The following is a 111,684-nucleotide window of genomic DNA, read 5'->3' on the forward strand; positions in this document are numbered from 1 at the left end:
ACTGTCGGGCCTGGGCCTGACCCTGGAAGACCTGCGCAGCGCGCTGACCCAGGCCAACGTCAACGCGCCCAAGGGCACGCTCAACGGCAAGACCCAGTCCTACAGCATCGGCAGCAACGACCAGCTGCGCGACGCGGTGGAGTACCGCAACACCGTGGTCAGCTACCGCAACGGCGCGCCGGTGCTGTTGCAGGACGTGGCGCGGGTCGTCGACGGGGTCGAGAACGACCAGCTCGCCGCCTGGGCCGACGGCCGCCCGGCGGTGCTGCTGGACGTGCGCCGCCAGCCGGGCGCGAACATCGTCGACACGGTCGAACGCATCCGCCAACTGATGCCGGAACTGCGCGGCGTGCTGCCGGCCGGCGTGCACCTGGAGGTGTTCGCCGACCGCACCGCCACCATCCGCGCCTCGGTCGCGGACGTGCAGTTCACCCTGGCGCTGACCATCGGCCTGGTGGTCGCGGTGATCTTCGTGTTCCTGCGCCGGCTGTGGGCGACGCTGATCCCGTCGGTGGCGGTGCCGCTGTCGCTGCTGGGCACGTTCGCGGTCATGGCCTGCGCCGGCATGTCGCTCGACAACCTGTCGCTGATGGCGCTGACCGTGGCGACCGGGTTCGTCGTCGACGATGCCATCGTCATGGTCGAGAACATCGTGCGCTACATGGAGCAAGGCCGCGACAGCAAGCGTGCGGCCGAGATCGGCGCGCGCGAGATCGGCTTCACCGTGGTGTCGCTGACGGTGTCGCTGATCGCGGTGTTCCTGCCGCTGCTGCTGATGCCCGGGGTCACCGGCCGTCTGTTCCACGAGTTCGCCTGGGTGCTGACCATCGCCACCGCGATCTCGATGCTGGTGTCGCTGACCTTGACGCCGATGATGTGCGCCTATCTGCTCAAGCGCGATGCGCTGCCGCGCGAGGACGCGCACGCCGGCGGCGCGTGGGCGCGGATCCTCGCCGTGTACGCGCGCACGCTCGACTGGGTGTTGGGCCGGCAGCGGTTGATGCTGCTGGTCGCCAGCGCCAGCGTCGCGCTGACCGTCGTCTTGTACGTCGCCATTCCCAAGGGTCTGCTGCCCGAACAAGACACCGGCTTGATCGTCGGCGTGATCCAGGCCGACCAGAACGTCGCCTTCGAACAGATGCAGCAGCGCACCCAGGCGGTGGCGGCGATCCTGCAAAAGCAAGCCGGCGTGGCCGGCGTCGCCGCGTTCATCGGCACCGGCCCGGTCAATCCGTCGTTGAACCAGGCCCAGCTCAGCATCGTCCTGGCCGAGCGCGGCCAGCGCGACGGCCTGGAGCGCTTGCTGCCGCGCCTGCGCCAGGCTGTGGCCGACATCCCCGGCGTCGCGCTTTACCTCAAGCCGGTGCAGGACGTGGCGTTGGACAATCGCGTCGCCGCGACCGAGTACCAATACGCCTTGTCCTCGGTCGACAACGAGGCCCTGGCCGACTACGCACAGCGCATGACCGAGCGCCTGCGCCGGCAGCCGGAGCTGCGCGACGTCGGCAACAACCTGTCCGACCGCGGCGACGCGCTGCTGCTCAACGTCGACCGGGCCAAGGCCAGCCGCCTCGGCGTGCCGATGCAGACGATCAACGACACCTTGTACGACGCGTTCGGCCAGCGCCAGATTTCGACCATCTTCACCCAGCTCAACCAGTACCGGGTGGTGATGGAAGTCGCGCCGCAGTTCCGCAACGCCGGCGCCTTGCTCAACCAGCTTGGGGTGCGCGCCAACGGCGACGGCGCGCTGACCGGCAGCAACGCGAGCGGTTTCGGCCAGCCGGCTTCGAGCAATTCGGCCACGCCGTCTGGCATAGGCAGCGCCGGCAACGTCGGCTTCGCGCTCGGCGCCGGCGGCGTGGTGCCGCTGGCCGCGCTGGCCAGCGCCCAGGTCGGCAGCGAGCCGCTGGTGGTCAGCCATCAGCAGCAACTGCCGGCGGTGACGGTCGGGTTCAACCTCGCGCCGGGCTACTCGCTGTCGCAGGCGGTCGCGGCGATCGAGCGGGTCGAGCGCGAGCTGCAACTGCCGTCGCGGGTGCGCGGGCAACTGGTCGGCAAGGCCGCCGAATTCTCCGCCTCGCTCGCCGACGAAGTCTGGCTGCTGCTGGCGGCCGTGGTGGTGATCTACATCGTGCTCGGCGTGTTGTACGAGAGCTACCTCCACCCGCTGACCATCGTCTCGACCCTGCCGCCGGCCGGCGTCGGCGCGCTGCTGGCGCTGATGCTGTGCGGCATGAGCCTGTCGGTCGAAGGCATCGTCGGCATCGTGTTGCTGATCGGCATCGTCAAGAAGAACGCGATCATCATGATCGACTTCGCGATCGGCGCGCAGCGCGGCGGGCTGGATCCGAGCGAGGCGATCCGCCGCGCCTGCCTGCTGCGCCTGCGCCCGATCATGATGACCACCGCGACCGCCTTGCTCGGCGCGTTGCCGCTGGCGCTCGGCAGCGGCATCGGCGCGGAACTGCGCCGGCCGCTCGGCGTGGCCATCGTCGGCGGGCTGCTGCTGTCGCAGTTGGTCACGCTGTATACGACGCCGGTGATCTATCTGTGGCTGGAGCGCTCGGCGCAGCGGCTGCGCGCGCGGCGCCAGGCGCGCGCGGCCGGCGCGATGCGGCCGCTGGGCGCCTGAGGCCGCGGCCGCGCGGGCAGGGCGCCGGGTTTCGTTCCGGCCCAGCGCGGTTTCGTCGCGGTTCCGGCGGCTTCGTCGCGCACCGCTGGCGAGGCCCGCCAGCGAAGTGGCAACGTGCCCGCACACACCAGCGGCGGGCAACGAACGTGATGGATACCGATTATCTGGCGGCGGCGCGCAAGCTGCTGCTTGCGGCATCGATGGTCGCAGGCGCGGCGCAATCCGCCTACGCCGGCGCACGCTGCGGCGACGAGGCCGCGATCGGCGCTTACCGTCTCGACGACGGCAGCGCATTGGACATCGGCCCGGGCGCCGCGGGGCAACTGCGCTGGCGCCGCGACGACGGCCGCAGCGGTTTGCTGACGCGAGGCAGCGACGGCATCTGGACCAGCACGCTGGGCTGGACCACGCGTCCCGACGGACACCGCGTGCGCTTCGCCGATTGCGGCGACGGCGGCCTGCACTTCGACCGCCTGCGCGGACAACGCATCGCGCTGATCCAGACCGACACCCGCTTCCAGGGCAGCGGCGCCGAACTCGCCGGCCGGCTGACGATGCCGCCGGGCAACGGCCCGGTGCCGGTGGTGATCCTGGTGCACGGCGCCGAACGCGATTCGGCTTTGCGCAACTACTCGCTGCAACGCCAGTTCGCCGCCGCCGGCATCGGCGTGTTCGCCTACGACAAGCGAGGCACCGGCGCATCCGGCGGGCGCTACACCCAGGACTACCTGACCTTGGCGGCCGATGCCGTGCACGCTTTGCGCGAAGCCAAGCGCCTGGCCGGCGCGCGCGCAGGGCGCATCGGCTACCAGGGCGGCAGCCAGGGCGGCTGGGTCGCGCCGCTGGCCGCGCGCATCGCGCCGGTCGATTTCGTCGTGGTCAGCTTCGGCCTGGCGGTGTCGCCGCTGGACGAAGACCGCGAGGCGATCGCCTTCGATCTGGAACGCGCCGGTTTCGCCACCGACCCCGCGTCCGCGCCGATGCGCGGCGCGATGGCCATCGCCGACGCCACCGCGCGCCTGATCGACAGCGGCTTCAGCGAAGGCTACGAGCGATTGGCGAAGGTCAAGACGCACTACGGCAAGGAAGCCTGGTATCCGGCGGTGCGCGGCAACTTCAGCTGGTACCTGCTCGGCAACGACGAGGCGACCATCCGCCGCGACGCGCCGCAACTGGTGCCGGGCATTCCCGCCCAGTACGATCCGATGCCGTTGCTGCAACACCTGGACACGCCGCAGCTGTGGCTGCTCGGCGGCCAGGATCGCGACGCGCCGCCGCGCGAAACCCTGCGCCGCCTCGCCGGCCTGCAGCGCGCCGGCCGGCCGATCGATACCGTCGTGTTCGCCGATGCCGACCACGGCATGTACGAGTTCGAAACCGACGCCGCCGGCGAGCGCGTCTCGACCCGGCAACCGGACGGCTACTTCCGCGCGATGGCCGATTTCATCCGCGGCGAGCGCTTGCAGGCGCGCTACGGGCAAGCGGCGTTGTGCGCGCGCTCGCCGTGTTGAACGGCCGGCCGCGGCTACGCGGGAGACCGCGTGCGACGGCGGCCCGACCGAGCGCGTGGGCGCACGCAGCGCCCACGGCTCCGATGCAGGCTCAGCAGCTGACGGTGAACGAGCCGATGTAGTCGGACGTGACCCGGCCCTGGATGCTGATCTGGCCGGTGCAAGGGTTGTGCACCGCGCGTCCGACCTCGACGCCGTTTTCGAAATAGGTGCGGACCTCGCCGGGCGCGGGCAGGTTGCCGCCCTTGGCCACGGCCGGAGGGCCGGCGCTCACCGCCAGCAGCACCGTCGCCGCCATGCACAACGTTTGCATCGTGCGCTTCATGCGCGTCTCCTCGTGCGTCGTCGACCGTTTGCCGACGCAGCGATGTTCGCCCATCCACGCGCGCCGATATGTAGCCGGGCGCACAAAGCGGCGCCTGCGGACGCAAGCCGCCGGCGCTGGGCCGCGGCGTCGATGCGCTGCGCGCGCGCAAATCCGATCGCGCAAACCCGATTCATGCGCTTCATCTGCGTTCATGCGCTTCAGCCGCAGCGTTGCCCGACTGGAACTGTCCGTCCGCCGGTTCGCGCATTGACCTCGATCAAGCTTGAGGTCCTAGTTTGTACGCACGCGCCGCCCGTCCGTCGCCTGCGACACGAACGCTGCGCATCCTTCTTTCCGGAGCAAGCCGATGACCGTCCAGTACCCGAACGTCGATCATGTACCCGCGTTCGCGCAAGCGTGGGACGACCCCGCGAACACCCGCTTCGAACTGCCGCCCGTCGACGTCAACCGGATCCTCGCCGAACGCTACGACCTGGCCCGTCCGCTGCGCCTGAGCCGCAGTCAGTTGTGGGAGATGGAAACGCGCAAGGCGCGGCGGCCCGACTTGTACATTCCCTACGTGGTGGAGCAGGGCAGCGCGGCGGTGTGGGCCGATCAGGGCGAGCGCGGGCGAGTCGAGCGTTTCGTGCGCAAATCGCGGCAGCGGTTGTGGCTGCAACCGGATCGCTACGAGCTGATCCTGGAGCAGACCCGCGTCGACCACGCGCAGCAGCAGGTGACCTTCATCGGCGCCTCGCACTATCCCGGGCCCGACGGCGCGACGCTCGAGGCCGGCACCGGCCAGCCGATCTTCCACGTGATCCATGGCGTCGGCGGCGAAGAATCGGAGCCGCTGAATCTATGGTCGGTGGTGTTCCTGACCCCGCGCCAGGACAGCCGCCTGCTCGCGCCGTTCGTGCGCATGGCGCACGACGGCTGGCTGCCGGGGTATGTCGAGATCTACATCCGCGACGATCTGGGCGTCGGCATTTCGCGGCGCGGCTGACGCAGCCGCGGCGGCGCGCAGACGAGCGCGGTCATGCAGTGGCCGCGCCGCGAACCGGTCTTACTCCGACGCGAAGTGCGCCAAGAACATATCCGTGGCCGTCTGCGCCAGGCGATCGCGCTGCTCCGGCGTCAACACCGCATGGCCGAGCGCGATCTGCGGCCAGAACGCCTGGCCCTTGACCAAGCCTTGCAGCAATCCCGAAGCGAACACCGGGTCGTCGGTGTTCAAACGGCCGTCGGCTGCGGCCGCGCGGATCCACACGGTCAGGCCTTCTTCCTTGTCGCCGACGCGCTTGAACATCTCCTGCGCGCGCTCCGGCGTCGGGATCACCGCGACCACCGCCGCGCGGACCAGGTCGATGAAGGCCTCGTCGTGCAGCAGTTGCAGCTTCTGCCGCACCAGTTCCAGCAACTGCGGGCGCAGCGGCCGGTCGGCGCGGTAGGCCAGTTCCGGCGACTCGCGGCTGCGTTCCCACAGCTGCTGCAGGATCTGCGCGAACAGCGCTTCCTTGCTCGGGAAGTGGTTGTAGACGGTGCGCTTGGAGACGCCGGCGCTGGCCGCGATGCGGTCCATGCTGGTGGCGTCGTAGCCGGCCTGGCGGAACTCGGCGACGGCCGCTTCCAGGATCGCGGCGCGCTTGCGGTCGGTCAGGCGGGGCGGGGCGGGGCTGGTCATGGCGGCAAGGTTACACCGATGGGTTTACTTTCTCAAAAAGTACACTACACTGGGCAGTGTAATCATTCAGGTGGGCCGGTCCGGCCCGCCTGCGTTCCTCCCGTCTCAGCCTGCCACCGGAGTCCCCCCACCGTGAGCGCCTGCCTGCTTTCCTTCGCCAAGACCCGTTCGCCCGCCGACGGCTACGCCGCCTCGCCGCAGCGCGAGGACGGCCGCTTCCGCAACCCGGTCCCGCGGCCGGCGATGGGCTTCTGGAAGACCCTGCGGATCCTCCGCGACGCCCTGTTCAACAAGCCGGCCGACGCCGTGCCGGCGGCGCCGCCGACGGTGCTGGCGCTGACTCCGCAGCAGTTGGCGCAGGCGCCGGACCGCAGCCTGTTCCGGCTCGGCCATTCGACGATGCTGATCAAGCTGCGCGGCGGCTGGTGGATCACCGACCCGGTGTTCGCCGAGCGCGCCTCGCCGGTGCAATGGGCCGGCCCCAAGCGTTTCCACGCGCCGCCGATCGCGCTGGACGAGCTGCCGCCGCTGCGCGGCGTGCTGCTGTCGCACGATCACTTCGATCACCTCGACTACGCCACCGTGCGCCGGCTCGCCGACACCGCGCAGGTGTTCCTGACCCCGCTCGGCGTCGGCGACCGCCTGATCGCCTGGGGCATCGACCCGGCCAAGGTGCGCCAGTTCGATTGGTGGGACGGCGCGACCGTCGACGGCGTGCGCTTCGTCGCCACGCCCGCGCAGCACTTCTCCGGGCGCGGGCTGTTCGACAGCGACAAGACCTTGTGGGCGTCGTGGACCGTCATCGACGAACCCGCGTCCGGCCCGCCGCTGCGCCTGTTCTTCAGCGGCGACACCGGCTACTTCGCCGGTTTCGCCGAAATCGGCCGCCGCTTCGGCCCGTTCGACGTGACCCTGATGGAAACCGGCGCCTACGACGCCAACTGGCCGCACGTGCACATGCAGCCCGAACAGACCGTGCAGGCGCACATCGACCTGCGCGGCCGCTGGCTGCTGCCGATCCACAACGGCACCTTCGACCTGGCCATGCACGCCTGGACCGAACCGTTCGAACGCGTCTCGGCGCTGGCCGCCGAACGCGGCGTGGCGCTGACCACGCCGCGCATGGGCGAACGCGTCGACCTGCAGGCGCCGCAGCCGACGGCGCCGTGGTGGCGCGAGGCCGAACATTCCGAACCCCTCGATTCCCTCACTCGTGCGAGCCGCCTATGAGACTGCGATTACTCGATGAGATAGACGCCGACGCCAGGCGCGGCATCGTCGCCGCGGTGCTGCGCGCCGACCTCGGCAGCCGGATCAATTTCGAACGCGACTACGAACTCGACGCGCAGATCGTGCGGGTCGAGAACTGGCTCAGCGTCGACGAGACGGTGGCGGCGATCGCGCGCAGCGGCTATGCGGTCGCAGCGGTGGTCGATGCCAGCAACGACATGCCGCGGATCGTGCGATAGCCGTCGGCCGGTTCCGGCCGCGCCGTCACTACGGGCGCTCGCCCTCGGCGGTGCCCGTGGCGCGGTCGGGCCCTGCCGCGGCTGACGCCTGCGGCACGCGCCGGATCGCTTCGGCGCGATAACCCAACTCGACCAACCGCTGGCTCAGTCGCCGATAGTCGGCTTCCGGCAGCGTCGGCGTTCGCGCCATGATCCAGGCGTAATCTCGCTTGCTGCGCGCGACGATGGTCTGGGTGTAATCGGCGTCGAGATAGGCGATCACGTACTCGGCCTTGATCGGCCAGACGAACTGCATGCCCCAGACCGCGTTGCCGGTGCCGGGACGGACGAAGCCGGTCGGCTTCATCGTCTTCAGCGGCGCGTCGTGGCTGCCTTTGCGATAGGTGAAGGTGGTCAGCACCCGGCCGTCGCGGTCGAGCCGGTAAGACTCCACCGCGTCGAACGCCTCGCGCTCGGGCGGCGAGGGCACGTGCGCGATCACGTACCAGGCGCCCATGAAGCGCGGCAGGTCGACCGCGGCGACCGGCGGCATCGGCCGGGCGTTGCCGGCGCAGCCGTGCAGGGCGGGGATCAGGGCCAGCGCGGCCCAGATGCGGATCGGTGTGCGCATGGCGGGCCCTCAGCGCTTGGAGAACAGATAGTGGACGACGCCCCACTGCTGGCCGCCGTCGTAGCCGAACAGTTCGGCGCAGGCCATCCAGAACATCCGCCAGCGCTGCCGCCACAGCCGATGGGCGTCGCCGTAGGCCGCCGCCAGCGCGCGGTCGGCGCGCTCGCGCTGCGCATCCTGATTGGCCAGCCAATGGTTGGCGGTGCGCTGGTAATGGGTGCCGTCGAGCAGCCAGCGCTTGTCGATGCGCAGGTCGTCCTGGAACCACAGCAGGGTGTCGGCGGCCGGCATCAGGCCGCCGGTGAAGAAGTGCCGGCCCATCCAGTCGTCGTCGGCCGCGGTGTCGAACGGATACATCAGGTCGCGGTGGCAGAACAGGTGCGCGAACAGCTTGCCGTCCGGCCGCAGCCAGCCGGCGATGCGGCGCAGCAACTGCTCGTAGTTGCGCATGTGCTCGAACATCTCGATCGACACGCAACGGTCGAAACCGCTCGCCGGCAGCGACAGCGTATTGACGTCGCAGGTCAGTACCGCGACGTTGTCCAGCCCGAGCTCGCGGCAACGGCGTTCGATGTGCTCGCGCTGCGGCGCCGAATTGGACACCGCGACGATCTGCGCGGCGCGGTAGCGTTGCGCCATCCACAAGGTCAGCGAGCCCCAGCCGCAGCCCAGTTCGAGGATGTGCTGGCCGTCTTCAAGCCGCGCGCGCTGGCCGTAGAGTTCGAGCATCGCCAGTTCGGCCTCGGCCAGGGTCTCCTCGCCGGTGGGGTAGTAGCAACAGGAGTACTTCATCCGCGGCCCCAGGCATTGGGCGAAGAACTCCGGCGGCAGCTCGTAATGCTGGCCGTTGGCCGCGTCGGTGTGGATCGCGATCGGGCTCTTGCGCAGCAGTTCGATGCGCGAGCGGTAAAGATCGTATTGGCCGCTCAGGCCGTCGGCGCGCTCCTCGCGCAGGCGTTGCGCGCACAGGCGGCGGATGCCGTGGCGGATCGCCGCGTCCGGCAGCCAGCCGCGTTCGGCCAGGCCGAGCAGGCCCGCGGCGGGCGCACTGTCCGGCGAAAACGCCGAAGGCCGCAAGGCATGGGTGGAAGCGGAAGCGTTCATCGGGATTCCTCTTGGCCGGAGCGTTCGGGCGCAGCGCGCGGAAACCAGGGAAAGATCATCGGCGTGCGCTGCTGATAGCGGCGGTAGTCGTCGCCGCGGGTGCGCAGCGCCTGCGCCTCGGTGTACGGCACGCCGCTGAGGTAGCGCAGGAACAGGTACATCGTCGCCGGCCCGGTCCAGGCCAGCCATGCCCACGGCGAGCCGATCGCGAACAGCGCGTAGGCGAACCAGTGCAGCCATTCGAAGAAATAGTTGGGGTGGCGCGAATAGCGCCACAGCCCGGTGTCGCAAGTGCGCCCGCGCTGCCCGGGACGAGCGCGGAAGCGCGCCAGCTGACGATCCGCCAGCGCTTCGCCGGCCCAGGCCAGCAGCCACACCGCTGCGCCGGCGGCCAGCCACAACGCGCGCGGCGCCGGATGGGCGGCCGCGGCCGCGAACGGCAGGCAGAACAACGGCACCAGCAAGGCCTGCAACTGGAAGAACAGGAAGAACTTGCCCTGATGCCCGCGCCAATGCTGGCGCAGGTGGCGGTAGCGGCCGTCCTCGCCCTCGCTGCGCACGCGCTGCCACAGGTGCCGCGCCAGCCGCAACGCCCACAGCGCGCCGCACACCGCCACCGCGATCCGCACCGTCGCGCTGCCGGCGCCGAAGACCGCGCACGCGACCGCGCCGGCGCCGACCGCGGCCGCCCACAGCACGTCGACGATGCCGGCGTTGGCGTGCCGGCGCTGCCACCACCAGCCGGCGGTCATCGCGACCGCCGTCGCCGCCCAGATCGCGATCAGTACAGGCAGCAGGTTCATGCGCCGGCTCCCGACGCGGCGACGGACGCGCCGCGCGCACCGTCGCGGCCGACGCGCGCCAGCCACGGCAGCGCCGCGGCCCATCCCAGCGCCAGCGCGAGCAGGCCGTGCCAGGCCGGCTCGGCGAAAGCGACCGCGTCGAACCCGCGCGCGGCGCCCGAATACGCCAATGGCGCGCCGATCAGGCCGAGCAACGCGGCCAGCGCCGGACGCCGCTGGAGCGAGCGCAGGCTGCGCATCAGCGTGGTCGCGAATGCGCACCAAAGGCCGAGGATCCAGAGCGGCGCGAACTGCGGCGACGGCCACGCCGCGGCGTAACGGGCCAGGCCGGACAGCGCCAGTGCGCCGTCGACGATCGCGCCGGCCAGCAGCGCCGCGGCGAGCAGTTTGAACAACGCCGAACGCCGCGGCGAAACCGCCAGTTGGACCGCCACGAACAGCGCCGCGGCGAGCGCGCCGGGCCACCACCGTCCGTTCCCTGCGGCGATCACCGCGGCGAACCACACGGCTTGATAGCCGAGAAACTCGATCCAGACGCTCATGCGCGCAGCTCCAAAGCCTGCGGTTCCGAGGCGCGCAACTCGGCCTCGGGCAGCCGCGCCGCGCGCCGATGTCCGGGCTTGGCCAGCAGCATCTGGGCGACGCCGATCGAGCGCTCGCGGAAGCCGCCCTCGCAGTAGCACAGGTAGAACTCCCACAAGCGCAGGAAGCGGCGGTCGTAGCCCATCGCCTCGATGCGCGCGCGTTCGCGCAGGAAGTTGCGTCGCCAGTCGCGCAAGGTCAGCGCGTAGGAGGGGCCGAAATCGTCCAGTTGCACCAGCGCCAGGTCGCTGGCGCGGGTCTTGGCGTCGAGCAGGGCGCCGATCGAGGGAATGAAGCTGCCCGGAAACACGAAGCGCTTGATGAAGTCGACCTGCCGCAGCGCCTGCCGGTAGCGGTGGTCCTCGATGGTGATGGCCTGCAGCATCGCCAGCCCGTGCGGCGCCAGCAACGCGCCGACGCGGCCGAAGTAGTCCGCCAGGAAGTCGGCGCCGACCGCCTCGACCATCTCGATCGACACCAGCTTGTCGTACTGCCCGCGCAGGTCGCGGTAGTCCTGCAGCAGCAAGGTCACCCGGTCGTCGAGGCCGGCCTCGCGCACCCGTTGCGCGGCCAGGTCGTATTGTTCGCGCGAAACCGTGGTGCTGGTGACGTGGCAACCGTAGCGGCCGGCCGCGTACACGGCGAAGCCGCCCCAGCCGGTGCCGATTTCGATCACCCGGTCGTCGGGCCGCAGGTCCAGCTTGCGGCAGATGCGTTCGAGCTTGCGTTGCGACGCGGCTTCCAGGCTGTCGTCTTCGCCGGCGTACACGGCGCTGGAGTACATCAGGTCCGGCGACAGGAACAAGGCGAAGAACTCGTTGCCCAGATCGTAATGCGCGGCGATGTTGCGGCGGCTGCCGGCGCGGGTGTTGCGCCGCAGCCGGTGCCAGCCGCGCAGCGCCCAGCCGCCGAGACGGGCCCAGCCGGTTTCCATCGAATCCAACAGGTCGCGGTTGCGCACCAACAGGCGCACCAGTGCGACCAGATCGTCGCAGTCCCACAGCCCGTCGATGTAGGCTTCGCCGGCGCCGACGCTGCCGTTCGCGGCCAACGCGCGATAGAAGCCCGGGTCGTGCACGACGATGGCCGGCGCCAGCGCATCTGCCTGCGCCTCGTCGGCGCGTCCCAGTTCGACCTCGCCGAGCGCATCGCGCACGCGCACGCGGCCGTGGCGCAGTTGCGCCAGACGCTCGAGCAAGCGCCGCCGCAGCAACGCGTCGAGCGCGGTGAAGGCGTCGCTGCGCGCGGCGGACGGGACGACGGTCGGGTTCATGCGTGGCCTCGCTCGCGGCGCGGATGGTCGTGGACGGGGTTGCGCTTGAGCCACAGCCGCAGCGCCTGCCAGTGGATCGCGCCGACGATCTGCGCGGTCATCAGCGGATAGCGCCACAGCAGCCGCGCCAGCGCCGCGCCGTCGCACGGCCGCCGCTGCAGGCGCAAGGTGGCGTCGAACTCGCGCCGGTCGCGGTCGTACACGTCCATGTGCACGAACAAGTCCGGGCCCGGATCGGTGAAGCGCCAGGCGTAGCGCATCGCCATCGGCATGAACGGCGAAACGTGGAACTGCTTGTCGAACGTCCACAGCCGCGCGCGGCCGCGCCGCTGCGCGGATTCGGCGTCGAGTACGTAGGCGTGGCGCTCGCCCCAGGGCGTGTTGGTGATTTCGGCGACGATGCAATCGAGCGCGCGCCCGTCCTCGCCGAAGCAGTAGTAGAAGCTGACCGGATTGAACACGTAGCCGCAGTAGCGCGGATGGGTCAGCAGGCGGATCGGCCCGCGCGGTTCGCGGCCGCAGTGCTGGCGGACCCGCTCGCGCACCGCTTGCGCCAGCGGCAGGCTGTGCGGGCCGAGATAGTCCTCGCGGCGGAAGCGGCCGAGGTTGCCGCGCCGCGTCGACCACAGCCAGCGGCGTTCGAACACCCGCTCGACTTCGTCCAGGTCCAGATACAGCTGGGCCATGCGGTAGCCGAACGCATGCGCGCGCGGATGATGGCGGCGATGGCGCACGCTGCCTTCGTAGATGGCGCTGTGCAGCGTGCTGTCGGCGGCGGCGTTCATGCCGCCTCTTGCGAATCGGTGCGCGGCCCCGCATCCAGGTGCGGCGCCAGCGCGAAGCGCGCGCCCGACGCCGCGCCCAGGCCCTGCGCCACTTCCACCGCCGAGCGCATCCCGTCTTCGTGGAAGCCCCAGCCCCAGTAGGCGCCGGCGAACCAGGTGCGGCGACGCCCTTGGATCTGCGCCTTGCGCTGTTGCGCGGCGACCGCGGCCGGGTCGTGGACCGGATGCGCGTAGCGCATGCGCGCGAGGACTTTCGCCGGATCGATGTCGGCGCTGCGGTTGAGCGTGACCACCACCGGTTCGGGCGCGTCCAGGCCTTGCAACAGGTTCATGCAATAGCTGACCGTGCAGCCCGCGCCGGGATCGGCCGGCACGTAGGCGTTCCAGGCCGCCCAGGCCTTGCGCCGGCGCGGCAGCAGGCGCGCGTCGGTGTGCAGCACCGCTTCGTTGGTTTGATAGCCGATCGCGCCGAGGATGTCGCGCTCGCGCGGGTCGGCGTCTTCGAGCAGGGCCAGGGCCTGGTCGCTGTGGCAGGCCATTACCGCGTGATCGAACCGCTCCAGGCCCCAGTCGTGGCGGACCCACACGCCCTGCGCGTCGCGGCGCAGGCCGGTCACGCCGCAGCCGGGCCGCTCGCGCACGCTCCAGCGCGAACGCATCGCGGTGATGTAGCGGTCGGAACCGCCGTCGACGACGCGCCACTGCGGCCGCGCCGAGACTTGCAGCATCTGGTGGTTGGCCATGAACCGGACCAGATAGCGCGCGGGAAACTCCAGCGCGCGCGCGGCCGGCAACGACCACAGCGCGCAGGTCATCGGCAGCAGGTGCAGGTCGCGGAACGCGGCGCCGTAGCGTTCGCGCCGCAGGTAGTCGCCCAGGCTCGGTCCGGGGCCGCTTTGTTCCAGCAGTTCCGGCGCATGCCGGTAGAAGCGGGTCAGATCGCGCACCATGCCCCAGAAGCGCGGCGAGAGCAGGTTGCGGCGCTGGCAGAACAACGAGTCCAGATCGGTCGCGTTGTATTCCAGGCCGCTGCGCTGGCACTGCACCGAGAAGCTCATCGTGGTCGGCCGCGACGCCACGCCGAGTTCCTCGAACAGACGGCTCAGCAGCGGGTAGTGGATCGGGTTGAACACGATGAAGCCGGTATCGACGCGATAGTCGCGCCCGTGCAGGCGCACGTCGTGGGTATCGGTGTGTCCGCCCAGGCGCGGGTCGCGCTCGAACAGCACCACTTCGTGCTCGCGGTGCAGCAGCCAGGCGCTGGCCAGGCCGGCGATGCCGGAACCTACGACGGCGATGCGCATGCTCAGTCCCTCGCTCGTTCGAGCACCCACGCGGGCACGGGTTTGAGATCGCGCACCAATCCCACTGCGGCGAGCAGGCGCAAGCCGTAGTAGGTCAGGTCGATCTCCCACCAGCGGAATCCCTGACGGGCGCTGCCGGGGAAGAAGTGATGGTTGTTGTGCCAGCCCTCGCCGAAGGTCAGCAGCGCCAGCCACAGGTTGTTGCGGCTGTTGTCGCCGGTAGCGAAACGGCGGCGGCCGTAGCGGTGGGCGAGCGAATTGATCGTGACCGTCGCGTGGAACAACACCGTGGTCGATACGAAGAATCCCCACACCAGCATTTGCCAGGCGCCGGTGCCGAGCTGCGGCGCGACGGCCTGCAATGCGGCGCCCAGTGCGAACAGGCCGAGCGCGAGCAGCGCCGGCACCAGCGTGTCGTAGCGGTCGAGCCAGCGCAGTTCCGGGAACGCGGCCAGGTCGGGCACGCGGGACAGGTCCGTCCGGAACGCTTGCGGCGTCAGAAACCACAGCATATGGCTGCGCCAGAACCCTCGTTGGACCGGCGAATGCGGGTCTTGCGCGGTGTCGGTATGGCGATGGTGGTGGCGGTGATGCGCCGCCCACCACAGCGGGCCGCGCTGCACGCTCGACGCGCCGATCACCGCGAAGGCGAACTGCACCGGCCGCGAGGCGCGGAACGTTCGATGGGAGAAATAGCGATGGTAGAAACCGGTCAGCGCGAACATGCGCACGACGTACAGCGCGGCGGCGACCGCCAGCGCGATCGGCGAAACGCCGGTCCACCATGCGCCCAGGCAGCCCAGATGCATCGCCACGAACGGCGCGGCGCGCAGCCAGTCGACCCGCTCGTCGCGCTCGCCGCCGGCCGCGGCGCCGGGGGCTTCGCTTTCGGTATCGACCCAGCGCCGCGCCGTGCGCAGCGCGCCGTCGAGCGCGCCGCGTCGGGACGCGATCGGTGCCGGGGAGCCGGGTGGAAGCGGAGAACGCGTTCGCATGGCGCGGTCCAGACGGGATCTGACCGGACCTACGAGCCCGCATCGCGGGCGGATGCACTCGGTTGCGGCGGATGTCGCGATGCGCGACCGCGACGCCCGTCACCCTCGCGCGCGCAGTCGCGGGCCCGTGCAACGGGCCGCGACTGCGTTTGCCGGGCGATCAGATCGCGCCGATAGCGCCCTTGGCCACGATCGGGCCGGTAGGCGCGGCATGCGGGATGCCTTGCGCAGGTTCCAGCGTCACCGCCAGCGTGCTGCCCGGCGTCAGCTTGTCGAGCAGGGCGGCCGGCACCGCGACCGAATGCGCTTTCTCGTTCGAGACGAAGCCCAGCGAGCGCGGCGCCTCGCCCTTGGCGATGACCCACAACTCGCCGACCCGGCCCTGCGCATCGGCGGGCGAGGGGATCGGCACCATCAGCACTTTGCCGGCGCGCTTGTCGACCGAGGCCAACCAACCGGGCTGGCCGTCGTCGCGGGTCAGCGGCGTCACCGGACGCGCGACGTCTTCTTCCTGCGCGACCGGCGGTGCCGGCGGCGGCGGCACCGGCGCCGGCGGCGCGCGCCCGACCACGAACAAGGCCACCGCTGCGACCGCGGCCACGCCGGTCAGGCCGCGCCACAACGCCAGGCTGTTCCAGCCGCTCGAGCGCGGTTCGTCCGCGTCCCACCCCAGGCGCGCGCGCACGCCGCGCCACAGCCGCGGCGGCGCGTCGGCAGCGGGCAACTCCTGCGCCAGCAGATTCAGGCGCTGCTCCCATTGCGCCACCAGCCGCGCGAACGCGGGCTCGCTGCGGATGCGTTGCCGGGTCTGCGCGCGGGTGTCCGCGTCGAGCACGCCCAACACGTATTCGCCGGCGCGCACTTCCGCGCTCGGCGGTTCTTGATCGGTTTGATGGTCGCGGATGTTCATTGTTCCAGGCACGCCCGAAGCTGCAACAGGCCACGACGGATCCAACTCTTGACGCTGCCGACCGGCGAACCGGTGCGCTGAGCCAGTTCTTCGTAAGTGGTGCCTTCATAGAAGGCGGTGCGGATCAGCTGGCGCCGCCGCGGTTCCAGCGCCTGCATGCAGGTTTGCAGCAGTTCGGCCTCGCTGACCGCCTCGGCGCGCGCCGCCGGCGTCGGCTCGCCGTCGTCGAGCTCCTCCGGCAGTTCGATGCTGGCGCGCTTGAACGCGTAGCCGCCGCTGCGCATGCGGTCGATCGCCTTGTTGCGCACGATCGCGATCAGCCAGGTCATCGCCGAGGCCTTCTGCGGATCGTACTGATCGGCCTTGTGCCAGATCGCAACGAACGCGTCCTGCAGCACGTCTTCGGCTTCGGCGCGGTCGGGCATCAGCCGCAGGCACACGGCCAGCAGCGCGCTCGAGGTGCTGCGGTACAGGGCTTCGAACGCGGCGCGATCGCCGAGCGCCGCGCGCAGCAATCGCGCCTGCGCTTCGGAAGCCGTTCGTGCCGCGGAGTCTTCGGGAGGCGAAGTCATCGATGGACGCACCGGAGGGGCCGCGTTGGCGGCGAGCGACAAGTACACTACGGGAACGCCACCGATCCGGCAAAGCGGCCACGTCCGCACGACCGTGCCGGGCGACGGCCGAGACCGCGGCAGCAACGACGCCGACCGCAGCGCCGGGCTCATGCGCCGCACCGTTGCGTCAGCGGCGCCGTGGCGGCGGCCTGCGCGTCCATGTCGGGCGCGGCCGCGTCGGGCGGGAACCGCACCAGGACCTTGCGATAACGTCCGGCGTCGTCGCGGATCGTGCTCAAGCCCGAAAACGACTTCAGCCGGCGGCTGGCGGCGTCGTAGACCAGCTCGATCTCCGGCGCCGCGAACGCATACCAGGCGTCCATGCGCAGACGCACGCGCAGTTCTGCGCGCGCGCCCGGGCGCGGCGCCTCGGGCTCTGCGCGGAAGCGGTAGAACGCCAGCCTGGACGGAATCAGAAACGGCACCGAGACGGTTTTTCCCGCCGCCAGCTGCGGCCAGATTTCGCCGATCCGAGCGTCGAATCCGGCGTCGGCGACCGCGCCTTGCGGCACCTGGATCGTCGCGCTGCGTTCGCTTTCGCGCGGCGGGCGCGAGTACACGATGCGCTGCCCCGCGCGGCTGCGCAGGCCTTCTCGATAACCGTCGCGCGCGTCCTCGAAAGCGAAATCCGGCGCCGCCGCGCCGCGGCCCTCGTCGAGGATGCGGCGCGCGAACGCGCGGCCGTCGGGGCAACGGAACAGGGCGATCTTCTCGACCGACCCGCCTGCGCGGCGCGTCCAGTGGCTTTCGCGATACAGCAGGCGGCCGTCCTGCGGCGAGAACGCCAGGCCTTCGTAGTACGAGGGCGCGCCGCGCGCCTGCGCCAAGGGCAGGGCGGCGAGCGCGCACAGCGCGGCGACCTTGAACATGCGCACTCTCGGAACGTGATGGTGCTCGTACATACGCGGCGGCATCGCCTCGAGATGCAGCGCGCCTGTCTTAACTCACTGAACGGCATCGGCGGCCGCGCGCGCATCCATGCGCATCCGCGCATCGCCGCGCTGCGTAGCGAACCAGGCTAGCCCGATTCAGCCCCCTGTCCAGGAGCATGTCCATGAACTCTCGCAGCGCATCCGTACTCGCCACCGCCGTTCTCCTTCTGTCGACGACCGCGGCCGCCCACGCGCAGGACGAGGGGGCCTGGTCGGGCTTCTATCTGGGCGGAAACCTCGGCGGGGCGGACCCCGACAGCAGCGGCAGCAGCCGCCTGCGTTTCGATACCAATCTCGACGGCGGCTTCGGCGACACGGTCCGCACCGCCGCCGGCGCGGACGCGTTCTCGCCGGGATTCTGCGGCGGCGCCGCGGGCGGGCGCACGCCGGCCTCGGGTTGCCGCGGCGACAAGGGCGGCGCCGAATATGGGGTGCGCGGAGGCTACGACTGGCAGCGCGGCCGCTGGGTGTTCGGCGTCGTCGCCGAATACACCAAGAACGATGCGCGCGACAGCGTCAGCGCCTTCAGCACCACGCCGGCGTTCTACACCATGACCCGCGACCTGGATACGACCCTGGCGCTGCGCGGCCGGGTCGGCTGGAGCCTCGGCGCGCGCGGCGACTATCTGCTGTACGCGACCGCCGGCGCGGTGCGCGCCAATGTCGACCACAGCTTCGTCACCAGCAACACCGCCAACGCGTTCGGCCCGACCGGCGACGACCGCGCCTACGGCTGGCAGGCCGGCATCGGCCTGGAACGCAAGGTCCTGGACCACTTCACGGTCGGGCTGGAATACCTGTACACCCGCCTCAGCGACGACGACTACCGGGTGCGGGTCGGCCGCGGCACCGCGCCGGCGACCAATCCGTTCCTGCTGGTCAACCCGTCGGGCACCGATCTGCGCCGCGCCGACGAAGACTTCCAGATCGGCGCGTTGCGGCTGACCGCGACCTATCGCTTCTGAGCCGCACGTTGCGCGAACGCAGGATGCAGGACGGCGCGCGCAACCGCGTGCGCGCCGTCCGCGCGTGCGCGCCGCCCGCATCGCACGGATGCGGGCCAGCCGCTGCGTTCGCCGCACGCGACTCAGTAAGCGCCCGGGTTAGCGTTGAACGTCACCGGCACGGCGACGACGATGCAGCCGCCGGCGGGCAGCGCGCTGGCGGTGAGGCTGACCGTGTTGCCGCCGACGGCGCCGCCGGCACCGGCCGAACAGGTGCCGCCGCCGCTGCCGGTGCAGGTCCACTGCGCGTTGAGGGTGGCGCCCGGCGGCAGGGTGTCGCTGATCGCCGCGCCGTTGGCGGCATCGGCGCCGGCGGCGTTGCACGCGGTCAGGGTGTAGGTCGCCGAACCGCCCGGGGTGTAGGTGCCCGCGCCGTCGCTTTTGACGATCGACAGCCGCGCCGCGTTGGGCCGGTTGGTGAAGGTGCACACGACGGTCTGGGCGCGGCCGTTGGCGGCCGCGCCGGTCACCGAGACCGGCAGGGTGATGTTGACGCTGGTGCCGGTGCCGGTCGCGACCGCCGCGCCGGCGCCGTTGACGCAGTTGTAGGTCGCGGTGTACTGGCCCGTGGTCGCCGCGTTGGGCACTTCGGCGACGGTGGTGGTGATCGCAGTGGTGGCGATGTTCTGGGCGACGGTGAGGTCGGGCGCGCCGGAGGCGTTGTTGTGGTACAGCGTGCGGAAGCCGGTGGTGCCGTTGTGGCCGGCGTTGACCGCGAACGCGGTGCCGCCGATGCCGAGGTCGAAACGGCCGCTGTCGCTGGTCGGATTGAGTTGCTTGATGACCTGGATCGCCGGCTTGATCTCGATCATGTAGTCCTCGACCTCGCCGCTGTCGACGCGGCCGGTCGGCGTGGAGGCGCTGAGCTGGCTGCCCTGGGTCGCGCGCAGGCGCACGTAGCTGCGGCCGGCGGTGGTGGCGATCGGCACGGTCCAGTTCAAAGCGGTCGAGGTGGCGCCGCTGGCGACGGCGTTGCACACGCCTTCGGCGGTGTCGAACACGCCGTTGCGGTTGAAGTCGATCCAGCCGCAGACGGTGCCGGCGGCGGTGCTGCCGCTGAGCGACGGGGTCAGCGTATAGGTCTGGCCGATCAGACCGGTGTGCAGGGTCGCCAGCGGCGTGCTGAGGCCGTCTTCGTCGCCGCCGTCGCCGTTGCCGCCGTTGTTGTCGCCGCCCGCGGCGACCGCGTTCGGGCTCGGCGTCACCGCCGGGGTGGTGTTGAAGACGTTGACGTTGTCGGCGTCGACCGTCGCGCCGAGGCGGATGCCGTCGACGATGTGGCTGGCGGCTTCGGTCGCGTCGTAGCTGGCCGGGGCGTCGCCGAAGTCCTCGTCGACGGTCGCGGTGACCATGTAGCCGTCGTCGCCGAGCGCGTTGCCGATGGTCGTGTTGAAGACGTTGCGCGCGCCGGACATGCCGACGGTGAAGGTCACCGAGGTCACGGTGCCGTTGACGCGCACGCTGCCGCAGCCGGCGAACTGGGTCGCCGGCGCGGTGATGGTCGTGCAGTTGGTGCCGTTGTAGGTGGCGTTGTTGACGTCGACCGCGGTGCCGACGCCGCCGCCGGCGAGCGGCCGCAGATTGACCGCGCCGGCCAGCGTGGTCAGGGTCGCGCCGGCGGGCAGCGACGAGGCCAGGGTGTGGGTGACCCGGCCGGCGGTGATGGTGACGGTGTCGCCGGTGATGCTGCGCACGCTGCCGAGGCCGAGGAAATGCAGGGTCGGGTTGGTCACCGGCCGGCTGAAGCTGACGGTCAGGGTGGTGCCGATGTCGGGGCAGGCGACGGTGGTGGCCGCGTTGCTGGCGAAGTTGCAGGACGCGCCGATGGTTTGCAGCTGGATGCCGGTGGTCGTGGTCGGCACGTTCGGCGTGAACATCGTCGCCGCCGCGCCGCCGAGCGTGGTGATCGGGACGTTGTTGGCGACGATCTGCACGTTGGTGCCGCCGGACAGGGTGTAGGTCGCGGTCAGCGTCGAGGGATACGGCTTGGTCGAAGCGCCGGCGGTGCCGGTGGTGCCGGTCGCGGTCGCGTTGTTGAGCTGCGCGGCGCCGGCCGGCAGGCCCGATGCGATCGCCAGCAAGCTCGCCAGCGCCGTCGCCAGCACGATCCGCGTGCGGCGCTGCGGCGCCGGCCCATGAACATTCCCCATTCTCGATCTCCTGAGCATTCCAATGCGGTGCGGTCGCCCGCCGCCTGCCGGGTCCCCGTCGCTGCAGCCGCGGTGTGGCGTCGTCCGCTGCGAAGACCCACGTCGCGAGTACCGGCGCGCGCGCCGGTCCCCGACCGTTCGCGCGGGCGGCGCGCTCGTCGCGGCCGCTCAGACGCGCGAGCGTCGTCTGGCCGAAACCTCGGCGCCGGCAAGGTCGGCGACATGTCCCCTGAAGCAGGCCTTCAGATTAGAGCCTTCCGGCGTGAAGAAGAAAGCGAAGTTGCCATGCGAATCGGCGCACACTTTTATCGGCTTCGCGTCGCGGAAATACCGCGCCGCGTCGGCATCGCCCGCGCCGGGAACGAGCGCGGCCATCGCCGCGGCGCGTTCGCGGACCAGGCGCTGCACCGCCTGCGGTTGCGACCAGGCCTGCTTCAAGGTCTTCAGCGCCGGAGTCGGATTGAGGGTGGCGTCGGTCAAGGCGATCACCTCGGTGGAGTGCCCCTGCCACTGCGCCGCGCCGCGGCAGCGACCGTGCGCGCGGTCGCAATCGAGCAGGCCGAAGGTTTCGTCGATGATCGAAATCGACGAGGGCGCGAGCGGCAGCAAGCGCAGAAGCTCCGCATCGTTGGCCGCCTGCAGCGGCGACAGCGGTTCGCCCATGCCCTGACTCGGGTCGTAGCGGACTTGCGCGCTGACCACCTTGAGGTCGCGCAACTTCTTCACCAGCGCGTCCAGGGCGCGGTAATGCGCGCGCAGGCACAGGCGCAGCGGTTGCGGCTGCGGCTCGCCTCCATGCAGGCGCCACGGATCCAGTTCGACGATCGCGCCGGCCATGCCGCGCGACAGCTTGATCCGTTGCAGACCCTCCAGTTTGAGCACACCCCTGACATCCCGCACCCAGGCCGGATCTCGCCCCATCGCCGCACCCCAACTGCTTTTTTGATCTGCTCGCGCAGCGCCGTCGAACCCGGCCGCCCGCGCCCGAACCGGAACGCGTCGAACGACGCGCCGGCGGCGGCGGGTGGGCGATCGGCACGACTTCCCGCCACATTCGGTACAGCTCGCATACTGACTCACGGCATGCGCTGCAACCATCGATCGCTCTGAAATTCTTTGATCCATTACTGGAGCAATGTTCCCCGCATGCAGCTACTCAACGACATGGAACTGTTTATGGAAGTAGGCAAGGCGATGAGTTTTCGCGGCGCGTCCGCGGCGATCGGCGTGCCGATCGCGACCTTGTCGCGGCGAATTTCCCGATTGGAAAAACACATCGGCCTGCGCTTGTTCAACCGCACCACCCGCAAAGTCGAACTGACCGAAGCCGGGCAGGCCTATTTCGAGCGCTGCAAACGCATCGTCGAAGACGCGCGGCTGGCGCACGAGCAGTTGGGCGAAATGCTCGCCCGCCCGAACGGGGTGCTGCGCGCGTCGCTGCCGGTGGACCTGGCGGTCGACTTCCTGGCGCCGCTGATCAGCCAGTTCGCGCGCGACTATCCCGAGATCCGGTTCGAACTGGACTTGACGCCGCGCCGCGTCGATCTGGCCAGCGATCCGGTCGACGTCGCGATCCGGATGGGGCCGCAGCCGGATTCGAACCTGATCGCGCGCCAGATCGCCAGCCTGCCTTGCGGCCTCTACGCTTCGCCGCGCTATCTGGAGCGCAACGGCGTGCCGGCGCATCCGGACGAACTGGCCGTGCACGAATGCCTGCGCATGAGCGCGGCCAGCAACGGCGGGGCCTGGGCGCTCAGGCGCGGCGACGCGGTCGCGACGATGGCGGTGTCGGGACGGTTCTCGCTCAACAGCGTCGGCATGATCCGCCGTCTCGCCGGCCTGGGAATGGGCATCGCGCGGCTGCCGTCCTTGTTGGTCGCGGCCGATCTGGCCAACGGCACGCTGCAGCGCGTCCTGCCCGAGTGGACGGCGTCGGCGGTGCCGGCCTACGCGTTGACCCAGACCCGTCTGTTGCCGGCGAAGACGCAGCGATTCATCGACTTTCTGCAAGAACACGCGCAGCGCGCCGTCGACGACGGCGAATGGCCGCCACGGTGAGCGGCGGCGCGCCGGCAGCGCATCGATGCCGCGGCCGGCGCAGGCGGCCCGGCGCGGCGGCGAAAGCGCCGCCGCGCGCAAGCGGCTTCAGTAATCGAAACGCAGGCGCAAGCCCACCGTGCGCGGATCGTTCCAGTAAGCGCGGATGAAGCCGCCGGCGTCGTCGGCCCAGTTCTTGCTCATCTTGTCGGTGGCGTTGAGCACGTAAAGCTCGGCGCGCCAGATCGACGGCGACTTCAGGCTCAGGCTGGCGTCGACCGTGGTGTAGGCCTCCTGCGCGTCGGACACGTGCGCGTTGTCGAGGTTGCGCAAGGTGAAGTACATCTTGTCCTGCCACTTCACGCTGACCCACGGCACCAGTTCATAGCCGTTTGCGAACTTGAAGGTGTGCGAGGCGTTGACCCCGGCGGTGAACTTCGGCGTCATCGGCAGGTGGTGGCCGGTGATGTCGTAGATCTGGCGGCCGGCCAGCTCCGGATTCGGACCGGAATACGGCGCGGGGCAGGGCGGGGCGCCGAATTCTTCGCGCACGCCGCAGTTCCATTCGTCGCTGAAGGTCGGGTAGTCCTTGATCTTGCTGTTGATGTACGAGAAGAAGCCGCCGATGCGGGTGTTCGGCGTGGGCAGGTAATCGAACTCGACCTCCACGCCGGGGATGTTGACGACGCCGACGTTGACGGTCTGCCACTTCTTGATGATGTCGCAGGTCGGGTTGAAGTCCGGGCACGGTTCTTCGACATGGACCTTGGCCGCGTAGAAGTCGCCGGTCACCTGCATGTCCTTGTAGCGGCTGTAGAACGCGGTGACCGACAGGCTCAGGCGCTGGTCCAGCAGCAGGCCCTTGTAGCCGATCTCGAAGTTGGTGACGGTTTCGGGCTTGTACGGGAAGAAGGTGTACTGCGGGCCGGCCGGACCGTCGATGCAGGTCTTGCCGCCGCACTTGTCGTCCTTGTCGCCGAAGCCGCCGGCCTTGTAGCCGGTCGACAGCGAGGCGAACAGGATTTCGTCGTCGGACAGGTTCTTGGTCAGGCCGAGCCGCCAGGTGACCTTACGCCAGGATTCGGAGTGCTCGTTCTCCGCCGGCGGCCCCCACAACTTGTAGGCGCCGATGCCGCCGAACGGGCCCATGCGCTCGGTCAGCTCGCGGCCGTTGTGCGCGCGAAAGCCCGGCTGGCCCGGCGTGCCCGGGTTGTACAGGCCGTTGTAGTACGCGGTCGATTCGGTGTCCCAGCCGCCGTAGACCTGGCCGCCGCGGTCGGTCTTTTCGTCGCGGCTGTAGCGCGCGCCGAAGGTCGCGGTCCAGCTCGGGGCGAAGCGCCAGTCGGCCTGCGAGAAGATCGCCTTGGCGTCGACCTGGCGATTGGGCTGGTGGTAGAACTGGCTGACCGGATAGCCGAACGGCGCGTTGACCAGTTGTTCCTGGGCGTAGTCGATCTGGTTCTTCTCGCGCATCCAGAACAGGCCCGAGACCAGGCTCAGGCGTTCGCCCTGGTGCTTGAACTGCAGTTCGTGCACGAACGACTTGTACTTGGAATCCAGGGTGATCGAGGTGTTGTCGCGCACCGGCCACACGCCCCAGTCGCCTTCGGCCGGCACCGGCAGGGTCGCGGTGACCTGCGAGGGAATCTCGTGGTAGCCGCCGTCGTCGTCGGCGATCTGGAAGCGCTTCTGCACCGCGAACGCCACGTTGTATTCGAGGCTGTTGGCGTCGTCGATGAACCAGTTGAGGTTCGAACGCACCGTGTCGATCGACATGTCGGTGCGGCCGGGCACGTTGATGTTGACGTCCCACTTGCCGCCGGTGCAGGCGAAGCGGGTGCCGGCGGCCTGGCCGCAGTCCTTCATCGCGACCTGGCCGGCGCCGTCGTTCTGAAACTTCTCGTACGCGACCAGCCATTCGACCTTGTCGCTGAACGCGTAGCGCGCGGCCAGGCGCAGCGCCCATTCGTCGCGGTTGTAGTAGTACTTGTCGCGCCCGACCTTGACGTTGCGGCGCTGGTCCACGTCGGGGATGCCGTCGGCGATGAAGCCGCGCTCGGGGATGTTGACGTCGGTGAAGTCCTGCTTCTGGTCGATCCAGCCGTCGCGCTCGACCTTGGTCGCGGAGAAGCGCAGGGCGAAGCGGTCGTTGACCGCGATGTTCTGGATCAGGTTGAGCTGGCGCAGGTTGTAGCTGCCGATGTCGAGCTCGGCGCTGCCGAAGGTGGAATCGAAGCGCGGCTTGGCCGGGATGATGTTGATGCTGCCGCCGGTGGAGTTGCGGCCGAACAAGGTGCCTTGCGGGCCGCGCAGCACTTCGACCTGATCGACGTCGAACATCAGCGCCAGCGCGCCCTGCGGCCGCGGCGAGTACAGGCCGGCGACGTGCAGGCCCACGGCCGGGTCGCCGATCTCGGTGAAGTTGTTGGCGCCGATGCCGCGGATGCTGACCTGCACGCCCGAGTCCGGGCCGGATGCGATCTGCACGTTCGGCATCTTGCCGGACAGGCCGCGCACGTCGCGCACGCCTTCGCGGGTCAGCGCCTCCTGGGTCACCGCCGTTACGGTCACCGGCGTCTTCAGCAGATCCGATTCCAGGCGCGTGGCCGACACGCGCACCGTCTCCAGCGTGGCCTTGGCTTCGCCGGCGCTGGCCTGCCCGGCGGCGACCGGCGGCTCGTCTTCGCCGGCGGCGGATTGGGCCATGACCGGCGCGGCGGCGCAGCCGAGCAGTACCGCTGCCACCGCGACGGCGATGCCGCTCGGTCGAACATCGCTGGGACGCTTTTTCATCGTTGGCTCCTGGTGGTGCGGCGTGTGCGGCGACTCGCGCCGACAGGCCCGCGCAGTGGCTGGTGCGGTCGCCCGGTCAGGGCGAGACGGGAGTGTTTTTTGCGGAGTACACGGTCTGGTTGCGTACCAGCGGCCGGGCCCAGACGCCGACGCTGAGGATGTAGAGCAAGGGCGCGAACACCAGCGACAGGCCCGCGCGCAGGCCCCAGTGGTCGGCGATCGCGCCGATCAGCAGCGGCACGACCGCGCCGCCGAGGATGCCGCTGCACAGGATTCCCGAGAACGCGCCGTGGTGCTGGCTGACCGAGTTCAAGCCCAGCGAGAAGATCACCGAGAACATCACCGACAGGAAAAAGCCCGCGGCCGGGAACGCCAGCACGGACACGTCGGCGGAGCCGTACAGCGCCAGCGCCAGGCAGGCGATCGCCAGGATCGAGAAGATCGCCAGCACCCGCTTGGAATCCAGCAGCTTCAGCAGGCCCAACCCGACCAGGCAGCCCAGCGACATCAGCCCCCAGAAGCGGCTGACCGCGACCGCGCCTTGCTCGGTCGCCGACAGCCCGTGGTAGCTGTGCAAGAACTGCGACATCCAGTTGGCGATGGACTGCTCGGTGCCGACATAGGCGACGATGCCGAGGAAGAACAGGCGCACGTCCCAGCGCCGCAGCAGGCTGCGGTAGGCCTCGCGGTTGCCGGCGCGCTCGTCGTCCTTCAACTCCACCGCCGGCAGCGGCAGCTTGTAGTTCAGCAGCGCCAGCACAGCGAAGGCGGCGCTGAAATACCAATAAAAGCTCAGCCACGCCAGCGGCTGCGCCGCCACGTCGGGGCGCTGCATGTACAGCTTGAACGCCAGCGGGCTGAGAAACGACGCCAGCCCGAACACCAGCTGCGCCATCACCGAGAAGAACGCGAAGTGCTGTTCGCCGCCGGCGGTGCGCATCAGCGGATTGATGACGACCTGCAGCAGCGCCATGCCCAAGCCGATCACGAACAGGCCGGCGACCACCGACAGGTAGCCCGGCAGCAGCGCGATCGCCAGCGCGCCGGCGAAGTTCAGCGCGAACGCGGCGAACAAGGTGGTGCGGGCGCCGCGGGCTTCGATCAGCAGGCCGCCCGGAATCGAGATCAGGCCGTAGGCGAGGAAGAACGAGAACGGCATGAAGCCGGCCATCGTCAGGCTCAGCTTGAAGTCCTGGATGGCGATCGGCATCAGCGGGCCGATCAGGTTGGTGATGAAGGAGATCGCGAACCAGATCAGGAGGATGTAGCTGATGATGATCGGCCGGTGCGTCATGGTCGCGCCTTCAGGTCAGGAGTGCGGCTGCAGACAATGGGAGAGCTCGCCGGCGGCGATGCTCTTGCGCGGGAAGCGGGGCAGGATCGCGCCGGCGGTGCGGCAGCCGGCCGCGAGCGCGTCGTCGAGACCGGCGCCGTTCAAGCGCGCGGCCAGATAGCCGGTGTTGAAGCTGTCGCCGGCGCCGACGGTGTCGAAGATTTCCGCGGCCGCTTCGGTCGCGTAGCGGGTGCTGCGGCCGTCGACGTGCCCCAATGCGCCGGCGGCGCCGAGCTTGACGATCAGATGCGCGCCGGGCTTGAGCAGCGCGGCGACGCGCTGCACCGCGAGCTCGAGCTCCTGGGTTTCGGCGATGCTCATCGCCTCCAGCTCGTTGACGAGCAGATGGTCGCAATGGGCCAGCCAGCCGGCGACTTCGCGCTGCACTTGCGAGGTCCAGCCTTCCGGCGGCCAGCCGGTGTCGAGCGCGACCTGATAGCCCCGGGCCGACGCCTGCGCCAGCAGTTCGCCGAAGCCTTCGCGCAGGCCCGACAGCAGGAACGGGGAGGTGAACAGCGCGACGCTGCCGTGCGGTGCCGGCGGCAGGTGCTTGAGCACGAAGTCCGGGCTCAGGTGTTGCAGATGCCCGCAGCTGGTGAAGAAGGTGCGCTCGCCGTCGGGGTGCATCAGGCCGACCGACATGGTGGTGTCGCTGCTGCAGGTCTGCAGCTCGATCCGGATGCCGGCGAGCTGCAGCAGCAGCCACTGGGCCAGATCGTCGTCGCCGATCGCGCCGATCAGGTGCGGGCTGAGGCCGAGGTGGCGGGCGGCAAGGGCGGAGTTGGCGGCCGAACCGCCGGCGCGCAGCTCGCTGCGCGGCAGCAGTCGTTCGGTGCCTATCTTGGGCCAGCCGTCGAGCGTGCCCAGGACCAGGTCTACGCTGACGTCGCCGACGATGCTGAATTGGGGCTGATCGGACTTCATGGGGCGACTATAGTCACCCCGATCCGGTCTCGTCAATAAAAATATCCAGTGGAAGTTTAATTAAATGCGGCGTCCTCCGGCGGCCGGCCGGTGGCCCAGCAGCTCGGCCGCGTGCAGTTCGCCGAACTCGTCCTTCTGCAGGCCTTCCAGCCGCGGCGACAGCAGTTCGTGGATCGGCAGCACCGCGGCGCCGAGCAGGGAACAGTCTTCCTCGCGCTGGGAAATCATCACCCGCGGCAGTTCCGGGGCCGGGCGGCCGCGCACCGAGCGGTGCCAGGGCTGGGCGAGGTCGACCAGGCGCTGGACCAGTTGCTGCGGCGCCGATCCGCCGATGACGATGGTCTGCGGGTCGAGCAGGTTCTCGATCATGCAGATCGCATCGCGCAGGCGCTGCGCGGCTTGCTCGCACCATTGGCGCAAAGCCGGGTCGTCGGCGGCGTCGAGCCGTTCGAGCAGGGCCGGCCCGTGCACCTGCGCATCGTCGAGGCCCAGCGCTTCGGCCAGCGAATGCAGCGACAGGTAACGCTCCAGGCAGCCGTGGTTGCCGCAGTAGCAGGGCGTACCGCCGGGAACCACCGGCACGTGGCCGATCTCGGTCGCGTTGCCGTCGGCGCCGCGGTAGTTGTTGCGGCCGACGATCAGCGAGCCGCCCAGGCCCATGCTCAGGTGCAGGTAGAAGAAGTTGTCGAGGTGGCGGGCGACGCCGTACAGGGTCTCGCCGAGCGCGCCGGCGACGCTGTCGACGCTGTGGAACAGCGGCAGGCCGGTGGCTTCCTGCAACTGGTCGAGGATCGACAGGTCCTTCCAGCCTTCCAGCGCGGTCGGGCCGACGAAACTCAGCTCGGTGTCGCCGAGGGGGCCGGGCAGGGCCACGCCGATGCCCCACAGCCGCGCATTGGCCTGGCGGCGCAGGCTGGCGACCAGTTCCAGCAGGCCGGCGAGCAGTTGCGCGCGGTCGCAGCCCTGCAGCTTCACTTCGCAGCGCGCATCGATGCGGCCGACCAGGTTCACCAGCGCGCCCGAGGCGCGGCCCGGTTCCAGGCTGATGCCGATCGACTGGCCGGCGTCGGGGTTGATCTCGAACGCGATCGGCGGCTGGCCGCGGGTCTTCAGATCCTTTTGCCGGCGCGAGACGATCAGGCCGATCGACTCGAGTTCGTTGGTGATGTTGGCGACCGTCTGCGGGCTCAGCGAGACCTTTTCCTGGATGTCCTTGCGCGAGGCCGCGCCGTGCTGGCGGATGAAATCCAGCACGAGGCGGCGGTTGTAGGGGGCGCTGGATTGCTGGGTGGCGCCGCGGCCACTGTTCATAGGCGTCGAAACCGGTTGAGCGTAGGGGAGGGGAAAAGCACCGTCGTATTATTCATACATCCATGTGAAGTATTTATTGACGATGCGTGTCGACATGGCTAAGTTGCGCTGTGCCTAGTCTATCCGGAACCGTGTCAATGACCTCTTTGCCGCCTTCCCGCAAGACCGTAGTGCTGGCGTTGGCCGCGTTGGCGATCGCCGTGTCCGGCCTGTCGCACGTGGCCGCGGCCGCGAGCCCCGAGGGCAAGACCACCGTATCGGTGAGTCTGCCGACCGAGCCGCTGCTGGTGCAGATCAATCAGGTCGCGCTGGAACGGCGCGGGCCGAAGCTCGCGATCGTCGAATACACGGGCGACGCCGACGCGGGCCGCTACACCGTGTTGCGCGACGGCAAGGCGGTCAAGCAAGGCGAACTGAAACCGCTGCCGGCGTTCGACGCCTGGGGCGCCGGCAAGCGCTACTACAGCGTCGATTTCTCCGACGCCGAGCAGGCCGGCCGGTATCAAGTGGACGTGCGCATCGGCAAGCGCCGCGCGCTGTCGGCGCCGGTGCCGGTGCCGGTGCGCGACAACGCGGTGTTCGCCACCACCGGCGCGCAGCTGCTCGGCTACTTCAAGCGCAGCCGCCACACCGACGCGGCCGACCGCGACCTGCCGATCTTCAAGACCGAGCGCCGGGTCGATGCCTGGGGCGGCTGGCAGGACGCCGGCGGCGACAAGGGCAAGTACCTCTCGCACCTGGGCTACGCGAACTACTTCAATCCGCAGCAGGCCTCGATGGCGGCCTGGGTGCTGGCCTACGGCGCGGACACGCGCAAGGCGTTGTTCGCCGCCCACGGCCTGCAGGCGCAGGTCGAGGACGAGGCGTTTTGGGGCGCCGATTACCTGCACCGCATCCTCGATGAAGAAGGCTATTTCTACACCACGGTGTTCGACCAGTGGGGCACGCCGGGCGCGCAGCGCATGGTCACCGGCTACGAAGGCGCGGCCGGCACCTACACCACCCTGTACCGTTCGGCGTTCCGCGCCGGCGGCGGCATGGCCATCGCCGCGCTCGCGCGCGCCTCGATGCTGGCCAAAAGCAGCGGGCGCCACGGCGAGTTCGACGGCGCCCGGTACCTCGCCGACGCCGAGCGCGCCTATGCGCACCTGCGCAAGTTCAACCCGCAGTACTGCGCCGACGGCAAGGAAAACATCATCGACGACTACACCGCGCTGATGGCGCTGGTGGAACTGCGCAACGCTACCGGCCAGGCGCGCTACCTCGACGACGCGCGCGAGCGCGCCGCGAACCTGATCGCGCGGCAGCAGGCCGACGGCGGTTTCGTCAGCGACGGCGGCCGCCGGCCGTACTACCACGCGGCCGAAGCGGGCCTGCCGGTGATCAGCCTGTCGGCCTATGCCGACATCGAACCCGAGCCGGCGCGGCGGCAACGCGCGCTCGACGCGATCGGCTCGGCGCTCAAGCACGAGCTGGCGATCACCCGCGCGGTCGCCAACCCCTACGGCTACGCGCGCCAGCGCTTCCAGCTGACCCGCGACGGCAAGGCCGAAGGCGAGGCGCTGGAAGGCTTCTTCATCCCGCACCGCAACGAAACCGGCTACTGGTGGCAGGGCGAAAGCGCGCGCCTGGCCTCGCTCAGCGCGGCGATGATCGTCGGCGGCCGCAAGCTCGCGGGCGAGAGCGTCGCCGGATACGGCCTGCCGGCCGACCGCGCCGCTTACGCGCAGGACCAGCTCGACTGGACCCTGGGCCGCAATCCCTACGGCATGTCGATGCTGTACGGCTTCGGCCGCAAGAACCCGCCGACCGTGCTGGAGAGCGCCGGCGAAATGTTCGTCGGCGGCATCTCCAACGGCATCACCGGCGCGGTCGGCAGCGACACCGGCGCCGGCATCGCGTTCGCGCCGGGCCCGGATTCGGAGCAGTGGCGCTGGGTGGAGCAGTGGATTCCGCACACCACCTGGATGCTGTTCGCGGTCATGGCGATGTCGGGCGAGGAGACCCGCTGAGCCGCGGGTCCGCCGTCGCGCTCACAGACGCAGATCGCCGGCGACCTCGATCTTGGGAACCCGCAAACCCATCGCGATCCACGCCTGCATCAGCTTCGCGAAAAACCGCAACGACTGGCGTCTGTGATTGGGTACGTCGTCCGGCAGCGCGGAGGGATCGGCCAGATCGCCGGTCATGGTGCGCATCTCCAGCGGCGGCAGCGCGCCGTCGCGCCACAGGCCGGCGTACAGGCTCAGCCAGTGTCCGCCCTTGAATTCCAGGAACACCGGCGTGTTGCAGCAGGTGGCCAGCACGCGCCGGGTGCCTGAGTCGGCGGCGAGGCGGAATTGCTTGAGATGCTCGGCGCCGGCGACGAAGGCGACGCGGTCCTTGCGCTGCATCACGAAGCCGGTGCCGCCGTGTTCGTTGAGCACGCGCGGGGCGCCCGCCAGCCGCGCCATGCGCGCGCCGGCTTCGCGGCAACTGTCGCAGCAGCATTCCACGCGGGCGATGGGGGCACCTTCGACGTCGAGGGCGAACCGGCCGCAAGCGCAGGCCAGATGTTGGATCGGGGACATGGCGGGCCTTTCGTGAGGGTCTCGACAGGACGACGAACGGGCCCGGGCCATTTCGACAACTGTGCTTGCGGATCGCCGGCGCGGGCGCTGCCGCGGGCTGAGCCGAGCCCAGGACCGCGCTCGAACGACGGCTTGACCGATACCCGGAGCCCGCACCGAAGGCCACCCGCCGGTATCGCCCGCGGACGGCGCGGCTAGCGTCGTCTTCGCGCCGCTCACGCGCGGCGTTAACGCCGCGGCTGCCAGGGTCGTGACCACGCCCGGACCATCGAGGAGACCGCAATGAGCGATTCCGAAGCGCTTGCGCGCAAGCTGTGGAAGCACCTGCACCACGACCGCACCGTGATGCTCGGCATCGAGGAAGAAGGCGGGCATATGCGGCCGATGACGGCCTTGGCCGAAGGCGACCGCTCGCCGCTGTGGTTCTTCACCGCCCGCGATACCGAGCTGGCGCGCCGCGTGGACGGCCCGCGCGCGGCCACGGTGGCGTTCGCGGCGAAAGACCACGCCTTGTTCGCCAGCATCCGCGGCAGCCTCGTGCTGGATACCGACCGCGCTGTGGTCGCACGCTTGTGGAACCCGTTCATCGCCGCGTGGTACGAGGGCGGCCAGGACGATCCCAAGCTCGCGCTGCTGCGTTTCGACGCCGGCAACGCCGAGGTGTGGCTCAACGAGAACAGCCTGCTGGCCGGGGTCAAGCTGTTGCTCGGCGTGGATCCGAAGAAGGATTACGCGGACAAGGTCGGCGAAGTCGATCTGGGCCGTTGACGCCGCGCGTGCTGACTACCCCGGACGGCCGCTATATCGTCGTGGACGGGCGGTTGTGGCGCGCGGCCGATCCGCGCCTGTCGGCTGCCGAGAAGGAACAAGCGGTGGCCGAGCTGATGGCGGCGCGGCGCGCAGTGCGCGCGGCCGCCGGCGATGCCGATGCGGTGCGCGAAGCGCGCGCCCGGGTCGATGCGGCGAAACGCAAGCTCGGGGAACGCGGGCCGGTGTGGTGGAGCGACGGCGCGCCGGATTACAACCGGCGCATGGTCGCGCGCACGCCGTATGCGCAATGGTTCGAAGCGCAGACCGCAGAGGAGTGAAGCGGCGAATGAAGTTCCGGCGTGGCCCGGTGCTCTTGGCGTCTCCCTTGCGCACCGCCGGCGACGCTTAAGCCTCGTCGCCCTCGGGCGCGGGATACAGCCGCTGGCACACCGGGCAGAAGAACGCACGCCGTTTGAAACGCCCCAGGTGCTTGCGGAAGCTCAATCGCTCGCCGTCGCGCGGACAGTGGGTTTTCGTGTGCACTTGCAGATGCCGCTTCAGCTCGTAGGCCTTCTTCCAGCGGTAAAAATCGAAGCTGTAGTCGCGCGCCTGGGCGATCAGTTCGCTGAGCTTGCGCGGCGGCAAGGCGCCGATCAGGCTTTCCGGGTGCACGCGGATGCGGTGCAGGGCTTCGTTCTTGATGATGTTGCCGACGCCGGAGAACACGTTCTGGTCGAGCAGGGCGTCGGCGGCCAGCGCCTGCGGCATCTGTTTGAGTTTCTTGCGCGCGGCCCTGGCGTCCCAGTCCGGGTTCATGACGTCGGCCGACCAGTCGTAGACCTCGTCGAGCGGCTGGTCGATGAACTTGATCGAGCATGCATAGAAGTTGAGCTCGTCGCCGCCGTCGAACTGCAGGCTCAGGCGCGGCGCGGCCTCGCGGCGTTCGTTGATGCGGTAACTGCCGTACAGCATGAAGTGCACGCGCAGGCTGAAGTCCGAAAACTCCAGCAGGAAATGCTTGCCCCACGAGCGTATCGCGCGGATCTTGCGCCCCTGCATGCGCTGGATGTCCTGACTGCTGTTGCCGGTCACCTGCCGCACCGTGCGTCCGGCGAACGATGCGGCTTCTTCCTTGAGTATGACGATCGTCGGGCCTTCGGGCATCGGCGTGAGGACCATGAGGTGGAATCGTTCGCCGCACGGGCGCGGCATCGGCGGAACGCGGGAAGCGCAGCGTTGCGCCGACAATGTGGCGGCCGCCGTTAAGGACGCGTAGCCGATGCCGCCGGCGACGATCACGCTTGTGCAACGGCCGGGGCCGCAGCGAGCGCGACGATCAGCGGGGCCGTGCGCTGCGCGGCGGCGTGGGCGGACTCGCGCACGACTGCTGGAAGTGCAGCGCATCGGGGACCGCATGACCTGCGGCGGTGTTGTCGAACACGCACCAGGTTTCGGTCCCTGCCACGGCCTCGGCGCGGACCGCGGCGGCCATCGCGGCAAGGCGATCTTCGCCGTAAGCGCTGTAATAGATGCGCGGCGAACCATGCCAGCGCCAGTAGCGCAGCGCGCCGTCGGCCGAGGGGATTGTCGCGGCAGGCAGCGGAACCGCGGGATCCACGCCGGCGCGCTGCACGCGATGACGCTGCAATAAGTCCTGCGCCTGCTCGCCGAACCACGAGCGATGGCGCGGCTCGCAGACCACCGCCGCTGCGCTGCGGCGGCCAAGCATGGCGAAAAACCGCGCCGCGACCGCAGCGTCGAATCGCAGCGACGGCGGCAGCTGCACCAGCAACGCGCCGAGCCGGTCGCCGAGGCCCTCGACCTGGCCGACGAACTCGTCGAGCAAAGGTCCGACCGCTTGCAGCCGGGCTTCATGGGTGATGGCGCGCGGCAGCTTGGCGCTGAAGCGGAACCCGGGCGGCACGCTGTCGGCCCAGCGCTGCCAGGTCGAGCGCCGGTGCGGCCGATAGAACGAGGAATTGACTTCGACCGCATCGAAGCGCGTCGCGTACGCGGCCAGCACGCTGGCGCCGCCGCCGAAACGCGCGCGTTCGGCGGCGGGCAGAGACCAGCCGGCGCAGCCCACGCGCACGCGCGTCGGCTGCGGGCGGTTCGAGGCGGTCAAGGTCGGGTCGATCGGTGCGGGCGTCGACGCGGTTCGCATGCGTCCGATGCTGCCGCCGGTTTCGTAGCACGGGCGTGAACGCGGCGCGGCGTGCGCGGCGCAACGGCCGCCTGTCACTCGGCGTCGACGCTCCACTGCGTCAGCCGCCCGAATCCGACCTCGGCGACGATGGCATGAAGCCAAGCCGTATACGTTTGCGGCGCGCGCTGCATCGACTCGCGCAGCGACGCCAGCGGCATCCAGACCCACTCCTGCACTTCCTGCGGATCCGGCTGCGGCGCCGCGTCGGCGCGGCCGACGAAAAGATGATCGAACTCGTGCTCCGTCAGCCCTTCGGTCACCGCCAGTTCGTAGACGATGCTGCCGACGCGGCGCAACGCGCAATCGAAGCCCATTTCTTCGCCCAGGCGGCGGTGGGCCGCGTCCTCGACCGCTTCCCCGGGCCGCGGATGGCCGCAACAGGTGTTGGTCCACAGTCCGGCGGAGTGATATTTGCCGTCGGCGCGCCGCTGCAGCAGCAAGGCGCCGGCCGCGTCGAACACGAACACCGAGAAGGCGCGGTGCAAGCGGCCTTGCCGGTGCGCGTCGAGTTTTTCCGCCGAGCCGATTTCGCGATCGCGATCGTCGACCAGGACGAGCATCTCTTTCATCGGGGCGGCGCGCTCGGCTTCGTGGGCGTCAGGAATACCACAGGCACGGGTACGGCGCGTGACCGGGTCGCGGTTGTGAACATCGCATCAAAAGCCTCGCCGCACGCTTTTCTCGAATCGCTAACGGACTTCGCGCACAATGCCGATCGCAGCGGCGCAGCCGGATTCGGTTCGCCGCATCGCACCGGCAGTCGCACGAGGAACGGCAATGAACGACAGGGGCAGCGAATCGGCTCGGCAACGGGCGCTCGACAAGCTCAAGGCGGTCGATACCGCCGCGAATCCGCTGTACGACGACGTGACCCGGATCGCCGCGACCGTGTGCGACGCGCCGATCGCGCTGGTGTCGTTGATCGACCGCGACCGGCAGTGGTTCAAGGCCAAGACCGGCCTGGACCTGGCGCAGACGCCGCGCTCGATCGCGGTCTGCGATCACGCCATCCGCGAACCGGACGAGGTGTTCGAGGTGTCCGATCTGGCCCAGGACCCGCGCTTCGCCGATTTCCCTTACGTCGCCGACGGCACCGCGCGCTTCTACGCCGGCATGCCGATGACGACCGCCGACGGCGACGCGGTCGGGACGGTGTGCGTGCTCGATGCGCAGCCGCGTCGGCTCACCGACGAGCAGCGCGACGCGCTGGAAGCGCTGTCGCGGGTCACGATGGCCTTGCTCGAAGCGGACTGCCGCCGCCATTACCGCAAGGCGGCCGATGCGGTCGAACCGGCGGCGCAGGGCGAAGCCGCGCAGTGCGCGGAGCCGTTCCATCTGGCGATCGTGCGCCTGGACCGGCTCGCCGAGGCGGTCGCCGAACGCGGCGAGCGCGCCACCGAGAAGCTGGTGGCGGCGCTGGTCGCCGAGCTGGAGTCGTGCACCGAGCCCGGGCTCGGCGACTACCTCGACCGCGTCAGCGACAGCCCGGAGATCGTCGCGGTACTGCGCGGACCGAACGACGAGCCGCGCCTGGATCGCCTGCGCGCCGCGGCCGACCGCTTCGCCTCGCAGCACCGGCTGTCGTTGCATGTCGGCGTGTCCGAGGCGAACACCGCGGACGAGAATTTGATGGCGGTGTACCTGCGCGCCGACGAGGCCTTGTCGCGGGCGCGCGACGCCGCGGCCGGCACCGCCTGAGGCTGCGTGCCGGCGCAGCTCAGCGCCGGATGAAGAACGCCACCGGCACCATCACCTCGACCGGATCGCCTTCGATCTGCGCCGGCGGCGCCGGCACCGGCGCGGCCAGGCGCACGGTCTCCAGGGTGCCCGCGTCGAGTGCAGGATAGCCGCTGCTGCGGCCGATGCGGATCTGCGAGACGTCGCCGTTGCGGGCGACGGCGAAGCGCACGTAGGCGACGCCCTGCTGGTTCAGGCGTTGCGCCTGACGCGGGTAGCGGCGGAATTTCTCCAGGTGGCCGAGCAGCAGGTTCTGCCAGACCGCGGCCGCGTCGTCGCGCCGGCCGGACACGTCTTGCGGCGCGGCATAGCTCGCCGCGGCCGGCGCCGGCAGATCCGGCGGCGCCAACGTCGCGGCGACTTCGGCGGCCTCGGCGGGCGCGGGTGGGGCGGGCGCCGGCGCGGGCGGCGGCAGTTCCGCGTCGGCATCGACGGCGCGCGGCGCTCGCAATTGCGGTTGCGGGCGCGGCTCGACCGCGGCGCGATGCTGCTCGCGTTGCGCAGGGCCCGGCGGCAATTCCTTGGGCGGCGCCGGCGGCGCTTGCGGCGTCGGCGCCAGTTCCACCATCACCGCCGCGGCCGGCAGCGCTTGCGCTTGCAGCGGTTCGCGCGAAGACCACCACAACGCGCCCGCCGCGGCCGCGCCGTGCACGGCCAGCACCGCGCCGAAGCTGCACAGCCAGCGCCAGCGTTCGCGCGCCTGCGGGCTCACGGCGCCGCCTGTTCCATGCCGACGAGCGCGATCTTGAGATAGCCGGCGGCCTGCAAGGCGTTCATCGTCTGCATCAGCTCGCCGTAGGCCACGCGCTTGTCCGCGCGCAGATAGATGCGCCGTTCGCGGTCGCCGCCGCTGGCGCGTTGCAACGCAGTTGCCAGTTCTTCGCGCGTCACCGCCGCTTCGCCGAGGCGCAACGACAGATCGGCCTGGACGCTCAGGAACAGCGGTTCGGCGTCGCGCGGCTGCGGTTTCGCGGCGCTCGCCGGCAACTCCACCGGCGTGTCCACGGTCGCCAGCGGCGCGGCCACCATGAACACGATCAGCAGCACCAGCATCACGTCGATGAACGGCGTGACGTTGATTTCGTGATGTTCTTCGAGCGCGTCCTCGTCGTGGCGCGCGGTGCGGATCGCCATCGCCGCGCCCTCAGTGCGCCGCCGCCACGGCCTGCACCGGCTGGCGTCCGCCGGGCCGGTCGAGGTCGCGCGAGACCAGTTGCTGCACGCTCGCCGACACGTCGCCGAGCGCCGCGCGCAGGCTGGCGAGCGCGCGGGTGAAGTGGTTGTAGATCGCCACCGCCGGGATCGCCGCGACCAACCCCAGCGCCGTCGCCAACAACGCTTCGGCGATGCCCGGCGCGACCACCGCCAGGCTCGTCGCGTTGGCCTGGGCGATGCCGACGAAGCTGTTCATGATCCCCCACACCGTACCGAACAGGCCCACGAACGGCGCGATCGCGCCGATGCTGGCGAGCAGACCGACGCCCTTGCGCCATTGCCGCGCATGCGCCAGCTCGATCCGCTCCAGGCGCGAGCCGATGCGCTCCTTGATGCCGGCCGGATCGAAACCGCCGGCCGACAGCCGCAGTTCGCTGCGCGCGGCTTCGATCAGCTGCAGCGCGGCGCCGTCGCCGAGCGCGGCATCGGCCTGCGGCAGCGGCAGTCCCGGCGCGTCCAGCAGCAGCGAACGCGTCAGCCCCAGCCGGCGGCGCAGGCGCGAGAGCTCCCAGCTCTTGGCCACCAGCACGGTCCAACTGGCGACCGACGCCAGCGCCAGCGCGATCATCACCGCCTTCACCACGAAGTCGGCGGCCAGATACATCTGCCACGGGGTCAGCGCGGCGGCGGATACGTCGGTAGGCAAGCTCATGATCGGTTCGCAGAAAAAGCGAGCGGCCGCGTGCGGCGGCGCTCGAAGTGAAAGAAGGACGATGCGGCGCGGCTCAGCATCGCGGCGGATCGGGCAGGGTGGGGCGCGGCGCCGGCCGCGACAGCACATAGGCCGCGCTGGCGGCGAAGCCCAGGCCGACGCCGAGCGCGAGCTTCCACGACGGATGCGCGCCCCACCAGAACGCGGCGAAGCCGAGCGCCATGCCGAAACCGGCGAACAACTTGCCCTTGCGCGAGATCGCCCCTTGCTCGCGCCACAAACGCAGCGCCGGGCCGTAACGCGGGTGCTCGAGCAGGCGCCGCTCGAACTTCGGCGAGCTGCGCGCGAAACAGCCGACCGCGAGGATCAGGAAGATCGTCGCCGGCATGACCGGCAGCAACGCGCCGACGACGCCGAGCGCGACCATCAGCCAGCCCAATCCGAACCAGAGCCAACGCATCGTCAAAGCCGGCGCATCAGCGCGGCTCCGTGGATTCGGCCGGCGCGCGGCGCTTCACGCGAACTCGTCCTCGACATGAGCGCGCACGCGCTGGAACGCCGCTTCGGCGCCGGCGATCACTTCGCCCTCCTCGGCGAGACTCAGCGCGACCGAGTCGAGCGCGCCGGTGAACCCGCGCCAATGCCGGGCCACGCCGTCGGGATGCGCGGCCAGATGGCGCGCGCCGAACCCGCTGTCGAGGCCGAGCTTCGCGGCCAGCTTGTACAGCACGCTGCCGCCGAGGTTGGAGCCTTCGGCCACGTACAGCCAGCCCAGCGCCGCGGCCAGTGGCAGGTCGGCGCGCACTGCCGCGACCGCGAACGGCGGCAAAGGCTGGCCGAGGTCGCGCAGGTCGGCGGCGATCTGCGGCAGGCGCCGGCGGCCGGACAGGTCCGGTACCAGCGCGGCCAGCGCGTCGTTCGCGTACAACCCGTCGATATCGCAATGGAAGCGGTACTGCACGCGCAGGAAGCGGGCGAAGCGGTCGCGGCTGGCGAAGATGCCGCCGGCCATGATGCGCTGGTCGAGGCGGTCGTGGGTGGCGTGGGTCGCGGCCTTGAGCCGCTGGCTGCGGCTGGCTTCGACGCGGTCGGTCGCGGTGTTGGGCATGTAATCGGCCGTCAGTAGCGGTAAGTGAAAGCCAGGCGCGCGGTGCGCCCCGGCGCCGGCAGCACGCCGAGCGCGAGCGGGTCGAGGTAGTAGCGGTCGCCGGCGTTGTCGAGGTTGAAGTCGACCGCGAACTGCTCGCTGACCTGCCAGCTGGCGAACACGTCGACGATGGTCGCGGCCCGGTACAGCTGCTGGATCGCCGACAGGCCGACGTTCCATTCCTTGTCGAGCTTGCTGATCGGCCCGGCGTTGTGCACGGCGCGCAGGCCGACGGTGAAGCGCTCGTCGTACGGGCGCAGGCCCACGGTCAGGTTGACGTTGTAGCGCGGCGGGTTCTGGGTGTTGGTGTAGGAACCTTCGAAGCCGCCGTCGACGCAGTCGGGCGTGCCGATCAGCTCGGCGATCTTGCGCTGGCGGCCGTACGCGCGGCGCTCGGCGGCGATGTCCGGCGCGCAGGTCTTGGCCTGGAAGTAGTAGTGCGCCGACAGGTCGGCGAACACCAGGCCGCTGTCGTAGCTGGACTGGAACTCGACGCCGGAGACCTTGAAGCGGTCGACGTTGCGGATCAGCCCGGCCGACAGCGTGCGGTAGTCGCGGGTGATCAGATCGTCGATGCGGGTGTCGAAGTAGGCCAGCTTGAACGCGGCGCGGTCGCCGTCGGCGAACAGGCCGTGGCGGATCGTGCTGGCGCCGATTTCCAGGGTCTTGGCGCGTTCGGGCTTGAGTTCGCCGACCGGCTTGGCCGCGGTGAACAGGCCCAGCGTGGTCTCGAACAGGCTCGGCAGCTTCACGCCCTCGGCGTACTTGGCGTAGACCATGCTGTCGTCGTCGAAGCGGTAGGCGACGCTGGCGGTCGGGGTGAAAGCGCTGTCGCGGCGGCGGATCGGCTGCGACCAGTTCCATTTGACCGGAACGATCAGGTCCTGCGCCGGGTCGGCGTCGAAGAAGTTCCAGCCGCCGATGTCGGCGACGGTGCCGTGCTTGTACGGCGAGGCCAGCAGCGAGGCCTGGGTGAACTGGCCGTTGGCGTCGGGGTACCAGTTCAGCAGGGCGACGCGCTTGGCCCGCCACGCCGGCAGGTTCGGATTGCCGTTGAGCAGCTCGGTGTAGCGGAACCGGCCGATGCTCGCGCTTTCCGCGACCGTGGCCAGGCGGTTGCGGTCGTGCACGCTGACCCGGCTGTAGCGGCCGCCGGCGAGCAGTTCCCAGTGTTCGTCGGGCTGCCACTTGGCCGAGAACACCGCGCTGTATTCCTTGCGCTGCGCGTTGCGCAGGAAGCGGTTGTTGATGAGGTCGTCGTGCAGGATCGGCGAGTCCTTGCCGGGGCGGATGTCCTCGTCGCTGTACGACAGGCCGTAGTCGAGGATCAGCTTGCCGGCGCCGACGCTGAGCTTGCTGGTGTTGCTCGCGTCCAGGCCGAAACGCTGCTGGCGCAGGTTGTTGCGGTACGCCTCCTTGTAGCCCGGATCGGTGTTGAAGGTCGGGCCGTCGTACCATTCGGTACGGCGCTCGAAGTACCACGGAGTGATGCCGGTCAAGCCGTTGTACATGCGGCTGTCGGCGTCGGTGTACCAGGCGTTGACGCGCAGGTCGACCAGGTCGCTGTCGGGATCGAAGCGGTAGCGCAGGCTGTAGGCGTCCATGCCGATGCGGCCGGGATCCCACTGCGGCACGATGTCGCGATTCACCCGGATGATCTGCGAGGCCATGATCTCGCCCTGTTCGCCGTCGAAGCGGCGGTAGCCGGCTTCCAGGGTCTGCGCGTCGTCGATGCGCCAGGTGCCCTTGAGCAGTACCGACTCGGACTTGGCCGAGGTGTTGAACACTTCGGTGCGCGGCGGATTCAGCGGCGCCAGGGTGCGCCGGGTCTGCGGGAAATCGTCGTAGCCGTGGCGGCCGGAGTAGTAGTTGCCGGTGTCGCGCCAGGCGTACGCGGCGACCAGATCGAAACGGTCCCAGCGCGCCGCCGCGGCGATGTTGCCGAAGCCGCCGCCGAGCGCGTTGCGGTCGTGGCGCGGCACGTCGCCGTACGCGGGCAGGTCGCGCGCGCTGGCGTTGGAGACGCCGCCGCGCACGCGCAGACCCCACTCGCGGCCTTCGCGCAGCACGTCGTCGGCCTTCAGCGTTTCCATCTCGACCACGCCGCCGATGCCGCCGGACGCGTTGGCCTGCAGGCTCGGCCCCTTGGTGACGGTGAGGCTGGAAATCAGGTCCGGGTCGAGGTAGGTGCGCTGCGATTGGCCGGCGTAACCGCGATAGGTGTCCATCGTCGACTGGCCGCCGTCGATGATGACCGGCACCCGGCTCTGGCCCTGGATGCCGCGGATGTTGACGTCCAGCGCATTCGCCGTGCGCGGGTCCCCGGCGGTGACGCCGGCGATGCCCTTGACGATGTCGGCGGTGGACGCGCCGCGGAAACGTTCGATGGTTTCGCGGGCGACGTAGGTGCTCGAACCCGGATTGCGATAGGTGTTGAGCAGGCGCGCTTCGTTGCTGGCGGCGCCGGCGCCGCCGGCGAGGTCGCGCTCGCCACCGACGCGCAAGGTGTCGGTGACGATCACATCTGCAGCGACCGCGGCGGTCTTCTCCAGCGCGACCGCGTCCGCGCCGACCCGGCGCACGCTCAGCCCGGTGCCGCGCAGCAACTGCGCCAGGGCCGCGTCGGAATCGAGTTCGCCGGCGACGGCGGTAGAGCGCGCGCCTTCGGCCAACGCCGCGGCATAGGCGACCTGCACGCCGGACTGGCGCATGTAGGCGCGCAACGCCGAAGCCAAGGATTGCGCGGGAATGTCGAAGCGCCGCACCGCCGCGGACGTCGCGGCCGAATCGGCCTGGGCCGCGGCGGGCAAGGCGCTCGCGGCGATGACGGCGGCGAGCAGGGCGGTGCAGAGGCGGGACGGGCGCGGCAGCGCGCCCGCGCGGGTGTAGGTGGGCATGAAGAAACCTGTCGGAAAGTCGGCGCCGCGGTCGCGGCTCGCCCGCACGGGAGGCGGGCACGGCGGCGTACGTGGCGGCGGCGAAGTACGTTCGCTGGATAAGACGGATCGCGCCGCCACAACCCCAAGACGAATTTCATCGCCGGACGCAGCGGGCGACGAACCGGCATCGCGCCGGCTGCGTCGCTTTGCCGAGTCGGCGCTCAGCGCGGCGCGGCCGGCTGCACGATCGCCACGCCGAACGGGAGCCGGGTCACCGACAGGCCGGCGCTCGCGGCCAACGCATCGAGCGCCTGCTCGGGCCGGGCGATGCGCAAGGCCGCGCTGACCTTGGGCAAGGCGGCCAGATCGCCGCGGATCAGGATCGGACCGGCGCGATAGCGCGCGAGCTGGCGCACGGCGGCATCGACCGATGCCTGGTCGAGCAGCAATTCGCCCTGGCGCCAGGCACCGACGCCATCGGCCGGCGCGTCGTCCAATCGGGCCACGCTGCGGCCCGGGCCATACGCGGCGCGCTGGCCGGCGTCGAGGTAGGTCCAGCCGCCTTCCGCCGTCGCCGCCACGCGCACGCGGCCCTGGCTCACCGCGGTTTCGATGCGGCCATCCACGTCGGCGACCGCGAATGCGGTGGAAATGTCTTCGACCAAGCCATCGCCGGCGGCGACCGCGAAGCGCCGGGCCGGATCGGCGGCGACCTCGAACCAGACCCGCCCGCGCAGCAATTCGACCCGGCGTTGGCCGCGGTCGTAATGGACCGCGATCGCGCTGTCGGCATCGAGCACCGCGCGGCTGCCGTCGGGCAGGGCGACGGTTTCGGCGCCGTGCGCGCTGCGGTGGTCGGCGCGCAGCCGCAGCCAGGCTTCGGGCGAGGCCAGCGCCAACACCAGCACGGCCGCCGCGGCCAGCGCGGGGCGCCAGCGGCTGCGCGTTCGCTGCCGGCGCGGCTGCGGCAACGCCGCGCTGCGTTCGGGCTCGTGTCCGGGCCGCGGTCCGAGGCTGCGCCACAGCTGACGTTCGCGCTCGAACGCGCGGCGGTGGCCGGGGCCGTCCAGCCAGCGCTCGAAGTCGCCCAGGCCGGCCTCGTCGGCCGCGCCGGAGGCCAGCCATGCGATCCAGCCGCGCGCTTGCGCGTGCAGGTCGTCGGTGTCGTCGATAGCGGCGGAACTTTGCGGCTGGCTCATGGCGGGCGAGGGCGATGCGGAGGCGGCAAGGGCGGTACCCAGATCAAGACGTGCGGGCGAGGGCTTTACCCAAGGCCGATTGCGGCGGCCATGCGTCATCGCCCGATGCGCGCGTTGGCCAGCCGCTGCAAGGCCGCGCGCACGTGGTTCTCCACGGTCGTCACCGACACGCTCAAGCGTCGCGCGATCTCGGCCTGAGTCAGTCCTTGCAAGCGGTTGAGCCGGAAGATCGTGCGGGTCGGTTCGGGCAGCCGTTCGGCCGCGGCCAGCACGCGTTGCAGTTCGTCCTGCGCCATCGCCTGTTCCTCGGCCGACAGCGCTTCGTCCGGGCCCCACAGGTAGTGCTCGGCCAATAGCTGGTTGCGGCGCGTGCGTTCGCGGCCCCAATCGGTCGCCAGGTTGGCGGCGAGCTTGAACAGATAGGCGCGCGGATTGTCGATCGCCGACGCGTCGCCGACGCTGCGCAGCTTCAGCCAGACCGCCTGGACCACGTCCTCGGCGCCGTGATCGTTGCCGAGGATGCGCTGGGCCAGCCGCAACAGCGCGGGGCGCTCGCGGATCAGCAATTCGGCGAGGCCGGGCGGGGCGTCGCGCTCGTCGCAGCCGTGCGGGCTCGCGCTCGCCATCACTCGCCCGCCAGCGGCTGGAGCGCGTGGGAACGGACGATCGCGTGCGCGGCGGCGCGGCGGAAAAGGCGTTGGAATCGCATGACGGCGGCAGGGTTCGTAGAGCGCCGTCTGCCGTCTGGACCGGAAAGGTCGCGGGCACGTGTGCGATGAGCGGAGCTGCGCGCGAAGGCGCAGTGCGCGAATCTTAAGAGCAATTCGTGACGTGCCGCAAGTTTCGCGGCCTGATCGCAGGCGGCCGACGGCTCCGCGAGCGCCGTCGCCAGCGACGCGCTCGCGACCGGCTCGCAACGCCGCGACGTCGGTTCAACCGCGCGTCGCGCGCCGCGCCGGCGTGCGGCTCACCCGCTGCAAGCAGTACCGGTTGCGCTCGCGCTTGGCCGCGTACAACGCCGCGTCGGCCGTGGCCATGAGTGCGTCGCCGGTCAGCGACGGGTCGTCGGCGTAAGCGACGCCGATGCTGGCGGTGACCAGCAGCGCATCGCGGCCGACCGGGATCGGGCGGCGCATGCGCTCGATCAGCTTGCGCGCCACCGCCTCCGCGGCCGCCGGCGCGTGCAGGTCCTCGATCAGGACCACGAACTCGTCGCCGCCCAGGCGCGCGGCGAGGTCGCCCGCGCGCAGGCAGCCGGTCAGGCGGCGGGCGAACGTGCGCAGCACTTCGTCGCCGGCGGCGTGGCCGTGGCCATCGTTGATTTGCTTGAAGCGGTCGACATCCAGATACAGCAGCGATACCGCGCTGCCGCGCTCCACGCTGTGCACCGCCAGCGCCAGCCGCTCCTCGAACTGGCGACGATTGGCCAGGCCGGTCAGGGCGTCGAAGCGCGCCAGCCGCTCCAGTTCCCGCCGGCTGCGTTCCAGCGCCGCCTCGGCCTCGACCCGGCGGCTGACGTCGCGGCCGGCATAGATCACCTCGATGCCGTCGCCGCGCTCCGACGGCACAGGACGCAGCACCGATTCGATCCAGACATAACGGCCGTCGCTGTGGCGCACGCGGTAGATCGCCGTGCGCGGCTGGCCATCGGCGATCGCCTCGGCCAACAGCTGCCGCTGGCTGGCCAGATCGTCGGGATGGACCAGCGGGTCGCGCGAACCGAGCATTTGCGCCGGCTCCCAACCCAGGATGTCGCGCGCCGAAGGCGACACGTACACGCGCTCGCCGTCCGCGCGCATGCGCACGACGACATCGTGGGAATAATCGGCAAGCATGCGGTAACGGCGCTCGCTGTCGCGCAGGCCGGCCGCCAGGCGCTTGCGCTCGGCCATCGCCAGCGCGACCGGAATCGTCAGCAGGCAGCCGCCGGCGATGTACAGCTGCAACAAGGCGATGCGGCCGGAGGTGCCGACCTCGGCCAGCCACAGCGGCCCGCGGCCCAGCGCGGTGGCGACGCTGCCGATCAACGCCAGCAGGACGATGCCGACCGCGACGCCGGCGAAGCGATGGCGCACCGCGCCCAGCAGCAGCGCGGGGTAGGCCAGGAACAGCACGGGGTAAGGGCTCAGGAACACCACGCCCGCGGTCGCCGCGACGCAGCCCATGGTCAGCACGAACGACAGGCGCCGGCCGGGCGCGGTGAACATCGCCCGGCCTTCGCGGTGCGCGACCAGCGTCGTGGTGCCGAACATCACCTGGCCGACGACGTGGGCGGAGAACCACATCAGAAAGCCGGGCCAGAACGCCGCGTCGTGGAACAGGCGCATGGCGCCGGCGCCGATCAAGCCCGAAACGGTGCAGGCGAACAAGGTGCTGGCGGTGGCGATGCCGCCGAGACTGATCCAGCGTTTCGGGTCGCCCACGTCCGGTATCGACCGGCGCACCAGCACGGCGAGCAAGGCCGCTTCCAGCGCATTCGCAGCGGCCAGCACCGCGCCGCTGTCGAGCGGATCGTCGGCGAGCCAGCGCACCGCCAGTTCGACGGCGAACGCGGCGGACAAGTACAACGGCCACAACCGCGTCCGGCGCGACAGCAGCCAGCCGGCGAGGATGCCGTTGCCGATCCACACCGCCGACAACTCGCCGGGCCCGCGCGCCAGTGTCACCGACGACCACGCCGACAGGCCGGTCAGCGCGGCCAGGGTCGTGAGGTCTATGAAAATCCGTCGGGCTCTGGATGAGGGCATGCTGGATGACGGCATGAGCGCTTGCGCTGACAGCGCTGACCACCGCGGTCTGCACCGGTGAGCGGATCCTGGCCGAGCATGGCGGCGCTGGCGTTACTCTCGGGTCAACGCGCGCGGCTCGTGCATTCACGCGCATGCCACGTCGCGAACGCCCGCGCGACGCTGTGCGATCGCGTTTGCGCGCTCGCGGTGAGGCAAGGTGAGACGGCGGCGGGCCGTCGCGCATCGGCTTTTTGCGACTGTCCGTCAGAAGACGATCTCGACCGACCCCGCGCTGCGTTCGGCCTGCCCGTGATGCACCGCTTCGATGTTGTTGCCGTCCGGGTCGAGTACGAACGCGGCGTAGTAGCCCGGATGGTACGGCCGCTCGCCCGGCGCGCCGTGGTCGCGCCCGCCGTTGGCCAGCGCGGCGCGGTGGAATGCATCGACCATCGCGCGGTCGCGCGCCTGGAAGGCGAAGTGCTGGCGGCCGGTGAGCTCGCCCTGCGCCGCGCGGCTGTCGGCGGTGGAGACGAACAGTTCGTCGGCCCAGAAATAGTCCTCGCCGGCGCCGCCAACCGGAATCTCCAACGCCTGAAATACCGCCCCGTAGAAGCGGCGGCTGGCGGGAAGGTCGTTCACCACCAACTGCAGATGATCGATCAGGCGGCCGCGGTGCAGGGTTTGCTTCGCCATGACGGGCTCCGGCTCGGGTTCGAGCGCGCAGCTTAGCGTCGCGCCGCGCAACGGCGGCGTCGGCGCCGGGTGAAGAATCCGTGGCTGCAGCGCTGCGCGCAATGCGCCGGATCCCGAACGGTCAATGGCAGGCGAGGGCGCGGCGCACGCGGCGGTCGATTTCCATCGTCTCGCCGTCCTCCCGCGCCAGTTCGTACAGATCGCGCCGGCAGGCGTGCACTTCGCATTGGAAATTCGGCGGCGACAGGGTTTTGCGCAGGAACGGGATGGCGACTTCCAGGGCGGCGAGTTCGGCGACGAGCTTGGCGTTGCGCATGGGCGTTTCCAGGTCGGGTCGTTGCGCCGGATGCTCGCCCCCGGCGCGCTAAAAACCGATCAACGCCGAGTCAATCCGGCGCGCGAACCGCTTAACCGATCGCGCGCCGAGCGGATCCCGCGTTCGTAACGGCGCAGCGGCTTGTGCAGGCGATGCGCGATTTCCTCGACGCCCGTCGCGGTATGGCGATGATGCGGTTCCGCGACGGGCGTCGGAAAACGGGTGTCGGATACGGGCCGTCGATCGCCAGCGGGTTGGCGTTCGCGCAACCGCGCGATTTCAGGCGCGCGCTTCCGCTTCGGCGCGCGCAGCGACCGACGCGTGATCGGACAGCAGCCGCCATGCCACCGCCATCGCCAGCGCGACGGCGACCGCGCCGGCCAGGTACACCGAGGCGATTCCCTGCGCATGCGCCAGCGCGCCGGCCAGTGGGCTGGTGACGCCGAGCGCGATGTCCAGGAACGCGACGTAAGCGCCCATCGCCAGGCTGCGCGTCTGCGGCGGAGCGCGCCGCACGGCTTCCACGCCGAAGCCGGGAAACGCCAGCGAGTAACCGAAGCCGGTCAGCGCCGCGCCCAGATACGCCAGCGAGCGCTCGTGCGCGCCCCAGATCAGCAACTGGCCGGCCGCCTCGATCGCCACGCTGACCAGCGCCACCTTGGCCCCGCCGAGCTTGTCCGGCAGGTGGCCGAAGCACATCCGCGCGGCGATGAAGGCCAGCCCGAACGCGGTGAACGCCAGCGCCGAATCGCCCCAGTGCTTCGCCGCGAACAGCAAGGCGATGAACGCGGTGATCAGGCCGAAGCCGACGCTGGACAGCGCCAGGCCCAGACCCGGCCACAGCACCGCGCCGAGCACGGTGTAGAACGGCGTGCGCCGGGTCGCCGGCGGCGCGACGGCGCGCACGCGCGCGATCACGGCCAGCGCCGGCAGAGGCAGCAGCGCCACCAGCGCGGCGATGCCGGAAAAGCCCCAGGCCGCGTTCGCGGCGACGCCGAGCGGCGCGCCGAGCGCGTACGCGCCGTAGATGGCGATGCCGATCCAGACGATGACCTTGCCCGCGTGGTGCGGACCGACCAGGCCGAGCGCCCAGCCCAGCGCGCCGGTGGCGATGAGGCTTTCGCCGAGCGCCAGCAGCACCCGCCCGAGCGCGATCACGCCGACCGCCACGGCGGGATTGGCCACGAACAGCAGCGAAGCCAGATACGTCAGGCCCGCCGCGGACGCGAACAGGCAACCGGCCACGACCGCGCGCTTGGCCCCGCGCAGGTCGGCGAGGTTGCCGGCCCACGGACGCGACAGCAGAGCGACGACGAACTGCAGGCCCACGACCGCGCCGATCGCCAGCGTGTCCAGGCCGAGCGCGTCGTGCAGGTGCAACGGCAGCACCGGCATCTGCGCGCCGAGGGTCAGGAAGGCGAAGAAAACCGCGAGGGTGATCGGCAGCAGGCGCAGGAACACGCGCTCGCCTGCGGGCGCGGCGGTGTGAGCTTGTGAGGACATGGCAATACTCGAAGGTTCGCGTGGCGGATCGGGCCGGGCCGCGCAGCGGCAGGCCCGGCCGGCCGGACCAGGCCCGTGACCTGGCGGCCGGCGGCTGCGGCGGACGGACGCGTGCGCGACGCCGCGCGGACGCGGGGTCAGCCCAGGCGGATCGACAGTTCGACGTCGTCGCCGAACGGCACCGACAGGTAGCCGCTGTCGGCCGAGCGCACGCGCGCCAGATACTCCGGGCTGTAGTCGGCGTTGTCGGCGACGATCAGCGCGCCGGGCCGCAGCCGGCTTTCGACCCGGTCGAGCACTTCGCAGTAGATCGACTTGGCGCCGTCGAGCAGCAACAGGTCGATGGCGTCGGGCAGGTCGTTGGCGAGGGTTTGCAGCGCGTCGCCTTCGCGGATCTCGACCAGATCGTCGACGCCGCCTTCGATCAGGTGCCGGCGCGCCTGGGCGACCTTGGACGGTTCGAACTCGCTGCTGATCACGCGGCCGCCGCCGTTGTCGCGCAGCGCCGCGGCCAGGTACAGGGTCGACAGCCCGAACGAGGTGCCGAACTCGACGATGGTGCGCGCGCGGGTACTGCGCGCCAGTTGGTACAGCAGCACGCCGGTTTCGCGCGAGACCGGCAGCCACAGGTCCTTGGCGCGGCGGTAGAACTCCAGGTAGTCGGTCTTGCTGAGCATCAGCCGCTCGCGTTCTTCGCGCGAGAGTTCGGACATCGCCGGGCTTGTGGCCTGGCTGGCCTCGGCGAACAGGCGGTCGAGCAGGGGCGCGATGGGCGCGCGGGTCAGGATCGTGGTCATGGGGGCTCCGGTGGGCAGGTGATCGCGGCTCGTTGGCAACGCGAACGATTGATCGCGTTTCGAAAATAATATGACGGACTAGTCGCATTGAAAATTCGCATTGGGGTTCGCGTTTCGGCGATGACCGCCGGCATCGCGCGAAGCGGCGAATTCGCAGCGGACGGGCGCCCTGGGCGGTTGGCTTTGGCGCCGATGGCCGGAAAAAGCTCAGGTTTTCATTCGCGACTCGCCGCTGTTTCGCGGTGCGGCGGTGGCCGCAACCGCCGCGCGTGCGCAGCGGCGGCCGGGCGCGGCCGAGGCTTGAGGCCGCAGGCGGGCGCGGCTAATATGCGAACAATCCATCGCATCCGCCGATGCCTTCGTTCCGCCGCAGCGCCGGCGCCTGGACCGCATGCCGCCATGACCCAACGCCGCCGCCCCCAGATCGCTTCGCGCAAGCAGCCGCAACAGGCGCGTTCGACCGAACTCGTCGCCGCCATCCTGCAAGCCGCCGTGCAGGTGTTGAGCGAGGAGGGCGCGGCCCGCTTCACCACCGCGCGCGTCGCGGAGAAGGCCGGGGTCAGCGTCGGCTCGATCTACCAGTACTTCCCGAACAAGGCCTCGATCCTGTTCCGCCTGCAAGTCGACGAATGGGAGCAGACCCAGAAGATGCTGCGCGGCCTGCTCGAAGACGCCGCCACGCCGCACCTGGAGCGCCTGCGCGCGCTGGTCCACGCGTTCCTGCGTTCGGAATGCGAGGAAGCCGAAATCCGCGTCGCGCTCAACGACGCCGCGCCGCTCTACCGCGACAGCCCGGAAGCGCGCAGGGCGCGCGCCGAAGGCGACCGCATGGTCGATGCGTTCATGCTCGAAGTCCTGCCCAAGGCGTCGGCGGCCTCGCGCGATCTCGCCGGCGAGATCGTCTTCACCACGCTGGCCACCGTCGGCAGCAGCTTTTCCCGCACCCGCCGGACCAAGGCGGAAATCAAGGCGCAGGCCGACGGCATGGCCGACATGTTCTGCGCTTACTTGCGCGGCTTGCAGGACGCTTGACCCTGGCGCCCGCACGAAGACGCCGCTCGCGCGTACCGTTTGACGGCGCGCGCGAGCGGCACTAGAGTCCCGCCCGCAGCCGGCGTCACGGCTGCCGCAGGCGTTATCGTCATCCAACGCGCCCAACACCGAGAGGGCCTCAGCAGAGGGAACTCGGAGCACAAGCGCTGCGGTAACGCTTCACCAGCCCGTGTCCGGCTGCCTTCGCGAATTCGCTCGCGGCCCTGCCAAGGGCCGGGCGACGCGATGGCGCTAGCCGGCCGTCGCCGGGCGACCGCGGCCTTTTCCTCGACACTTTCGGAAAGGCACCGTCATGAAAACCACTGGCAACACCCTGCTCATCACCGGCGGCAGCAGCGGCATCGGCCGCGCGCTCGCCGAAGCGTTCCACGACCGCGGCAACCGCGTCATCGTCACCGGCCGCCGCCAGGATCTGCTCGACGAGATCGCGGCGCGCCGTCCCGGCATCGTCGGCCTGCCGCTGGAACTGGGCGACCCGGCATCGGTGGCGCGGGTCGCGGCCGAAGTCCGCGAGCGATTCCCCGAGCTCAACGCGCTGATCGCCAACGCCGGCATTTCGCGCCCGGAGGACCTCGCCGGCGACCGCTGGGACGGGCTCGATGCCGAAGCCATCGTCGCGACCAACGTCATCGGCGTGGTCCGCGCGACCGCCGCCTTCCTGCCGCTGCTCAAGGGCAAGCCGGACGCCACGATCCTGGCGACCGGCTCGGCGCTGGCGTTCGTGCCGCTGGCGAGTTTCCCGGCGTACTGCGCCAGCAAAGCCTTCCTGCATTCGTGGCTGGTGTCGCTGCGCCATCAACTGCGCAAGCTGCCGGTGGAAGTGCTGGAGCTGTCGCCGCCGTACGTGCGCACGGCGCTGACCGGCGCGCAGCAGGCCGCCGACGCCCGCGCGATGCCGCTCGACGAGTACGTCGCCCAGGTGATGCAGAAGCTCGAGCGCGGCGACCATCCGCGCGGCGAGCTGTTGCTCGACCGCGACCAGGCCCGGCGCTGGGCCGAGCGCGACGGCACCTACGACGCGCTGTTCGCAGCGATGAATCCGGGGTAAGGCGGGCGCCTGCATGGCGGCGCAGACGACCGGCCGCACGATCGCATCGGCGCGAACTGCGACGCGTGCCGCGCGTCGTGACCCGGACGCAACGATCGCTCGCGTACGCTCGCATTCGTATCGCGCGCACCGCGCTGACAACCAGATGGGGAGTCCCACCGTCCATGCGCATCGTCTCCGAACCCCGCACCGTCCATGCCGTCGGTCTCTAAGGGCTCCATCGCCATCGCGGCGTTCTCCACGGTGGTGGAGTGGTACGACTTCACCTTGTACCTGTACTTCGCCACCACCTTGTCGCGGGTATTCTTCGGTTCGGCCGAGACCTCGCTGCTGGCGACGCTGGGCGCGTTCGCGATGGCGTATCTGATGCGGCCGCTCGGCGCCGTCGTGTTCGGCCGCTACGGCGACCGCCACGGCCGCCGGCGGATGATGCTGTGGTCGGTGGGCCTGATGACCGCGGCGATGCTGGCGACCGCGCTGCTGCCCACGCGCGAGGACGCGGCCTGGTCCGGCGCCGCGCTGATCGCGCTGCGCTGCGCGATGGGATTCGCCGTCGGCGGCGAATACACCGGCGTGGTCGCCTATCTGATGGAAGGCGCGCCCGCCGACCGGCGCGGGCTGGTGACGGCGCTGGCCGCCGCGGCCAGCGAAGTCGGGGCCTTGCTCGCGGTGGCGGCCGCGGCGCTGACGGTGAACCTGTTGCCGGCGCCGGAACTGGATCGCTGGGGCTGGCGCCTGCCGTTCCTGCTCGGCGCCGCCCTGGCCGCGGTGGTGTGGGTCTTGCGCAGCGCGATGGAGGAATCGCCGGAGTTCCTTCGCCAGCAGCGCCGCCACAGCGTGCCGCGGGCGCCGCTGTCGCTGGTGCTGAAACAAAACTTCGCCGGCATCGCGCGCGGTTTCGCCATCTCCGCGTTGGGCTCGGTGACTTATTACGTCGGTATCGCCTATGTGCCGTCGTTCCTGGTCGCGGTCGGCGCATCGGCCGAGGCGGCGGCGCTGAACCTGGCGGTGTGGGCGGCGCTGGCGGTGATCCTGGTGACGCCGCTGGCCGGCGTCGCCTCGGACCGTTATGGCCGCCGCCGTTCGCTGATCGCGCTGTGCCTGGGCAGCGCCTGCCTGCCGATGCTGATGTTCGGCTGGATGACCGGCGGATCGGCCGCCCACGCCTGGCTCGGCGCGGTGGCGCTGGCGGGCCTGGCCGGCGGCGTCAGCGCGGTCGGCGCGGTGACGACCGCGGAGCAGTTCGCCGGCGAAGGGCGCCTCAGCGGCCTGGCCTTGGGCGCGACCACCGCGACCGCGGTGTTCGGCGGTCTGGCGCCGGTGGCGGCGCAGTACTGGGTCGGCGCGAGCGGTTGGCCGCAAGCGCCGGGCCTGATGATCAGCCTCGTCGCACTGGCCGTGCTGCCGGTGCTGCTGCGCCTGCCGGAAACCGCGCCGCGGGTGCTCGCGCGCCTGGACGCGCTGCGTCCTCCCAGCCGTTCGCCCTGAAGGCCCGCCGCAACTCGCGCGCCGCCCCTTGCCGGGCCAGCGCATCCAGCCGCCAGGCACGGGCGATCACCAGGGCACGCTGCGCCCGTTGCGGTCGAGATACTCCAGCCCGGGCTTGCCGCGCTTGGACAGCAGCGTGTCGACGATCGCCGGCACCGTTTCCTCCAGGCCGAACGGCGCGTCGGCGCCGCCGAGCGCGGTGCGGATCCAGCCGGGAGCCAACAGCAGCAACGCGCGGCCGTCGCCGCGATGGCGCGCGGCATAGCTGCGCATGTACTGGTTCAGGGCCGACTTGCTGCCGCGATAGACCTCGTGGCCGCCTTGCTCGTTGTTGCCGATGCTGCCTTGCCCGGACGACATGATGCCGATCAGGCCGTTGCCCGCGACCAAGGTCTGCAAGGCCTCGATCGTGCGCATCGGGCCGAGCGCGTTGGTGACCATGACGCTTACGAATTCGTCGGTCGACACCTCGGCGATGGTCTGGTCCTGATCGCGGTTGGCGGTTCCGGCGTTGACGAACAGGATATCGAAACGTTGCCCGGACAGGCGCTGTGCGAGCGCCGCGATCTGTTGCGGCTCGGCGATGTCCAGCCGCTCGATGTCGACGCGCCCGGGGTACCGGTCCGCGAGCTCGTGCAGCCCGGTAGCGGCGCCGTCGCGGACCGTGCCGACGACGTCCCAGCCGCGGCCCAGAAGTTCCGCGGCCATCGCATGTCCCAGCCCTCGCGATGCGCCGACGAGCAGGATGCGGGGACGCGTTTCGCGGACGTCTGTGGAAGTCATGGCGGGAGCCCTCGGTGCGATCGGATGGATCCATCCTAGGCAGCGGAAGATGGTTGCACCAGACGCGCCGGGTGCAATAATCGATTGCGTTCCATGCACAACTGACCGGAGCCCGCGCATGCAGCACATCGATTTGAACCTGCTGACGGCGCTCGACGCATTGCTCGACGAGCGCAGCGTGACCGCGGCCGCGCGCAGGCTCGGCCTGAGTCCGTCCGCGATGAGCCGCACGCTCTCGCGTCTGCGCGCGGCCACCGGCGATGCGCTGCTGGTCCAGGCCGGAAGGGCGCTGGTGCCGACGCCGTACGCGCAGGCGCTCGCCGAACGCGTGCACCGAGTCGCGAGCGACGCGCGCGATGTGCTGCAACCGGGCGGCCAGGCGCTCGACCTCAGCACGCTGGAGCGGACCTTCGCGATCCGCGCCAACGACGCCTTGGTCGACCGGATCGGTCCCTCGTTGGTCGCCGCGATCGTTCGCGCCGCGCCGCGGGTGCGCATCCGCTTCGTTCCCAAGCTGACGAAGGACGCGGAGCCGCTGCGCGAAGGGACGATCGACCTGGAAGTCGGCGTGCTGGGCACCCAGGCGCCGGAAATGAAGACGCGGCTTGCGTTCAAGGACCGCTTCGTCGGCATTTGCCGGGCCGGGCATCCGCTGGCGCCCAAACGTTCGGCGACTGCGAAACGTTACGTCGCTTACCCGCACGTGGTGGTGTCGCGCCACCCGCCGTATACCGGGCCGGTCGACGCCGCGCTGGAAAAGCTCGGCCTGCGTCGGAGCATCCTGATGGCGGTGCCGACGTATGCCAACGCGATGCGCATCGTCGCGCACTCGGATCTGATTGGGCTGGTTCCGCATTCGAGCCTGCGCGGCGCGGCGGGGCAGGGGCTGCAAAGTTTCGAACTGCCGGTCGCCACGCGCGAGATCCAGGTGTCGCTGATCTGGCATCCGCGCTTCCAGGCGGACGCGGCGCATCGCTGGCTGCGCGATACGGTCTGGGGCTTGTGCCAACAACTGTCGCCGACCGCTCGATGACGAAATGCGCGCACGGGCCGATCACGAGCGCCGCGCGTACTCCGAAAAAGCCTCGACCAGATGATCGAACACCGCCCGGACCCGCGGCACGTCGCGCAAGTCCTCGTGCATGACGATCCAGGTGTCGATCGGCGGGAACGGCAGCGCCGGCAGCACCTGCACCAGTTCCGGATCCTCCCGGCCCTTCGCGCAGTGAATCGCGGCGATGCCCGCGCCCGCGCGCAGCAGGGCGACCTGGGTGGGGTGATGGTCGGTGCGCAGGACGAAGCGTTCGCGGGTCAGCGCGGGGTCCAGGGCCAGCGCCGTGCGCAGGTCGTTGCCGTCGCGGTCCGGGCCGATGATGTCGTGCCCGATCAGCTCGGCCAGGGTCGTCGGCGTGCCGCGCCGCGCCAGATAATCGCGATGGGCGAAAAATCCCAGGCCGATCGCGCCGACCTTGCGGCTGACCAGCGCGCCCTGCCTGGGCGCGTGCATGCGCACCGCGATGTCGACTTCCTGTTCGAGCAGATCCGCGCTGGCGTTGCTCGGCGCCACTTCCACGCCGACGCGCGGATGCGCGACGCGCAGGGCCGCGAGCATCGGCGGCAGCACTTCGACCGCGACCATTTCGGACACGCCGATGCGCACCGTGCCCGCGGCCTCGCCCGGCGGGGTCGAGGCGGCGCGGACGAAGGCCTGCGAGGCCCGCGCCATCGCCCGGGCCGGCACTGCGAGCTCGCGCGCCTGCTCGGTCGGCGCCATGCCGTTGACCGAGCGGATGAACAGCACGATGCCGAGCGCGTGTTCCAGCGACTCCAGGCGGGCGCGGACGGTCGGCTGGGCGACTTCGAGCCGCCGCGCAGCGGCGGACAGGCTGCCTTCTTCGAACACCGCCAGGAACGCGCGCTGGTTTTCCCAATCGATCTCGTAGCTCATAAAAAATGTTTGAGCTGCTCACGTGTTTTAGTCAATTCCAATATAACAGCCGCGGTCGCAACCTGGACTCCCCCAGACGACAGGCGAGCTTCTATGAACAGCGAAAAGACGGCTTTGGTACTCGGCGCCAGCGGCGGTGTCGGCGGCGCGATCGCCGCGGCGCTGATCCGCGCCGGGTGGTCGGTCAAGGCCCTGGCGCGCGACCCGCGCAAGGCCGGCGACGGCTGGGCGTACGCCGCGCCGGCGCCGCAGTGGGTCCAGGGCGACGCGATGAACGCAGCGCAGGTGCGCGACGCGGCGTCCGGCGCGCAGCTGATCGTGCACGCGGTCAACCCGCCGCGTTACCTCCACTGGGAAACCACGGTGCTGCCGATGATGGCCAACACCATCGCCGCGGCCCGCGCCGCCGGCGGCGCCCGGGTGGTGCTGCCGGGCACGATCTACAACTACGACCCGACCCGGGTGTCGCTGGCCGCGCCCGACACGCCGCAGCGTCCGACTTCGCGCAAGGGCAAGATCCGGGTCGAACTCGAGCGGATGCTGGAACGCGCCGCCGCCGAGGTGCCGAGCCTGATCGTCCGCGCCGGCGACTTTTACGGACCGGGCGCGCACACCAGTTGGTTCACCCAGGCCCTGGTGCGGCCGGGGCGGCCGGTGCGCTACCTGCTCGATCCGGCCACGGGCCCCGGCCACAGCTGGGCGTACCTGCCGGACCTGGCCGAGGCCATCGTCCGCCTCGTCGAAGCGGAGGATGCGCTGCAGCCGTTCGAGCGCGTGCACTTCGAGGGGTACTACGACCGCGACGGACGCGGCATGGTCGATGCGCTGGGCACGGTGCTCGGACGCAGGCCGCCGCGCTGGCGCTTCCCGTGGTGGCTGATGCGCGCGCTGTCGCCGCTGGGCGGGTTCCCGCGCGAGGCGGCGGAGATCGGGCCCTACTGGCGGCATCCGATGCGGCTGGACAATCGCCGCCTGCTCGAATTGCTCGGAGCGGAACCGCGCACACCGCTGCAGGCGAGCGTAGGCGAGACTCTGTCGGCGTTGGGATGCCTGGATGCGTCGTCGCGCTGGCACGCTGCATGAAGCAACGCGCCGGCGCGATCATGCACATGGCCGTCGGTGCATAAACGTCTATTGGAAAACCATCGAACGTTTGCGACGCGCGGGCAGAAATCTTCCGCCCGCGCCGTTGTGCCTTGCAGCATAAAACTTCGCATCGCAGGACTTGCCACCAGGCTTCTTTCGTTTTCGCGCAATCGATTGCATCCAGGCGAATTTTGCGGTTTCATGCGGATAGCGAGGTTCGCGGCGGAATCGATGTCCGCTGGTTCGAAGACTCGTTCGAGCAACCTAACGGCTATCGGCTTCAGGAAGCGAAAATGAGCTTTACGAACCCCAAGATCACGCGCAGGAACGCGATCCGCACCGCGGCGCTGGCCGGCCTCGGACTCGCCGCGACCGCGGTCGCTCCCGGCATGGCGATCGCCGCTGCGCCCGACGGCAAGCTCAAGGGACGGCTGAAGCAATCGGTCTGCCGCTGGACGCTGCCGAAGCAGTCGCTCGCCGAACTCTGCCAGACGGTCAAGAGCATCGGTTTTTCCGCGATCGACCTGGTCGGCCCGGACGACTGGCCGACCTTGAAGGCGCACGGCGTATTCAGTTCGATGTGCAACGGCGCCGAGCTGGGCCTGAAGAAAGGCTTCGCCGCGACCGAGTTCCACGACCAATTGGTGGAACGCTACACCCGCCATATCGATCTGGTCGCCGATGCCGGTTACCGCAACCTCATCTGCTTTTCCGGCAACCGCAACGGCATGGACCCGCGCGAGGGACTGGCCAACGCCGAGGCCGGGATCAAGCGCATCCTCGGCCACGCCGAAAAGCGCGGCGTCGTGCTGGTGATGGAACTGCTCAATTCCCGGGTCGACCACCCCGACTACCTGTGCGACCGCTCCGCGTGGGGCGTCGAATTGTGCGAACGCATCGGGTCGGACCACTTCGGGCTGCTGTTCGACATCTACCACATGCAGATCATGGAAGGCGACATCATCGCCAGCATCCGCAAGCACCATGGGTTCTTCAAGCATTACCACACCGCGGGCGTGCCGGGCCGCAACGAGATCGGCGCGGACCAGGAACTCAACTATCCCGCGATCTGCCGCGCGATCCGCGATACCGGTTTCGACGGCTACCTGGCGCAGGAGTTCACCGCGCTGGCGCCCGATCCGGTCGCCTCGCTGCGCGAGGCGATACGCCTGTGCGACGTCTGAAACCGATATCCACCTGAGGAAGTTCTCATGGCAGACAATCATTACGACGCGATCGTCGTCGGGTCGGGCATCAGCGGCGGCTGGGCGGCCAAGGAGCTGACCGAAAAGGGGCTCAAGGTCCTGATGCTGGAGCGCGGCCGCAACATCGAGCACGTCAAGGGCTACGTCAACGCGATGAAAGAAGCGTGGGACTATCCGCACCGCACCTGGGCGACCCAGGAGATGAAGGCCGCGTTTCCGGTGCTCAAGCGCGACTACCCGCTGGCCGAAGACACGGCCGGGATGTGGGCCGACGAAAAGGATTGCCCTTACACCGAAACCAAGCGCTTCGACTGGTTCCGCGGTTACCACGTCGGCGGCCGTTCGCTGATGTGGGGCCGTCAGAGCTATCGCCTGTCGGACCTGGATTTCGAGGCCAACCTCAAGGAAGGCATCGCCACCGACTGGCCGATCCGCTACGCCGACATCGCGCCGTGGTACGACCACGTCGAGAAATTCGCCGGCATCGCCGGCACCGCCGAAGGGCTGGATGTGTTGCCCGACGGCCAGTTCCTGCCGCCGATCCCGTTGAACGTCGTCGAGAAAGACGTGGCGGCGCGGATCAAAAAAGCGTTCGGCGGCAGCCGCCGCCTGATCCACTCGCGCACCGCGAACATCACCCAGCCCAAGCCGGAGCAGGGCCGGGTCAATTGCCAGTACCGCAACAAGTGCATCCTCGGCTGCCCGTTCGGCGCCTATTTCTCGACCCAGTCGGCGACGCTGCCGGCGGCGATGAAGACCGGCAACCTGACCCTGCGCCCGTTCTCGATCGTCAAGCAAGTGATTTACGACAAGGACCGCAAGCGCGCGAGCGGGGTCGAGATCATCGACGCCGAGAACGGCCAGACCTATCGCTACACCGCCAAGCTCGTCTTCATCAACGCCTCGGCCTTCAATTCGACCTGGCTGCTGATGAACTCGGCCACCGACGTCTGGGACGGCGGGCTGGGCTCGGCGTCGGGCGAGCTCGGCCACAACGTCATGGACCATCATTTCCGCGTCGGCGCGTCCGGCACGGTCGAAGGCTTCGACGACAAGTACTACTTCGGCCGCCGTCCGTGCGGTTTCTACATTCCGCGTTTCCGCAACCTCGGCAAGGACAAGCGCGACTATGTCCGCGGCTTCGGCTACCAGGGCTCGGCCAGCCGCAGCGGCTGGTCGCGCGACATCGCCGAGCTCAGCATCGGCGCCGAGTTCAAGGACGCGTTGAGCGTTCCCGGAGGCTGGTCGATCGGCATGACCGGGTTCGGCGAGATGTTGCCGTACCACGACAACACGATCCGCCTGGATCCGCAGCGCAAGGACAAGTGGGGGCTGCCGGTGCTGGCGATGGACGTGAGCCTGCGCAAGAACGAACGCGCGATGCGCAAGGACATGGGCGCGGACGCCGCCGAAATGCTGGAGGCGGCCGGGGTCAAGAACGTCAAGGTGCACGAGAACGACTACGCTCCCGGCATGGCCATCCACGAAATGGGTACCGCGCGGATGGGGCGCGACCGCAAGAACTCGGTGCTGAACATGCACAACCAGGTCTGGGACGCGCCGAACGTCTACGTCACCGACGGCGCCTGCATGACCTCCAGCGCCTGCGTGAATCCGTCGCTGACCTACATGGCGCTGACCGCGCGCGCGGCGGATCATGCGGTGCGCGAACTCAAGGCGGGGAACCTGTGATGGAACGTCGCGAACTGCTGAAGATGATCGCCGCCGCGACGGGCGCAGCCATGATCGGCCTGCCGGCGCTCGTGTATGGACAGGCGCCGGCGCCGGACGGGAAGCGCGCCTTCTCCGCGGACGAAGTGGCCCTGCTCGACGAGATCGCGGACACCATCCTGCCGCGGACCAAGACGCCGGGCGCGAAAGACGCGGGCACGGGCCAGTTCATGGCGACTTTCGTCAGCGATTGCTACACCCCCGAATACCAGACGATCTTCCATGCGGGCCTGGCCGATATCGACAAGCGCGCGGGAGGCCGGTTCGTCTCGTTGTCCCCACAGGCGCGCACCGAATTGCTGCGCGCCCTGGACGCCGAAGCCGGACGGCGGGTCAACTCGATGGCGATGGCCACCGGCGACGCCAATCCCAATGCGGTGAAGCCGCATTACTTCACCATGATCAAGCAGCTCGCGCTGTTCGGCTTCTTCACCTCCAAGGCCGGCGCGACCGAAGCGCTGCGCTACGTCGCGGTGCCGGGCCGTTACGACGGCGACGCGGCCTACGTGCCGGGCACGCCCGCATGGGCGACCAACTGATGCTGCGGCGGCGCGCTCGCGCCGCTGCTGCCGGAGCAACGATGGCTACACCGATCCAGTCGATGGCGTTCGCCATCCTCGCCGCAGCGCCCGCGTTCGCGCAGGCCCAGGACGCGCCGCAGCGCGATCCCGCCAGCACCGAAGTCTGGAAGCCGGTTCCCGCGGCCGTGGCCACGCCGAAGGACGCCGCGCCGTCCGATGCGGTGGTGCTGTTCGACGGCAAGCAGCTCTCGGAATGGGAGGCGGAGCAGGGCGGCAAGGCGCCGTGGGCCGTCGCCGACGGCGCTGTCACCGTGGTGCCCGGCAGCAAGGGCATCCGCACCAAGCGGCGCTTCTGCGACATCCAGCTGCATATCGAATGGCGCACCCCGGTCAAGACCCAGGGATTCGACGGCCAGCACCGCGGCAACAGCGGGATTTTCCTGCAGGAGCTCTACGAACTGCAGGTGCTCGACAGCTACCGCAACCCGACTTATGCCAACGGCCAGGCGGCTTCGATCTACAAGCAGTCGATCCCGCTGGTCAACGCCTCGCGCGCGCCGGGCCAGTGGCAGGCGTACGACGTGATCTGGAAGGCCCCGCGTTTCTCGCAAGGCGGCGGCCTGGTCTCGCCGGCGCGCATCACCGTGCTGCACAACGGCGTGCTGGTGCAGAACGACACCGTCGTGTCCGGCAAGACCGAGTACATCGGCGCGCCGTCCTATTCGCCGCACGGCTGCGCGCCGATCTATCTGCAGGATCACGATTCCAAGATCAGCTACCGCAACATCTGGGTGCGGGAGCTGTAGCGGCGCGCAGCGGAACGCCGGGCCGGCGTCCTACTGTTTGAGGAAGACCGCGAGGTCTTCGAGATCCTTCTCCGTCAGCTGGCCGAACGGCGGCATCAGTCCGCCTCCGGTCTTGATCCGCTCCTTGATCTTCTTCGCGTCGAGCCGTTTGCCGACATCGGTCAGGGCCGGAAACATCTCGCCCATGCCGGCGCGGTTGGGGCCGTGGCAGGACGCGCAATTGGCGGCATAGAGCTTGGCGCCCGCCGCGGAATCCTGCGCGGCGGCGGGCGCGGCGGCCAGCGCCGCGGCGAGGACGGGCACGGCTGCGATCAGAACGTAGTTCGACATGGGAGTTCTCCGCGCTCAGCGGTCCGCGCCTGCGGGCAGGTGCTGGTTGAGGTAGGCCGCGCCGGTCTTGACGACCGCAGCGGGGTCGAGCGGATGATCGTGCTCGATGATGTACCACTTCACGCCCGCGCGCGCGGCGGCGGGAAGGATCGTATTCCAGTCCAGCACGCCCTTGCCCAGGGCGGCGAAACCGTCCTCGTCCTTGGCCTGGCCCGGCGGAGCGTTGTCCTTGGCGTGCACCGCGAACACGCGCCCGCGGAACTTGCCGAGCAAGTCCGCCGGGTCGCGGCCGGCGCGCGCGATCCAGGCCAGGTCGAGCTCGGCCTGAAGCTGCGGGCCTGCGCCTTCGAACAGGAGTTCCAGGCCGGTCTTGCCGTCGAAATCGACGAGCTCGAAGTCGTGGTTGTGATAGGCCAGGGTCATGCCCTTGGCCCGGACTTTATTCGCTATCGCGCCCAGTTCCTTGCCCAACGCGATCCAGCCGGCTGCGTCGGTCGGACGTTCTTCCTTTTTCAGGTAGGGCACCACAAGCGTCGTGTTGCCGATCGCCTTGTTGAACGCCACCACGCCGTCGAGGTCGCTGCGCAGGTCGGCGAGCTGCGCATGGGTCGAGATCGCCTTGATCGAGTACTTGCCGAGCAGTTGCTTGAGCGTCTTGGCCGAAACGTCCTGGGTGCCGACCGTCTCGACGGCGCGGACGCCGGCGTCGTGGACGATCTTCAGGCGTTCGTCGAGCGAGGCGATGCTGCGCAAGGTGTACATCTGCACGGCGATGGGCTTGGCCTGGGTCGCGGCGTGTTGCGCCAAGGCGGGTAGGGCGGTCAGGAACAAAAGTGCGGCGGCCGCGAGGGTGCGCGGTGTAGCGATCGTCATGGTGTCCTCCCGGAAGGGTGATGGCTGCGGACGAGGTCGGAACGCGGAAGGCGAGCGGCTCGTCGTGGCGGATACGCGAGTCAGTCGGGCCCTCGCTCTGCGTCGTGAGCCCGGCCGATCGCGGTCCAGGCGCGCGTGCGCGACGATGCGACGACGCGGTCGACGATCAGCGCCGAACGCAGCCCGTCGTCGAAGGTCGGCAGCCCGTCCGGCGCTTCGGCGGCGATGGCGCGATAGCTGTCCGCGACGAAGGCCTCGAAGCAATAAGCGTAGCCCTGCGCGTGGCCGACCGGCAGCGCCGACAGCCGGCGTTGCTCCGCGCTGCCCGCCGCCGGGCCGCGCACGAAGATTTCTTCGCGCTGGTCGGGCCGGCCGATCCACAGCCGTTCGCTGTCTTCCTGGTCGAACGCGACGCTGGCGTGGGCGCCGTCGATTTCGAACCAGAGGCGATTGCGGCGCCCGGCCGAGACCTGGCTGACCGTCAACGCGGCCAGGATGCCGCTGCCGGTCTTGAACATCGCCGCGGCGACGTCTTCGCTTGAGACGGCCTGCATCGCCCCGCCGGCGGCCGGGCCGGCATAGCTCTGGCCGGTGGCGGCGCTGCGTTGCGCGATCACGGTTGCGAACGCGGCGCTGACCTCGACGAAGCGTTCGCCGGCGACCCATTCCACCAGATCGCACCAGTGCGAGCCGATGTCGGCGAACACGCGCGAGACGCCGCCGAGCGCCGGATCCACGCGCCAATTGTTGCTGGCCGGATCCAGCAGCCAGTCCTGCAGGTAGCTGCCGTGGATCAGCCGCAGCGGCCCGAGTTCGCCCTGGGCGATGCGCGCGCGCGCTTCGCGCACGACCGGGTGATAGCGGTAGACGAACGGCACCGTCGCCACGAGCCCGCTGGCGGCGGCCAACGCCGCGAGCGCTTCGGCATCTTCCAGCGTCGTGGCCAGGGGCTTTTCGCAGATCACGTGCTTGCCGGCTTCCAGCGCGGCCTGCGCCATCGCCCGATGCAGGTGGTTGGGCGTGCAGACGTGCACGACCTGCACCTGCGGATCGGCGAGCGCTTCGTCGATGTCGCGATAGGCGCGCGCGACGTTCCAGGCGGACGCTACGTCCGCGGCGCGTTGCGGCGACGACGCGCTCACGCCGACGACCCGGGCGCCGGCCAGGATCGCCGCGCGCCGATGCACGTTGCCGATCATGCCGGTGCCTACGACGGCGACTCCAAGCGGGCTCATCGATTTCCTCACGGTGCGGACGGCGCGGCGGAAGCGGCGGCCGGCCGCTCGCGGAACAGGAACGCGAACGCCACCAGCACGATCAAGGCGACGCCGGCCGGGAACAGCCAAATCTGCTGCCAGTCGCGGCCCGCCGCGGTGGTGTAGTGCTCCACGACCGCGCCGGACAGGAAGCTGCCGATCAACATGCCGACGCCGTAGGTCGCCAAGGTGATGAAGCCTTGCGCGCTGCTGCGGAACGCGGGGCCGGCATGGGCATCGGTGTAGATCTGGCCGGTGACGAAGAAGAAGTCGTAGCAGATGCCGTGCAGGACGATGCCGGCGACGAGCAACGCGAACCCGCTGCCGGCGTCGCCGTAGGCGAACAGGACGTAGCGCAGCACCCACGCCGCCATGCCGAGCGCCAGCATGGTCTTCACCCCGAGCCGCGCGAACAGGAACGGCATCGCCAGCATCAGCAGCACCTCGGACACCTGCCCGAGCGACTGTAATCCGGCCGCGCCGCGCACGCCCAGGTCGTTGAGATACGGGTTGGTGAAGTTGTAGTAGAACGACAGCGGGACGCAGATCGCGATCGAGGCCAGGAAGAACACCAGGTAGGAACGCGACTTCAGCAGGCGCAGCGCGTCCAGCCCGAGAATCCGGCCGAGCGTGGCGTTGCGTTGCCGCTCCAGCGGCGGCGTGTCGGGCAGGGTCAGCGCGTACAGGCCGAGCAGCAGCGAGGCGGCCGCCGCCATCTTGAAGGTGAGGTCGAGCCGGTGCGCCTGTTCCCAGCCGAGCCAGCCGATCAGCGCGCCGGCGACGATCCAGCCGATGCTGCCGGCGACGCGGACCGGCGGGAACTGCTTTTCCGGCGCCTGCATGTGCCGCATCGCGATGCTGTTGGCCAGCGCCAGGGTCGGCATGAACAGCAGCATGTAGGCCATGACGCAGGCCGAGAACGTAGCGAAGCTGGTGGCCGCGGACGCGCCCCACATCAGCGCCGCGCCGGCCAGATGCAGCAGCGCCAGGATGCGCTGCGCGGCGAAATAGCGGTCGGCGATCAGTCCGACCAGGAACGGCGCGACGATGGCGCCGATGGATTGGCTCAGGAACGCCGTCGCGACCTGGCTCGCGCTAGCCTGCAAGGGGCCCTGCACGAGGTAGGTGCCCAGGGTGACGAACCACGCCCCCCAGATGAAGAATTGCAGAAACATCATCGCGCTCAGGCGCGGCATGGTGAATCTCATGGCTTCCCCTTTTGCGGACGGCGTCGGATCAAATCCCCAACAAACTGCGCACCGTTTGCGGACTCGCGCCGCTGTCGGCGAAGTCGTCGAACGCGCGCTCGGTGACGCGGATGAGGTGGTCGCGGATGAAGGCGGCCCCCTCGTGCGCGCCGTCTTCCGGATGCTTCAGGCAGCACTCCCATTCCAGTACCGCCCAGCCCGGGAAGTCGTACTGGGCGAGCTTGGAGAAGATCGCCTTGAAATCGATCTGGCCGTCGCCGAGCGAACGGAACCGGCCGGCGCGGTCGATCCAGTCCTGGTAGCCGCCGTACGCGCCGCTGCGCGCATCGGCGCGGTACTCGGCGTCCTTGACGTGGAAGATGCCGATGCGCTCGTGATAGCGGTCGATGAAGCCCAGGTAATCCATCTGCTGCAACAGCAGGTGGCTGGGGTCGTACAGGATCTTCGCGCGCGGATGGTGGTCGACGGTGTCGAGGAAGCGCTCGAAGGTCGCGCCGTCGTGCAGGTCTTCGCCGGGATGGATTTCGTAGCACACATCGACCCCGCAGGCGTCGAACGCGTCCAGGATCGGGCGCCAGCGGCGGCCGAGTTCGGCGAAGGCGGCTTCGACCAGGCCCGGCGGCCGTTGCGGCCAGGGGTAGAAATAAGGCCAGGCCAGCGCGCCGGAAAATGTCGCATGCGCGCTCAACCCCAGGCGCTGGCTGGCCTGCGCTGCGAGCATCAGCTGCTCGACGGCCCAGGCTTGGCGGGCAGGGGGATCGCCGCGTTTTTCCGGTGGGGCGAAACCGTCGAACAAGATGTCGTAGGCTGGATGCACGGCGACCAGCTGGCCCTGCAGATGCGTGGACAGCTCGGTGATGCGGACGCCGTGCCGGTCCAGGGACGCGGCGACGTCGTCGCAATAGGCCTGGCTGCGCGCCGCCTGCGCGAGGTCGAAAAGGTGCGGCGCGTTGGTCGGTACTTGTACGCCACAATAACCCAGGCCGGCGGCCCACTCGGCCAGCGTGTCCAACCGATCGAACGGAGGCTTGTCACCGATGAACTGGGCGAGGAACAGCGCTGGACCCTTGAGCGTTTTCATGGAAATCCGCCTGATGCAATCGATTGCAATCCTAGCATGGGGTTGTCAGGATGCATGTTGTGCAGCGCAGCGAGGGCGATCGGGCTGAAGCATGGCGACCATTTACGACATCGCCAAACGCGCCGGCGTTTCGGCCGGCACCGTGTCGCGCGCGTTGTCGCGGCCGGAGAAGGTGTTGCCGGCCACGCGCCAGCGCATCGAGGAGGTCGCCGCCGCGCTGGGCTACGTGCCCAACACCGTGGCGCGCACGCTCAAGACCCAGCGCAGCGGCAAGATCCTGGTCACGGTGCCGGACATCGCCAATCCGTTCTTCGCGCAGATCCTGCAGGGCGCCGAAGAAGCCGCGCAGGCGGCCGACTACGCCGTGCTGCTCGGCGATACCCAGAACCGGCCGGATCGGGAAGAACGCTACGCGCAGATGCTTCCACGCAACGAGGCCGACGGCCTGATCGTGCTCGGGCACCGGCTGCCGCCGACCGCGCAGGAGATCGTCAAGCGGCTCGGCACTGCGGCGCCGGTGGTCAACGGTTGCGAGTTCGATCCGGCGCTCGGCATTCCCAGCGTGCACATCGACAACGCCGCGGCCTCGCGCACGGCGATGGAGCATCTGTACGGCCTGGGGCACGAACGGATCGCCGTGGTAGGCGGACCGGCCGATAACCCCTTGCATCGACAACGGCTCGAAGGCGTCGAAGCCGCCGCCAAGGCGCGAGGCCGCCGGCGCCTGCTGCAGATCGTTCCGGGCGATTTTTCGATCGAGTCCGGCTATGCCGCGGTGAAGGCTCTGCTGGGGAAGCCGTCCGCCCCGACCGCCGCGTTCTGCTTTAGCGACCAGATGGCGCTCGGGGTTCTGGCCGCGTGCCGGGATCTTGGAATCCGCGTGCCGCAAGACTTTTCGATCGTCGGTTTCGACGATCTGGCCTCGTCGCGCTATCTCACTCCGCCGCTGACGACGATCAGCCAGCCGATGCGCGAGATCGGCGTGCGCGCCGTCAACCTGCTGCTCGCGATCATCGAGGCGGAGCAAGTGCAGCATCAGCAGACGCTCGACTTCAGCTTCATGCTGCGTGGGTCGACCGCGACGGTCGCGTCGTAGCGCGTGTTGCGCGGGCCGTCCTGGTTCTACGGAGTTATCGGAGGCCGCCTTGCGCAATAACCTAGAAGGAGGGGAGGGCCGCGATCGAGACGCCCTGAAGCCGCGCGACGCAGGCGATCGAGCCGGGGCATGATGCGGGTCGGGCCGCCGCGCTGTGGCGGCCAGCGCACGCGGCAGTTCGTCCTCGGACATCGGCCGTTCGCCGACTCCGTCACTGAGGCCTATCGCTGCAACGAAGATTTATCGCCGTCGTAGTCCGCCGCCACCAGATCGAGCGTGGCGCTCATGCTCTGGGCCAGTGCTTGCTCCCGTACTTCCACGATGCGGATCGCTTGGCTGTTTCCTTCTCCAGGCCGAAGCATGTCGACGGTCAGGTACAGCCGGCCCTGAGTGGGAATCAGAAAGCCCAGCACGTGCAGCACGGTGTCGCCGAAATCGAGAAAGGTCCACAAGTCCGACACTTCGTCGCCGCCGGCGAACTCCTCGGCCTCATCGGCAAGCAAGCGGTGTATCGCTTCCGGCCCGCGTTCGCCGAAGATGTCCGGCCGCGGCCGAAAGCGGGTCTGCTCGCGAAAGCTACGCAAGGTGCGGTCCAGCCGGAACAGCAAGCTCGGCACGTAAGCGCTGTTGTCCCGCGCGGTCAGGTGCGCACCGGCTGCGTGGATGTCCACGCTCCGCATCGAGAAGCTCGCAGGGTCTTTGGGAGCGATCTCGAAGCGCAAGCTGCTCGTATCGCCGAAAACGGGATTGGGCATGATCCGATGATTCTAGATGTAGATGCAGCCGAGATCAGCTTCGATCTATGCCCAGCGGAGTGCTGTGCGCTGGCGCGTCATCAATCGCACCGCAGGTTGTCTTCCGCAGCAGCAGCCTGGGCATAAGCCGGAGGGGGTTTATGGAGCTACCCCCTCCCCATAATTTCGCATAATGTGTATTATGTTATAGCCATAAGGTAGCCCCCCAAGCAGGCCATTACAGGCTTTGAGCGCTCGACCGCTCTCTCAACCACCTTACGGAATCCTTCCCATGACTCCACCCCACATCGACCTGACCCATGAGTGGTCCGACTGGCGCCAGCGCGGCCGCTATCTGGTTTCGGACGACGGCCAGCGCATGCCCGTCGAACGGCTACGCGGTCTGCTTTGGCGCGATCACAACGAGCTCTACCTCAAGGGCCTGCGATCGCGTCGCCAGTTCGAGGAACGCCGCCGGGCCGCCTTGAAATCCGAGGGTCTCGACCGCCATCGACCGCTCAGATTTCAAGCTGGCGGCCGCTGCAACCGCCGCTCCTGCGCTGCAACGGCCGCACCGATGCAACCGTAAGGTTCCCGAAAGGTACGAACGGCGCGACCGGCGCAGGCTGCACTCAACCGCCGGCCAGGACGACACCGGCGAGCGGCCCGCCGGAATGCGGGCGAGCGTCGTCTGCTCATCGAGGATTTCATCATGGCTACCATCAACTTCGCCGGCTATGGCGTGTGGAACAACACCAACGACGTCACCAGCAAGGTCCGTCAGCAATACAACGCCGGGCAGCGCACTTTCATCGCCAACAACGGCGATTACGGCGATCCGTCGCCGGGCGACCGCAAGTACCTGTACATCATCTGGAACAGCTCCGACAGCGGCGTGGTCGGCGAAGACGACAGCCGCGGCATCACCGTGCCCTGAACCACGGAGATTGGCCGCTTTCGTTTTCGCATAACGTTACGCGACAGCAACGCACAGACGCCGGCTTACTCAGCCGGCGTCTTCGTGTGCAACGAAGGTAAATCTCCGTGCTGCGGTTGCATGTACGAAACATGCAGCGCGGCGCCGCCGCGACTCAAGCGTCCAACGTCGCGCCGCCGTCGACGCGCAGATCGTGCAGCGTGATGTGCCGCGCCCGCTCCGACAACAGGAAGCAGATCGTCTCCGCCACGTCTTCGGGATCGGCGATGCGGCCCAGCGGAATGCCGAGGCGGAAGCGCTCGCCGTCGCCGCGCAGGATCCGTTGCCGCGCCGCCTCGTCGTCGGCGAACGCGCGTTGCATCGCGGTGTCGGTGGATCCCGGCGACACGATATTGCAACGCACGCCGAACGGCGCCAGTTCCAGTGCCAGGCAGCGCAGGTACTGGGTCGCCGCGGCCTTCGACGCGGCGTACGCGGCCATACCGGTGCGCGGCGCCGAGGCGGCGTTGGAACCGACCGCGACGATGCTGCCGCGGCCGCGTTCGCGCATGCGCGCGGCGACCGTGCCGGCGACGGCGAACGCGCCGCGCGCATTGACCGCCATGCACGCGTCCCAGTCGTCGGGATCGGGTCCGACCGCTGCGCCGACGCGCAGGATGCCGGCGACGTGGGCCAGATGCGCAATCTCCCCGAGTTCGCGCTCGATCCGCTCCACCATCGCCGCGACCTGGGCGAGATCGGCGACGTCGCAGACGAATTCCGCGACCTGCGCGCCCTCCCCGCGCAAGCGCCGCGCGCATTCGCGCAACTGCGCTTCGTCGCGGTCGCACAGCGCCAGCCGCGCCCCCTGCTGCGCGAGCCGCGACGCGGTCGCCGCGCCGATCCCCTGCGCCGCGCCGGTCACCAGCGCCAGGCGCCCGTCGAACTCCCCCGCTCCGCCGCCCTGCCCGTTCATGCCTCGGCCCCCTGCTCCGCCTCGGCCTCGAACGCGTCCATGATCCGATGGCGCTCGTCGTGATAGCGCTCCTCGTCCCAGCGGTCCTTCCAGTACGGCACCGCGTACATCATCGAACGCGGCACGCCGCGCTCGCGCGCGAGCAGGTCGCGGATCGCGACCACTTGCGCGCTTTCGCCGGCCAAGGTCACCGACACCGCTTCGCCGCGCGGCCACGGCATCGCGCGCACCGCGTCGAGCAGGCGGCGGCTCGCGCCCGCGGGCTCGCCGTCGCGCGAAAACCAGCGCGCCTGCAAACCCGGATGCTGCGGCAACGGCTGGATTTCGCCGGCATCGGGCGCTTCCAGCAGCGCATCGATGCGCGCCTGCGCCGGCAGACGCGCGATCACCGCGCAAATCAGCGCATAGCTGCTGGGATCGCCGATCAGCAGATGGCGCGGCGCATCGGCGCGGAACAGTTCCGGCCCGCCGGGGCCGCCCACGCCGAGCGGATCGCCGACGCGCGCGTTCGCCGCCCAACGCGAGGCCGGACCGTCGTCGCCGTGCAGGACGATATCGATCTCCAGCTCGCCCGCATCCGCATCGAAGCGCGCCACCGTGTAGGTGCGGACGACCGGCCGCGCCGCGCCTTCGGGCCACACCGGGCCGTGCTCGCCGAACTGCGGCAGCGCCGGTGCGTCGCGCGAGTCGGGCGCGAACAGCAGTTTGATGTGTGCGCCTTCGCAACCGGCCGGGAATCCGGCCAGGTCCTCGCCGCGCAGCGCGATCCTGCGCATCTGCGGTGTGCGTTGATCGATCCGCGCGACCTGCAGCAGTCGCGCGCGCGGCCGCGCGCTCATGCCGCCTCGCGCGCGGGCGCGCCGGCCAGTGCGTCCAGGCGCTGCGACGGATCGGCCAGCGCCGCATCCATCAACGCCAGCAAGGCGCGATGGTGCGTCTGCAACGTCGCCGCGTCGTAAGCCTGCGGATTGGCTTCGATGTCGAAGCGCACGCTGTCGGCCAGCGGCGATACGGTCAGGTCGAGATCTTCGACCGAACCGACCGACACCGGATGCGCGCGGCTGCTCAGGCCGTCGAACACGAAGCCGCGGTCGAACGGCATCAGGTTCAGCACCGGGCCGTACAGCTGGGCGTAGCTGTCGCCCAGGCCGAGATCCTGACGCAGCCATTCGTAGTTGTAGCGCTGGTGCGGACGCAGTTCGCGCAGTTCCGCCGCGACCGCGCGCGCCAGTTCGGCGAAGCTCCACTGCGCCTGCAGGCGCAGCCGCAGCGGCACCACGTTCATGCCCATGCACGGCACGCTCAGCGCCGCCGAACCGAGCCGGTTCATCACCAGCAGACCGAGGCTGATTTCGTCCGCGCCGCTGCGTCCGCGCATCCACGCGAACACCGCCGCGATCAGCCACGCCGACCAGTCCACGCCGAGCGCGCGCGCCGCGTTGTGCCAACGAAGGTGCTCGCCCGCGGGCAGGCTCAGGTGCGAGGAGCGCGCGCTGTCGTCGGGCGCGCACTTCGGCCCCAAGGTCACCGGTTCGGGCGCGCCGGCGCAGCGTTGCAGCCAGAACTCGCGGCTGCGCGCGAACCCGTCGGAAGCGCGGTACTGCGCTTCCTCGGCGACCACCGGCGCCAGCGACCAGTCGCGCGCGGGCGCGGCGGCGCGGCCGCCGGTGGCGGCCGAGTACAGTTCGGCCACGCGATGGATCAGCAGCAGATAGGCGAAACCGTCCAGCGCGATGTGATGCGCGCGCAGGTACCAAAGATGGCGCTGCGCGCCCAGGCGAACCAGCGCGGTGGCGAACAACGGCCGCCGCGCCAGATCGGCCGGGCGCAGCAAGTCGTCGCGCATCCAGCGCCAGGCGCTGTCCCAGGGCGCGTCGCAACCGATGAAGTCCTCGCGGCCGATCACCACGCTGCGCGGCTCGCGCAGGCACTGCGCGACTTCGCCGTCGTGCGCCCGATAGCGCATGTGCAGCGCGTCGCAGGCCGTCAGCGCCTCGCGGATCGCCGCTTCCAGCGCCGCTTCGTCGAGCGGGCCGTTCAACTCCACCGCTTCGGCGGTCCACAACGACGGACTGTCCGGATCGATCTGCTGCGCCGCCCACATGCCCAGTTGCGGGCCGGTCAGCGGCAAGCCGGCGGCCATCACGCCGCCCGCCGCTGCTGGATCAGTTCCCACCACTGCGCGACGCTGCCGCGCTCGGCGAGTTCGACCAGACCGATCCGCTCGCCGCGCGCCGACCAGCGCTCCAGCAGCGTCATCAACCGGATCGAGTCGAGACCGGCTTCGAACGGATTGTCTTCGGCGCCGACTTCTTCGAGCGGCCGTTCCATGATCAACGCCAGCTCGGTGCGCAGCGCGGTCAGGCTGACCGGCAGCCCGGCACCGTCGGCCAGGGCCTGCGCGCAGTCGGCGCGGCCGATCACCACGCCGCAGCGGCGCGACACGTAGTCCAGCGCCATCTGGTGTTCGTCGGCGGAGAAGTCGGCGACCGCGTCGGCGACCAGGAACGGCTGGATGTCGTGCATGAACGCGTCGGCCGCGGTCATCATGCAGCCGATATGCGCGTAGATGCCGCAGACGATCAGCTGGTCGCGGCCCTGCGCGCGCATGCGCTCGCGCAGGTCGCTGGAGACGAAGGCGCTGTAGCGCCACTTGGTCAGCACGGTGTCGTGCGGGCGCGGCGCGATCGGCGCGGCCACCGGCGCCAGCTGCGGCTGCGCGGTGATGCCCGGGCCCCACCACGGCTGCAGCAGGCCGCGCTGCTGCGCGCTCTGCACCGGCGGCTGGGCGGTGTAGACCACCGGTACGCCGGCGTCGTCGCAAGCGTCGCGCAAGGCGCGCACGTTCTCCAGCAACTGCGGCACCGGCGCCTGGGCCTGGTCGTAGAACGCCAGGAAGTATTCCTGCAAGTCGTGGATCAGCAACACCGCGCGCGACGGTTCGGGGCGCCATTCCACCCGGTTCGGCGGCCAGCGGTGTTCGGCGGGCATGGGATAGGTCGCGATCTTGGGGATGGTCATGGCGTGGCCTGGGCGAAAGAAGTAGAGACAACAGAAGGAGCAGCCACGCCGCCGGCGGGCGCCGCGGACGGCGCGTCGAAGCGCGCGCGCAAGGCTTTCTTGTCGATCTTGCCGACCGCGGTGCGCGGCAACGCGGCGAGGAATTCGATCCGGTCGGGCACCTTGTACGCGGCGATGCCGCGTTCGCGCAGGAACTGGGCCAGCTCGCGCGGGCTCGCCTGCGCGGGCTCGCGCAACACCACGAACGCGCACGACTTCTCGCCGAGCCAGCGGTCGGGCATCGCCACCAGCGCGGCGTCGAACACCGCCGGATGCGCGAGCAGATAGCCTTCGACCTCCTCGGCCGCGATCTTCTCGCCGCCGCGGTTGACCAGATCCTTGGCCCGCCCCTCGACGATCAAATGCCCGCTCGGCAAGCGGCGCACGCGGTCGCCGGTGCGGTAGAAGCCGTCGCCGGTGAACGCGCGCGCGTTGTAGGATTCGGCGCGGTAGTAGCCGCGGATCGTGTACGGCCCGCGGGTCAGCAGATGCCCGACTGCGCCGGGCGCGACCTCGGCGTCCTCGTCGTCGACGATGCGGATCTCGTCGTCGGCGCTGATCGGCAGGCCTTGCGTGCCGAGCGTCAGTTCGTCGCTGTCGCCGGCGCGGGTGTAGTTGACCAGGCCTTCGGCCATGCCGAACACCTGCTGCAGACGGCAGCCGAACGCGTCCGGCACGCGCCGGGCGACGTCGCCGGCGAGGTGCGCGCCGCCGATCTGCACGCAGTCCAGGCTGCGCAGGTCGTAACGCGAACGCACCCGCGATTCCAGCCACGCCAGCGCCAGCGCCGGCACCAGCGCGGTCAGGGTGACGCGTTCGCGCTGGATCAGCGCGAAACAGGATTCGGGATCGCTCTGCCGCGCCAGCACCACGCAGCCGCCGGCAAGGAACACGCCGAGCGCGCCGGGCGAACTCATCGGGAAGTTGTGCGCGGCCGGCAACGCGCACAGATACACCGTGCCGCCGTCCAGGCCGCAGATGCGCGCGCTTTCGCGCACGCTGTAGAGATAATCGTCGTGGGTGCGCGGAATCAGCTTGGGCACGCCGGTGCTGCCGCCGGACAATTGCAGGAACGCGACTTCGCCCGCATCGGGGCCGTCGCCCTGCAAGGGTTCGTCGAGCAGGTCGTCGAAGCTGCGGAACTCCTCGGCTTCTCCGACCACGATCACGTCGCTCAGGCAGGCCTGTTCGGCGCGCACTTCGCGGATCATCGCGCGGTAGTCGAAGCCGCCCTCGCGGTCGGCGATCACGCAGGCGCGCGCCTGGGTGTGGCCGACGAAGTAGCCGATCTCGGCGCGGCGGTGCGCCGGCAGCGCGAACACCGGCAAGGCGCCGAGCAGGAACAACGCGTGGCAGGCGATGTAGTGCTCGCCGATGTTGGGCAGTTGCAGCAGCACCCGGTCGCGCGGGCCGATGCCGATGCGGCGCAGGCCTGCGGCAAAGCGGCGCGCGCGCCGGTCGAACTCGGCATAGCTCCAGCGCCGCTGCGCGCAGACGATGGCGATGCGCTCGGGATGCGCGTGCGCGCCGCGGGTGAGGCTGCTGTAAAGATTCTCGCCGTTCCAGTAGCCGCGCTCGCGGTAGCGCGCGGCGAACTCCGGCGGCCACGGCACGAAGCCGTCCAGCGGCGTCGCGCTCATGCCCTGCCCTCGCTTTCGGCCACGTGCGACAGCCCCATCGCGCCGAGCATGGTGCGCAGCTTGGCGGTGGTTTCGGCCAGTTCGGCTTCGGGCTGCGAACCGGCGACGATGCCGGCGCCGGCGAACACCGTCGCGCAGTCTTCCTCGACCAGGGCGCAGCGGATCGTCACCGCCCATTCGCCGTCGCCCTCGCTGTCGCACCAGCCGACCAGGCCGGTGAACAGGCCGCGGTCGTAGCCTTCCAGTTCGCGGATCGCCTGCCGCGCCGGTTCGGTCGGATAGCCGCAGACCGCGGGCGTAGGATGCAGCGCCAGCGCCAGCCGCAGCGAGCTGGTCGCCGGATCGCGCAACACCCCGTCCACGCGCGTGGACAGGTGCCACATCGTCGGCGTGGCCAGCAGCGACGGCGCCGCCGGCACGTGCAGTTCGCGGCAGAACGGGCGCAGCGCCGCGGCCACGTCGTCGATCACCAGCGCGTGTTCGTGCAGGTCCTTGGCCGAACGCAGCAGATCTTCGGCGCGACGGCGGTCTTCGGCCGGATCGGCGCTGCGCGGGATCGAGCCGGCCAAGGGGTTCGACACGATGCGTGCGCCGCGCTTGGACAGCAGCAGCTCGGGACTGGAACCGATCAGGCAGGCCGCGGACCCGCCGGCGCCGGCGAGGTCCATCGCGAAGGTGTAGGCCGAAGGCGCGCGCGCCAGCAATTGTCCGAGCAATTGCGGCACGTCGACCTTCGCGGCGATGCGCAGGCTGCGCGACATCACCACCTTGCGCAGGCCGCCGTCGTGGATGCGGTCGAGCGAACGCTCGACGTTGCGCTTGAACTGCGCCGGCGCCGGCACCGGCTCGACCTGCGGCGCGCTGCGCGCATCGCCGGGCAGCAGCTGCGCCGCGCCGCCGTGGCGCGCGCGTCCGGCCGCGAACGCGGCCTGCGCCGGCACCCACAGCCGCGCCGGCTGGCCGCCTTCGAACGGCACCGCGCCGAGCAAAGGCAGACGCCCGTTTTCGGCCGCGACCTGCGCCAGCAGGCGCTCGCTGGCGCCGGCCAGATCGTCGTCGCTGGCGCGCGCCAGGGCGTGCAGCACGCCGCGCGCATGCCATTGGGTCTGGACCGAGGAGAACAACGAATCGTGCGGCCGATAGCTCGACAGCAAGGCCGGCAATGCGGTTTCGACGGCCGCGGCATCCAACGAGGCGGCCGGCTCGAGCGGCGCGACGAGCGTCAGTTTCGCTTCGCCCATCATCGCCATGCTCCCGCAACGGCGTTGCGGCCGCCGGCCAGGGCATCGATTCGGAAAGAAGAAGACAACAGCGCGCGGACCGCGCGTGGCAGTGCGTTCAAGGGATCACCTGCAGGCTCTGAGGGTCGAGCTTGCGGGCGGGAACGCCGGCTGGCAGGAATGGACGAGCCGTGATTACGTCGTCCGTGGAGCGCCGATTATGCCACTTGCGAACGCATCGGCAAGCGCTTGCCGCGACGAGGCCGGATGAACGATGGCGCGCGTACGGTCGTGCGCGCGATTACGCCCGCAGCAGGATTCGCTTCAATCGTCGTTGCTGCGATCCGCATCACAAGCGCGCGTATCGGCTTGCGACGAGCGTCATGCGGTTACACACGATCAAGATCGTCGCACGACCGGTTCGGCACGGACGGACGCTGCACGACCGCACTGCCCGCGCGATGTTTCGGGTTCCCTTGACGCCATCGCAGCGCGACGACGGCATTCGATCCGCAGCGATCCGGAGCGCGTGCGCGGCAGCGCGCCGATCGCCGCGCTGAACGCCGCCGGCAACCTTCCTACACCGGAAGGTTGCACGGCCGTCGCAGATTGAGGGCACAATGGCGCCCGTTCCGGTGTCCGCCACCGCCTCGCCGCCGTTTTGCGCATGCCCTTTCTTTCGCTGCTGTTGCGTCTGTCGCTGATCGTCGCGTTGAGCCTCAACGGCTACGCGTCGGCGGCGATGATCGCCAGCGGCGGGCACGCGATGGGTCCGCGCGTGGCCGCGGCGACCGTGCCGGCGAAGGCCGAGATGGCCGACTGCCACGAAGGCATGGACATGGCCGCGATGGCGCAGGCCGACACCGCCGCCGCGCACCCGAGCGCGCCGGCTCAAGCCGGCAAACACCCCGCCGGGCATTCCGGCGACCCCGCCGCGCCGCACGACGGCGATTGCTGCGGCAAGTTCGCCTGCCAGTGCGATTGCCTGCAGGCGGCCAGCATCGCCCACGCGATCGTGCCGCTGCCGCCGGGCCTGGACTCGGTCGCGCCGGCCCTGCCCACGCCGCAGGCCCCGCCGAGCGGCGTGCTGAGCCTGCCGATCCGCCCACCCATCGCCTGAACGCGCGCCCGGCCGGCGGATGCCCGGCCCACGGCCCGTCCGCGCGCGTGCAACGCGCGCGGCATCGCGGCCGTCCGCCCGCAGCGACGCGGCGGCGCCCCTGGCGCTTGCCCCGCGCGCGTCCCACCGCGAGACTGATCGCGGATCTTCCCAACGGAAGGCTTCCATGAAATTGCCCGTATTCCCGTTCGGCGCCCCCGCAGTCGCGGCGTCGGCGCTCGACAGTCCCGGCCGCCGCCGTTTCGTCGCCGGCCTCGCCGCCGGCGGCGCCATCGCCGGCAGCGGCCTGTGGCGCGGCGCGTCCGCCGCGCCGATGGCGCATACCCCGCGCGTGCTCAGCGGCACCGAATTCGATCTCGACATCGGCGCCACCCAGGTCAACTTCACCGGCCGCGTGCGTCCGGCCGTCACCGTCAACGGCAGCCTGCCCGCGCCGATCCTGCGCTGGCGCGAAGGCGACACCGTGACCCTGCGCGTGGCCAACCGCGTGCGCGAAGGCATGACCTCGATCCATTGGCACGGCCTGATCCTGCCGGCCAACATGGACGGCGTGCCCGGCCTGAGCTTCGACGGCATCCGCCCCGGCGAAAGCTACGTCTACCGCTTCCGCGTCGGCCAGTCCGGCACCTACTGGTACCACAGCCATTCGCTGTTCCAGGAACAGGCCGGCCTGTACGGCGCGATCGTGATCGATCCGCGCGAACCGCATCCCTACCGCTACGACCGCGAGCACGTGCTGCTGCTGTCGGACTGGACCGACCTGGAACCGGCCGCGCTGTTCCACCGGCTCAAGCAGATGTCCAGCTACGACAACTACTACAAGCGCACCGTCGGCGACGCGCTGCGCGACGTGCGTGACAAGGGCCTGGCCGCGACCCTGCGCGACCGCGGCGAATGGGGCCGCATGCGCATGACCCCGACCGACCTGTCCGACGTCAACGGCCATACGTACACCTATCTGCTCAACGGCGCGACGCCCGCCGGCAACTGGACCGGCCTGTTCAAGCCCGGCGAGAAGGTGCTGCTGCGCTTCGTCAACGGCTCGGCGATGACCTACTTCGACGTGCGCATCCCCGGCCTGAAGATGACCGTGGTCGCCGCCGACGGCCAACCAGTGCATCCGGTCAGCGTCGACGAGTTCCGCATCGCGGTCGCCGAAACCTACGACGTGCTGGTCGAACCTTCGGGCCAGGACGCCTACACCATCTTCTGCCAGGACAACGCCCGCACCGGCTATGTGCGCGGCACCCTGGCCGTGCGCGAAGGCCTGGAAGCGGAGGTGCCGCGCACCGATCCGCGACCGCTGCTGACGATGGACGACATGGGCCACGGCGGCATGGGCGGCCACGGCGGGCACGACATGTCGAACATGAAAGGCATGGAAGGCGGCTGCGGCGGCAACATGTCCGGCGGCGGCATGAGCGGCGGCAAGTCCAAGGGCATGGAAGGCGGTTGCGGCGCGAGCATGCACGGCGCAGGCGCGAAGGCCGGGAGCATGGCCGGCATGGATCAAGGCGCGATGAACTCCGCGCCCGGCGGCGACCCGCGCCTGATCGACATGCGCGCGATGAGCGTGTCGCCCAAGCTCGACGACCCCGGCATCGGCCTGCGCGGCAACGGCCGCAAGGTGCTGACTTACTCCGACTTGCACAGCGTATTCGCCGATCCCGACGGCCGCGAGCCCGGGCGCGAGATCGAGCTGCACCTCACCGGCCACATGGAGAAGTTCGCCTGGTCGTTCGACGGGCAGAAGTTCATGGGCGCCGAACCCATCCGGCTGACCTACGGCGAGCGTCTGCGCATCGTCCTGGTCAACGACACCATGATGACCCACCCGATCCACCTGCACGGGCTGTGGAGCGACCTGGAGAACGATAAGCAGGAGTTCCAGGTGCGCAAGCACACCATCGACATGCCGCCGGGAACCCGCCGCAGCTACCGCGTGCGCGCCGACGCGCTCGGCCGCTGGGCCTTCCACTGCCATCTGCTGTACCACATGGAAGCGGGAATGATGCGCGAAGTGAGGGTCGAAGAATGAAGACCTTCGCTACCCTGCCCCGCTCCGCGCTGGCCTTGGCGCTGTCGCTGCCGTTCGCGGGCATCGCCGTCGCCCAGCAGCACAATCATGGCGCGCCTGCGGCCGCGATGGATCATTCGGCCATGGACCATTCGCAGATGGGCCATGCGCAGAAACAGCCCGCCACGAAGAAAGCCGGCGCGCGGCCCAAGCAAGCCGCGGCGGACAGCGCGCCGCTCGATCATGCGCAGATGGACCATTCCAAGATGGGCCACTCGGCCGACGGCGATTCCGCGAAGCCGAACGACGCGGACGCGGCGAGCGGCGAGCCCGCTGCGATGGACCATTCGCAGATGGACGACTCCAAGATGGACCATTCGAAAATGGACCACGCCGCGATGGGCCACGCGCCGCCGCGCGCCGACGCGACCGCGCAACCGCGCGAGCCGATCCCCGCGGTCACCGACGCCGACCGCATCGCCGCGTTCCCGCCGATCAGCCTGCACATGCAGCACGCGCCCGAGTTCAACCACATGATCGTCGTCAACCGGCTGGAAGCGGTCGACGCCGATCGCGGCAGCGCCCAGGCCTGGGAAGGCCAGGCCTGGTTCGGCAGCGACACCGATCGCCTGTGGCTGCGCAGCGAAGGCGAGCGCGAGCGAGGCCGCACCGAATCGGCCAACCTGGAAGCGCTGTACGGCCGCGCGATCTCGCCGTGGTGGGACGTGGTCGCCGGCGTGCGCCACGACTTCCGTCCGCAGCGCGGGCAAAGCTGGGCCGCGTTCGGCGTGCAGGGCCTGTCGCCGTACAAGTTCGAGGTCTCCGCCACCGCCTACCTCGGCGAGCGCGGGCAGACGGCGTTGAACCTGGAAGCCGAGTACGAATTGCTGCTGACCAACCGCCTGATCCTGCAGCCGCTGGTCGAGGTCGAGTTCTACGGCAAGGACGATCCGCGCCGCGAGACCGGCGCGGGACTGAGCACGGCCGAGGCCGGCCTGCGCCTGCGTTACGAGATCAGCCGCAAGTTCGCGCCGTACGTCGGCGTGAGCTGGGAGCGCGCGTTCGGCGACACCGCCGATTACCGCCGCGCGCACGGCGAGCGGGTCGAGGACACGCGCCTGGTCGCCGGCGTGCGGCTGTGGTTTTGAAGGAGCGCGCGCATGAACGCACTGCTTCGAACCGGCCTGCGGCTCGGCGGCGCGGCCGTGGCCGCGGGCGCCGCCGGCGCGGCGCTGTTGTGGTCGGGCGTCTATGACGTCGGCGCCGACGCGGCGCATACGCGGCCGGTGTACGCGTTGCTCGAGTACGCGCGCGAGCGCTCGGTGGCGGTGCGCGCCGGCGCGCTGACGGTGCCGGCCGGCCTCGACGACGCCGAACGCGTGCGCCGCGGCGCCGGCAACTACGCGGCGATGTGCGCGGGCTGCCATCTGACGCCGGAGGCCGGCCCGAGCGAGTTGTCGCGCGGGCTGTATCCGGCGCCGCCGAACCTGTCGCAGCGCGAGGTCGATGCCGCGTCCGCGTTCTGGACGATCAAGCACGGCATCAAGGCCTCGGGCATGCCGGCCTGGGGCGGCAGCATGGACGACGCCCACGTGTGGGATCTGGTCGCGTTCCTCGGCCGCCTGCCTTCGCTGGACGCGCAGGGGTATCGCGAACTGGTCACGCGCAGCGACGGACATTCGCACGGCGGCGGCGAGAGCATGCCGGGGCATGACCACGAAGGCGGCCATCCGCATGCTGCGGGCGCGGCGCACGCGCACGACGCGGCGGGGCCCGCAGTTGCGAAGCCGCAAGACGCGGTCGGCGCTCAGGCGGATCGGCATGACGATGCGGATGCGGCGAGCGCGCATGGGCAACGGCATGAGCGCGAGACGATATCGGCTCCGGCGAAGACCCGCGACCCGCCGCGGCCGGACGCCTCCGCTCCGCCGACGCACGAGCACGCCGACGGGCATTCGCACCAGCACTGAACGGCGAGGACCGGCTCCGTCGACAACGGAGCCGGTCCGGGCGAGGCCTTGCGTGCGCAGGCGAACGGCGTCGGGCCAGCAGCCCTGGCCGCAACCGGTCCTGTCGCAGCTTGCGCCTGGGTCTTCAGGCCCGCAGCCCGTGGGCCGGCCCCACCACGACTCCGCCGGGCCCGGATAAACCGAGCACTTCGTCGCACTCCGGCGCGGCTTGGGCCCTCACGGCCTGGAGGCTATGATGCCGTTCAAGCCATCCGTGCGGCCAAGGAGCCTGCCATGTCGATCAACTCCAAGGCCCGCCGCGACGCCAAAAAACGCAAACTCGAGCGCGCCCGCAACGCCGCACCGGCCGCGCCCAACATCGAACCGCACGCCGAACTGCGCGACGCCGAAGGCCGCCTGCTCGGCGGCATCGTCCGCCGCGACGGCGAATGGACCCTGGGCCTGGGCGGCCGCATCGTCGGCGGCTCCGAAAGCGCGGCGCGGGTGCTGGCCCTGCTCGAACGCGCCGCCGCCCTGCACCGCCGCGACGGCGCCCAGGTCAGCCTCGGCTGCTCCAGCGCCCTGCGCACCGCCGCCGACCGCGAACTCGCCGAGCGCGGCGTCAGCTTCGACCAGTTCCGCGAAGAACTTGAGAAAGAACTGGCGATCGACCCTCCGCCGTCGCTGAACCTCGTCGCCGACGGCAGCAGCGCGCGGCACTGACGCCCGGCCTTTCGGTCGCCGCGCAGGTCGCGTCCCCTCGCCGCAACCGCGCCGCCGCAACAACCCACTCCCTGTAGGAGCGACGCAAGTCGCGACCACGCCAACCCAACCGCGACGAAACCCGCGCCGCACGCGCACTGTCGCAGTCTCGGCTCGCGCCGCTCCGCCGCAACAACCCACTCCCTGTAGGAGCGACGCAAGTCGCGACCGCGCCAACCCAACTGCGACGAAACCCGCGCCGCACGCGCACTATCGCAGTCGCGGCTCACGCCGCTCCCACAGCCGCTTGGCGCAACAACGCACTTAGAAGCCCTAACCCCGCTCCGCCAGCGCCTGCCAACGCCGCCGCAACGCATCCAGCTCGTCCAGCAACGCGCGCACCGCCGCAGCCGATTCGCGCATGGGACCCTGCGCCAGCCGCGCTTCCAGCGCCTGCGCGCGCTGCGCGACCGGCGCGTCGAACAAGGCGATCGCGCCGGCGCAACGGTGCAGCGCGCGCGCCAGCGCGGCGCCGTCCTGGGCCAGCAGCGCCGCGGCGATGTCGGCGCGTTCGCGCGGCAGTTCGCGCAGCAGCACCGGCAACGCGGAACGCAGCAGCGGCGCGACGTTCGAGCCGCTGCCGCCGCGCGCCGCCGCGCCGGGCAGCCAGCGCTGCACGATCCGCTCGAGCTCGGCGAGCTGCATCGGCTTGATCAGCCAATCGTCCATGCCGGCGACCCGGCAGCGTTCGATCTGCTCGGGCAAGGCGCTGGCGGTGATCGCCACGATCGGCAGCCGCGCCCGGCCGCCACGCGCTTCGCGCTCGCGGATCGCGCGCGCCAGCGCGTAACCGTCGAGCTCCGGCATGCGGCAATCGCTGAGCAACAAGCGGTAATCGCCCGCGTCCAGCGCCGCCAGGGCTTCGCGCCCGTTGGCGCAAATGCGGCTGGCGAGGCCCAGCTCCAGCAACTGGCGGCGGATCAGCTCCTGGTTGACCGGGCTGTCCTCGGCGACCAGGATCCTCGCGCCGCCCGCCACCGAAGCGGCCGCCGCCCGCCGCGGCGCGCGCGCGCGCGCCGCAGCCGGATCGCACGCCCAGTCGCAGGCGCGCTGCACATGCAGGAACAGCAGCGGATCGGCTTGCAACAGATAACTGTCCGACCCGCCGACGCCGGCGCGGGCGACCCGGATCAAATCGGCGCCGCCCGGCTGCGTGCCGACAAGACCCGCATCGCCCGAACCCGCGCCTGCGTCCTCGAAACTCAGCTCGACGCAATCCTCGTCCGCCCGCTGCGGCGCCGGCGCCAGCGCCGCCAGCCAGTGCCGCAGCGCGTCGGCGCGCCGCGCGTCGCTGAGCCTCACCGCGACGCGCAGCGGCGCCGGCGATGTGTGCGGCGCCGCGCCCGACACCGCGGCGCGCAGCGGCAGCGCCAGGGTCGCGCGCGTGCCCTCGCCTTCGCGGCTGTCCAGGCGGATCTGCCCGCCCATCAGCTCGACCAGCTGACGGCAGATCCACAGCCCGAGCCCGGTGCCGCCGAAACGCTGCGAGGTGCTGTCCTCGCCCTGGCGGAAGGGTTCGAACGCGCGCCGCAACTGGCTCGGGTCCATGCCGATGCCGGTGTCGCCGACTTCGATCTCCAGGCGCTGGCCGCGCACGCGCAGGTCCACCCACACCCGCCCGCGCTCGGTGAACTTGACCGCGTTGCCGAGCAGGTTCAACAGCACCTGGCGCAGCCGCAGCGGATCGCCGAGCACCGCTTCGGGCACCGCCGCGTCGACCCGCAAGTCCAGGCGCAGGCCCTTGTTGCGGCAGCCCGCGGCCGCGTGCATCGCCACCGCGTCGGCCAGCGCGCGCGGCCGCAGCGGCGCCAGTTCGACCCGCAGTTGGCCTTCTTCGATCCGCGTCGCATCCAGGATGTCGTCGAGCAAGCGTTGCAAGGCCTGCGCCGAATCGCGCATGTGGTCGAGCAAGGCCTCCTGGTCCGGGTCCAGCGGCGAGCGCTCCAGCAGTTCCAGCATGCCGACCATGCCGCCCATCGGCGTGCGGATCTCGTGGCTCATCGCCGCCAGGAACCGCGACTTGGCCCGGGTCGCGGCTTCGGCCTGCTCTTTGGCCCGGGCCAGCGCCCGCGCCTGCAGGTGGACATCGGTGACGTCGACGAAGTAGCCGGTGTAGCCGGCCTCGGCGCGTTCCTCGCCGGGCTGCTGCGGCCGCGGCAGCGCGCTGACCCGGACCCAGCGCCACTCGCCGGCGTTGCCGCACACGCGGAAGTCGGCGTGCACGCCGCTCATGGTCCGCGCCGCGGCCGAGATCGCCTTGCGCAGCCCGGCCCGGTCGTCGACGTGGACGCGCGCGAACAGCACCCGCGAATCGGCGACCACGCGATCGCCGTCGACGCCGAACAGCAGATCCGCGCGCCCGGTCAGATACGGAAAGCGGATCTGGCCGTTGGCCGCGCGCCGCGCCTTGAACACCACGCCGGGCAGATTGCGCGCGACCTCGCGCAGCTTGCGGTCGACCGCCTCGCGGCGGCGCGATTCGCGGCGCAGGCGCACATAGAACGCGGCGATCACGGCGATCGCCAGCAGCGCCACCGCCACGATCGCCAGCACCCGGTCCCACGGCAGGCCGTAGCTGTAGCGCGTGGCCACCCAGTGGTCGTGGATGCGCTGGCGCTCGGCCTCCGACAGCGCGTCGAGTTGCTGGTCGATCATGTCGATCAGCGGCGCGAGGCGACGGTCGGCGGCGAACGCCAATTCCAGTTCCAGTCCGGTCGGCGCCAGCTGCAGTTCGCCGGGCCGGTACCGGGTTTGCAGCAGGCGGTCGATCCCGGCCAGATCGCCGATGTGCGCGTCGACCCGTCCCGCGCCCAGCAGCTTCAGCCCTTCTTCGTTGCCGGCGACGCAGATCAGCCGCGCATCGGGGGCGGCGCGAAGCACGGCCGGCCCGCTCGACTTCAGCGAACCGACCGAAACCAGCTTGCCGGACAGCGATTCCAGACCGACCGCCAGCGGCGCCCCGGCCCGGGTCGCGATCACCAGCGGGGTGCGCTCGAACGGCTGGCTGTAGACCCAGTGCGCGCCGGCCAGGCCGCCGACCGGCACCACGCCGAGTTCGGCGCGATGCCCGGCCATCGCCGCGATCGCGCCGCGCTGGCCCGGGTCGAGCGCGTAATCGAAACTCAGGCCGAGACGGTCCTCGACCAGGCGCGCATAGTCCACGGCGATGCCGGCCGGCTCGCCGTCGCTGTCGCGCATCGACATCGGCGCGGCCCCGTCCGCCAGCGCCAGGCGCAGGCGCGGCAGCCGCGCCAGCCAGTCGCGCTGGACCGCGGTCAGTTCGGTGCGCTCGGCATGGGTTTTCAGATCCTCGCGCAGCCACTTGCTGCGCAGGCGCTGCACCCGCTGCGGATCGCGCTTGATCTGATCGTCCAGCCACTCCAGCAGGGCCATCCGGCCGCGCGGCGCCGCGTACAGCACGCCCAGATCGTTGCGCTGCATCGGCGGCGGCAGTTGCGAGGTCGGCAACAGTTCCAGGTTGGGATAGTCGCCGTCGTGCAGATACCAGTCCAGCACGTACGGCGCGTCGAAGAAGATGTCGGCGCGGCCTTCGGCGACCGCGCGCACCGCCGCGCGCGCGTCGGCCACCGGCACCACCTGCGTCGGCAGGAAACGGGCGCGGTCGCGGGTGTGTTCGAGCAGCGCGGCGGGAATCGCCATGCGCATGCGCCTGAGCGCGTCCTCGCTGAGCAGGCGCGCGTCGTCCTTGCGCTTGAGCGCGTACAGCGACAGGTTCTCGATCGGGTCGCTGTAGGCCATGCAGCGGCTGCGTTGCGCGGTCACCCGCAGGTTCATCGCCAGATCGATGCGCCCTTCGCACAGCGCCCGCACCATCGCTTCGCTGTCGTCGACGGCGACGTAGCGCGCGCTCAGGCCGCGCGTGCGCAGGATCTGCTCCAGCAGTTCGATGCTGAAACCGCGCGCGCGGCCGTTGCGGTAATCCTGGAACGGCAGGTTGCCCCAGGTCGCCACGCCGACGCGTATCGGCGCGGGCCTGCGTTCGTCGAGGGTGCCGACGGCGGGAGCGGCGACGATGTCGGCCGCCTCCGGCGCGCGCGGGTCGGCCGCCGGCGCAGCGGCCTGGGCCGGCGGCGCCGACGCGGGCGCCGGCTCGGCCTGGGCGCCGGAGCCGGCGTCCGCCACGGGCTGCGGATCCGCGGCGCGCGCCTGCGGCCCGCCCGGCGCGATCATCAGCGCGATCGCCAGCGCGGCCAGCCACGCCAGCGCCGCGCAGCGGCGGCGGCCGCCACGGGCGTCCGGCGCGTTCAGGGCAGCAGCCCCCCGGTGCGCGCGTATTCGTAGATTTCGCGATCGCTTTTCAGACCCAGCTTGCTCATCGCATCGGTCTTCTGCCGGCTGATGGTCTGCTTGCTACGATGCAGGTGCGCGGCGATCTGCGACACGCTATGGCCCGTCGCGAACAGCCGCAGCACCTCGCTCTCGCGCGGCGACAGCGCGGCGCTGCCTCGGGCCGCGCCGGCGACGGGTTCGAGCAGGCCGCGCAGGCCCTGGCCGAGATAGCGGCCGCCCTGGGCCACGGTGCGCACCGCCTCGCCCAGTTCGGCGGCCGCGCCGGCCTTGTCGAGCAGGCCGGCGACGCCGGCCTCGGCGATCGAACGCAGCACCTGCGCATTGCCGATCATGGTCAGCACGATCACCGCCAACTGCGGATGGCGGCGGCGGATCTGCCCGAGCAGGGTCAGGCCGTCGCCGGCGCGGCTGCCGGGCATGGAGAAATCGGTGATCAGCAGATCCAGCGGCGTCGCCGCGAGCATGCCCAACAGTTCGTCGGCGCCGGCGGCTTCGGCGTCGACGGTCCAGACTTCGCCGTCGGCGGCCGCCGATTCCAGCAACGCGCGCACCCCGGCGCGCACCACCGGATGATCGTCGGACAAGCCGATGCGCAGACGCACGGGCAACGGTGCGGCCGATGGCTGCTCGGAAACTTCGTTCACGCGGTGTGTCCCTCCTGACACTCCCCTTCGTCGCGAACGGGAGAAGGCGGACAAAACGTGTGGGATTTCGTAGTCGCGAGCGTCGCCGTGGCGGCCGCGGACGAAACGAAGCAGCGCTGCGGAACGCGCGCGGCACGGCGATGGACGGCGTCGCGAGCGGCGCGGCAGGCCGTCGCGTCGCCGCCCTCCACCATCGGCCTGTACGGAGTGTGCGTTCTTACCCTGCGAACGCCGCGCGCGGCGCGATATCGTCGCCGCGTTGTTGCCGGTCGGGACCGCATGAGCCGGCCTTCAGCGGCGCGCACGCCCCGCTACGGCCGGACGCGCCACCGCTGCGCCGGCCCATAACGCGATCGGGCCGCACAAGGCGGCCCGATCGGAACATGCGGCGTTGCGCGCGGCGCCGAGGCGATCGGCGCGGCGCGAACGCGCCGGCGGCTCAGGAGCGCACCGGCACCAGGGTGATTTCGACGCGGCGGTTCTGCGCGCGGCCGGCCTCGGTGTCGTTGCTGGCGATCGGCCGGGTCTTGCCCGCGCCGGTGAGGATGAAGCGGTCGCGCACCAGACCCTTGGACATCAGGTAGTTGCCGACCGAGGCCGCGCGCTGCTCGGACAGGCGCTGGTTGACCGCGTCGCTGCCGATGCTGTCGGTGTGGCCGGCGACCTCGACGATGGTCTGGTTGTACTCGGTCAGGGTGCTGGCGACGTTGTCGAGCACCGGGTCGAACTTCGGATCCAGGTTGGCGCTGTTGAAGGCGAAGGTGATGTTGCTGGGCATGTTCAGGGTGATGTTGTCGCCCTGGCGGATCACGTCGACGCCGGTGCCTTGCATGCGCTCGCGCAACGCGCGCTCCTGACGGTCCTGGTAGTTGCCGATGGCGCCGCCGGCGAGGCCGCCGACGCCGGCGCCGATCAGCGCGCGCTGGCGCCGTTCGGTGGCGTCGTTGCCGCTCAGCAGGCCCGCGGCGACGCCGGCCAGCGCGCCGATCAGCGCGCCCTTCTGGGTCTTGCTCATGCCGCCTTGCTGCTGCGGCTGGTTCGGATCGCCCGGGTACGGCTGCTGCTGGCCGCCGTAATAACCGCCGCCGCCACCGGTGGCGCAGCCGGCGAGCAGCGCGGCCAGGGTGGCCGCGGCGACGGCGATTTTGAATTGGGTCTTCATGGGCTGTCCTCGTCTGGTGGGGCGGAGCGCCCACAAGCTAATCACGCCGCCGTTGGCGAGGAGTGACGGCGGCGCAGGCCCGTTCAGGCGCGGGCGAGGATGCTTGCGCGGAGCTTGCGAGGGCCTGGCGGGCCGCGGCGTTCGATCTGCCGGAAAGCGCAGCGTCGGGCCTGAAGGCCCGCCTGCGCAGACCGGTTCAAGCCTCGCACACCAACTGGGCCCAGCCCTTTCCGCGACGCGGGCTTCGACGTCGCCCGATCAGCCGGGCGACGCCGCAAAACCGGTCGGCATCAGGCCAGCAGCGCCGCGGCGCCTTCGGCGTCGAGGGTCTGGTCCCAGTTGCCCATCAGCGCCAGGTACAGCAGCTTGTCGAACTCGGCGCCGAAGCGTCCGATGACTTCGTCCGGATCCGGGATCAGCTTGCCGTCGGCGATCAGGCCGAAGTGGACGCGGCCGTTGTAGCTGAGGATCGAGATGCCGACGCCGATCGAGCCGGTCTGCGGCACCCAGAACATCATCTCGTCCAGGCGCGCGCCGGCGAGGTACAGCGGCTGCTGCGGCCCGGGCACATTGGTCGCCACCGCCGTGGCCTTGCGGCTGAACAGCTCCAGCGCGAGCCCCTGGACCTGCGCCGGCGCCATGCCGAGCGCGGCCAAAAGTCCAAATGCGACAATCGCTTGGCGCGAATTCTTGAGATTGTTCATGCACTCGGCGACGCGCTCGACCCGGCGGATCGGGTTGTCCTCGCCGACCGGCAGGTCGAGGAACACCAGGCCGAAGTGGTTGCCGAGCTTGCGCGCGTGCTCCAGCGGCCGCAGGTTGACCGGCACGGTCGCGCGGATGGTCACCCCGTCGATCGCGTCGCCGCGCTCGATCATGTAGCTGCGCAATGCGCCGGCCGCGGTCGCCATCAGCACGTCGTTGACCGTGCAGTCGCAGGCGCGGCCGACCGCCTTGACCTCCTCCAGGTCCAGCGGCTCGGCCCAGGCCACGCGCTTGGACACGCCGAGCTTGCCGCGCAGCATCGACGGCGGGTCGTCGGACAGCGACAGCGCGTGCAGCAGTTCGCGCGCGATCTCGCCGCCCTCCTTGGCCAGCATCGCCGCCAGGGTCGGGTCGCGGTACATCTCCATGCCCTTCTCGAGCGCGCGGCTGCCGAGCTTCATGTAGCGGTCGACCGAACCGACCCGGCGGGCGACGTCGGCGCCGTCCTGCTTGAGCCAGGCGTGCGCCAGATCGCTGCCCTTGGCCGGCTGCGCGGTGGTGTCGGTCAGCGACAGCAACACCTGGACCAGGGCGATGCCGTCGGCATAGCTGTGGTGGATGCGCGCGACCAGCGCCGAGCCGCCGTTGTAGCGTTCGACCAGATGGAACTGCCACAGCGGCCGGCTCGAATCCAGCGGGCTCGACGCGAGCTGGCTGACGAAGCGCTCCAGCGCGCGCTTGCCGCCGCGCCCCGGCAGCGCGGTGTGCTGCACGTGCCAATCCAGGTCGAGGTCGTCGTCGGTCTGCCAATACGCGCCGGCCGCGGTGTCGACCGCTTTCTGGCGAAACCGGCCGTAAGCGAGGAAACGTTGCTTGACCACCTTGCGCAGCGCGTCGACCGACATCGGGTCGTCGAACATCAGCACGCCGGTGATCATCATCGGATTGGTCGGGCGTTCCATCCGCAACCAGGCCGTATCCACCCGCGACATCGGCTCGCGCCGCGCGCGCCGGCGCGGACCGGTCCCCGTTTCTGCCTGTGCCATGCGTCTCTCCGATGCGTCGGGGCAGTGAATCATGCGCTCGTCGATTGCGTCAACGCGGGATTCGGGATTTGGGATTCGGGATTCGGAACAGCAAAAGCGGAGCGTTCCGCCTTACCGAATCCCGAATCCCGACTCCCGAATCCCGGCCTTATTCGCGCATCCTTCGATACGCCTCCAACGCCGCATCGCGCCCCGTCGCCAAGTCGACCAGCGGCTGCGGCGGATAGTCGGGCGCGTGCCGGCGCAGCCGCACCGGGTCCTGCCACGGGGCGAAGCGCAGCGGCACCGGCAGGCCGGCCAGTTCCGGCACCCAGCGCGCGATGTAGGCGCCGTCGGGGTCGAACTTCTCGGACTGGGTCACCGGATTGAACACGCGGAAATACGGCGCGGCATCGGCGCCGGTGCCGGCGACCCACTGCCAGCCGAGCGTGTTGTTGGCCAGATCCGCGTCGACCAGGGTGTCCCAGAACCAGCGCGCGCCGTGGCGCCAGTGCAGGCGCAGGTGCTTGGTCAGATAACTGGCGACGATCATGCGCACGCGGTTGTGCATCCAGCCGGTGGCCCACAGCTCGCGCAGGCCGGCATCGACGATCGGCACGCCGGTGCGGCCCTGCTGCCACGGCTCCAGCTTCGACGGCGCGGCGCGCGCCCAGTCGAAGTCGGCGAAGCGCGGGTTGAAGTTCTGTTCGGGCGTGTCCGGAAAATGGTGCAGCAAGTGGTGGGCGAATTCGCGCCAGCCGAGTTCGCGCACCGCCGCGTCGACGTCGCGCGCGTTGGCCGCGGTGCGTTCGGCCTGCAGCGCGGCGACCGCGCGCCACGGCGCGATCTCGCCGAAATGCAGATGCGGCGACAGCCGCGAGGTGCCGACCCGGTCGGGCCGGTCGCGCTGCTCGGCGTAGCCGCGCAGAGCGCCGTCGAGGAAGGTCTCCAGCGCGGCGCGCGCGCCGGCTTCGCCCGGCGTCCAGTGGGTCCAGAACTCCTGGTCCCAATCCAGCGCGGGCCGCAGCTTGAGCGCGTCGAGCGGCACGCCCTCGGGCCCCTCGCGGGTGGTCGGCAACGACGGCGGCGCCTGCCACAGCGGGTGCTCGCGCCAATCGGCCAGGGCCGCGCGCCAGAACGGAGTGAACACCTTGAACGGACCGCCCTGCTTGGTCCGCAGCGTCCACGGCTCGAACATCAGCGCGCTGTTGAAGCTCTCCGCTTCCAGCCCGGTGCGGCGCAGTTGTTGCTTGATCCGGGTGTCGCGCTTTTCGAAGTAAGGCTCGTAGCGGCGGTTCCAGAACACCGCGCTGGCGCCGGTGGCCAGGGCCAGCGATTGCAGGGTCGCCAGGCTCGGGCCAAAGAACCGGCGCAGGTGCGAGCCGCGTTTGCGCAGGTCGGCGTCGAGCGCGGCCAGCGAACGATGGCGCCAGGCATCGGAAGCCGCTCCCGGCGCCCAACTGCCGTGCTCGTCGGGCGCATGGATGTAGACCGGCACCGGCACGTAACCGGCGTCGAGCGCCGCGCGCAAGGCCGGGTTGTCGTCCAGGCGCAGGTCGTTGCGGAACCAGACCAAGGCGAGAGGTTGGGCTTCGGGCATCGACGTGGACGGACTGTGCGGGCGGTCAGTATGCCGTCGCATCCTCCCTGCCGGCACCGCCCGGCGCGATGCGGGCCCTCCCCGGCCGCGAAAGCGCAAACGCCGCCGCCCTCGCGGGAAGCGGCGTTCGCGTCGCGGGCGCGGCGCCTCCGGAGCCGGCCTTGGCCGGCCCCGGGGTCCGCCTGCCCTGCCCGCCGCTTACGGCGCGCGCTTGAGCTCTGCGACTGCGGCCTTGATCTGGACCAAGCCATAACCGGTGTTGTCGTCGCGCCCCGGCTTCTCCAGGTCCTTGGCCGTGACCAGCAAGGCGTTGCGCACCTGCGCCGCGGTCGCGGACGGACGCGCGCTCCAGACCACCGCGGCCGCGCCGGCCACGTGCGGCGAGGCCATCGAGGTGCCGGTCATGACCGCGTACGAGCTGTCGTTGGCGACCTTCTTGCCGCTGACGGTGGCGACCTGACCGACCATCTGCGCAAGGATGGCTTCGCCGTCGGCCTTGCTGATGGAGGCGACCGGAACCTTCACGGTGATCGCCGTGCCGCTGGCGTTGTTGAGGGCGCCTTCGAAGGGACCGTCGAGATTGTTGTAGATCACCACGCCGAGCGCCCCGCCGGATTGCGCATTCTCGGCCTTGACCCCGAAATTGATCTCGCCGCGCTGGCACAGCACGATCTTGTTCTTGAACGCCGCCTCCGATGCCTTGCACAGGCCGCCGTTGACCCAGCCGGCGCTGGCCGTGTGCGGCGCCGACCCGGGGAAGACGTTGGCCGGCAGGGTGTTGTTGCCGACCTGCACCGGGTCGCTGGTCGCCAGGCCCAGGCTCAGCACGCTGACGCCCGGAGCGGCGATGTCGACTTCGTTGTTGTACTCGGAAAACGCCGGACGCTGGCTGTTGGCGTCGACCGCCGCCACCGACATCACGCTCGGATACGAGGCGGGATACAGGATCGGGTTGACCGGCCCCGGCAAACCGAGCAGGCCCGGCATGGCCTTGTCGCCGTAATTGCCGGCCGCCGCGATCAGCAGCAGCCCGCGGTCGGACGCCTTCTGCAGTTCGCTCTTCTCGGTGCCGTTGGAGCCGGTGCCGCCAAGGCTCATGTTGACCACCTTGGCCCCGTTCGCTTCGCATTGCTTGACCGCGCTGACGAGGTCGGACGAATAGGCCCGGCCGTCCTTGTCGAGGAACTTGACGATGTGCAGGGCGACCTTGCCGGGGCTCACGCCGACCACGCCCTTGCCGTTGTTGCCGACGGCGGCGACGGTGCCGGCGACGTGGGTGCCGTGGCCGTTGTCGTCCAGGTCCCAGTTCGGGCCGGAGCTTCTCGGGGTGCCGGTGACGGAGAGTCCGGCGAGGTCTTCGTGGGTCCGCTTCAGGCCGCTGTCGATCACGCAGACCTTGATGCCCTCGCCGGTCGGCGCGCCGGCGTCGACCGTGCCGTCGCCGTCGGCGTCCCAGGTCGCGCCGGCCTGGGTCAGGTCGACGCCGTACGGCTTGGTTTCCGCCAACAGGGTGCGTTCCGGATCGTTCTCGACCGAGGCCACCGACGGATCCTTGCGCAGCGCCTCCAGCGCGGCGCGCGACGGCAGGGTCAGCACCGCCTTGCCGAGCCCTTCGAACAGATAGTGCTGCCGGGCCTGGCCGAACTTGTGCTGGGCCAGCCGCGCGTTGACGCCGCGCACGTTGGCGTTCATGCGCTCGTGCGCCTGGGCCACGGCCGCGGCGACCTGGTCGAGCAAGGTCTTGGGATCGGTCGACAACTTCGGCGCCGGCGCCGAAGTTTCCTTGAACTGGACCCACACCCGCTGCTCCGCGGCGGCCGCACCGGTTCCCGACAGCAATTGCGCCTGTGCCGTCGCGGCCGCGCACATCGCGCCCAACGACACACACAGGGCGCCAGCAAGCTTGTTCTGCTTCATTGAGACTATCCCTGATCGAATGGAAGGGGGGGAACTCGGCCGGCGCGTGCATCGATGCGTTTTCGGCCGAATCGTTCCCCGAAACGGCGCCGGGATCGTCCGTCCCTACCCGGTTTTTTCTTTTCATACCCGTCCCAACGCCGCGCGGCATACAACTCGCGCAACGCATCCGTGCAAAAACAGCCGCGGCGCTGCATGCGGGCAGCGCGACAGCGATTGCCGGCACTTGCGATGCATGGGTTTCGCTTCAAAGCGCACCGGCTTTCGACAGCGCTCGCGAGCGGCACGTCCGCAACCGCGGCGCGCGAACGCTCGCCGAAAAAAAAACGGGAGCCCGAAGGCTCCCGTTTCCGATCCAACCGGTCCGCCGCGCTTACTGCGACTGCAACTCCGCGATCGCCGCCGGAATCTGCACCAGGCCCCAGCCGGTGTTGTCGTCGCGGCCGGCCGCGTCGATGTCCTTGGCGGTGGCGTCGAGCGCGTCGCGCACCTGCTGGGCGGTGGCGGCGGGCTTGGCGCTCCACACCACCGCGGCCGAACCGGACACGTGCGGGGTCGCCATCGAAGTGCCGCTCATCGTCTCGTAGGCGTTGTTGGTCACCGACGGAGTCGCGTCGACGCTGGCGGTCTGGCCGGCGAGGTTGGCGACCAGGTATTCGCCGTCGGCCTTGCTGATCGCCACCGCCGGCAGCGACGAGGTCGCCGCGGTCAGGTTCGGCGCGGTGCCGGTGTACAGCGCCGGGGCGAACGCGCCGTCGACGTTGTTGTAGATCACCACGCCCGCGGCGCGGCCGCTCTGGGCCTTGCTGACCTTCTCGTAGAAGGTGTTGGTGCCGCGCTGGCAGACCACGATCTTGTTGCGCCAGCTGGTCGCGGAGGTCTGGCACAGGCCGCCGTTGACCCAGCCGGCGCTGGCGCTGGCCTGCTTGGAACCGCCGACCGGGGTCGCGGCGAAGCTCGAGCTGCCGACCACCAGCGGGTCGTTCTTCAGCGGGAAGGTGCTCAGCACGTCCACGCCCGGCGCCGACAGCTCCACCTTCGGGGTGAACTGCGAGAAGCTCGCCTTGACGTTGGCCGAATCCACCGCCGCCACCGACACCACGCTGGTGTAGCCGGCCGGGTAGCTCTGGGTGTTGTTGCCGTCGTTGCCGGCCGCGGCGATGCTCAGCACGCCGGCGTTGGCCACGTTCTGGAACGCGGTGCGCTCGGCGGTGGAGGCGTTGGGGCCGCCCAGGCTCATGTTGATGATCTTGGCGCCGGCGGCCTGGCAGCGCTGCGCGGCGTCGGCCAGGGTCGAGGAGTAGGTCCACGAGCACTGGCCGTGGCCGCTGCCGTTGTAGCCGTTGCTGCCGAAGATCTTGACGATGTGCAGCGAGACCTTGCCCGGGCTGACCCCGACCACACCCTTGTCGTTGTTGACCGCGGCGATGGTGCCGGCGACATGGGTGCCGTGGCCGCAGGTGTCGGTGTCCCAGCCGGTCGGATAACCGGTGATGGTCATGCCGGCGAAGTCTTCGTGGTTCTTGTTGAGGCCCGAGTCGATGATGCAGACCTTGATGCCGGAGCCGTTGGCCGCGCCGGTGTCGAGGACGCCGTCGCGGTTGGCATCCCACACATCGCGCGCCTGCACCTGGTCGATGCCGTAAGGCACGCTCTGCGCCTGCAGGTAGCGCGGCTGGTCGATCTCGACCGATTCCACCTCGGGGTTGGCGCGCAGCGCCTTGACCGCCTCGGGCGAGGCCAGGGTCATCACCGCGGCGTTGATGCGGTCGAACTGGTAGTTGAGCTGGGCATCGCCGGCCTGGGCCGCGCTGAGCTTGCTGCGCAGCGCCTGGATGCGCTGGCCGAGGTTCGGCGCGGCGGCGAGGCCGCGGGCGTTGGCGGCGCTGCCGCCGGACTTGAACTTGACCCACACGCGGTTGGGGTTCGGCCCGTCCTGGGCCATGCCCGCCGTCGACGCGATCAGGGTCGCCAGACCCAGGCCCAGCGCGCACACCAACTTGCTCTGCTTCATCGAAACCCCGCTTGCCGTGTCGGCCGGCTCCGGCCGGAGCGGCCATCGGGCGTGTGCCCGATTCCATTGCAAACGTGACGCCAGCGAGGTCCCCCTACCCGGCGAAGGCGGCTTTTCTGAGCGAACTGAACGGGATTGCGGCGCTTCGGCCGGGTTCTTCGACGCAACTCACACTGCGTCGGCAAACTTCGTCACGAACGGCGCTCAGGCCTCGACGAAGCGCACCCGCCGGGTGATCGAACACGTCAGCTCGTAACCGATGGTCGCGCTGGCCGCGGCGATGCGCTCCACCGGCAGCGCCGGGCCCCACAGCTCGACCGGGTCGCCGACCGCGGGCGCGTCGATGCCGCGCAGGTCGATGGTCATCAGGTCCATCGACACGCGGCCGATCAACTGCGTCTCCTGCCCGCGCACGAGCACCGGCGTGCCCGACGGCGCCGCGCGCGGGTAGCCGTCGCCGTAACCGATCGCGGCCACGCCGACCCACATGTCTTCGGGGCATTCCCAAGTCGCGGCGTAGCCGATGCGTTCGCCGCGGCGCACGCGGTTGACCGCGATCAAGCGGGTCGACAGGGTCATCGCTGGACGCAGGCCGAAGTCCGCGCCGGTGCGGCCCTCGACCACGCTGATGCCGTACAGCAGCCCGCCGGGCCGGATCCAGCCGGCGTGCGCGTCGGGCCAGCCCAGCACCGCGGCCGAATTCGACAGCGAGCGCGCGCCGCTGAGGCCTTCGATGGCGGCGTTGAACGCGGCGATCTGCTGCGGGGTTTGCGGGTTGTCGAATTCGTCGGAGCTGGCGAAGTGGTTCATCAGCACGATGCCGTCGGCGACCGCAGGCGCCGCGCTCAGTCGCGCGTACGCGTCGCGCACCTGCTCGGGCGCGAAGCCCAGACGGTGCATGCCGCTGTCGACCTTGAGCCAGCAGCGCACCGGTTCGCCCGGCGCGGCCTGTTCGAGCATTTCGATCTGGCTGATGTGGTGGACCACGGTCTCCACGCCGAGCCGGCGCAGCTGCGGCAGGTCGTCGGGTTCGTCGAAGCCCGACAGCAGCACGACCGGCTGCGACAGACCGGCCGCGCGCAGGCGCTCGGCGTCGGACAGCGCGGCCACGCCGAACGCGTCGGCGCCGGCGAGCGCGCGCGCGACGCGTTCCAGGCCGTGGCCGTAGCCGTCGGCCTTGACCACCGCCATCACCCGGCTGTCCGGCGCGAGCGCGCGGGCCTGGGCGAGGTTGTGACGCAGGGCGTCGGTGTGGATATGTGCGCAGGTCGGTCGTGCCATGCCGCACATTCTAGCGGCGCGGTCGCGAGCGCCAATGAGGCGAATGTGAAGTCGAGGCGATGCGCAGGATAGGCAAAGCGGATGCGGCGACGGACAAAAAAACCGCGCGCGGTTTCCCGCGCGCGGCCCGGTGTTGCGACGGCGGCTGCCGGCTGCGTCAGTCGCAGCGGCGCTCGATCACCGTCTCGGTCTTGTTCTGCTGGTTTTCCTGGATCTTGCGGCCCGCGAACGCGCCGCCGACCGCGCCGGCCGCAGTGGCCAGCTTCTTGCCGTTGCCGCCGCCGACCTGGTTGCCGAGCAGGCCGCCGGCCACCGCACCGATCGCGGTGCCGGCGATCTTGTGCTGATCCTTGATCTGCTTGGGACGCTGCACTTCCACGTTGTAGCAGTGCGGGGTCTTCTTCGACTTGGTCTGGGCGCCGGCGACGCCGGTGACCATGACGCAGGACACCAGGGCGGCGACGATCATGGATTTGGAAGTGGAATTCATATAACTCACCAAAGGAGTTGGAAGGGCGATGGCTACGATGCGCCCGGACTCGTCATTGCAACGTCAATCCGCGCATCGCCCGTGCAGGCTAATCCGGGTTGGCTGAACGGGCGCATGCGCTTTGCCGGCGCGCGCGGGCAAATGCGCAGAGCGTGCGCGCAATCAACAATCGCAGCGCGCCGGAACCGGTTCCACGCCCTGCCCCGCCCGCCTATGATGGCCGCTTGCCTGCGCGAAGCCCCTGGAAACGCGCCGATTCGAGAGGAGAACTGCGCATGGAACGCCGACTGCCCCGGCTCCCCCTGATCTGTATGCCGCTGTGCCTGTCGCTCGCCGCCTGCGGCGAACGCGCCCCTGCGCCGGCCGCCGCGCCGCAGCCCGAACCCCAAGCCGCGGCGATGAGCGGACCCGCCGCGCCGGCCGCCGCGAGCGCTGCGCCCGCGCCGGCCGAGCTGGCCAAGCCGCCCTACCGCTTCGCCTTCGCCAGCAAGAGCGACAAGCCCGACCGGAAACACCCGGACCCGCGCATCGTCGAATGGGGCGAGGACGGTTGCGGCCCGTATCCGGTGGCGCAGGTCGAGGCGATGCCGCTGCGCGATGCGGTGCTGCTGCCGGACTGGGTGGTCGAGTTCGACGACAAGGACCGCGAGATCCAGCGTTGGGGCCGGCCGATGGCGGCCGAGCTGATCGGCCTGGACGGCGCGCGGCTGTCGTTCCGCGTCGACGCTCACGGCCAGCGCGGCGAGTTCGCCGTGGATCCCGCCGGCGCGCTGCAGCCGCTGCGCAGCGAGGCCAAATCGCTGGACGTCGGCGCGCGCCAGATCGAATGCCCGGCGCTGCCGACCTTCGCCGAGTCCGACTACGCGCAATGCTTCATCGTCAAGGACGCCGCCGGCGCCGAGCGGCGGCTGGCGTGGGAAGCGCCTTGCACTTGAGCGGCGCGCCTGGCGACGCGCATTGCGGTATGCCAGGCATGCGACATGACACATGTATCGAAGTTGGCGTTCTGCGCAACAGGTCGCTCGCCAGCGCGCGACGGCGCTCGCATGATGCGTGACCGGACCCGGCGCGCGCATCGCCGCCGCATCCGGCGACGGCTGCGCGACCGGCGCGCGGCGCGCGCGACGGAGCGGGCATGACGAACTTCGATGTCGTAGTGGTGGGCAACGGCGTGCTCGGCATGGCCACGGCGCGCGCATTGCAGCTGCGCCACCCGCAAGCGCGGGTGGCCGTGGTCGGTCCCCAGGCGCGCACCGGCGCGGCCTCGGCGGCGGCCGGCGCGATGATGGGTTGTTACGGCGAGGTCACCGCGCAACTGCTGCGCACCGATGCCGGCCGCGCCAAGCTCGCCAAAGGCCTGCTCGCCGCGCGCCACTGGCCGGCCTGGCTGGACGGCATCAACGACGCGCTGCCCGAGGCCGAGCGGGTTTCGATCAATCCCGGCACCGTCGTGTTCAGCAACACCAAGTCCGGCACCATCGAGGACGAAAACTACGCCGCGATCCTGCAAGCCCTGGACGAGCACGGCGAAGCCTTCGAGATACTCGATCCCAACCGCATCGACGGCCTCAACCCGGCCGACGACGCGCGCGCCTGCCGCGCGCTGTACCTGCCCAACGAAGGCTCGATCGACGCTGCGCGGCTGCTGCGCGCGCTGACCGCGCTGATCGAAGCCGCGCCGAACCTGACGCCGGTCGACGCGACCGCCTCCGCGCTGGAGCTGCGCGGCGACCGGATCGAAGGCGTGCGTCTGGCCGACGGCCGCCGCCTGTCCGCGCCGCAGGTGGTGCTGGCCGCCGGCGTGTGGACGCAGACCCTGCTCGACAGCGTGCCCGAACTGGCCCGGCGCATCCCGCGCCTGTTCGCCGGCGGCGGCACCTCGCTGCTGCTGGACACCGGCCCGCGCGCGCAGGCGCATGTGCTGCGCACGCCGAACCGCGCCTTCGCCTGCGGCCTGCACGCGGTTCCGCGCGGCGGCGGCCGGCTGTACGTCGGCGCCACCAACACCTTGTTCGCGCAACCGATGCTGCGCACCTCGCCGGCGGACATGTCGTTCCTGCTCGAATGCGCGCTCGACCAGCTCGACCAGGACCTGTGCGCCGCGCAACTGGTGGCGTGGCAGGCCGGCAACCGTCCGGTCGCGATCGACACCTGCCCGCTGATCGGTCCGACCTCGGTCGAGGGGCTGTGGCTGCTGGCCGGCACCTACCGCGACGGCCTGTTCCTGTCGCCGCTGCTCGGCCAGCACCTCGCCGACCGCCTGTGCGGCGGGCCGGGGCTGTTCGAGGAAACCTTCGCCCCCGAGCGCCGGCCGATCCGCCTCTACACCGCGCAAAGCGCGCGCGCCGAAGCGCTCAAGCACTATGTCGCGATGGGCGCCGAACACAGCATGCGGCTGCCGCGGATCGGCTGGCACCACGCGTTTCCGCGCTTCTACGAACAGATGATCAACGGCCTTTACGACGATCTGGGCGAAGACGAATACGTGCTGGCGCCGGAGCTGCTGGCCATCGTCGCCGCCGATCGCGCGCGCATGGTGCCGTTCTTCCGCGACTACTTCGCGCAAGTGCGCCAGGCCTGGAGCTGAGTCTGCCGGATCCGGGCGCGGCGACGCCCGGCCCGCGGCCGCGACCCGCTCAGGCCGCGCCGTCGCGCACGAACCACGCCGACAGGCTGCGCCGCCACTGCTGGAAATAGTCGCTGTCGTGTTCCGGCGCGATCTGCGCGGCCGCGGTGTCGATGCGCTGCCCCATCGCATAGCCCAGGCGGGCCAATGCCTGGGCGATCAAATCTTCGCCGAGCACCAGCGAGAACCCGCAGTCCGGGCGCCGGTTGTAGCGGTAGTTGCAGCTGTTGATCAGGTTCGGCACCGACACCCGCAGCCCGGCGATGCCGTCGTCGAGAGTGTCGATCAGGATCGCTTGCGGCCGCAGGTGCGCCATCGCCTCCAGCAGCAGGAACGGATGCGCGGAGTGATAGAGCACGCCGGCGCAGACCACCACGTCGAACTCGCCCGGCTCCAGTTCCCACAACGCGTGGTGCATGTCGCCGGCGACGATCCGCAGGCGCTCGCCGAAACGCTCGCGCAGGCGCCGCACGCAGCGCGGGTTGTTCTCCACCGCGGCGACGCGGGCGGCATGGGCGAGCAAGGACTCGGTCAACCCGCCGGTATGCGCGCCGAGTTCGAGCACGCGCCGGCCGCGAAAGCGCTGCGCCTGCGCATCGATCAGCCAGTGCCGGCGCACCGGCGTGGCGTGGAGGTGATCGGCTTGCTCCAGCACCACGTCGAAATCCTGCGCCCAGTGCGCGAGCGACGCGCGGCCGTCGGCGGCGTCGCGGTCGAGCCAGGCGTAGTCGACCGCGCCGCCGGCGCAGCGCAGCACGACCGCGGCGTGGCCGCCGGCGCCGCGCGAGCGCCAGATCTCGCCGGCCAGCGGCGCGTCGTCGGCGCTGGCGGCATCGGCGGGCGTCGCGGACTCGGCCGCGTTGGCGCAGGCGCGATGAGTTCGGGTGTCGTCCATTCGGTTCACGCCGGCCTGCCGCGCTCTTGCGAGCGCGGCAGGCCCAGCGGCTGGAACGCGTCAGTTGCCCGACGGCGCCGGCGAGACGTTGTACGGCGGCCACCAGCGGCGCTCGTCGGCCGAGCCCGTGGTCACTTCCGATTCTTCCAACGCCTTCTTGTTGCTCAACAGGTTCTTCAGAGTATCCAGGTTGGTTTCATTGCTCATGAACGTTCTCCTGTGGATGGACGTACGGTCTTGCTCCGATTCTTGCGGCCTCCGTGCCGGCGCCTGCGACTGCTCCTTCCTGTTCGGCCCGCCCGCGGGCCCGGTTCTCAAACCTGTGTACGGCATAGCCGAGCGGCTCGGCCGGCTCAGGCGGCGTCGGCTTCGATCAAGCGGCTGCCCAGCAACGACTCCAGGCCGCGCAGCGCGCGGCCCTGCGCGTCGCCGCCAAGCTTGTCGCCGGCCAGTTCGGCATAGCCGCGCGCCACCGCGTCGACGCTGCGGCCGTCGCACAGTTCGAACAACAACCAGGTGTCCAGGCCGAGCCAGTGGATGCGGCCGGACTGCGGCGAGAACACCATCAGGCACTCGGCCTGCGGCACCGCGCGCGAACGCACCCCCGCGGCCTTGCGTACGCTGCGCTGCGCGTTCATGCGGCCTCCCGGGCATCGGCGAACACCGCCGCATCCACCGGCGCCAACGAGCTGCGCAGCCAGTGGATCAGCTCGAAACCGCCCGGCGACAGCAGGTGCGACCACTCGCCTTCGAGCATTTCGCCCAGATACCGGGCGCGGTCGATGGAGCGGCCGTACTGGTGCGCGGTGTCGTTGTTGACCACCGACATCGCGTGCGCGCGGCTCACGTACGCCGCCGGATCGCCGAACAATTCCGCGCAGCGCGGATCGGCGACCAGGGCCGCGGCCTTGAACAGCGACAGGTGTACGTAGACGTGATAGGCGAAGATCGCGCGCACGATCGACCAGCGCACGTTGCGCCACGGCACCTGGATGGTCGCGTCCGGGGCCTTGGCCAACGACACCGATCGCGCGGCGTCGAACAGTTTCATGTGCAGCCCTTCGTGCAGCAGGCAGCCGGCGATGTCCCAGGGATTGCCGAGTTGATCGAGCGAGACGAACACGGTCGACGGGGTCAGGTCGCCGCCGGCGGCCGAGAGCACGATGCCGCCTTCCAGCTGCGCTTCCAGCAAGGCGATCGCGCCGACGTGGCGCAGCGCCGCCGGGCCGGAGCGCGGCAGCAGCATCGACAGCAGGGTCATCGCGTCCTGCACTTTCTTGTGCGCGGACGCGTCGGGATTGAGCAGCGCGCCGCGGTTGGCCGGGTTGTCGGAGAAGATGCGGTCGAACGCGGCCTGCAACTCGAGGGCATGCGGATCCCGGCTGCCGACGATGGACCACATCCAGTGCCGCTCGCCGGACTGCAGTTCCCAGCGTTCGAGCATATGCGATTCGCACAGTCCCGCCGGCAGCGCCTGGAGCGCGCGCGGCAGCAACTGTTCCAGACGGTGCGGCGACGCCAGCCGTCCGCTCTCCAACTCCGAGAACGCGTCCTCGGCGGCCAGCCGCAGCAGCGGGTCGAAAAAGATCCGGCGCAGGTCGGCGTCGGGCAGGTTCTCCACGGTGTCCAGCAGCGCGGCCACGCCGGGCAGGCGCTCGGCGAACAGTTCGCTGCCGAAACGGTAGCGCGCATAGACTTTGGCCAGGATGCGCTCGGAGTCGCCGAAGTTCGGCTGCACCGACAGCGCAAGGTCGGCGGCGGCGACGGCCTGGAAATGAGCGTTCATGCGGCCCTCCCCTCGCGCGCGGCGGCGCTTTGTCCTTGCGGCAGGATCATTCCGTTGGCGACCAGACTGCCCAACGTCGGCTCGACCTGTCGCCAGGCGCGGTCGCTGGCGAGCCCTGCGAGATCGGCGTACGCCTGGGTGAGATCGAGTTCGCTGCGCCCGTCGCACAGTTCGAACATCAACCAGGCCGCGGTATTGAGCTTGCGGATCTTCGGCTGGGCGGGATCGGCCGCGAACAGCACGCCGCGGTCCTGAATGGGCCGCAACTGCAAATGCGGGTTCTTGGCGTAACGCACCGACGCCGTCGGCGCGCCGGCCGGCGCGTCGCCCGCGGCCACGGCCACGGGCGCGGCCTCGGCCGGCATGTCGATCAACGGCGCGATCGCCGCGCACAGCCAATCGACCATGCGCCGCGCGAACGGGGTCAGGTAATGCGACCACTCGCTGCGGAACTGCTGGGCCAGATACGCCATGCGCTCGTGGCCGCGCGAGAACGGCGCGGTCGAAGCGTTGTTGACCACCGACATCGCGTGCGCGCGGGTTCCCGCGCGATAGTCTTCGGGCGCGCCGTAGATCGCGTGCAGTTCCGGCCCGAGTCGCTCGACCGCGGTGCGGAAGACCTGCAAATGCACGTAAGCATGGAACGCGAACAGGCAGTTGGAGACCGAGATCTCGCGGCCCCACGGCAGCGTCACCATGTCCTCGCGCACCACCGCGGCGCTGGTGCGGACCATATCGGAGAGCTTGAGATGCACGGCCTCGTGCATGATGTGCACGGCGGTGTCCCAGGGATTGGCCAGCTCCTCCGGCGCGATGAAGATCATGCACGGCGTGGAGTCGCCGCCCGAGGCGGTCAGCATCGGCCCGCGCTCGTTGCGCATGTGCGCGAAGGCGACCGAGTGCAGATGCCCGAACACGCTGCGCGCGACGTGCGGCACCAGGGTTTGCAGCAGCGTGCAGGCGCGATCGAGTTGCGCGACCATCGTTGCGCTCGGCCGCACCAGTTGCGCTTCGCAATGGCCGCCGGGCATGAAGCCCAGGCGCAGCGCTTCGCGCAGCGCGTCTGCGGCAGGCTCGGCGGCGTCGGCCAGATCCCAGATCCAGATGCGCCGGCCGTCGAGATCGGGGCCCGCGACGAAGCGCCGCTGCATCGCCGCCGCCGACAGGCTCAGCGGATCGTCGCGCCGGGCCAGGCTGCGTTCCAGGCTCCAGGCCAGCAGGCCGGCTTGATGGATCGGCGCGACGCCGGTTTCCAGGCGTTCGATCTCCGCTTCCAGTTCGGCGCGCAGCAACAGGTCGCCGAACAATGTATCGGCTTGCGCATGGCTCAACGCCTCCACCGCCGGCAGCGCCGCGCGCAAGCGCGCGTCCTCGCGCGCCAGCACCGCCAGCGCGAATTTGTAGCGTTCGATGTTGAGGCGGACGATCTGTCGCGAATCGCCGAACTCGTCGTGGGCCTGCAGGCCCGCGTCGACTTGCTGGATCAGATCTCTCATGGGAAGACCTTCCTGGCTGAGTGCTAGCGTTGGCTGGCGAAACGACAGGTAAGCGACAGCTGCGCGCATCGCCTGCGTTCGGTGCACTGGCTTATAGCAAGAAGGTGTCATGCGCTTTTGTGCATGCGCATCGCAAAGCGACAAGTTTTTTTCTGTATGCGGCCCGCGGCATCGCGCGGCGGCGCGGCGTACGGATAAATCGCAAAGCGCGTCGCAGAAACAACGCGTGCGCATGCGGCGAGCGTGTCGATGCGGCCGATTGCGCAAATGCACACCGACGATCGGCGCAATCGCGCGCGGTTGCTGCATTGCGCGGCCGCGCTGCGCCCGCCGGACCTAGCGAACGCCAGCGTGCGGCGCTGCACCGCAACACGGGTTTGCGGCGTGCAAGCGAACGCGCGCCCGGCAAGCGCGCGCGAATCGATGATGAAATGTTCGGCGGTGCAGCGCCGCGCGCCCTGCCCGGCCGTCGCGGCCGGGCGTCGCCGCTTTTCGACGCGGCCCGCTTGAAACGGCTGGTCGAAGCGGCTTGCCCGAAGCCGCTTACTCGAAGCTGCCGATCGAATCGTGGGCGAGATTGTCGAAGCGGGTGTATTCGCCGAAGAACTTGAGCTTCAGCGAGCCGGTCGGGCCGGAACGCTGCTTGCCGATGATGACCTCGGCCAAGCCCTTGTCGGGCGAAGTTTCCTTGTTGTAGTAGTCGTCGCGGTAAATGAAGATGATGATGTCCGCGTCCTGCTCGATGGCGCCGGATTCGCGCAGGTCGGCCATCACCGGGCGCTTGTCGGCGCGCTGTTCCAGCGAGCGGTTGAGCTGCGACAGCGCGATCACCGGCAGGTTGAGTTCCTTGGCCAGGTGCTTGAGCGAGCGCGAGATCTCCGAGATTTCGGTCGCGCGGTTTTCCTGGTTGCCCGGCACCGACATCAGCTGCAGGTAGTCGATCACGATCAGGCCCAGGTCGTGCTCGCGCTTGAGCCGGCGAGACTTGGCGCGCAGCACGTCCGGCGACAGGCCCGGGGTGTCGTCGATGAAGATCTTGACCTCGCGCAGCTGGCGGATCGCGCCGGTCACGCGCGCCCAATCCTCGTCTTCCAGCTGGCCCGAGCGCAGCCGCTGGGCGTTGACCCGGCCGACCGAGGAAATCAGGCGCAGCGCGAGCTGGCTGGCCGACATTTCCATCGAGAACACCGCGACCGCCTTCTTGGTGCGGAAGGCGACGTGCTCGGCGATGTTGAGGGCGAAGGTGGTCTTGCCCATCGCCGGACGCGCGGCCAGGATCAGCAGGTCGGTGTTCTGCAGGCCCGCGGTCATTTCGTCGAATTCGGTGTAGCCGGTCGGCAGGCCGGTCACCGCGCCGCCGTTGGCGTAGCGCGTCTGCAAGGTGTCGAAGGCTTCCGACAGCGCCTTGGTCACCGGGGTGAAGTCGGTGCGCCCACGCGCGCCGGCTTCGGCGATCGCGAACACCTGCTGCTCGGCCTTGGACAGGATCTCGCTGCTGTCGCGGCCATCGGGCTGGAAACCGTCGTTGACGATCTCGGTGCCGACTTCGATCAGCTTGCGCATGACCGCCTTGTCGCGAACGATTTCGGCGTAGGCGGCGATGTTGGCGGCCGACGGCGTGGTCGTCGCCAGTTCGATCAGGTAAGCGCCGCCGGCGACCTGTTCGCTCAGGCCCTGCGAATCGAACCATTCGCCGAGGGTCACCGCGTCGAACGGGCGGCTGCGCTCGGCCAGCTCGCGGATCGCGCGGTAGATCAGCTGATGGTCGCGGCGATAGAAGTCTTCCTCGACCAGTTGGTCGGCGACGCGGTCGTAGGCGTCGGGCGCCAGCATCAGGCCGCCGAGCACGGCCTGCTCGGCTTCGACTGATTGCGGCGGCACGCGCAGTTGGTCGATGCGCTGTTCGGCGCGGGTCTCGAAACGTTTTTCGCCGCGGAATCCGGGACGTGAGCTCATCGGGAAGGCGATCCTGGTCGATGCGGCCGCTGGGGCGGGCGTTGAAACGTTTGGCCGTGCGCAGGCGCGGCTAATTCGGCGCTCGATCCAGCAAAAATCGACGCCGCCAGCGACTTCCATCCTAGCCGCGCAAGCGGTGGACTGCTGCGCACAAGCCTCTGGAAAATTTGTGGATAACTGGTGAACTTCTTTGTAAGACTCAGCAGTCGCAGAGATTGCGATCCAATGCGCGCTCGCACGAAGTGAACGCCCAAAACGAAGGGCGCCTCGCGGCGCCCCTCGTGCTTACCGCGATCCGCTGATGCGAATCAGGCGGCTTCGCCGATCACGATCACCTTGACGGTGGTCTCGACGTCGGCGTGCAGGTGGATCAGCACGTCGTATTCGCCGGTGCGGCGGATCGGGCCTTCGCCCATGATCACTTCCGACTTGCCGACTTCGAAGCCGGCCTTGGTCAGCGCCTCGGCGATGTCGCGCGGGGTCACCGAGCCGTACAGCTTGCCTTCGGTGGCGGCGTTGGCGGTGATGGTCACCTCCACGCCTTCCAGCTTGGCCTTGCGGCCTTCGGCGCCTTCCAGCAGCGAGGTGGCCTTGGCTTCGTACTCGGCGCGGCGGGTCTCGAACTCGGCCAGGTTGGCGGCGGTGGCCGGCACGGCCTTGCCCTGCGGAACCAGGTAGTTGCGGCCGTAGCCCGGCTTGACGTTGACCTTGTCGCCGAGGTTGCCGAGGTTGGTGACTTTCTGCAGCAGGATCAGTTGCATGGGATTGCTCCGTATTCGTTAGCGGGCCTGTAGGCCCGCAGCAGGATTCGCTGTCCGAACTTAAAATCAGGAGATAGCGAATAGGAGATAAGAGTTAGCGAAAGCCGCCACCTCCTATCTCCTAAGCGGCAAAGCCGCCGCTATCCGCCAGCTCTTAGGCGTTGTGGTTGTCGGTGTACGGGATCAGCGCGAGGAAACGCGCGCGCTTGACCGCCGTGGCCAGCTGGCGCTGGTACTTCGACTTGGTGCCGGTGACGCGGCTCGGCACGATCTTGCCGGTCTCGGTCAGGTACTGGCGCAGGGTGTTGAGATCCTTGTAATCGATCTCCTTGACGCCCTCGGCGGTGAACTTGCAGAACTTGCGGCGGCGAAAGAACTTGGACATGGGAATGAGTTCCTAGAAGGGATCAGGCGGCTTCGGTGGTGTCTTCGGCGCTATCGGCGGAACCGACGGCGCTGTCGCTGTCGTCGTCGCGACGACGGCGCTCACCGCGCTCGGGCTTGTCGCCCTTCTCGTCCTTGAACTTCATGATCAGCGACTGCTCGGTGTCGGCTTCGTCGCGCTTCATGACCAGGTGACGCAGGACCGCGTCGTTGAAACGGAAGCCGTCGACCAGCTCGTTGAGCACGGTCTGGGTGACTTCGATGTTGAACAGGACGTAGTGGGCCTTGACCAGGTTCTCGATCGGGTAGGCCAGCTGACGGCGGCCCCAGTCTTCCAGGCGGTGGATCTTGCCCTCGCCGGCTTCGATCAGCGACTTGTAGCGCTCGACCATGGCCGGGACCTGCTCGCTCTGATCCGGGTGGACCAGGAACACGACTTCGTAATGACGCATTGCTGTGATTCCTTGTGGATGAAGGACCGCCGACGGCGGCCCCGTTCAGCCCCCCGAGGCCTCGAGGCCCGGTGGAGCAAGGTCCCGCAAAGGCACTGGCCTTCGGGGAGCCGCGCATTATGGCCGGTGCCGGGGGCTGGCGCAAATCGGCGGTTTCGGGCCGCGGCTGCGGCGCGGCGTCCCGGGCCTGCCGCCCGTTCCCGCGGTCCGGCTCAACGCGCCGGCGGCTCGGGCCAATCTCCCAAGGTTACGAGATCGCTGCCGGACACCGGGCGCGCGGGCAGTTCGAACCAGCCTTGCAGCCGCAGCGGCGGCAGCGCGGCCACGCGTTGGCGCCAGGCCGGCAGGCCGGCGGCGGCGGCCGGCACCGGCGGCAGTTGCGCCAGCAGCTCGCAGCCGAGCGCGTGCCAGACCTGTTGCGGGCCGATCCAGCGGCCCGGCGTCGCCGCGGCCTCGGGCGGATAGGCATAGGCGATGCGCAGCGCGGCGCCGCGATCGCGCCAGGCTCGGGCGGCGTTCCAGTCCAGGTTGGTTGCGGGCACGGCGAGCGCGGGCGATGGGGCGGCGGCGGCGGCGCCCGCGGCCGGCGGCGGCAGGGGCGACAGCGCCAGCAGCGGAACCGGGCCGGCCCCGGCGACGCTGGCGGTTTCTTCGGCCGCGACGCCGCGCTGCGCCAGTTCCGCGCTCAGGCGCCGGGCCTGGGCGACGGCGGCCGGATCGTCCGGGTCGCGGTACAGGCGCCAGCGTCGGATCCGCGGCCGCTCGGCGATCAGGGCACGCGCTTGTTCGAGCTGGCCCGGCAGGGCGAAGCGGAAGCGTACGTTCGCCGCGTCCGGTGCCAATCCGCGCAGGCTGACCGGCAACAGCAGCGGCAGTTCGGACGGCAGCGGCGCGGCGGCGACGTCGGCTTCGACGCCTATCAGGTACGGCGCGAACAGCGCGGCCACGCGGCCGGCGCGTTCGCGTTCGGCCAGTTCGGCGGCGGCCTGCGGCCAGTCGCGGTAGCGCAGCACGTCCAGCGCCGGACGCTTGCGGCCTGCCGCGGCCGGCGGCGGCGGGCAGTTGCGCCAGCCTTCCAGCAGGCGCTCGGCGGGCGCGGCGGCGGGCTCGGGCAGCAGCACCAGCAACGCGGGCGGGCCCGCTGCGCCGGCGTCGCGGTCGAGCCCGCGCAGGTGCGCGAGCACGGCGTCGAGTTCGTCGTCGGCGAGGTCGTAGCGCGGCATCGCCGGATCCAGCGCGGCGCCGTCGGCGGCCACGCCCAGGCGCAGGGCGCGGGCGAGCGCGGCGCGGTCGTAGCCGGGGCGCCGACTGCCGTCCTCGCGCAGGCGCGGGCGGCCGAGCGCGAACCAGCGCAGGTCGGGCGCGCGCACCCAGCCCTCGCCGCCGCCGCGACCGTCGCCGCCGTGGCAGTTGCCGCAGGCGACCGCGCCGCCGCGCAGGCCCACGGTGCCGCCGGCGCCCATGCGCGCGCCGATCTCGCGGCCGTCGCGGCCGAGGCCGAGTTGGTACAGGCGGCGGCCGAGGTCGAGCGCGGCGGTGTTGGTGTTCGTGGTGTTCGTGGTGGCTACGGTGTGCGAGGTGCTCGTGGCGCTCGTGGTGTCTGCTGTGGCTGCCGGGTCGGAGGCCGACGAAGCGACAGGGCTGGGCCGCGGCCGCGACTGTCTGTCTGCGGCCGACGCTGCGCCCGTCAACATCGACGTCAGCGACAAACACAACAGCAACGCGACGACGGCCTTGCGCCAGGCAGGTGCGCGATGCCCGGTCGCGGCCGGCGCTTTCGTAGCTTCCGCCGCCGCAACCGCTGCCGCCAACGTGGATGCCGCGGCCTCGACACGTCGCCGCCGATCCGCCGCGCCCGCAGCAGCCATTACGGCGGCCCGCCGATCCGCCGCCCCCTCCGCCATCACAGCGACTCGCCGGCCAACCGGCGCAAATCGGCCGCGATGCGCTCCGGCGGCGCGTCCGGACGCAGTTTGGTCCAGTGCGCGCGACGCGCGTTGCCGGCGATCAACAAGGTGGTGTGGTCCTCGGCCTTGTCGCTCCACTGGCCGAGGCGGCCGAGCACGGCGCGCGTGGTCGCCTCGTCGGCGACCAGGAAGCGCCAGCCCGGTTCGTCGACGCCTTGCTGCGCGGCGAAGCGCTTCATCGCCTGCGGCGTGTCGTAGGCGGGGTCGACCGACAACGACAGGAACCGCACCTGGCGCCCGAAACGGTCGCCGAGTTGCCGCCGCACCGCCTTGAGGTGCTGGGTCATCAGCGGACAGGCGCTGGGGCAGCGGGTGAACACGACGTTGATCAGCACGACCTTGTCGCTGAGCAGATCGCTGTAGAACCGTTGCCGGCGGCCGTCCTGGTCGGTGAGTTCGGCATCGCCGAAATAGGCGCGGCCGCGCGCTTCGGGATCGGCGGACGCGGCAGGCGCAACCGGCGCGGCATGGGCCGTGTCGGCGCGCGCGGGCGCGGCCAATGCCGCCAGGACCAGCATCGATGCGAACCATTCAATGCGCGGCATGAGCGCCCTCCCCCGCTTCGGCGCGTTCGCGCAGTTGCCGCACGGCGGCGGCGAGCTGCTGCGGATCGGGCATGCCGACCCAGCGCAGCCAGCGGCCGCTGGCGGGATGGCCGACCAGCACCATCGGCGCATGTTCCTCCGGCGGCCCCGGCGGCACGCCGAACGCGCGCAGGCCGCGCTCGACTTCGCTGCGCTCGCCGGTCAGCCACCACCAGCGCTCGCCCGCGCCGACCTTGCGCGCGTAGTCGTCCATGCGCGCGGGCGTGTCGCGCGCCGGGTCCACCGACAGCGACAACAGTTGCCAGCCACCGGCGCCGTCGCGCTGCAGGCGGGTCTGCACCGCGCCCATGATCGCGGTCAGCGCGGGACAGATCGTGGTGCAGTTGGTAAACACGAAATCGACCACCACGACACGGTCGCCGAAGGCCTGCGCGTCCAGCCGCAGTTCGCTGCCGTCGCGCTGGCGCAGGCGCACGCCGGGCAAGGCCACCGTGGTGGCCGTAGCGCCGGCCGGCGCGGCGGCCATCGCGGCGCGATGGGCCGCGTGCGGGTCGGCATCGGCGCTCGCCGCGGCGGGCGCGGCTAGCGCCGCGACGAGCCACAACAGCGCTGCGGCCAGGCGCAGCGGCCGGGCGGCGGCCGCGCTCGACGCATCCTGGCGCCGGCGGAATTCGAGCGACGTCCGTGTTCTCGCAGCCATGCTCACTCCACCGTCAACGCGGCCGGCACCTCGCCGGCCGCTGCGTGCGCGCCGCCGGCTTCGCGCACGTGCACGAAGTAGCCGCCGGCGCGGTCGATGCGTCCGCGGACGCGGTACTCGCCGGCGCGCGCTCCGGCCTGCAGCGGCCAGCGCTCGACCAGCCCGCCGGCGCCGGACACGACCCAGGCGACCAAGGCCGCCGCCGGCGGCGCCGCACGCCCGGGCGCGGGCTGCAGGCTCAGCGCGAATTCGGCGGTTTCGCCGCGGCGCACGCGCTGTTCGCCGGCGCCGAGCCAATGCAGCGTCCACGGCCGCGCCGCCGCGCTGCGCGGCGCCGGTTCGACGTTCCAGGCCAGGCATTCGCGCAGGCGCGGCGATTCGCTGGCCAGCGCCAGCACCATGCGTCCCTGCGCGGGCAGCTTGAAGGTCGCGCTGTAGCGGCCGCGGCCGTGCTCGCGCAGGCCGCGGCGGCTGATCGCCACCGCCATCGGCGTGTGGCCGTACGCGCGGATGCTGCTGTCGGGCGCGTTCATGCCTTCCATGTAGTGATAGACCGTGCGCTCGCCGGGCGCGGCGAAGAACGCGCCGGCGCGTTCCATGTTCTCGCTCATGCTCGAGGCCACCGGCAAACCGGCGAACGCGCCGATCGCCTGCGCGCCGGTCGGCAGGTATTGCAAGGCCGGCTCGCGCTCCAGGCTGGCCAGGCTCAGCATCGCCACCTGCTCGGTGTCGAGCGGCCGGATGTAGGCGTAGCGCGGGCTGAAGAACAGGTCGTAGGGACGGCCGGAGACGGTCAGGCTGCGCTCCAGCGCGCCGTCGGCGGCCGCGAGCACATGCACACGGTGTTGGGCCGGATTGAGCGCGAGCACGCGGCGGCCGTCGGGCGTGAGCCGGGCCGGGCCGAGTCCGGGCTCCAGCGCGATCCGGTCGATCTGCGCGCCGCCGCGGCCGAGCCGGTGGATCGCGCCCTGCGCGCCGTCGACCGCCCACAGCTGCGATTGCGCCGGCAGGTACAGCAGCGACAGCGGCTGGCCGCCGAGTTCGACCTCGCGCACGACGCGCCCGGCGGCGTTGTCGATGACGCTGAGGCGGCCGCTGTCGCGGCTGCTCGCGTAGGCGTAGCGGCCGTCGTCGCTGAAGGCGATTTCGTGATGGCCCGGGGCCAGGCGATAGCCGGTTTCGATGCGGCCGTCGGCGATGGCGTAGACGTCGACGCGTTCGTGGTCGGCGTCGGCGGCGCTGGCATCGGTCGCGCGCCGGTCGGAAGCCGTCGGCGCCGCTTCGTCCGCGCCGCGCTGCGCGATCCACAACTGCTGGCCGTCAGGACTCAGCGCCAGCCGGGTCGGCCGCCCCGCCACCGCGATGCGCTGCCGCACCGCCAGTTCCTGCAGGTCGATCGCGACCACTTCGCGCCGTTCGGGCAGGGCCACGTAGAGCAGCCGGTCGTCGCCGGTCTTGACCCAGTCGAACGGCCGTCCGCCCAGCGCGACGGCCGCGTACAGGCTGGTGCGGCCGGCGAAACGCACCGCCGGGTCCAGCACCGAGACGCTGCCTTCGGCGTCCAGGGTCAGCACGTAGTAGCCGGTCAGATCGAGCA

The 111,684-nt window shown here is 70.2% G+C and carries 103 protein-coding genes (2 of these 103 running past the window's edge); 31 read left to right on the plus strand and 72 right to left on the minus strand.

What is annotated here, in order from left to right:
* Positions 1-2,635, plus strand: partial view of an efflux RND transporter permease subunit gene (locus JHW38_RS03640; RefSeq protein WP_207524666.1) — the 3' portion only. 578 nt of this gene lie to the left of the window's left edge; 2,635 of the gene's 3,213 nt are visible here — the last part of the coding sequence; the start codon falls outside the window, past its left edge; its stop codon occupies positions 2,633-2,635.
* Between the two features lie 149 nt (positions 2,636-2,784).
* A complete protein-coding gene (locus tag JHW38_RS03645) occupies positions 2,785-4,146 on the plus strand; it encodes an alpha/beta hydrolase family protein (protein ID WP_207524667.1) in 1,362 nt (453 codons plus the stop codon).
* Positions 4,147-4,237: 91 nt separating this feature from the next.
* On the opposite strand, the gene JHW38_RS03650 is transcribed toward JHW38_RS03645, so the two are convergent.
* A complete protein-coding gene (locus tag JHW38_RS03650; protein WP_207524668.1) occupies positions 4,238-4,471 on the minus strand; it encodes a hypothetical protein in 234 nt (77 codons plus the stop codon).
* Positions 4,472-4,820: 349 nt separating this feature from the next.
* Here JHW38_RS03650 and JHW38_RS03655 point away from each other — a divergent pair, with 349 nt between their 5' ends.
* Positions 4,821-5,459, plus strand: a complete 639-nt coding sequence (locus tag JHW38_RS03655; RefSeq protein WP_207524669.1) for a hypothetical protein — start codon at positions 4,821-4,823, stop codon at positions 5,457-5,459.
* A gap of 60 nt (positions 5,460-5,519) precedes the next feature.
* Here JHW38_RS03655 and JHW38_RS03660 read toward each other — a convergent pair whose 3' ends face one another.
* On the minus strand, positions 5,520-6,137 hold the full coding sequence (locus tag JHW38_RS03660; RefSeq protein ID WP_207524670.1) for a TetR/AcrR family transcriptional regulator: 618 nt from the start codon (positions 6,135-6,137) through the stop codon (positions 5,520-5,522).
* Positions 6,138-6,269: 132 nt separating this feature from the next.
* On the opposite strand from JHW38_RS03660, the gene JHW38_RS03665 reads away from it, so the two are divergent.
* Together JHW38_RS03665 and JHW38_RS03670 are read left to right on the plus strand one after the other, a co-directional pair.
* Positions 6,270-7,367 (plus strand): MBL fold metallo-hydrolase, encoded by a 1,098-nt coding sequence (locus JHW38_RS03665; protein ID WP_242691179.1) that lies wholly within the window; start codon positions 6,270-6,272, stop codon positions 7,365-7,367.
* Positions 7,364-7,606, plus strand: a complete 243-nt coding sequence (locus tag JHW38_RS03670; RefSeq protein ID WP_207524672.1) for a hypothetical protein — start codon at positions 7,364-7,366, stop codon at positions 7,604-7,606. The genes JHW38_RS03665 and JHW38_RS03670 overlap by 4 nt, the downstream gene beginning before the upstream one ends.
* Positions 7,607-7,634: 28 nt before the next feature.
* Here JHW38_RS03670 and JHW38_RS03675 read toward each other — a convergent pair whose 3' ends face one another.
* From JHW38_RS03675 to JHW38_RS03725, 11 genes are all read right to left on the minus strand, one after another.
* Positions 7,635-8,216, minus strand: a complete 582-nt coding sequence (locus tag JHW38_RS03675) for a lipocalin family protein (protein WP_207524673.1) — start codon at positions 8,214-8,216, stop codon at positions 7,635-7,637.
* Positions 8,217-8,225: 9 nt separating this feature from the next.
* Positions 8,226-9,320 (minus strand): SAM-dependent methyltransferase, encoded by a 1,095-nt coding sequence (locus JHW38_RS03680; protein ID WP_207524674.1) that lies wholly within the window; start codon positions 9,318-9,320, stop codon positions 8,226-8,228.
* Positions 9,317-10,123, minus strand: a complete 807-nt coding sequence (locus JHW38_RS03685) for a DUF1295 domain-containing protein (RefSeq protein WP_207524675.1) — start codon at positions 10,121-10,123, stop codon at positions 9,317-9,319. The genes JHW38_RS03680 and JHW38_RS03685 overlap by 4 nt, the downstream gene beginning before the upstream one ends.
* Positions 10,120-10,665, minus strand: coding sequence for a DUF2878 domain-containing protein (locus tag JHW38_RS03690; protein WP_207524676.1), 546 nt, complete (start codon positions 10,663-10,665; stop codon positions 10,120-10,122). The genes JHW38_RS03685 and JHW38_RS03690 overlap by 4 nt, the downstream gene beginning before the upstream one ends.
* On the minus strand, positions 10,662-11,978 hold the full coding sequence (locus tag JHW38_RS03695; RefSeq protein WP_207524677.1) for an SAM-dependent methyltransferase: 1,317 nt from the start codon (positions 11,976-11,978) through the stop codon (positions 10,662-10,664). Before JHW38_RS03695 ends, JHW38_RS03690 begins: the two co-directional genes overlap by 4 nt.
* The gene (locus JHW38_RS03700) at positions 11,975-12,763 is read right to left on the minus strand and encodes a DUF1365 domain-containing protein (RefSeq protein ID WP_207524678.1); all 789 of its coding nucleotides are present in this window, start codon (positions 12,761-12,763) and stop codon (positions 11,975-11,977) included. Before JHW38_RS03700 ends, JHW38_RS03695 begins: the two co-directional genes overlap by 4 nt.
* A complete protein-coding gene (locus tag JHW38_RS03705; RefSeq protein ID WP_207524679.1) occupies positions 12,760-14,067 on the minus strand; it encodes an NAD(P)/FAD-dependent oxidoreductase in 1,308 nt (435 codons plus the stop codon). Before JHW38_RS03705 ends, JHW38_RS03700 begins: the two co-directional genes overlap by 4 nt.
* A 2-nt stretch (positions 14,068-14,069) precedes the next feature.
* Positions 14,070-15,062: an acyl-CoA desaturase gene (locus JHW38_RS03710; protein WP_207524680.1), complete on the minus strand. Its 993-nt coding sequence runs from the start codon at positions 15,060-15,062 to the stop codon at positions 14,070-14,072.
* A gap of 160 nt (positions 15,063-15,222) precedes the next feature.
* Positions 15,223-15,972, minus strand: a complete 750-nt coding sequence (locus tag JHW38_RS03715) for an anti-sigma factor (RefSeq protein ID WP_207524681.1) — start codon at positions 15,970-15,972, stop codon at positions 15,223-15,225.
* Positions 15,969-16,544: a sigma-70 family RNA polymerase sigma factor gene (locus JHW38_RS03720; protein WP_207524682.1), complete on the minus strand. Its 576-nt coding sequence runs from the start codon at positions 16,542-16,544 to the stop codon at positions 15,969-15,971. The genes JHW38_RS03715 and JHW38_RS03720 overlap by 4 nt, the downstream gene beginning before the upstream one ends.
* Before the next feature lie 149 nt (positions 16,545-16,693).
* Positions 16,694-17,455 (minus strand): hypothetical protein, encoded by a 762-nt coding sequence (locus JHW38_RS03725; protein WP_207524683.1) that lies wholly within the window; start codon positions 17,453-17,455, stop codon positions 16,694-16,696.
* A 185-nt stretch (positions 17,456-17,640) separates the two neighbouring features.
* Here JHW38_RS03725 and JHW38_RS03730 point away from each other — a divergent pair, with 185 nt between their 5' ends.
* Positions 17,641-18,483, plus strand: coding sequence for an outer membrane protein (locus tag JHW38_RS03730; RefSeq protein WP_207524684.1), 843 nt, complete (start codon positions 17,641-17,643; stop codon positions 18,481-18,483).
* 122 nt (positions 18,484-18,605) lie between these two features.
* Here the strand turns inward: JHW38_RS03730 and JHW38_RS03735 are convergent, their stop codons facing one another.
* On the minus strand, positions 18,606-20,672 hold the full coding sequence (locus JHW38_RS03735; protein ID WP_207524685.1) for a GEVED domain-containing protein: 2,067 nt from the start codon (positions 20,670-20,672) through the stop codon (positions 18,606-18,608).
* 168 nt (positions 20,673-20,840) lie between these two features.
* Positions 20,841-21,770 (minus strand): hypothetical protein, encoded by a 930-nt coding sequence (locus JHW38_RS03740; RefSeq protein ID WP_207524686.1) that lies wholly within the window; start codon positions 21,768-21,770, stop codon positions 20,841-20,843.
* A 66-nt stretch (positions 21,771-21,836) separates the two neighbouring features.
* On the opposite strand from JHW38_RS03740, the gene JHW38_RS03745 reads away from it, so the two are divergent.
* Positions 21,837-22,730 carry a LysR family transcriptional regulator gene (locus JHW38_RS03745; RefSeq protein WP_278249818.1) on the plus strand — a complete coding sequence of 298 codons (894 nt, stop codon included), beginning with the start codon at positions 21,837-21,839 and terminating at the stop codon, positions 22,728-22,730.
* Positions 22,731-22,817: 87 nt separating this feature from the next.
* On the opposite strand, the gene JHW38_RS03750 is transcribed toward JHW38_RS03745, so the two are convergent.
* The 4 genes from JHW38_RS03750 to JHW38_RS03765 all read right to left on the minus strand — a co-directional run bounded on the left by JHW38_RS03750 (position 22,818) and on the right by JHW38_RS03765 (position 29,070).
* Positions 22,818-25,502, minus strand: a complete 2,685-nt coding sequence (locus tag JHW38_RS03750) for a TonB-dependent receptor (protein ID WP_207524688.1) — start codon at positions 25,500-25,502, stop codon at positions 22,818-22,820.
* Between the two features lie 76 nt (positions 25,503-25,578).
* Positions 25,579-26,796 carry an MFS transporter gene (locus JHW38_RS03755; protein ID WP_207524689.1) on the minus strand — a complete coding sequence of 406 codons (1,218 nt, stop codon included), beginning with the start codon at positions 26,794-26,796 and terminating at the stop codon, positions 25,579-25,581.
* A 15-nt stretch (positions 26,797-26,811) separates the two neighbouring features.
* Positions 26,812-27,759, minus strand: a complete 948-nt coding sequence (locus JHW38_RS03760; RefSeq protein ID WP_207524690.1) for a carbohydrate kinase family protein — start codon at positions 27,757-27,759, stop codon at positions 26,812-26,814.
* Between the two features lie 60 nt (positions 27,760-27,819).
* Positions 27,820-29,070 (minus strand): ROK family transcriptional regulator, encoded by a 1,251-nt coding sequence (locus tag JHW38_RS03765; protein ID WP_207524691.1) that lies wholly within the window; start codon positions 29,068-29,070, stop codon positions 27,820-27,822.
* Between the two features lie 137 nt (positions 29,071-29,207).
* On the opposite strand from JHW38_RS03765, the gene JHW38_RS03770 reads away from it, so the two are divergent.
* Complete coding sequence (locus tag JHW38_RS03770; protein ID WP_207524692.1) at positions 29,208-31,082, plus strand: glycoside hydrolase family 9 protein; 1,875 nt, start codon at positions 29,208-29,210, stop codon at positions 31,080-31,082.
* A 21-nt stretch (positions 31,083-31,103) separates the two neighbouring features.
* Here the strand turns inward: JHW38_RS03770 and JHW38_RS03775 are convergent, their stop codons facing one another.
* Positions 31,104-31,640 carry a GFA family protein gene (locus JHW38_RS03775; protein WP_207524693.1) on the minus strand — a complete coding sequence of 179 codons (537 nt, stop codon included), beginning with the start codon at positions 31,638-31,640 and terminating at the stop codon, positions 31,104-31,106.
* Between the two features lie 282 nt (positions 31,641-31,922).
* Here JHW38_RS03775 and JHW38_RS03780 point away from each other — a divergent pair, with 282 nt between their 5' ends.
* A complete protein-coding gene (locus JHW38_RS03780) occupies positions 31,923-32,408 on the plus strand; it encodes a pyridoxamine 5'-phosphate oxidase family protein (protein WP_207524694.1) in 486 nt (161 codons plus the stop codon).
* A gap of 8 nt (positions 32,409-32,416) precedes the next feature.
* Complete coding sequence (locus JHW38_RS03785) at positions 32,417-32,728, plus strand: hypothetical protein (protein WP_428995285.1); 312 nt, start codon at positions 32,417-32,419, stop codon at positions 32,726-32,728.
* 67 nt (positions 32,729-32,795) lie between these two features.
* On the opposite strand, the gene JHW38_RS03790 is transcribed toward JHW38_RS03785, so the two are convergent.
* The 3 genes from JHW38_RS03790 to idi form a co-directional block, all read right to left on the minus strand.
* Positions 32,796-33,554 carry a DNA-formamidopyrimidine glycosylase family protein gene (locus JHW38_RS03790; RefSeq protein WP_207526238.1) on the minus strand — a complete coding sequence of 253 codons (759 nt, stop codon included), beginning with the start codon at positions 33,552-33,554 and terminating at the stop codon, positions 32,796-32,798.
* Between the two features lie 172 nt (positions 33,555-33,726).
* Positions 33,727-34,482: a DUF72 domain-containing protein gene (locus tag JHW38_RS03795; protein ID WP_428995308.1), complete on the minus strand. Its 756-nt coding sequence runs from the start codon at positions 34,480-34,482 to the stop codon at positions 33,727-33,729.
* A 146-nt stretch (positions 34,483-34,628) separates the two neighbouring features.
* Positions 34,629-35,165, minus strand: coding sequence for an isopentenyl-diphosphate Delta-isomerase (idi, locus tag JHW38_RS03800; RefSeq protein ID WP_207524696.1), 537 nt, complete (start codon positions 35,163-35,165; stop codon positions 34,629-34,631).
* A gap of 208 nt (positions 35,166-35,373) precedes the next feature.
* Here idi and JHW38_RS03805 point away from each other — a divergent pair, with 208 nt between their 5' ends.
* Complete coding sequence (locus tag JHW38_RS03805; RefSeq protein WP_207524697.1) at positions 35,374-36,294, plus strand: GAF domain-containing protein; 921 nt, start codon at positions 35,374-35,376, stop codon at positions 36,292-36,294.
* A 19-nt stretch (positions 36,295-36,313) separates the two neighbouring features.
* On the opposite strand, the gene JHW38_RS03810 is transcribed toward JHW38_RS03805, so the two are convergent.
* The 13 genes from JHW38_RS03810 to JHW38_RS03870 form a co-directional block, all read right to left on the minus strand.
* On the minus strand, positions 36,314-37,045 hold the full coding sequence (locus tag JHW38_RS03810) for an energy transducer TonB (RefSeq protein WP_207524698.1): 732 nt from the start codon (positions 37,043-37,045) through the stop codon (positions 36,314-36,316).
* Positions 37,042-37,467, minus strand: a complete 426-nt coding sequence (gene exbD, locus JHW38_RS03815) for a TonB system transport protein ExbD (RefSeq protein WP_207524699.1) — start codon at positions 37,465-37,467, stop codon at positions 37,042-37,044. The genes JHW38_RS03810 and exbD overlap by 4 nt, the downstream gene beginning before the upstream one ends.
* A gap of 10 nt (positions 37,468-37,477) precedes the next feature.
* Positions 37,478-38,200 carry a tonB-system energizer ExbB gene (gene exbB / locus JHW38_RS03820; RefSeq protein WP_242691182.1) on the minus strand — a complete coding sequence of 241 codons (723 nt, stop codon included), beginning with the start codon at positions 38,198-38,200 and terminating at the stop codon, positions 37,478-37,480.
* A 73-nt stretch (positions 38,201-38,273) separates the two neighbouring features.
* Positions 38,274-38,660 (minus strand): YbaN family protein, encoded by a 387-nt coding sequence (locus JHW38_RS03825; protein WP_207524700.1) that lies wholly within the window; start codon positions 38,658-38,660, stop codon positions 38,274-38,276.
* Between the two features lie 54 nt (positions 38,661-38,714).
* Positions 38,715-39,308 (minus strand): biliverdin-producing heme oxygenase, encoded by a 594-nt coding sequence (locus JHW38_RS03830; protein WP_207524701.1) that lies wholly within the window; start codon positions 39,306-39,308, stop codon positions 38,715-38,717.
* Positions 39,309-39,319: 11 nt separating this feature from the next.
* Complete coding sequence (locus JHW38_RS03835; RefSeq protein WP_207524702.1) at positions 39,320-42,244, minus strand: TonB-dependent receptor; 2,925 nt, start codon at positions 42,242-42,244, stop codon at positions 39,320-39,322.
* Positions 42,245-42,447: 203 nt separating this feature from the next.
* Positions 42,448-43,425, minus strand: a complete 978-nt coding sequence (locus JHW38_RS03840; protein ID WP_207524703.1) for a FecR family protein — start codon at positions 43,423-43,425, stop codon at positions 42,448-42,450.
* 95 nt (positions 43,426-43,520) lie between these two features.
* Entirely contained in the window at positions 43,521-44,051 is a 531-nt protein-coding gene (locus JHW38_RS03845) for an RNA polymerase sigma factor (RefSeq protein ID WP_207524704.1), read from the minus strand.
* Between the two features lie 306 nt (positions 44,052-44,357).
* The gene (locus JHW38_RS03850; protein WP_207524707.1) at positions 44,358-46,172 is read right to left on the minus strand and encodes a diguanylate cyclase domain-containing protein; all 1,815 of its coding nucleotides are present in this window, start codon (positions 46,170-46,172) and stop codon (positions 44,358-44,360) included.
* 246 nt (positions 46,173-46,418) lie between these two features.
* Positions 46,419-46,847 (minus strand): VOC family protein, encoded by a 429-nt coding sequence (locus JHW38_RS03855; protein ID WP_207524708.1) that lies wholly within the window; start codon positions 46,845-46,847, stop codon positions 46,419-46,421.
* A gap of 121 nt (positions 46,848-46,968) precedes the next feature.
* Positions 46,969-47,163, minus strand: coding sequence for a hypothetical protein (locus JHW38_RS03860; protein WP_207524709.1), 195 nt, complete (start codon positions 47,161-47,163; stop codon positions 46,969-46,971).
* A 279-nt stretch (positions 47,164-47,442) separates the two neighbouring features.
* Positions 47,443-48,666 (minus strand): arabinose transporter, encoded by a 1,224-nt coding sequence (locus tag JHW38_RS03865; protein ID WP_207524710.1) that lies wholly within the window; start codon positions 48,664-48,666, stop codon positions 47,443-47,445.
* 137 nt (positions 48,667-48,803) lie between these two features.
* Complete coding sequence (locus JHW38_RS03870) at positions 48,804-49,463, minus strand: O-methyltransferase (protein ID WP_207524711.1); 660 nt, start codon at positions 49,461-49,463, stop codon at positions 48,804-48,806.
* A 399-nt stretch (positions 49,464-49,862) separates the two neighbouring features.
* On the opposite strand from JHW38_RS03870, the gene JHW38_RS03875 reads away from it, so the two are divergent.
* From JHW38_RS03875 to JHW38_RS03885, 3 genes are all read left to right on the plus strand, one after another.
* A complete protein-coding gene (locus tag JHW38_RS03875) occupies positions 49,863-50,495 on the plus strand; it encodes a TetR family transcriptional regulator (protein WP_207524712.1) in 633 nt (210 codons plus the stop codon).
* Positions 50,496-50,808: 313 nt separating this feature from the next.
* Entirely contained in the window at positions 50,809-51,564 is a 756-nt protein-coding gene (locus JHW38_RS03880; protein ID WP_207524713.1) for an SDR family oxidoreductase, read from the plus strand.
* A gap of 195 nt (positions 51,565-51,759) precedes the next feature.
* Entirely contained in the window at positions 51,760-53,052 is a 1,293-nt protein-coding gene (locus tag JHW38_RS03885) for an MFS transporter (RefSeq protein ID WP_207524714.1), read from the plus strand.
* 66 nt (positions 53,053-53,118) lie between these two features.
* Here JHW38_RS03885 and JHW38_RS03890 read toward each other — a convergent pair whose 3' ends face one another.
* A complete protein-coding gene (locus JHW38_RS03890) occupies positions 53,119-53,835 on the minus strand; it encodes an SDR family oxidoreductase (RefSeq protein ID WP_207524715.1) in 717 nt (238 codons plus the stop codon).
* Positions 53,836-53,884: 49 nt separating this feature from the next.
* Here JHW38_RS03890 and JHW38_RS03895 point away from each other — a divergent pair, with 49 nt between their 5' ends.
* Complete coding sequence (locus JHW38_RS03895) at positions 53,885-54,868, plus strand: LysR family transcriptional regulator (protein ID WP_242691186.1); 984 nt, start codon at positions 53,885-53,887, stop codon at positions 54,866-54,868.
* Positions 54,869-54,889: 21 nt separating this feature from the next.
* Here the strand turns inward: JHW38_RS03895 and JHW38_RS03900 are convergent, their stop codons facing one another.
* Positions 54,890-55,783 (minus strand): LysR family transcriptional regulator, encoded by an 894-nt coding sequence (locus JHW38_RS03900; protein WP_207524716.1) that lies wholly within the window; start codon positions 55,781-55,783, stop codon positions 54,890-54,892.
* Between the two features lie 93 nt (positions 55,784-55,876).
* Between JHW38_RS03900 and JHW38_RS03905 the strand changes: the two genes are divergently transcribed.
* The 5 genes from JHW38_RS03905 to JHW38_RS03925 all read left to right on the plus strand — a co-directional run bounded on the left by JHW38_RS03905 (position 55,877) and on the right by JHW38_RS03925 (position 61,132).
* Positions 55,877-56,866 (plus strand): NAD(P)H-binding protein, encoded by a 990-nt coding sequence (locus JHW38_RS03905; protein ID WP_207524717.1) that lies wholly within the window; start codon positions 55,877-55,879, stop codon positions 56,864-56,866.
* Positions 56,867-57,258: 392 nt separating this feature from the next.
* Positions 57,259-58,053, plus strand: a complete 795-nt coding sequence (locus JHW38_RS03910; protein ID WP_242691351.1) for a hydroxypyruvate isomerase family protein — start codon at positions 57,259-57,261, stop codon at positions 58,051-58,053.
* Between the two features lie 27 nt (positions 58,054-58,080).
* Positions 58,081-59,766 (plus strand): GMC oxidoreductase, encoded by a 1,686-nt coding sequence (locus JHW38_RS03915; RefSeq protein WP_207524720.1) that lies wholly within the window; start codon positions 58,081-58,083, stop codon positions 59,764-59,766.
* On the plus strand, positions 59,766-60,344 hold the full coding sequence (locus JHW38_RS03920) for a gluconate 2-dehydrogenase subunit 3 family protein (RefSeq protein WP_207524721.1): 579 nt from the start codon (positions 59,766-59,768) through the stop codon (positions 60,342-60,344). Before JHW38_RS03915 ends, JHW38_RS03920 begins: the two co-directional genes overlap by 1 nt.
* A 41-nt stretch (positions 60,345-60,385) precedes the next feature.
* Positions 60,386-61,132 (plus strand): 3-keto-disaccharide hydrolase, encoded by a 747-nt coding sequence (locus tag JHW38_RS03925; RefSeq protein WP_428995286.1) that lies wholly within the window; start codon positions 60,386-60,388, stop codon positions 61,130-61,132.
* Positions 61,133-61,162: 30 nt separating this feature from the next.
* Here JHW38_RS03925 and JHW38_RS03930 read toward each other — a convergent pair whose 3' ends face one another.
* The 5 genes from JHW38_RS03930 to JHW38_RS03950 form a co-directional block, all read right to left on the minus strand.
* Complete coding sequence (locus tag JHW38_RS03930) at positions 61,163-61,462, minus strand: c-type cytochrome (protein ID WP_207524722.1); 300 nt, start codon at positions 61,460-61,462, stop codon at positions 61,163-61,165.
* A gap of 15 nt (positions 61,463-61,477) precedes the next feature.
* Positions 61,478-62,335 carry a sugar phosphate isomerase/epimerase family protein gene (locus JHW38_RS03935; RefSeq protein WP_207524723.1) on the minus strand — a complete coding sequence of 286 codons (858 nt, stop codon included), beginning with the start codon at positions 62,333-62,335 and terminating at the stop codon, positions 61,478-61,480.
* Positions 62,336-62,415: 80 nt separating this feature from the next.
* Positions 62,416-63,570, minus strand: a complete 1,155-nt coding sequence (locus tag JHW38_RS03940) for a Gfo/Idh/MocA family protein (RefSeq protein ID WP_207524724.1) — start codon at positions 63,568-63,570, stop codon at positions 62,416-62,418.
* 8 nt (positions 63,571-63,578) lie between these two features.
* Positions 63,579-64,799 carry an MFS transporter gene (locus tag JHW38_RS03945; RefSeq protein ID WP_207524725.1) on the minus strand — a complete coding sequence of 407 codons (1,221 nt, stop codon included), beginning with the start codon at positions 64,797-64,799 and terminating at the stop codon, positions 63,579-63,581.
* Positions 64,800-64,827: 28 nt separating this feature from the next.
* Positions 64,828-65,880, minus strand: a complete 1,053-nt coding sequence (locus JHW38_RS03950) for a sugar phosphate isomerase/epimerase family protein (RefSeq protein ID WP_207524726.1) — start codon at positions 65,878-65,880, stop codon at positions 64,828-64,830.
* A 91-nt stretch (positions 65,881-65,971) separates the two neighbouring features.
* Between JHW38_RS03950 and JHW38_RS03955 the strand changes: the two genes are divergently transcribed.
* Positions 65,972-66,976 carry a LacI family DNA-binding transcriptional regulator gene (locus tag JHW38_RS03955; RefSeq protein WP_207524727.1) on the plus strand — a complete coding sequence of 335 codons (1,005 nt, stop codon included), beginning with the start codon at positions 65,972-65,974 and terminating at the stop codon, positions 66,974-66,976.
* Between the two features lie 221 nt (positions 66,977-67,197).
* Here JHW38_RS03955 and JHW38_RS03960 read toward each other — a convergent pair whose 3' ends face one another.
* Positions 67,198-67,731 carry a hypothetical protein gene (locus JHW38_RS03960; RefSeq protein ID WP_207524728.1) on the minus strand — a complete coding sequence of 178 codons (534 nt, stop codon included), beginning with the start codon at positions 67,729-67,731 and terminating at the stop codon, positions 67,198-67,200.
* Positions 67,732-68,002: 271 nt separating this feature from the next.
* Here JHW38_RS03960 and JHW38_RS03965 point away from each other — a divergent pair, with 271 nt between their 5' ends.
* Complete coding sequence (locus tag JHW38_RS03965) at positions 68,003-68,299, plus strand: hypothetical protein (RefSeq protein WP_207524729.1); 297 nt, start codon at positions 68,003-68,005, stop codon at positions 68,297-68,299.
* Between the two features lie 123 nt (positions 68,300-68,422).
* Positions 68,423-68,647, plus strand: a complete 225-nt coding sequence (locus tag JHW38_RS03970; protein WP_207524730.1) for a hypothetical protein — start codon at positions 68,423-68,425, stop codon at positions 68,645-68,647.
* A 154-nt stretch (positions 68,648-68,801) separates the two neighbouring features.
* Here JHW38_RS03970 and JHW38_RS03975 read toward each other — a convergent pair whose 3' ends face one another.
* From JHW38_RS03975 to JHW38_RS04000, 6 genes are read right to left on the minus strand one after another with little or no spacing between them, the layout of a single operon-like run.
* Positions 68,802-69,602 (minus strand): 2,3-dihydro-2,3-dihydroxybenzoate dehydrogenase, encoded by an 801-nt coding sequence (locus JHW38_RS03975; RefSeq protein ID WP_207524731.1) that lies wholly within the window; start codon positions 69,600-69,602, stop codon positions 68,802-68,804.
* The gene (locus tag JHW38_RS03980; RefSeq protein ID WP_278249804.1) at positions 69,599-70,441 is read right to left on the minus strand and encodes a siderophore-interacting protein; all 843 of its coding nucleotides are present in this window, start codon (positions 70,439-70,441) and stop codon (positions 69,599-69,601) included. Before JHW38_RS03980 ends, JHW38_RS03975 begins: the two co-directional genes overlap by 4 nt.
* Positions 70,438-71,745, minus strand: coding sequence for a condensation domain-containing protein (locus JHW38_RS03985; protein ID WP_207524733.1), 1,308 nt, complete (start codon positions 71,743-71,745; stop codon positions 70,438-70,440). Before JHW38_RS03985 ends, JHW38_RS03980 begins: the two co-directional genes overlap by 4 nt.
* Entirely contained in the window at positions 71,745-72,623 is an 879-nt protein-coding gene (locus tag JHW38_RS03990) for an isochorismatase family protein (RefSeq protein ID WP_207524734.1), read from the minus strand. The genes JHW38_RS03985 and JHW38_RS03990 overlap by 1 nt, the downstream gene beginning before the upstream one ends.
* Positions 72,620-74,302: a (2,3-dihydroxybenzoyl)adenylate synthase gene (locus JHW38_RS03995; RefSeq protein WP_207524735.1), complete on the minus strand. Its 1,683-nt coding sequence runs from the start codon at positions 74,300-74,302 to the stop codon at positions 72,620-72,622. Before JHW38_RS03995 ends, JHW38_RS03990 begins: the two co-directional genes overlap by 4 nt.
* Positions 74,299-75,546, minus strand: a complete 1,248-nt coding sequence (locus JHW38_RS04000) for an isochorismate synthase (protein WP_207524736.1) — start codon at positions 75,544-75,546, stop codon at positions 74,299-74,301. Before JHW38_RS04000 ends, JHW38_RS03995 begins: the two co-directional genes overlap by 4 nt.
* A gap of 643 nt (positions 75,547-76,189) precedes the next feature.
* Between JHW38_RS04000 and JHW38_RS04005 the strand changes: the two genes are divergently transcribed.
* The 5 genes from JHW38_RS04005 (at position 76,190) to JHW38_RS04025 (ending at position 81,331) form a co-directional block, all read left to right on the plus strand.
* On the plus strand, positions 76,190-76,642 hold the full coding sequence (locus tag JHW38_RS04005; RefSeq protein ID WP_207524737.1) for a CopL family metal-binding regulatory protein: 453 nt from the start codon (positions 76,190-76,192) through the stop codon (positions 76,640-76,642).
* A 166-nt stretch (positions 76,643-76,808) separates the two neighbouring features.
* Positions 76,809-78,680, plus strand: a complete 1,872-nt coding sequence (locus JHW38_RS04010; RefSeq protein WP_207524738.1) for a copper resistance system multicopper oxidase — start codon at positions 76,809-76,811, stop codon at positions 78,678-78,680.
* On the plus strand, positions 78,677-79,807 hold the full coding sequence (locus JHW38_RS04015) for a copper resistance protein B (RefSeq protein ID WP_207524739.1): 1,131 nt from the start codon (positions 78,677-78,679) through the stop codon (positions 79,805-79,807). The genes JHW38_RS04010 and JHW38_RS04015 overlap by 4 nt, the downstream gene beginning before the upstream one ends.
* Positions 79,808-79,819: 12 nt before the next feature.
* Positions 79,820-80,629 (plus strand): c-type cytochrome, encoded by an 810-nt coding sequence (locus JHW38_RS04020; RefSeq protein WP_207524740.1) that lies wholly within the window; start codon positions 79,820-79,822, stop codon positions 80,627-80,629.
* Positions 80,630-80,902: 273 nt separating this feature from the next.
* Positions 80,903-81,331: a hypothetical protein gene (locus tag JHW38_RS04025; protein ID WP_207524741.1), complete on the plus strand. Its 429-nt coding sequence runs from the start codon at positions 80,903-80,905 to the stop codon at positions 81,329-81,331.
* 312 nt (positions 81,332-81,643) lie between these two features.
* On the opposite strand, the gene JHW38_RS04030 is transcribed toward JHW38_RS04025, so the two are convergent.
* The 9 genes from JHW38_RS04030 to JHW38_RS04070 form a co-directional block, all read right to left on the minus strand.
* Positions 81,644-85,561 carry an ATP-binding protein gene (locus JHW38_RS04030; RefSeq protein WP_207524742.1) on the minus strand — a complete coding sequence of 1,306 codons (3,918 nt, stop codon included), beginning with the start codon at positions 85,559-85,561 and terminating at the stop codon, positions 81,644-81,646.
* A 74-nt stretch (positions 85,562-85,635) separates the two neighbouring features.
* Entirely contained in the window at positions 85,636-86,325 is a 690-nt protein-coding gene (locus tag JHW38_RS04035) for a response regulator (protein WP_242691189.1), read from the minus strand.
* 439 nt (positions 86,326-86,764) lie between these two features.
* The gene (locus JHW38_RS04040; protein ID WP_207524743.1) at positions 86,765-87,487 is read right to left on the minus strand and encodes an OmpA family protein; all 723 of its coding nucleotides are present in this window, start codon (positions 87,485-87,487) and stop codon (positions 86,765-86,767) included.
* 290 nt (positions 87,488-87,777) lie between these two features.
* The gene (locus JHW38_RS04045) at positions 87,778-89,238 is read right to left on the minus strand and encodes a WS/DGAT/MGAT family O-acyltransferase (protein ID WP_207524744.1); all 1,461 of its coding nucleotides are present in this window, start codon (positions 89,236-89,238) and stop codon (positions 87,778-87,780) included.
* 148 nt (positions 89,239-89,386) lie between these two features.
* Positions 89,387-90,817 carry a cryptochrome/photolyase family protein gene (locus tag JHW38_RS04050; RefSeq protein ID WP_207524745.1) on the minus strand — a complete coding sequence of 477 codons (1,431 nt, stop codon included), beginning with the start codon at positions 90,815-90,817 and terminating at the stop codon, positions 89,387-89,389.
* 198 nt (positions 90,818-91,015) lie between these two features.
* A complete protein-coding gene (locus JHW38_RS04055) occupies positions 91,016-92,734 on the minus strand; it encodes a S8 family serine peptidase (RefSeq protein ID WP_207524746.1) in 1,719 nt (572 codons plus the stop codon).
* A gap of 373 nt (positions 92,735-93,107) precedes the next feature.
* Positions 93,108-94,748, minus strand: a complete 1,641-nt coding sequence (locus JHW38_RS04060) for a S8 family serine peptidase (protein WP_207524747.1) — start codon at positions 94,746-94,748, stop codon at positions 93,108-93,110.
* Between the two features lie 204 nt (positions 94,749-94,952).
* Positions 94,953-96,029, minus strand: coding sequence for an alanine racemase (gene alr / locus JHW38_RS04065; RefSeq protein ID WP_207524748.1), 1,077 nt, complete (start codon positions 96,027-96,029; stop codon positions 94,953-94,955).
* Between the two features lie 157 nt (positions 96,030-96,186).
* Complete coding sequence (locus tag JHW38_RS04070) at positions 96,187-96,519, minus strand: glycine zipper 2TM domain-containing protein (protein ID WP_207524749.1); 333 nt, start codon at positions 96,517-96,519, stop codon at positions 96,187-96,189.
* 398 nt (positions 96,520-96,917) lie between these two features.
* Between JHW38_RS04070 and JHW38_RS04075 the strand changes: the two genes are divergently transcribed.
* Both JHW38_RS04075 and JHW38_RS04080 read left to right on the plus strand, forming a co-directional pair.
* Positions 96,918-97,454 carry a hypothetical protein gene (locus JHW38_RS04075; protein ID WP_207524750.1) on the plus strand — a complete coding sequence of 179 codons (537 nt, stop codon included), beginning with the start codon at positions 96,918-96,920 and terminating at the stop codon, positions 97,452-97,454.
* A 200-nt stretch (positions 97,455-97,654) separates the two neighbouring features.
* Positions 97,655-99,106: an NAD(P)/FAD-dependent oxidoreductase gene (locus JHW38_RS04080; RefSeq protein ID WP_207524751.1), complete on the plus strand. Its 1,452-nt coding sequence runs from the start codon at positions 97,655-97,657 to the stop codon at positions 99,104-99,106.
* A gap of 49 nt (positions 99,107-99,155) precedes the next feature.
* Here JHW38_RS04080 and JHW38_RS04085 read toward each other — a convergent pair whose 3' ends face one another.
* The 5 genes from JHW38_RS04085 to JHW38_RS04105 all read right to left on the minus strand — a co-directional run bounded on the left by JHW38_RS04085 (position 99,156) and on the right by JHW38_RS04105 (position 103,391).
* A complete protein-coding gene (locus JHW38_RS04085) occupies positions 99,156-100,040 on the minus strand; it encodes a class I SAM-dependent methyltransferase (protein WP_207524752.1) in 885 nt (294 codons plus the stop codon).
* Positions 100,041-100,100: 60 nt separating this feature from the next.
* Complete coding sequence (locus JHW38_RS04090) at positions 100,101-100,247, minus strand: hypothetical protein (protein WP_207524753.1); 147 nt, start codon at positions 100,245-100,247, stop codon at positions 100,101-100,103.
* 146 nt (positions 100,248-100,393) lie between these two features.
* Entirely contained in the window at positions 100,394-100,678 is a 285-nt protein-coding gene (locus JHW38_RS04095; protein WP_207524754.1) for a hypothetical protein, read from the minus strand.
* Positions 100,675-101,826, minus strand: a complete 1,152-nt coding sequence (locus tag JHW38_RS04100) for an aKG-HExxH-type peptide beta-hydroxylase (RefSeq protein ID WP_207524755.1) — start codon at positions 101,824-101,826, stop codon at positions 100,675-100,677. The genes JHW38_RS04095 and JHW38_RS04100 overlap by 4 nt, the downstream gene beginning before the upstream one ends.
* Positions 101,823-103,391 carry an aKG-HExxH-type peptide beta-hydroxylase gene (locus tag JHW38_RS04105; RefSeq protein ID WP_207524756.1) on the minus strand — a complete coding sequence of 523 codons (1,569 nt, stop codon included), beginning with the start codon at positions 103,389-103,391 and terminating at the stop codon, positions 101,823-101,825. The genes JHW38_RS04100 and JHW38_RS04105 overlap by 4 nt, the downstream gene beginning before the upstream one ends.
* Positions 103,392-103,589: 198 nt before the next feature.
* On the opposite strand from JHW38_RS04105, the gene JHW38_RS04110 reads away from it, so the two are divergent.
* Positions 103,590-103,832 (plus strand): hypothetical protein, encoded by a 243-nt coding sequence (locus tag JHW38_RS04110; RefSeq protein ID WP_207524757.1) that lies wholly within the window; start codon positions 103,590-103,592, stop codon positions 103,830-103,832.
* Positions 103,833-103,865: 33 nt separating this feature from the next.
* Here JHW38_RS04110 and JHW38_RS04115 read toward each other — a convergent pair whose 3' ends face one another.
* The 8 genes from JHW38_RS04115 to JHW38_RS04150 form a co-directional block, all read right to left on the minus strand.
* Positions 103,866-105,278 (minus strand): replicative DNA helicase, encoded by a 1,413-nt coding sequence (locus JHW38_RS04115; protein WP_207524758.1) that lies wholly within the window; start codon positions 105,276-105,278, stop codon positions 103,866-103,868.
* A 308-nt stretch (positions 105,279-105,586) separates the two neighbouring features.
* The gene (gene rplI, locus JHW38_RS04120) at positions 105,587-106,039 is read right to left on the minus strand and encodes a 50S ribosomal protein L9 (protein ID WP_207524759.1); all 453 of its coding nucleotides are present in this window, start codon (positions 106,037-106,039) and stop codon (positions 105,587-105,589) included.
* Positions 106,040-106,193: 154 nt separating this feature from the next.
* Complete coding sequence (gene rpsR, locus JHW38_RS04125; RefSeq protein ID WP_031372470.1) at positions 106,194-106,424, minus strand: 30S ribosomal protein S18; 231 nt, start codon at positions 106,422-106,424, stop codon at positions 106,194-106,196.
* 22 nt (positions 106,425-106,446) lie between these two features.
* Entirely contained in the window at positions 106,447-106,875 is a 429-nt protein-coding gene (rpsF, locus tag JHW38_RS04130; RefSeq protein WP_207524760.1) for a 30S ribosomal protein S6, read from the minus strand.
* Between the two features lie 212 nt (positions 106,876-107,087).
* Entirely contained in the window at positions 107,088-108,569 is a 1,482-nt protein-coding gene (locus JHW38_RS04135; protein ID WP_207524761.1) for a c-type cytochrome, read from the minus strand.
* Positions 108,570-108,778: 209 nt separating this feature from the next.
* Positions 108,779-109,387, minus strand: coding sequence for an SCO family protein (locus tag JHW38_RS04140; RefSeq protein ID WP_207524762.1), 609 nt, complete (start codon positions 109,385-109,387; stop codon positions 108,779-108,781).
* Positions 109,374-110,087: an SCO family protein gene (locus tag JHW38_RS04145; protein ID WP_207524763.1), complete on the minus strand. Its 714-nt coding sequence runs from the start codon at positions 110,085-110,087 to the stop codon at positions 109,374-109,376. The genes JHW38_RS04140 and JHW38_RS04145 overlap by 14 nt, the downstream gene beginning before the upstream one ends.
* 2 nt (positions 110,088-110,089) lie before the next feature.
* A protein-coding gene (locus JHW38_RS04150; protein WP_207524764.1) for a hypothetical protein crosses the window boundary here: on the minus strand, positions 110,090-111,684 show its 3' portion. The gene runs 406 nt beyond the window's last position; the window shows 1,595 of its 2,001 coding nt (coding positions 407-2,001); its start codon lies off the right edge, out of view — the gene reads right to left on this strand; its stop codon occupies positions 110,090-110,092.

The organism is Lysobacter enzymogenes, from assembly GCF_017355525.1.
Lineage (GTDB): Bacteria > Pseudomonadota > Gammaproteobacteria > Xanthomonadales > Xanthomonadaceae > Lysobacter > Lysobacter enzymogenes_C.

What these genes read in the sequence shown, in the direction of transcription:
- JHW38_RS03940 (WP_207524724.1), bottom strand. Translation starts at nt 63,570, where the DNA reads ATGAGCCCGCTTGGAGTCGCCGTCGTAGGCACCGGCATGATCGGCAAC.
- JHW38_RS03675 (WP_207524673.1), bottom strand. Translation starts at nt 8,216, where the DNA reads ATGCGCACACCGATCCGCATCTGGGCCGCGCTGGCCCTGATCCCCGCC.
- JHW38_RS04075 (WP_207524750.1), top strand. Translation starts at nt 96,918, where the DNA reads ATGAGCGGACCCGCCGCGCCGGCCGCCGCGAGCGCTGCGCCCGCGCCG.
- JHW38_RS03655 (WP_207524669.1), top strand. Translation starts at nt 4,821, where the DNA reads ATGACCGTCCAGTACCCGAACGTCGATCATGTACCCGCGTTCGCGCAA.
- JHW38_RS04110 (WP_207524757.1), top strand. Translation starts at nt 103,590, where the DNA reads ATGCACACCGACGATCGGCGCAATCGCGCGCGGTTGCTGCATTGCGCG.
- JHW38_RS03790 (WP_207526238.1), bottom strand. Translation starts at nt 33,554, where the DNA reads ATGCCCGAAGGCCCGACGATCGTCATACTCAAGGAAGAAGCCGCATCG.
- rpsF (WP_207524760.1), bottom strand. Translation starts at nt 106,875, where the DNA reads ATGCGTCATTACGAAGTCGTGTTCCTGGTCCACCCGGATCAGAGCGAG.
- JHW38_RS04055 (WP_207524746.1), bottom strand. Translation starts at nt 92,734, where the DNA reads ATGAAGCAGAACAAGCTTGCTGGCGCCCTGTGTGTGTCGTTGGGCGCG.
- JHW38_RS03685 (WP_207524675.1), bottom strand. Translation starts at nt 10,123, where the DNA reads ATGAACCTGCTGCCTGTACTGATCGCGATCTGGGCGGCGACGGCGGTC.
- rpsR (WP_031372470.1), bottom strand. Translation starts at nt 106,424, where the DNA reads ATGTCCAAGTTCTTTCGCCGCCGCAAGTTCTGCAAGTTCACCGCCGAG.
- JHW38_RS03920 (WP_207524721.1), top strand. Translation starts at nt 59,766, where the DNA reads ATGGAACGTCGCGAACTGCTGAAGATGATCGCCGCCGCGACGGGCGCA.
- JHW38_RS03695 (WP_207524677.1), bottom strand. Translation starts at nt 11,978, where the DNA reads ATGAACCCGACCGTCGTCCCGTCCGCCGCGCGCAGCGACGCCTTCACC.
- JHW38_RS04030 (WP_207524742.1), bottom strand. Translation starts at nt 85,561, where the DNA reads ATGATCGCGCCGGGCGGGCCGCAGGCGCGCGCCGCGGATCCGCAGCCC.
- JHW38_RS04060 (WP_207524747.1), bottom strand. Translation starts at nt 94,748, where the DNA reads ATGAAGCAGAGCAAGTTGGTGTGCGCGCTGGGCCTGGGTCTGGCGACC.
- JHW38_RS04005 (WP_207524737.1), top strand. Translation starts at nt 76,190, where the DNA reads ATGCCCTTTCTTTCGCTGCTGTTGCGTCTGTCGCTGATCGTCGCGTTG.
- JHW38_RS04020 (WP_207524740.1), top strand. Translation starts at nt 79,820, where the DNA reads ATGAACGCACTGCTTCGAACCGGCCTGCGGCTCGGCGGCGCGGCCGTG.
- JHW38_RS04085 (WP_207524752.1), bottom strand. Translation starts at nt 100,040, where the DNA reads ATGGACGACACCCGAACTCATCGCGCCTGCGCCAACGCGGCCGAGTCC.
- JHW38_RS03670 (WP_207524672.1), top strand. Translation starts at nt 7,364, where the DNA reads ATGAGACTGCGATTACTCGATGAGATAGACGCCGACGCCAGGCGCGGC.
- exbD (WP_207524699.1), bottom strand. Translation starts at nt 37,467, where the DNA reads ATGGCGATCCGCACCGCGCGCCACGACGAGGACGCGCTCGAAGAACAT.
- JHW38_RS03660 (WP_207524670.1), bottom strand. Translation starts at nt 6,137, where the DNA reads ATGACCAGCCCCGCCCCGCCCCGCCTGACCGACCGCAAGCGCGCCGCG.
- JHW38_RS04040 (WP_207524743.1), bottom strand. Translation starts at nt 87,487, where the DNA reads ATGAAGACCCAATTCAAAATCGCCGTCGCCGCGGCCACCCTGGCCGCG.
- JHW38_RS03700 (WP_207524678.1), bottom strand. Translation starts at nt 12,763, where the DNA reads ATGAACGCCGCCGCCGACAGCACGCTGCACAGCGCCATCTACGAAGGC.
- JHW38_RS03960 (WP_207524728.1), bottom strand. Translation starts at nt 67,731, where the DNA reads ATGCCCAATCCCGTTTTCGGCGATACGAGCAGCTTGCGCTTCGAGATC.
- JHW38_RS03955 (WP_207524727.1), top strand. Translation starts at nt 65,972, where the DNA reads ATGGCGACCATTTACGACATCGCCAAACGCGCCGGCGTTTCGGCCGGC.
- JHW38_RS03840 (WP_207524703.1), bottom strand. Translation starts at nt 43,425, where the DNA reads ATGAGCCAGCCGCAAAGTTCCGCCGCTATCGACGACACCGACGACCTG.
- JHW38_RS03805 (WP_207524697.1), top strand. Translation starts at nt 35,374, where the DNA reads ATGAACGACAGGGGCAGCGAATCGGCTCGGCAACGGGCGCTCGACAAG.
- JHW38_RS03645 (WP_207524667.1), top strand. Translation starts at nt 2,785, where the DNA reads ATGGATACCGATTATCTGGCGGCGGCGCGCAAGCTGCTGCTTGCGGCA.
- JHW38_RS04010 (WP_207524738.1), top strand. Translation starts at nt 76,809, where the DNA reads ATGAAATTGCCCGTATTCCCGTTCGGCGCCCCCGCAGTCGCGGCGTCG.
- JHW38_RS03715 (WP_207524681.1), bottom strand. Translation starts at nt 15,972, where the DNA reads ATGAACATCCGCGACCATCAAACCGATCAAGAACCGCCGAGCGCGGAA.
- JHW38_RS04000 (WP_207524736.1), bottom strand. Translation starts at nt 75,546, where the DNA reads ATGATGGGCGAAGCGAAACTGACGCTCGTCGCGCCGCTCGAGCCGGCC.
- alr (WP_207524748.1), bottom strand. Translation starts at nt 96,029, where the DNA reads ATGGCACGACCGACCTGCGCACATATCCACACCGACGCCCTGCGTCAC.
- JHW38_RS03875 (WP_207524712.1), top strand. Translation starts at nt 49,863, where the DNA reads ATGACCCAACGCCGCCGCCCCCAGATCGCTTCGCGCAAGCAGCCGCAA.
- JHW38_RS03915 (WP_207524720.1), top strand. Translation starts at nt 58,081, where the DNA reads ATGGCAGACAATCATTACGACGCGATCGTCGTCGGGTCGGGCATCAGC.
- JHW38_RS03755 (WP_207524689.1), bottom strand. Translation starts at nt 26,796, where the DNA reads ATGACGCACCGGCCGATCATCATCAGCTACATCCTCCTGATCTGGTTC.
- JHW38_RS03845 (WP_207524704.1), bottom strand. Translation starts at nt 44,051, where the DNA reads ATGGCGAGCGCGAGCCCGCACGGCTGCGACGAGCGCGACGCCCCGCCC.
- JHW38_RS03880 (WP_207524713.1), top strand. Translation starts at nt 50,809, where the DNA reads ATGAAAACCACTGGCAACACCCTGCTCATCACCGGCGGCAGCAGCGGC.
- JHW38_RS04090 (WP_207524753.1), bottom strand. Translation starts at nt 100,247, where the DNA reads ATGAGCAATGAAACCAACCTGGATACTCTGAAGAACCTGTTGAGCAAC.
- JHW38_RS03895 (WP_242691186.1), top strand. Translation starts at nt 53,885, where the DNA reads ATGGTTGCACCAGACGCGCCGGGTGCAATAATCGATTGCGTTCCATGC.
- rplI (WP_207524759.1), bottom strand. Translation starts at nt 106,039, where the DNA reads ATGCAACTGATCCTGCTGCAGAAAGTCACCAACCTCGGCAACCTCGGC.
- JHW38_RS03935 (WP_207524723.1), bottom strand. Translation starts at nt 62,335, where the DNA reads ATGACGATCGCTACACCGCGCACCCTCGCGGCCGCCGCACTTTTGTTC.
- JHW38_RS03975 (WP_207524731.1), bottom strand. Translation starts at nt 69,602, where the DNA reads ATGAACGGGCAGGGCGGCGGAGCGGGGGAGTTCGACGGGCGCCTGGCG.
- JHW38_RS03850 (WP_207524707.1), bottom strand. Translation starts at nt 46,172, where the DNA reads ATGCCCTCATCCAGAGCCCGACGGATTTTCATAGACCTCACGACCCTG.
- JHW38_RS03885 (WP_207524714.1), top strand. Translation starts at nt 51,760, where the DNA reads ATGCCGTCGGTCTCTAAGGGCTCCATCGCCATCGCGGCGTTCTCCACG.
- JHW38_RS04095 (WP_207524754.1), bottom strand. Translation starts at nt 100,678, where the DNA reads ATGAACGCGCAGCGCAGCGTACGCAAGGCCGCGGGGGTGCGTTCGCGC.
- JHW38_RS03765 (WP_207524691.1), bottom strand. Translation starts at nt 29,070, where the DNA reads ATGAACAGTGGCCGCGGCGCCACCCAGCAATCCAGCGCCCCCTACAAC.
- JHW38_RS03650 (WP_207524668.1), bottom strand. Translation starts at nt 4,471, where the DNA reads ATGAAGCGCACGATGCAAACGTTGTGCATGGCGGCGACGGTGCTGCTG.
- JHW38_RS03855 (WP_207524708.1), bottom strand. Translation starts at nt 46,847, where the DNA reads ATGGCGAAGCAAACCCTGCACCGCGGCCGCCTGATCGATCATCTGCAG.
- JHW38_RS03720 (WP_207524682.1), bottom strand. Translation starts at nt 16,544, where the DNA reads ATGACTTCGCCTCCCGAAGACTCCGCGGCACGAACGGCTTCCGAAGCG.
- JHW38_RS04070 (WP_207524749.1), bottom strand. Translation starts at nt 96,519, where the DNA reads ATGAATTCCACTTCCAAATCCATGATCGTCGCCGCCCTGGTGTCCTGC.
- JHW38_RS04115 (WP_207524758.1), bottom strand. Translation starts at nt 105,278, where the DNA reads ATGAGCTCACGTCCCGGATTCCGCGGCGAAAAACGTTTCGAGACCCGC.
- JHW38_RS03680 (WP_207524674.1), bottom strand. Translation starts at nt 9,320, where the DNA reads ATGAACGCTTCCGCTTCCACCCATGCCTTGCGGCCTTCGGCGTTTTCG.
- JHW38_RS03825 (WP_207524700.1), bottom strand. Translation starts at nt 38,660, where the DNA reads ATGCGTTGGCTCTGGTTCGGATTGGGCTGGCTGATGGTCGCGCTCGGC.
- JHW38_RS03835 (WP_207524702.1), bottom strand. Translation starts at nt 42,244, where the DNA reads ATGCCCACCTACACCCGCGCGGGCGCGCTGCCGCGCCCGTCCCGCCTC.
- JHW38_RS03995 (WP_207524735.1), bottom strand. Translation starts at nt 74,302, where the DNA reads ATGAGCGCGACGCCGCTGGACGGCTTCGTGCCGTGGCCGCCGGAGTTC.
- JHW38_RS04105 (WP_207524756.1), bottom strand. Translation starts at nt 103,391, where the DNA reads ATGCGCGCAGCTGTCGCTTACCTGTCGTTTCGCCAGCCAACGCTAGCA.
- JHW38_RS03890 (WP_207524715.1), bottom strand. Translation starts at nt 53,835, where the DNA reads ATGACTTCCACAGACGTCCGCGAAACGCGTCCCCGCATCCTGCTCGTC.
- JHW38_RS03735 (WP_207524685.1), bottom strand. Translation starts at nt 20,672, where the DNA reads ATGGGGAATGTTCATGGGCCGGCGCCGCAGCGCCGCACGCGGATCGTG.
- JHW38_RS03945 (WP_207524725.1), bottom strand. Translation starts at nt 64,799, where the DNA reads ATGAGATTCACCATGCCGCGCCTGAGCGCGATGATGTTTCTGCAATTC.
- JHW38_RS03860 (WP_207524709.1), bottom strand. Translation starts at nt 47,163, where the DNA reads ATGCGCAACGCCAAGCTCGTCGCCGAACTCGCCGCCCTGGAAGTCGCC.
- JHW38_RS04140 (WP_207524762.1), bottom strand. Translation starts at nt 109,387, where the DNA reads ATGCCGCGCATTGAATGGTTCGCATCGATGCTGGTCCTGGCGGCATTG.
- JHW38_RS03830 (WP_207524701.1), bottom strand. Translation starts at nt 39,308, where the DNA reads ATGCCCAACACCGCGACCGACCGCGTCGAAGCCAGCCGCAGCCAGCGG.
- JHW38_RS04100 (WP_207524755.1), bottom strand. Translation starts at nt 101,826, where the DNA reads ATGAACGCTCATTTCCAGGCCGTCGCCGCCGCCGACCTTGCGCTGTCG.
- JHW38_RS03865 (WP_207524710.1), bottom strand. Translation starts at nt 48,666, where the DNA reads ATGTCCTCACAAGCTCACACCGCCGCGCCCGCAGGCGAGCGCGTGTTC.
- JHW38_RS03980 (WP_278249804.1), bottom strand. Translation starts at nt 70,441, where the DNA reads ATGAGCGCGCGGCCGCGCGCGCGACTGCTGCAGGTCGCGCGGATCGAT.
- JHW38_RS04015 (WP_207524739.1), top strand. Translation starts at nt 78,677, where the DNA reads ATGAAGACCTTCGCTACCCTGCCCCGCTCCGCGCTGGCCTTGGCGCTG.
- exbB (WP_242691182.1), bottom strand. Translation starts at nt 38,200, where the DNA reads ATGAGCTTGCCTACCGACGTATCCGCCGCCGCGCTGACCCCGTGGCAG.
- idi (WP_207524696.1), bottom strand. Translation starts at nt 35,165, where the DNA reads ATGAAAGAGATGCTCGTCCTGGTCGACGATCGCGATCGCGAAATCGGC.
- JHW38_RS03690 (WP_207524676.1), bottom strand. Translation starts at nt 10,665, where the DNA reads ATGAGCGTCTGGATCGAGTTTCTCGGCTATCAAGCCGTGTGGTTCGCC.
- JHW38_RS03710 (WP_207524680.1), bottom strand. Translation starts at nt 15,062, where the DNA reads ATGCGAACGCGTTCTCCGCTTCCACCCGGCTCCCCGGCACCGATCGCG.
- JHW38_RS03750 (WP_207524688.1), bottom strand. Translation starts at nt 25,502, where the DNA reads ATGAAAAAGCGTCCCAGCGATGTTCGACCGAGCGGCATCGCCGTCGCG.
- JHW38_RS04080 (WP_207524751.1), top strand. Translation starts at nt 97,655, where the DNA reads ATGACGAACTTCGATGTCGTAGTGGTGGGCAACGGCGTGCTCGGCATG.
- JHW38_RS03740 (WP_207524686.1), bottom strand. Translation starts at nt 21,770, where the DNA reads ATGGTTGCAGCGCATGCCGTGAGTCAGTATGCGAGCTGTACCGAATGT.
- JHW38_RS04135 (WP_207524761.1), bottom strand. Translation starts at nt 108,569, where the DNA reads ATGTTGACGGGCGCAGCGTCGGCCGCAGACAGACAGTCGCGGCCGCGG.
- JHW38_RS03985 (WP_207524733.1), bottom strand. Translation starts at nt 71,745, where the DNA reads ATGGCCGCCGGCTTGCCGCTGACCGGCCCGCAACTGGGCATGTGGGCG.
- JHW38_RS04025 (WP_207524741.1), top strand. Translation starts at nt 80,903, where the DNA reads ATGTCGATCAACTCCAAGGCCCGCCGCGACGCCAAAAAACGCAAACTC.
- JHW38_RS03950 (WP_207524726.1), bottom strand. Translation starts at nt 65,880, where the DNA reads ATGAAAACGCTCAAGGGTCCAGCGCTGTTCCTCGCCCAGTTCATCGGT.
- JHW38_RS03730 (WP_207524684.1), top strand. Translation starts at nt 17,641, where the DNA reads ATGAACTCTCGCAGCGCATCCGTACTCGCCACCGCCGTTCTCCTTCTG.
- JHW38_RS03990 (WP_207524734.1), bottom strand. Translation starts at nt 72,623, where the DNA reads ATGACCATCCCCAAGATCGCGACCTATCCCATGCCCGCCGAACACCGC.
- JHW38_RS03910 (WP_242691351.1), top strand. Translation starts at nt 57,259, where the DNA reads ATGGCGATCGCCGCTGCGCCCGACGGCAAGCTCAAGGGACGGCTGAAG.
- JHW38_RS03770 (WP_207524692.1), top strand. Translation starts at nt 29,208, where the DNA reads ATGACCTCTTTGCCGCCTTCCCGCAAGACCGTAGTGCTGGCGTTGGCC.
- JHW38_RS03780 (WP_207524694.1), top strand. Translation starts at nt 31,923, where the DNA reads ATGAGCGATTCCGAAGCGCTTGCGCGCAAGCTGTGGAAGCACCTGCAC.
- JHW38_RS03930 (WP_207524722.1), bottom strand. Translation starts at nt 61,462, where the DNA reads ATGTCGAACTACGTTCTGATCGCAGCCGTGCCCGTCCTCGCCGCGGCG.
- JHW38_RS04145 (WP_207524763.1), bottom strand. Translation starts at nt 110,087, where the DNA reads ATGGCTGCGAGAACACGGACGTCGCTCGAATTCCGCCGGCGCCAGGAT.
- JHW38_RS03725 (WP_207524683.1), bottom strand. Translation starts at nt 17,455, where the DNA reads ATGTTCAAGGTCGCCGCGCTGTGCGCGCTCGCCGCCCTGCCCTTGGCG.
- JHW38_RS04045 (WP_207524744.1), bottom strand. Translation starts at nt 89,238, where the DNA reads ATGGCACAGGCAGAAACGGGGACCGGTCCGCGCCGGCGCGCGCGGCGC.
- JHW38_RS03870 (WP_207524711.1), bottom strand. Translation starts at nt 49,463, where the DNA reads ATGACCACGATCCTGACCCGCGCGCCCATCGCGCCCCTGCTCGACCGC.
- JHW38_RS03970 (WP_207524730.1), top strand. Translation starts at nt 68,423, where the DNA reads ATGGCTACCATCAACTTCGCCGGCTATGGCGTGTGGAACAACACCAAC.
- JHW38_RS03745 (WP_278249818.1), top strand. Translation starts at nt 21,837, where the DNA reads ATGGAACTGTTTATGGAAGTAGGCAAGGCGATGAGTTTTCGCGGCGCG.
- JHW38_RS03760 (WP_207524690.1), bottom strand. Translation starts at nt 27,759, where the DNA reads ATGAAGTCCGATCAGCCCCAATTCAGCATCGTCGGCGACGTCAGCGTA.
- JHW38_RS03705 (WP_207524679.1), bottom strand. Translation starts at nt 14,067, where the DNA reads ATGCGCATCGCCGTCGTAGGTTCCGGCATCGCCGGCCTGGCCAGCGCC.
- JHW38_RS03905 (WP_207524717.1), top strand. Translation starts at nt 55,877, where the DNA reads ATGAACAGCGAAAAGACGGCTTTGGTACTCGGCGCCAGCGGCGGTGTC.
- JHW38_RS03965 (WP_207524729.1), top strand. Translation starts at nt 68,003, where the DNA reads ATGACTCCACCCCACATCGACCTGACCCATGAGTGGTCCGACTGGCGC.
- JHW38_RS04050 (WP_207524745.1), bottom strand. Translation starts at nt 90,817, where the DNA reads ATGCCCGAAGCCCAACCTCTCGCCTTGGTCTGGTTCCGCAACGACCTG.
- JHW38_RS03775 (WP_207524693.1), bottom strand. Translation starts at nt 31,640, where the DNA reads ATGTCCCCGATCCAACATCTGGCCTGCGCTTGCGGCCGGTTCGCCCTC.
- JHW38_RS03925 (WP_428995286.1), top strand. Translation starts at nt 60,386, where the DNA reads ATGGCTACACCGATCCAGTCGATGGCGTTCGCCATCCTCGCCGCAGCG.
- JHW38_RS03900 (WP_207524716.1), bottom strand. Translation starts at nt 55,783, where the DNA reads ATGAGCTACGAGATCGATTGGGAAAACCAGCGCGCGTTCCTGGCGGTG.